The organism is Stenotrophomonas sp. WHRI 8082, assembly GCF_040223995.2.
Classification (GTDB): domain Bacteria; phylum Pseudomonadota; class Gammaproteobacteria; order Xanthomonadales; family Xanthomonadaceae; genus Stenotrophomonas.
The window spans coordinates 3662850-3774481 of record NZ_CP167826.1 but is presented as its reverse complement, the minus strand read 5'-3'; the positions used below and the strand labels follow the sequence as shown (position 1 = coordinate 3774481).

The following is a 111632-nucleotide window of genomic DNA, read 5'->3' as shown; positions in this document are numbered from 1 at the left end:
GCCCGTTGGCGGGCAGGTAGATCGCCACCCCCGTGCCCTGTGGCGACGATGCCGGTTCCTTACCACCTTCGATGCCGTAGGCGTCCCGCTCCATTCCCACCAGCTTGGCCAGCGAGTCGGCCAGGTCCTTCATGGTCTTGGTCCGCCCGGGAAGGCTGGTCACGCCGCGATAGAGCGCTTGGAGCTTCTCCGGGGCTTCGACCAGCTCGTCCAGCCTCTCCACCAATTCAACGTGCCCAGTCTGCGACTCCAACTCCTCGAGCAGCGACATGGCCAAGGCGCGAGCCCGGGCGATGTCCTTGCGGTGGCTGAGCCTGACGTCGGCGATGACCTTCGCGGAGGCCTCCACCAGTATCCGCTCGGATAGCTTGGCCTCGGTGGATACCTCCTTGGATACCTGCTCCTTGGATACCAGGGCATCGGCCTTCGCCTTGATCTTCGCCCCAAGGTCCCGGGTCCAGCTGTCACGCTTGGCGCGCTTGTTGATCGCCCCATGGGTGATCCCATGCTCGGCGGCAATCTCACGCACCGACAGGAGGCCTGCGCGGTAGTCCGCCTCAATGCGCTCCCAATCGATATCGGGCCGGCCGGTCTTGTTGTCGGTCGGCTTGGCCATAGGGCCTCCATAACGCTGAGGGGTCTACGCGGAAATTCCGCAAGTGGTCATCCGAGTTTGGAGGCATCACGATGCCGCCACTCCAACCGGAAACACATGCTCATGTACGCCGATACCGATGCAATCCAGGCAATGACGTACCTCATTGGCGCCCTAACCCTACTTGTCTACGCGATCAGGGGGGGCGGCCGTAAGAAATAACCTATCGGTCCACTGGCACGGGCTTCCCTTGCACCTGCTCAACCCCGTCCAACTGTGCCTCGTACTGCAACAGGCAGCGTTTGCGGCCATTGCTCACAGAGAACACGGCTGAGGGGTTGCCGTCCCGCACCCAGCTGCACCGCTTGGTCAGCTCCGGTGCGATCGGCACGTAGGTCGCAACCGGAACCCTGACAACCGCGGATGCGGGCTGGTTCGGCTTGAGCTCTTTCGACGCGCAGGCAGCAAGGCTGCCCAACAGGGCGATAATCACGATCCGCATGTCAGTACCCCTTGAGGGCCGGACAGGCCGAGTCCAGCAGCTCAAGGGCTGCCTGGCATGTGTCGGGGCGCTCCTCGTACCGCTCGCGCCAGGTGGAGGCGTCCTTCTCAGACGCCTCGATCTTTCCGGCCAGCTCATTCAGCGCCTGCGCGCTCTCGGCTCTGAGGCGCTCAAGCTTCTCGGCCTCTTCTCGGAGGGTGCTGGCCACCTCAGCAAGGCGGGCGTCCTTGGCGTCTACGTCGGCCTGCAGGCGGTCGGCATCCGCACGCCAGTCGGCCTTGACCTTGACCACCTGCGCGCTGAGCTCTTGGATCCGTTGCTCCCGCTCGTACGCGGTCAAGCCGGACACGAGACACCCGAACGCCAGCACCGCGCAGAAGACCTTCACAAGGCTGCCGGGCTTTCTCAGCCACCGGACGATGCCGGTAAGCCAGCCGACGATCAGGGCCCAGAGGGCGGAGAGCAGTTGCAGAACGCTGTTCATGGGGACGTGCCTCCATTTGCGCCAGTCGCCCGCTCTACCAGCTTGAGGTAGCTCGGCAGCAGGCGGCGGATGACGACTCCGGAGATGCCTGCCAGCGGCAGCTGGGGCGCGCCGGCGAGTGAGGGGAACCAAAAGCCTGCGACAGCAATGACCCAGGCAGCGAGAATTGCGTAGGCGATGACCGCGACGGCCAAGGCCAGCAGGCGGGTGCCGCTCTGCATCCAGCGGCGCCCGCGCGGGCGGGCTGCATCGGCCGAGACCCGCTCTGCGTCTTTCTCGGGCAGGAGCAGCACGCCGATGAGTGCACCGGCGATGGCCACCAGCAGCACCGACTGAGGTACGCCGAGGATGACCCGCTCGGCCTGCCGCAGGGCGTCAGCCGTTGCCGGGCCCACCACCGCCGCGGTAAAGGTGCCCACGACGGTCTTGAGCGTGCTTACGGGCTCAGTCACTTCGGGCCGTCCTTGGGCGTTCCCGCCCTCACAATCTCAGCGGTGGAATCGACGCTGGACGTCACCTTGGTGAAATCGGCTGGCTGGCCCCGCTCAGCAGCGGCCTTGGCCCGGTCGAACACGGAAAGGAGCTGCTCCAGCTTGTGCTCATGCTGCCCATACCCGGCGCCAGGCAGGCTGGCCCAGATGTTCCGGACCGCAGCGATAGCCTCGGCGATCTTGCCGGCTTGGATCAGCGGAAGCGCCCTGCGCTCCCGGATCTGCTGCAGGGCAATCAGATCCTGACTCAGCGGGGTGAAGTCCTTGAGGCCCAACGACTTGCGGTAGGCGTCGAAGTAGCGGCGCAGTAGCTGATAGCGCCCAGCCGCAGTGGACTGGATGCCCAGCCTGGGGAGGTCCACGAGCACCCGGGGGTGATCTACGTACCCGGTGTACATTTGTCCACCCACCAGCACATCGTAGCCGCGGTCCCTTGTGGGCTGCCTCCCGTTATCCGTGCCCTCGGACCACGCGAGCATGTCGAGGAAGGCCACGACGTTCACGCCGCCAGCCTGTTGGGGTGTGATCTGAGCCATGCGCGCCTCGGTATGGGTGAGCGATCACCGCCCTGGGGCAGAACCTCGCTCGGGGTATGGGGTGCCCGCCCCGCTGCCGGCTGGGCACGAGGGTTGATCCGGTTAGGGAAAGCGGGCGTAGGTGGTGGGGTGCCGTGGAGTTGAACCACGCGAGTCGAAGACGCCGGATTTACAGTCCGGCCCAGCGCCCATCTGGCAACGCACCCCATGAACGAAAAAAGCCCCGCTCGATGGCGGGGCTGATGAGTTTGGCCGGCGGCCAAGTCTCGCGATGATGTGGATTCTGCAGGTCAAAGCATGGACCCAGCAACACCACATTTGTAGAGCCTATGCAGCACGTGCCTCGGGCACGTAATCGGAGTTGCTCAGTGCGCGGGAAAACTTGCGTGCTGACACCTCGCCTGCCTGATGCAGCTCCGCCAGCAGCCACTCGAAGACTGGTCTCCAGCGCTTCGGGTACGCCGAGGGATCACACCCCATCGCCAGAGCACGACGGCGGTCCGGAAGAGGCTCGATGCCGGTGCACCTGCACTCGGGGCAGCCCTTGTCGCTGACCAAACCGGTGCCGCAGCAGTTGGAGCAGTGGTTGCCGCTGGCCAGCTCCTGCACCACGGCGTCGACCATTCGGCTGAGGTGCTGGTAGGTGTTGCGCGGCCACGCGGCGGCGCGCGCCTGGTCAACAGCTACCTTACGCTGCTGCAGGGTCCGGCGCTGCGCATCCGACATGCCGCGTCGACCCAGCGACACGATGGCCTGCACGAACTCCAGTTCGGCTTCGGCATCGGCCAGCGCCCGCGCGCGGCGGGTGAACTCGGGCCGGACGATGGCCAGCACCGCCTCGGCGAGCTTCGGCCGGTGGCGCATGGCGCCGTCGGGCAGGTATACCGCTTCCATCACCTCGCGGCCCAGGCCGGCCGGGACCATGCCGAGCGCGGCGGCGATATCGGACGTCGTCAGGCTGGGCGCGCCTCCACCCTGTCCCACGTCAAAGCGCACGGTCTGCGGGTTCAGGCGGGCCAGCATCTCGCGTCGGTCAGCCATTGTGTTTCTCTCCTGGGGTACTGCTGGTGGTAGAAATGCCGCGCGCCTCCGCGAGGGTGGCGCGCCAGCGATATGCGGTGGCTCGGTGCATGCCGAAGTCGTCCATCAACTCCTGGACGGTGGGGAGGCGGCGCCGGTACTTGTCAGCAACCCGGCACGCGATCAGCAGGCCCAGGCGAACGGAGTGCCGAGGTCCTCCGATCTCCTCGCTGTAGCGCGGTGTGGTCATGGCAGCATCCGCTCGATCTCGATGACGCAGCCCGGCGCATCGAGCGCGTCCGCGCCCTCGCCCGGGTAACGCTTCGAGGCTGTGCACTCCACCACCCTGGCGTCATCGCGCCAGACGCCCGCGTCGGTGATGGCGTCCTCGGTGGAACGCACCAGCTTCGACAGATCGGGTAGCTTGCTCGGCAAGGTTACGCGGCGCTTCGGGGCGCTGGTCGGCTTGGGCAGGGTGAAGGTCATCCGGACGCGCAGGGGCTCATCCAGCAACGCGATGCCCAGCTGTGCACGCACCTGCTCCGCCGCAGCTTTGACGTCCTGCCTCCACGGCCTGACCTTCTTCGACGACTCAGCCAGAATCGCCCGGCCGCTCTTGGCCAGCCCCTTGAACGACTTGCTGCCCTGCGGCGCTGGCGACCCGTAGACCACAATCCGGATGCTCATGCAGCCACCTGGATCGCGCCCATCTGCCACAAGGCCAGCATCGTGCGCTCGTGCCCACGCTGCCAGATCTCAGCCTTCTCCTCGCGCGTGAAGCGCCGGCCTTGGTCCAGCTCGCGGTGGCATGCCCGGCAGCCCGCCGCGACGAAGCAATCGTGCGCCTTGAGCGCGCCGCCCTTGCCGTGCCGGCTCTGGTTGCTGTGCGCAGGCTCGCCAAAGCCACCCTCGCAGCAGCTCTCGATCTGCAGGGTGCACTCCACCTGGTATACGGCGTCCAGCAAGGCCCGATCGCGGTAATTGCCGTGCATCAGGCCATACCTCCGCCTACAATCGCGCCACCAACCTTGGCGGATGTGATATGGCGGATCCGATGAATTATTGCAGTTGGGTCGTAAGCTCCTTCTGCATTACCCAGAGCGAATGGGCAACGTGGACGCAAGCAGGCCTCACTGTGGCCACCTTCGCATTCGCGATGTGGCGTCAGAAAGTTGCGAGCGATAGATCCGCCGCCGAGCTCCGAGAGGAGAAAGTCGCGCATTCTCGAGAGAAAGCGTTGGCCGAAGAAACTCTGCTTACTGAGAGACGAAAAAATGATCAGCTGAGGGCTCACGCCGCCGCGATTCCTGTATCTGTCGAACTTGTGAAACTCAACTCGTGCGTGATCATGCTTAGAGAAGAGAGAACATTCACAACGCCGCCCGGCGAGGTATTTAAGGGACTGACCAACTTCTTCGGAGCTAGGAACCTTAGCGGTGAGGCCCTTTTGCTTTTGGACGCGGCAGCGCCTGTTCTTGCGGCCGTCGAGGGCGCTCAGAAGCTCTACACATACCTTTATTCGATTTCTCATCACGATACATTTGAAGACAGGAGCCGAACCTGGCTCATGACGAACGCACTCGCGCTGGCGCCAATCCTTGCGGAGGCAAGAAGGGCCGTCAATTTGGTTAAAGGAATTGAGGGGGATTAATTCGGATGCGTAGATCATGCTGCCTCCGAAAAGTCACGAGGGTTGAAACCCAGCCCTAGCAGAACGGTGTCCGACCATCTCACCGGCCGCGCGCGCATACCCTGCTCTTCCGGGTGGTCGCCGATGTGCACCAGCACGGTGATGGCATCGCAGGCCAGTGACTTCGTCAGCTTCATGCTCGATCCGCCCAGCATGATGTGACCGGGCGCGCCCTGCCCCCGGTCGATGGCAGGCATCAGGCGCCAGCCCAGCATCGTGCCGGCCACCATGTGCCGCCAGTCGTCCTTCGTGAGGCGCTGGCCGTGCCAGGACAGGCCCGCGGCAAGATCACCGCAGATGGCGTTGAGCATTCGCTGCTGCTTGGGCGTCATCATGCCCTCGCCGCGCTCCTGCCAGTCCGCAGGCTTGAGCGCGCTCACCGACGTGGCTCCGGCCGCGACGCCACCACGGCTCCCTCCAAGGCCACCGCGCACGCGATCAGGACCTTTCGCCCGGTCCGTGCGCCGCTCGCCTCCCTACGCCAGCCGGTGGCAACAGCGAGCATGACGCGCTCCGGAACCATAGCTACGGGCGACTCGCTGCCACCGCGCGTGTTCCAGCGGAGCGCCGCATCATCTAGCGAATCGAAATAGTCCATCTCGACGTCGCAGTTGCCGCACCAAACGCGGTGGTACTCGTGATGCGACCACACCTCGTGCTTCGCCGGCTGCCCGCAGAAGGGACACGCCAGCAGTTCAACACCGTCTCCTGCGATCTCGTTCATGCCGATTCACCGTGAGCGTGCGTCTCGCGTGCGGCGATCATGCACGGATCGCTGCATGCGCCGTGCCCCATCCAGAGCTGATTCGAAGGTCGACCGCATGCGCACGCAGGGAAAGGTTGGGCACGGTTGGCGTCGAAGTAGGCCTGCGCCTCTTTGCCATAAGGCTCGTCCTCATCAGGAATCAAGCCCGGCCCCCATAGGCCGCTGTGGATCCACCCCATCGCCGCATCGGCGCCGCGTCCGTGCTGCCATTCGATCCAGGCGGCCTGGTTCGCTGTCACGTGGTCATGGGTGATCTTGCCCATCATCTGCAGCACGCGATCGATCTTGACGATCTCTTCGCGGAGCTGATCCAGGGTCATGTCTTTGACGCGATCTTCGATGTTCATGCGGCGATACCCCTCTTCATTTCGTAGTTCCGCTGATCCCAGCCGGCCTCCCATTCCTTGCGCTGCAGGTGTCCCTCCATGCCCATCGCGTACAGCGGCACCGAGCTGCGCGGCTTGTGCGCCTCGCGCATGTAGCGGCCAGTCTGGCGCGCGCGCAGCAGCAGCTCTTTGCTGACCTCAGGCGGCATGTCGCACCTCATCGGGCTCGCGTGCCGGAGCGGCTTGCATTTCCGGCGCCGGGTCCGCGACACCCAGCAGGTCCGCGATATCGTCCATGTGGCGGGCAACCTGCTCGCGGGTTGCCGGAACCGGATGCCGCACCTCGTGCTCGATCTCCGCCACCGGCGCCGGCGGCAGCTCACCACCGCGCATCACGAACTCCTTCGCCCGGTTGTAGGCGGCCTGCAGCAGCTTGTCGGCCTTGTCGGCACTGGCCAGCCGGTAGCGGTGCCCGTCCAGGTACTGCCACGCCAGCCGTGTGAAGCCATCCTGATGGCCAGCATCGGCACGGACCGCGTCGAACGGAGGGATGCCCAGGCACATCATCCGGAACTGCGGCAGCGTCGGCGGCCACGGATCCGCAGTAGCGATGCACGCGGCCAGGCCGTCAGCCATTTGCCTTCCCGACAACCCGGAAAGTCCCTTCGACCACGTCTTCGCTGCAGCCCCCGCCGGATCCGCCGTGTACCCACTCGTCCACTTGTGGCCGTAGATCTGAGCCATGTGCTTCCACAACTGATCCATGACGTGCTGCGATTGCAGGCGTGGCGTCGATGACGTTTCCGCCCTGCTCTCGGGCGCGGATGAACTGCTCAACTTGGTCGGCAGGAGCGAGGCGACGTGTTCCATGCTGGGTTCCGGTGTTCTGCGGGGGTTGCTTGGGGCCTTCGGCGTGGCGAGCCCGGGCGGTTGTGATCGCCCAGGCGAAGGGCTTCGCCACCGGTGGCGCGCGGCTCAAGCCCTCGGTGACCGTGTCGCCCAAGGCCTGCGGCGTGACGCCCTCGCCCAGAGCGGCCAGCAGATCCGGATGGCTCGGGTTCGTCGTGTGGCATCCGGCTCGGCGCATCAGCAAGCACGCCTGCCCAGCCAAGGTCGCGCCCTCAGAGATCTCTGGTGCTTGCTGAGATCTATCTGGAGTAAAGGTGGTGTCTGGTGATTGGTGAGCTTTCGGTCCGGTTTCATTTTCAAAACCCAGCGGAAACCCACCGGGTTTCTCTTGGGTTTCTTCTCGGTTCTTTTTCGGTGGTCTGCCGCCCTTTCGGCCGTTTTCACGCGCGGTGGCAATGCGGCCGCGAGCCTTCTCCAGCTCCTCTTCAACGCGACCGTTAACCCAGAGGTTTTCCTCCAGACGAAAGAACTCCGCGAGGACCACATCGACTGCAGTGCGCTCATCTACCGAACGGGCGCGCGCAATGCGATGGGCCTGCTCGGCCGGGATGCCGCACTCGGTCGCGTAGTACCTATCCAGCAGCAGCGTGTAGACGCCATGCTCCAGCAGGCTGAGGTGCCCTGTGTCCTTGGCGTAGTCGCCCAGGTGGCGCTCGTAGTAGTTCATGTCAGGCAGCCAAGGGCACCTGATCGGCGCGGTCCAGCACCGGCAACCAGGTCTGGCAGCGCTTGCGACTCATGCTGCAGATGCGGGGCGCGCCGTGGACGGCCAGGCCCTCTGCCTCGAGCTCTGGCAGCCTGCGCGCGACCATGTGGCGATCAAGGCCGGCAGAGAACGCCAGCTCGCGGCTGGTGAGGCCCGGATGCTGGCGCAGCGCGGACTCCACCTGAGCCTGCTGCTGAGCCTGCGTGCGCGAATCCACGAGATCGCGCGCGGCTTCGTGGCTGGTATCCGGATCGGTGTTGCGTGCGGGAAGGTGGCTCATTGCTCATTCCTCCGTGCCCACGTGATATCGCCGTAGTCGCGCATCGATATGGGCTTGATGGGTGATGGCGCCCCCGGCCTTTGGATCTGGCCACCCTTGGCCAGGAATGCGTCGAGCTTCGCCTGCATCTTCTGGCGGTCGGGCTCGCGCGCGCGGATATCGTTTTCGAGGCGGCTCACAGAACACCCCGCTGGCCCTTGGCCTCGCGCAGGCGGGACATCAGCATGATCATCGCGGCCTGCACGTCGCTGGCCGCCGACTGGAGCTGTGCGAACTCGTTGTCGGTGATCAGCCCGTCCTTGAGGCAGTTGTTCAGCACCTCCGCGAACTGGCCCTTGCTGGCGGAGGTGGCCAGGATTGTGCTGGTGAGGCAACCGGCGTTCTCGGGTGCTTCGAGGCGATGCAGGCCGTACCCATGCTCGGCCGCAAGCGCGACCAGGATGCGGTGGTCACCGGTGAGGTCCATGATCTCGCTCGCTTCCTTGAGCGTGACGTGGTGCGTCGTGTTGTTCGGATTGACCTTGTTGCGGAGAACAGCGCCGGACATGGGCTTTTCTTCGCCCCTGTCGTTGGTCGTGATCAGTCGCGTAGCCAGCGCCTCGGCGCCGCCGGGCGAGTCTTTTACGGTCTTGTGGGCAGCGTCGATGATGTTCATTAGGTCGCTTCGTGAACGTGGAAGGGGTTGCTGGGCCAGCGCAAGATCAGCGCCATGGACATGAACAACTCAGGGAAGTCGGTGAATCAGGTGGTGTCGCTGGTCCGCATGTGCGGGAAGCCGTTCCTGCTCCGAAGGGTCGATGGGAAGCCCAAGGCATTCCCTCTCAACGTTCCCGACTTGGGGCCTGTTCCGGAGTGCGGCGGCCAAGTCCTGTGGATGGAGGACTACGTCGATGCAGTCGCTTGAGGTGCGTGGCGTTGCCCGCCAGGCGGTAAGCTGCGGTCACTACACGCACAGCCCGCCTGGAGGGCAACATGGACGCTGATCAAATTGCGGATGAGATTCGGCTGAAGGTGCTGAATGCCCTCAACGCCACGCCTGGTAAGCCGGTGAGCCTCACCGACGTCTTCGGTGAAGACATGGATGAGATGATCCCGGAGCTCGAGTACCTCAGGGACCACGGCCTCATCGAGATACAAATCTATGGGTACATGGAAGGCGGACAGGGCATCACGCCGGCGAAGATCACTACCGCTGGTAGAGATTTCCTGCGCAAAAGCGGCGGCATCGGAGCCGAGCTCAACGTTGTGACGGTGCGCCTGCATGAGGACACGATCCGTCAACTCCTGATCGCTCGCGTGCGGGAATCCGATGCGGAGGACACTGTCAAAGGCAACCTGGTTGATCAACTCAAGGCACTCCCAGCCGAAGCTGTATCGAAGCTTGCAGAACGGGCTCTTGATCAGGCGCTGCGTTACATGCCGAACGCAATTCAGTGGCTTCAAACAGCACCATGGAGCTGACTACAGTCCTGCGCTCGAACCGAATCCAACCGAGCGCGCGGCCAGGCGCCAAGGTGGATGCCAGCGGCGCCCAGAACGCACGGTGGGTAGCCGCTGGAGAACCAAACGGGATGCGAATGACGAATGCGTCACCAGCTTTCGCGAGCGGCTCGAAGGAGGCCTCAGGCAGCACGGTCCACCTCCTGCGGGTCGTTGGCTGCGGGCGACTCGTCTGCAGGCCAGATATCCGGACGCAGTTCGGTGAGCGAAACGCTGCCACCGCTCTGGATATGCAGCTGACGAACCAGCGCACCGTCGAAGCGCTGACCCACGCTGAGGGCCTTGCGGAGGTAGCCAATAGAAGTGCCGGCACGCTTGGCGTAGTCCGCCTGGTCTGCCGGGCTCAAGGTCGAGAGGTAGCTGCGGAGGGTGTCCATGCATGAAGATTACCATTCGGTAATTACAAGTCAACACCTTTTGGTCAATTACCGCAAGGTAAGTGAAACTCCGCGCATGCCTTCAACAGACGCCCCCATCGTTACCTTGCGCCGAGAGCGCCTTCGCGCCTGGATTCAAGAGAACCACGCCGGCACGCAGGCATCATTTGTCGCTGCCGTGGGGATCAACCAAGGCGAGCTTTCGGGCCTTCTGAACGGCAAAAAGTCGTTCGGTGAGAAAAAAGCCAGGTCACTTGAGGCGGCAGCGCGCATGCCCGATGGCTACTTGGACTCCGCAGAGCCAGTAACAGCAATGCCTGTCGCACCTGTCTTAGAGACTGAGACGAAGCCCGGCTACCTTCGGCTCCAGCTTTACGAGGGAGCGGCAGGTATGGGTGTTGGCGTGGTGAATCAGGACTTCCCTGAGGTCATGCAGGTGATGGAGGTGGCTGAGTGGGAGGTGCGAAGGAAGCTGGGCTTCCTGCCAAAGCCTGGTCGCATCCAGATCATCACCGGCCGAGGCCCTTCGATGCGGCCAAAGATTGAGGATGGCGACATCGTGTGGATCGACACATCGGTGGATTACTTCGATGGTGACGACTACTACCTGATCAGTTACGACGGCGAGACACAGATCAAGATGCTTCAGAAGCGGATCGACGGCCTGTACGTCGTCAGCGCCAATCCCGAGTTCAAGGAGTGGCGTTGCGACATTGCGGATCTTGCGGTGCGCGGCAAGGCACTCGTACATGCCGGCTTCCGCCGGTTCTGATACTTTGAGACGTGAAAGGAAGCATGATGGCGATGGTGAACTGCGGTGAGTGCGGGCGCGAGATAAGTGATAAAGCTGCAGCATGCGTAGGATGCGGGGCGCCGATTGCGCATCTGGCTTCTCCCGTGCTGGCCCCCCAACCACACGTGGTCAAAACCGCGAAGAGCCGGGGCGTCTACATCATCCTGGGCCTCTTCTTTGGCACCTTGGGCCTGCACAACTTCTATGCCGGCTACAACGGGCGAGCCGTTGTACAGCTGCTGATCACCCTCCTCTTGGGCTGGTTTGTCATTGGGCTAGTGATCACAGTGATCTGGGCCTTGACTGAGCTTATTGCCGTCGACCGAGACGCTGCTGGCGACAGGATGGTCTAAGGCCCATAGGGCCTTTTTAGACGACAGCTGATGGCTGGCCTCGGCCAGTCAGAACTGCTGCTGGCCGTTACTTTTACTTTTCGGTAATTTTTTGCTTGACACGGAATTACCGTCTGGTAATTTACTCCCGTCGCCCAGCACTTCGCCGGGCTCGGAGAACGAGATGGCAATCAAGCGTCGTCCCCTTTGGCAGCCCATCGCGGCAACCTACGCGCTGGCAGTGTTCGCAGCTGCCGCCGGCCTGCGCTTCGGCGCACTGGTCTTCGGCTGGACCTTCGGACCGGGGTGCTGACATGGCCTCGATCACGGAACTGCACCCGGAAGCCAAAGTCCGCGAAGAGCGCCACAACCGCGCCGTGCTGCTGGCCAACCTTCAGACCACCGGCTTGCGCATGCCTGGCATCGAAGTGGCCTACCGCGCTGCCACGTTCGCCGGTGCTTCAGATGAGATGGCTTGGGAAGCTGCTCGCCGGCACGAGCTGACCATGATCGGCTTCCCCGACGAGATCTACTCGACCGGTGGCCTGAGCTATCCCCGTGGCCTCGCCGACGAAGAGTCGTCCCGGAAGCGCCGCCAAAGCCTGATCGACACCTGCCGTGCACTGCCGAACCCGTTCGCTCAGACGTCCGACGCCATCCAGCGTGGCAACAGCGACTTGGAGCAAGCGGCATGAGCGCCCAAGTCCTCGCCTTCCCCATCCAGACCAACAGCCAGAAGTACCTGCTGGAGAGCGTTCGAGCCGTTGCCGCCCGCTCCGGTCTGGACGTCAACGAGACAGCCCGCGAGTTCGTCGCGGCCGGCTGCTCCAAGGAAGCCCAGAACCGCATCTGGGAGCGCGCCCGCCGCAAGCGCATGACCCTGATCTACGGAGACAACGCATGAGCCGCCACCCCATAACGCTCCTCACCCCGGCCTTCATCGCCGCCGTGCTGTTCTCCTTCTGCCTCGCCCTGGCGCTGCTGGCCAGCCCGCGCAACGCCGACAGCTTCGTGCTGGTTGGCGGCGTCGGCGCCCTGTTCTTCGGCTACCGCACCGTCGCTGAGGCCCACCAGGTGTGGAAGCAGTTCACCGACCAACTGGAGGCCCGGAAGGCCCTTCGCCGCTCGATCCCCCTTACCCGCATCAACATCCGCAAGGACGACATTCGATGAGCACCTCACTCGCAACGCAGCAGGCCATGACCGGCGAAGTCCGGGCAAACGCCCTGATGCCGACCTCGATCCACGAGGCGATCCAACTGTCGGAAATCATGGCCAAGGCCAACCTGGTGCCAGATCACCTGCGCGGCAAGTCCGGTGACTGCCTGCTGATCGTGATGCAGGCGCAGCGCTGGGGCATGGACGCGGTCAGCGTCGCTCAGTGCACCTCGGTGGTCCACGGCCGCCTCTGCTACGAGGGCAAGCTGGTTGCTGCAGCCCTCTACGCCATGGGCGCCGTTGAAGGCCGGCTGGAATACGACATTCAGGGGAGCGGCCAGGCCGCAACGATCATCGTGACCGGCACGCCGCGCGGCGGCAACGGCCCGCAGAGCGTGCGCGGCACCGTAAAGGATTGGCGCACCTACACCAAGAACAAGGATGGCAAGCAGGTCGAGAACGCCTGGGACAAGATCCCGGAAGACATGCTGGTCTACCGCGGCACCCGCCAGTGGGCCCGGCGCTATGCGCCTGAGGCACTGCTGGGCGTCTATACCGCGGACGAAGTAGAGCCCATGGCCGACGTGCGCGTCGTCGCCACCGTGCAGCACGGCGACAGCTCGCCCGGTGCATACCCCAGCGAGCAGTTCGATAGGAACCTGCCGGGCTGGATCTCTGCCATCCAGGAGGGCAAGCGAACCGCCGACCAGATCATCGCCATGGTCGAAAGCAAGGGCGCGCTCACCGAAGACCAGAAGAAGAAGATCCGCGCGGCTGAATCGGCCGCCGCAACCGAGGTGAACCAATGAGAATCGTGAACCTGGTACAGGGCACGCCCGAATGGCATGCCCACCGCGCTGACCACCTCAATGCCAGCGAAGCGCCCATCATGCTGGGCGAGTTCCCGAACATCAGCCGCTCCGAGCTGCTCAAGGTACGCGCCACCGGTGTGGCCCAAGAGATCAGCTGGTTCCTGCAGCAGATCTTCGACAACGGCCACCAGTTCGAAGCACTGGCCCGCCCGCTGGCTGAGGACATCGTTGGGGAGGACCTCTATCCGTGCGTGGGTACGCATGGAAGGCTGTCTGCCAGCTTCGACGGCCTGACCCTGCTCGAGGACACTGCGTTCGAGCACAAGACGCTCAATGCCATTCTGCGCGCCTGCATGACGCCGGACTGCGTCGGCACCGACCTGCCGCTCTACCACCAGATCCAGATGGAGCAGCAGTGCATGGTCAGCCAGGCCGGGCGCGTGCTGTTCATGGCCTCCGAGTGGAAGCAGGACCCGCAGACGGACGAATGGCAGCTCGTTGAAGAACGGCACTGCTGGTACTACCCGAACCCCGAGCTGCGTGAGCGGATCGTGCCCGGCTGGGAGCAGTTCGAAGCGGACGTGTGCGCTTACCAGGTCGTGCCGGTCGCCGAGCCGGTAGTGGGCAAAGCCCCCGACCAGCTGCCGGCGCTGCGCATCGAGCTGCAGGGCATGGTCACTGCGAGCAATCTCGGTGACTTCCGCGCCCATGCCATGGGCGTGCTGAGCGGCATCAACCGCAACCTGCAGACCGACTCGGACTTCGCCGATGCGGAGCAGACGGTGAAGTGGGCTACGGCGGTTGAAAAGAAGCTTGACGCTGCCAAGGCGCACGCCCTGAGCCAGACAGCAGACATCGACGCGATGTTCCGCACGATGGATGACGTAAAGGCCGAGACCCGCCGCATTCGCCTGGAGCTGGAGAAGCTGGTCGGCAAGCGGAAGGACGAGCGCCGGATCGAGATCGTCCAGGCCGGCCGCACCAACGTGCAGGAGCACTACGACCAGATCAACTCCTCCATGGGCCAGCACGCGATCGCGTTTCCGGCGCAGGCAGTGACGGCAGAGCTGGGCGCCTCGATCAAGGGCAAGAAGTCGTTCACCAGCATGGAAGATGCGGTCAGCACGGCTGCAGCGAACATCAAGATCACCGCCAGCCAGCTGGCCGAGCGGATCCGCGCCAATGTCCACATCTTCGAGATGGAGGTCGGCACTTTCGGCGCACTGTTCCCCGACCGCGTGCAGCTGTGCTCCTCCAAGTCTGCGCAGGACCTCCTCAACTTGATTACGGTTCGCATTTCCGAGCAACAGCGTCGCGATGCGGCACGACTCGAAGCTGAGCGCGCGAAAATCCGCGAGGAAGAGGCGGCCCGCGCGAAGAAGGTCCTAGACGATGCAGCCGAGGCCACCCGTCAGCAGGAAGCGGCCGCAGCGCGCGCAGCTGCTCCCGCCCCGGTTGCTGAGCCGGTCGCGGCCGCGCCGGAGCTCTCGCCGATCCGGCAGGTCGCCGCGGTCGCTGCTGCTCCCGCTCCTGCACCGGTTACCAATGACGCCGCGCCGTGGGCCCCAGAGGGCAAGAAGATCAAGCTCGGCGAGATCAGCGCCCTGATCGGCCCGCTGTGCATCAGCGCCGACGGCCTGCGCCAGCTCGGCTTCGAACCTGTCAGCACCGAGCGCGGCGCGAAGCTCTACGCCGCCGACCAGGTGCCGGCCATGTGCGAGCAGATGATCCGCGTCCTGCGCGCTGCGGCCAACGGCGAAACCTACCCGCTGGCCGCGTAACGAATCACCCCTGCCCTGCACTGCAGGGCCCCGCCCCGGCCGGGTCCAAGCGCCGGGCTCTATTCCACTCCAGGGAAACCCCATGAGCCACTTCACCGTGTTGGTTATCGGCGACAACGTCGAAAAGCAGCTGCAACCGTTCCATGAGTTTGAATGCACCGGCACCAACGATGAGTTTGTCCAAGACATCGATGTGACCGAAGAGTGCCGCGAGCACGGCCTCGACTGGCATGGGCTCGAAGACCTCGTTGTCGCATCCGAGTCCGAGGTGGATCGCAACGGTGCGCACCAGTTCGGCTACGCAGTCATGGAGGGCGGCCAGCTGATCAAGGCCGTAAACCGCACCAATCCCAACAAAAAGTGGGACTGGTGGCAGGTGGGCGGTCGCTGGAGCGGCTACTTCAAGCTCAAGCCTGGCGCTATCGGCAGTTGTGGCGAGAGTGGTTTTCTGGGCTCGTGCCGTAACACCGGCGCGGACCGAGCAGACCAGGTTCGGAAAGGCGACATCGACGTCGAGGGGATGCGCGCTGAAGCCGCGGCAACGGATGGGCGGAAATGGGACGAGATTCGGGCCATCACCGGTGACCTCGATGACCTGATCACCTGGACCGAGACGCGCGAGCGCTTTCCTGGCGACATTGAGGCTGCACGCGCCGCCTATCACTCCCAGCGTGCGAAGCAAGCGATTGCCAATGCTGATGACAAGGATCACCGCTTCGCATTCCTGCAGCTTGACGACTTCAAGGTCAGCCGCGACGTGTTCACCAGGCGCGCGGCTGACAGCGCTATCAGCACCTTCGCTGTTCTGAAAGACGGCAGGTGGTATGAGCGCGGCGACATGGGCTGGTTTGGATTCGTCGCCGATGAAAAGGATCCCGATGCATGGAACCGGGAGTTCGCCGCGCTGATTGACGGCCTGCCCAACGACACCCTCCTGACCGTCGTCGACTGCCACATCTGACCCCAGCGCGCCTCAAACCGAGGCGCCACCTTAAAGGAGCACCACCATGGCACTGCGCATCGACCTGCAGGACGTCGAGTCCAACCAGATCCACTCCATCGGCCACGACGCCGAGACCAGCACCCTGGCGATCCGCTTCACCAGCCGCAAGGGCGGCGTGGTCGGCCCGGGCAGCCTGTACCACTACGCCAACTTCACCGCCGAGGACTTCGCAGCCTTCCAGGCAGCCGAGTCGAAGGGCAAGCACTTCGGCGCCCACATCAAAGACCAGGTCGCCAAGTACCCCTTCACCAATGTTGACGAATCCGCCCTGGCTGCCTGAGGAGATCGCCATGCCGTACGTGACTGTGGAGGTCGACGTCGACCTCGATGAGTTTTCCGACAAAGAGCTTATCGACGAATGCAAGAAGCGCGCGATCACGGCAGCCGTTGGCAACGCCGACCCTTCGGAAGCAGGGCTGATCGTGGAACGCGCGTTCCTGGCGTGCCGCGCACGTACCGACCTTCCGCAGGAGCTGAAGGAAATGTTCTGGAAGGTCCATGACCGCGCGATGCCGTAAGGCACCGCGCTCTATCCGAGCCGAGACCGGACATGAAATTGCGGACCCAACTCGACCTCTTCGAACACGATCCGGCCCGACTTGCAAAAGCGTGGCGCGCCGCAGCCGAGCAAGCGCTCATCGATAAGCAGTTCAGCTTGTCGGTCCGGCAGGAGCGACATGACTACTACATGGCAGAGGCGATTCGGCTGGAAGACCTGGCCGCGCTCTGCAACGGCTGCGCGGCCAAAGCCGCGTAGCCGATCACCCCATCAGACTCCGAGGCATCCATGGCAGACGGCTCCCGCTCCTTCAACTTCCCAGCGCCGCAGCGCTCGCGCCTGCGGTCCGGCGAGATCGTGGTCGACCTGTTCGCCGGCGGCGGCGGCGCCAGCGAAGGCCTGAAGCAGGCACTCGGCATCGACCCGGCGCTGGCCTACAACCACGACGAGCTGGCCATCGGCATGCACGCCGCGAACCACCCGCTCACCCAGCACCATCGCGAGGACATCTGGCATGCGGATCCGCGCGTGGACGTGGCCGGCCGGCCCATCGGCTGGTTCCATGCCTCGCCGGACTGCACTCACTTCAGCCAGGCCAAGGGTGGCCAGCCACGCAGCCGGAAGACGCGCGCTCTGTCGTGGGTGGTGAAGAAGTGGATCGGCATGCTCCGGCGCGCCGATCTGCTCAACGGCACCAACACGGCGCCCCGCATCTTCTCGATGGAGAACGTTTGGCAGATGCTGACCTGGGGACCGCTGGTGGCCAAGCGCTGCAAGAGCACGGGCCGCGTGGTCAAGATGGACGGCACCGTTGCAGCGCGCGGCGAGCGCGTGCCGGTGGAGAACCAGCAGCTTGTTCCGGACAAGCGCCACAGCGGTCGCACCTGGCGCCAATTGGTGGCCGCTCTGCGTGCGGAGGGCTATGTGGTGGAGTGGCGCAAGCTGGTGGCCAGCGACTACGGTGCGGGCACCAGCCGCGAGCGCCTGTTCGTGCTGGGCCGCCGCGACGGCGAGGCTATCATCTGGCCGGCAGCGACCCATGGCGTCGCAAAGGGCCTGCAGCGCCGCGTCAGCGCCGCCGACTGCCTGGACTTCAGCATCCCCTGCCGCTCGATCTTCACCAGGCCCCGGCCGCTGGCCGATGCCACGATGCGGCGCGTAGCCAAGGGCGTCGTCCGTCATGTGCTGGAGAGCGCCGATCCCTTCATCGTGCCTGTCACTCATCAGGGCGCGGACCGGGTGAACAGCATCCATGAGCCGCTGAAGACGATCACAGCAGCCAACCGTGGCGAGCTGATGCTGGGCGTACCCGAACTGGCGCCGTTCATCGCCGAGCATGCGAACGCCAGCAACCAGCGCACCATGGCTGCGGATGAACCGCTGCGCACGGTATGCGCCGGGGTCAAGGGCGGCCACTTCTCCGTCGTGACACCGATCCTCGCTGGCGTTGGCGGCCGTGCTGGCCAGACTGAGCCGCGCTCAGGCGCCGAACCTCTCTACACCACGACCGCGAAGGCAGACACGGCACTGGTGGCGCCGTCCTTGGTCAAGTTCCGCGGCGACAGCATCGGCCATCCAGTCACGGGTCCGCTTCCCACCATTACATCAGGCGCTGGCGCGAAGCGACCGGCAGGTGCTGCGCACGCCCTTGGACTGGCGACGACCCACCTGCTGACGATGCGCAAGAATTCCCACGGTCAGGACGCAGCCGAGCCGCTGGGCACCGTATGCGCCAGCACCGTTCATCACGGCGTGGTCGAGTGCACCCTCAGCGCGGAGCAGCTGGAAGGCGCCGAGCGGGTTGCTGCCTTCCTGGTGAAGTACTACGCCAGCGGCATCGCCGTTGATGCGCGCGATCCGCTGGACACCATCACGACGAAGGACCGGATGGCGCTGGTCACGGTCGTGATCAAAGGCACGCCCTACATAGTCGTGGATATCGGCCTGCGCATGCTCAAGCCGCATGAGTTGTTTTGCTGTCAGGGCTTTCCGCTCGGATACATCATCGACCGCACGGCCAACGGCACCCCGCTGAAAACAACCGCGCAGGTCCGCATGGTCGGCAACAGCGTCAGCCCGCCGCCGCTGCGCGCGCTCGCCGAGGCCAACCTGGACCCGGCCAAAGCCGAAATGAGGATCGCCGCATGAACTCAGCACTCCACGGTTTTGAACCAAATCTTGCAACTCAGCCAGGAAAATCAGCCCGTTCTAAAAGGGGCAAGAGTGGATTGGAAATTGGAACCCGGCACCGCATCGTCAAGCGCTTCAATAACGTCATTAAAGCTGTCGCGCGCAATATCAACTGTGACGATGAATGCCTGAACTATTCCAGCATCGAATGCTCCCATCTCATAAGTATCAACATAAGAAGCGAGGTTTGTGAGAGTCGCCTCGAGCCTCGCCATTTGGATGCGAAGGTTGGCAAGCGTCGGTATTTGAGGAAGATCAGGAAATGGGCGCTGCACGATGTATGTACCCACCAATCCAAGGCTCTCGGTAAAGTCGTCTATCCCAGTTGCGTTATCAACGCGATAGGAGATCGCTCCGATCCCAGTGTGGAAATGAACCAGCGAGATCACAGAGCGGCGAACTGCGATCTGACCTTCCACAAAATCGGAAGCATCGCGCGCACTCGCAGCCTTTCGAAGCTGTCTAACTGGAAGAAGCACTGCGAAGAAGGTCATCGCGGCGGCGGCCCAGCCTCCCAGCGCAGCGATGGCAGACCAATCCAGGCGGCAGCTTGGACTCCATTCAAAACACGGGATCATTACGGCCACTGCAAGCATGCGTTGCTCCCTCCATATGAGTTCAAGAATTCTGCCACATCGGGCGCTACCGGAGCTGCAGTCAATGTTTGAACGACAGCTTGCCAACACTGTCCGCGTAGGCGACTGCTTGTCTGTTATGCGCGGCATGGCCGACGCCTCTGTCGACGCCATCGTGACCGATCCGCCCTATGGCTTGGCCTTCATGGGCAAGAAATGGGACCACGACGTCCCCACGTCCGAGGTCTGGGCGGAGTGCCTACGCGTGCTCAAGCCAGGCGGCCACCGGCTAGCCTTCGCCGGCACCCGCACGCAGCACCGGATGGCCATTCGCATCGAGGACGCAGGTTTCGACATCCGCGACATGATCGCCTGGATTTATGGGTCCGGCTTCCCGAAGTCCCACAACGGCCCCTGGGGCGGCACTGCCCTGAAGCCCGCTCTGGAGCCAATCACGGTCGCGCGCAAGCCGCTGGAAGGCACTGTGGCCGGGAACTGGGAAGAACACGGCACGGGTGCCTTGAACATCGATCTGTGCCGCGTCAGCGCCGATGGCGAGGTCAATCCAACCATCGAGCGGAGGCGGGGCTCGACGTCGCATCTCAGTACCCGCAGCGCGGCGGAAGCTGAGGCCGACGGCAAGATCGAAAGCCGCACCTCCCCCGAGCGCTATCAGCAGCAGCGTCCCGCCGAGGCATTGGGTCGCTGGCCGGCAAACTTGATCCACGACGGCAGCGCGGAAGTACTAGCGGCCTTCCCTGCAGCATCGGGACAGAAGGCAGACCTGAGCCAAGACCAGTCAAGCCCGCGCATTGGCCGGGTCTACGAAGGCGGGCCGCTCTCGCGCAATGGCGAGGCAAGCGCATCGAGTGCCAACCATGGCAGCGTTGGATTCAAGATGCAGCCAGGTGCCCGGCGGCTGGATGCCGGCAGCGCCGCCCGCTTCTTCTACTGCGCAAAGGCAAGCAGGCACGACCGCAATGAAGGACTGGCGAGCGGGGGCTCACCGGCCGTGTCAGCCGACGCGACCATGCGCGACGTAGAGAATGCCGACTGGTCTGCACGCAACGGCAACCATCACCCGACGGTGAAGCCGACCGACCTTATGCGATACCTCTGCAGGCTGGTCACGCCGACCGGCGGTCTGGTGCTGGACCCGTATGCCGGAAGCGGTAGCACCGGAAAGGCGGCCGTGCTCGAGGGCTTTCGATTCGTCGGCATCGAGCAGGATCCCGCCTACGCCGCGATCGCGGAGGCGCGCATCGCAGCAGCCATCACGGCGGGCGAAGAAAACCGGAGCCGTCCGGCGGCTATGGGCGACCTGTTCGATGGCCTGGACGATTACACAAGGGAGGCCGCGTGAGCCTATTTTCCCTGCAGCGAAACCCAAAGGGCGACACCTGCAACAAGCAGCGCCAGGATTGCTATGACGGCCGAAACCCAAGCCGCCACTGCAGAGGAGCTCGCGGCCTTCGCCGCGACTCCTTCATGTCGCAGAGAAGCCTTTCGATCTTCCTCAGCTGCCAAGTTCGCCGCGTAATCGCGGTGCGCAAGCCACTCAACCGCAGCTGCTCGTTGATGGCTCTCAGCGCGGTAGCGACCAGAACTCAGACGGGCCCGCACTTCGGACTCGCCAATTTGATCAAATTTCTCGAAATAGGGGTTTTGCATGGCTGAGCGTCCGATCCTATTCAACGGCGCAATGGTACGCGCCATCCTGTCGGGCGCGAAGACGCAGACGCGGCGCGCCGTGAAGAACATCTCGTGGCGCGATGGCTGCAACCCGAGCTTCAGCCACGCTACGGCCTTCCAGAATGCCGGCGAGTTCCGAATCGCGGGCAGCGAAGAGATGACGCTTGGTTTTCGCTGCCCCTTCGGCAAGCCCGGCGACCGCCTGTGGGTGCGGGAGGCCTTCGGCCTGCAGGTTCGCCACTACGGCGGCGGCGCAGGTGAACACATCGTCTATAAGGCCACGAACCCCGACGCGGTTTACTGCAAATCGGCTTGCGGCACGGACTATCCGGTGAAGTGGAAGCCGAGCATCCACATGCCAAGGCACTCCTGCCGCCTGGTGCTGGAGATCACCGACGTGCGCGTGGAGCGGCTGCAGGCGATCAGCGAGGTGGATGCCAACGCGGAAGGCATCGAACAACTCAATGGCCGCTTCACCTTCAACGGCGGGATGCATGAGTCGCTGACGGCGAGGACCAGCTTCATGACACTGTGGGACTCGACCGGCGGCATGTGGATCGAGAACCCGTGGGTATGGGTGATCGAGTTCAAGCGCGTGGAGGTGGCTGGTGGCTGACCTGCTGAGGGAAGAAGCGCCCGACCATCGGGAAGTGGGCCACGAGCTGGCCCGTCGCTCCGGGGTGAACCTGACGCGCGCACGAAAAGGTGTCGTGCGGCTGTGGGAAGCGCGCGGCCTGGCGCTGATCGCCCTGGTGCGTGGTGACAACGAAGAGGTGGCCAGAATCATGGCGCATGCCAGAGGCCGCCCTGGCAACACGAACCCGTCCGCGATCGACGCGGCGAAGGAGCAATGATGAGCGGCAAGAAGACCGCGGCCGACCTGGCTGCCGACCTCCAAGACATTGAGGTCGTGATGATCCGCACGTCACTGAGTCGGGCGTCGATCTATCGGCGCATGGCGCAGGGAAGCTTCCCCAAGCAGCGGAAGCTGGGCGCACGCACGGTGTGGGCGAAATCGGATATCGACCGCTTCTGCGCTGAGGTGATCGGCGACGGAAGTATGGGAGACTGTATGGGACAGGATTTGGCAGCGTAGTATTCCACTGCCTTTTCAGTAACTTATAAAAGGTCTTGGCGGAGAGAGTGGGATTCGAACCCACGGAAGGTTTGACCCTTCGCCGGTTTTCAAGACCGGTGCCTTAAACCGCTCGGCCATCTCTCCGATGTGCTGCAGTCCCGGAGGCTGTCCGGGGAGGCGTATTCTCGCATGCGTTGGGGGCGTTTGCCCATGGTTCGGCGCCTGCCAGTCGGCTGGACGGTGATGGGTTCCGCCGAGCATGGCTCGGCGCTACCAGCGGTCAGTCTGTTGGGTCAGCCGGCGTCTACGGCCAACGCGCCTAGTGCAGTCGCCTTGATCTTCTCTTTGGCCCGTTCGCAGGCGCCGCCGCAATCCAGTCGTGAGGCTTCAAGCTGAGGCGGCAGGTGCTCGGCCAGGAAGTCGATGAACACCCGCACGGCCGGCAGCAGGCCGCGGCGTGAGGCGAACACCGCGTGGCAGATGCCCTGCGGCAGCGACCATTCGGGCAACACCACTTCCAGCTCGCCCTTGCGTACGGCATCGGCGCAGACCGTTTCCGGCAGCATGGTGATGCCGAAACCGTCTTTGACCATGCTCTGCAGCAGCGGGAAATCGAAGCCGGCTACGCGCGGTTGCAGGTCGACCCGACGCACGGCGCCTTCCGGTCCGTGCAGTTCCCAACGCTGGCGGGCCTCGTCTTCGCTGATGCTCAGCGTGACGTGGTTGATCAGCTCATCCGGATCCTTCGGGCGGCCGGCGCGGTCGAGGTACTTCGGGCTGGCGACCAGCAGTTCCTGCACCTGGCCGAAGCTGCGCATGACCAGGCTGCCATCGTCATCCAGCCGCGAACGCACGCGCAGGGCGACGTCGTAGCCTTCGTTGATGATGTCTACGCGGCGGTTGCTGATATTCAACTGCAGCCGCACCTTGGGGTACTGCTCCAGGAACTTCGGCAGCAGCTTGGGCAACTGCATCTGCGCCAGCGATACCGGCACACTCGCGCGCACCAGGCCACGCGGCTCGGCGCTCAAGCGGTCCACCACCTCGCGAGCGGCCTGCGCTTCGGCCAACATGGTCTGCGCATGGCGGTGCACGCTGGTGCCGACGTCGGTGACGGCAAAGCGACGCGTGGAGCGCTGCAGCAGGCGGACGCCGAGGTCGGTTTCCAGCTGGCTGATACGGCGGCTCAGGCGCGACTTGGGGATGCCGAGCGCACGTTCTGCTGCGGCAAAACCGCCATGGTCGACCACCATGGCGAAGTAGTAGAGATCGTTGAGGTCTTGCATGTCGCAGTTCCATAAGTAGAACAATACGTGGCATTCAACCACCTTTATCCCACATTGGCAACAACCTATCGTGTGCCCTGTCGGCGGCGCTTAAGCCTCCCCCCATACATAGGCGACTGCCATGAAGCTTCTGCATATCGACGCCAGCGCGCTCGGCGACAATTCGGTTTCCCGCCAGCTGTCCGCGGCGGTGGTTGGCCGTTTCAAGGATTCCGCTACGGACTTTGATGTGGCGTACCGCGACCTGGACGCAAATCCGATCCCCCACCTGCGCGGCAGCTCGCTGGCCCAGCTGGATGCGACAGAAACCGCTGATGCGCAGCAGGTGTTGGAGCAGTTCCTGGCTGCTGACGTGGTGGTGATCGGTGCGCCGATGTACAACTTCAGCATCCCGTCCACGCTGAAGGCTTGGATCGACCGCGTTGCGGTGGCCGGCAAGACGTTCAAGTACACCGAGGCGGGCCCGGTTGGGCTGGCCGGTGGCAAGCGGGTGATCATTGTGAGCAGCCGTGGCGGCATCTATACCGATTCGCCGGCGGACTTCCAGGAGCCGCTGCTGCGTCAGGTGTTTGCCTTCATGGGCATCAATGACGTGGAATTCGTGCGTGCCGAAGGCATCGCGTATTCGCCGAAGCATCGCGAAGAAGCGATCGCCGCGGCGCTGGCGAACCTGCCGGAAGCGGAGCTGGCTGCGGCCTGAGGTGGTTGATGTGTTCCAGCGGTTGCTGGCGGCTCGTCGTCGGCCGGTGACCGTGGGCTGAAAGTGTCCCTCCCCCGTTTCAGCCCGTGTAGCGGCCCTGCAGAGATGTGGGGCCGTTTTTTTTTGCGGTGTGTTGGGGGTAGCGCCGAGCCGTGCTCGGCGAGCGTAGCGGTGGGTGGAACGGTGAGAGGCCGACATTGCCGTGTGGCGTGGCGCGAAGGGCGGTGCCCGGTAGCGCCGAGCCATGCTCGGCGAGCGCAGCGGCGGGTGGGACGGCACAAGGCCGGCATTGCCGTGTGGCATGACGCGAAGTGCAGCCGGCTGAAGCCGGCTCTACCGAGCGCGAGTGCGGCGGTGCGGTGGGCCTGGTGCGACGTGCAGCCGGCTGAAGCCGGCTCTACCCGTTTGGTCGGTCAGGCGATGGTTTCCAGGCCGCCCATGTACGGGCGCAGGACGTCCGGGACGGTGATGCTGCCGTCTTCGTTCTGGTAGTTCTCCATCACGGCGATCATGGCGCGGCCGACGGCCACGCCGGAGCCGTTGAGCGTGTGCAGCAGCTCGGGCTTGCCGGTGGTGGGGTTGCGCCAGCGGGCCTGCATGCGGCGGGCCTGGAAGTCGCCGGTGTTGGAGCACGAGGAGATCTCGCGGTAGGTGTCCTGCGAGGGCAGCCACACTTCCAGGTCGTACGTCTTTACCGCGCTGAACCCCATGTCGCCGGTGCACAGCAGCACCTTGCGGTACGGCAGGCCCAGCTTTTCCAGCACCACTTCGGCGCAGCGGGTCATGCGCTGGTGCTCGGCATCGCTGTCTTCCGGGCGGCAGGCGGTGACCAGTTCCACTTTCTCGAATTGGTGCTGGCGGATCATGCCGCGCACGTCGCGGCCACCGCTTCCGGCTTCGGAACGGAAGCACAGCGAGTGGGCGGTCATACGCAGCGGCAGGCGCTCGGCGTCGACGATTTCGTCGCGCACGATGTTGGTCAGCGAGATTTCCGAAGTCGAGATCAGGTAACGCTTCTGCTCACCCAGATGGGTGATGAACATGTCCTCTTCGAACTTCGGCAACTGGCCGGTGCCGTACAGGCTGTCGGCGTTGACGATCACCGGCACGTTGGTTTCCTGGTATTCGTGCTCACCGCTGTGCAGGTCGAGCATGAACTGGGCCAGGGCGCGATGCAGGCGCGCGATCGGGCCGCGCAGCACGGTGAAGCGCGAGCCGGACAGCTTGGCCGCGGTCTCGCCGTCCAGCCATTTGTTGCGGGCGCCCAGCTCTACGTGGTCGAGCACCTTGAAATCAAACTGGCGCGGGGTGCCCCAACGGGACTGCTCCACGTTGTCACTCTCGTCGGCGCCGGCTGGCACGTCCTCAGACGGGAGGTTCGGGATCATCATCGCGATCGCGTCGATCTTCTCGCGCAGTTCGTCCAGGGTCACTTCCGATGCCTTCAGCTCATCTGCGAACGCGGCGACTTCGGCCATGATCGCCGACACGTCTTCGCCCTTCGCCTTGGCCTGGCCGATCGCCTTGGAACGGCTGTTGCGCAGGCTCTGCAGCTCCTGCGTGCGCACCTGGATGCGCTTGCGGTCGCTTTCCAGCGACTCCAGTGCAGACACGTCGAGCTCGAAGCCGCGACTGGTGCGCAGGCGTTCGGCGAGGTCGGCGGGCTGTTGGCGAAGCAGGGCTGGATCGAGCATGGCGGAAGGTCGTTTGTGGATCAGGAAGCCGATTATCGCTTGTTATGCGGATTTCTGCCGCCGGTTCATCGGGGCTGTGCCAGAATCGCCCGGTCCCTTCACGGTTTCAGTCATGCCTGCTACCCGTTCTACGTCCGGCAAGTCGATCACCCTGCAGATTCCGCGCAACAGCCTGAAAATCGCCGGCATCGCGTTTGCCGTCGGGCTGTTGCTGTTCGTGGCGGTCTGGCTGGCAAGCCGCGACAAGGGCTTCTTCCAGGCCGAACCGGCAGCGAAGACGCCGCAGGAAGTGGCGGAAGTGGAGCCGTTGCCGGAGCCCTTGGCCGCTGCGGCCGGGTCCAGTGACATGCCCGAGGCGCGCCCTGCCCCGCCGTCGGAAGAAGTACCGCAACTGGTCGAGACCACGCCTGCACCGCCGGCAATGACGGAAGGCGTTCCTGCGCCGGGCACTGCCCCGGCTACCGCGGGCGCGCCGGCCAATGACCGTCCGATGCCGATCCCGGGCCAGTCGCCGCCGCCGACCTATCCGCCCGCTGCCCTGCGCCGCGGCGACGCCGGTTCCGTCGTGGTGCGCGTGGATGTGGATGCCACCGGCCGCGCATATGGCGTGACACTGGTGCAGCGCAGCGGTTCGCGCGATCTGGATCGCGCCGCCATGGAAGCGGTGCGCCGCTGGAAGTTCACCCCTGCGGTGAGCAATGGCCAGCCGGTGACGGGCAGTGTCGAAGTGCCGTTTGATTTCACGCCGGGTCGTTGATCACGACCCGTCTGCATCGCTGAACGGTGCCGATACCCGAACCTGAACTCCATGCACCGCGTTGACGCGATGCTTACGCATACGCCATGCCGACCGCGCAAGACTCGGGGCGACGTCGGAAACGACAGTGCAGGAGAATCACCATGAGTGCGACCCATGCTCCCGATATGCCCGCTTCGTCGCGTCACCAGGCCGATGGTGACCTCACAGTAGAACGCCGTCGCCCATCGCCGCTGTTGTGGATGGCGTTGATCGTGGCGATGTTTGCGGCGGCCTTGGTGTGGTTGCGGATGGCGGACACCGAAGTGGCGCCAGCGCCGATCGGCGAGCGCATGCTGCCCGCCACTAATGCCCCCGTGGCCGCCGCGCCAGCCGAGCGCCCTCGTGCCGCCGCCCCTGCCACACAGCAGCGCGCGGCCCCGGCCGTACGCAACCGCGAGGCGCGTCCGCTGACCAGCAATGCGAAGCCGACCTACCCGACCACTGCGCTGCGTAATGGCGTGCAGGGCAGCGTGGTGGCCAGCCTGAAGGTGGCGCCGACGGGTGCCGTCACCGATGCGAGCATCGTGTCGCGCACCGGCCAGCGTGATCGCGACCTGGATCGCGCCGTGCTGAGCACCGTGCGCGGCTGGAAGTTTGAGCCGGCCATGCAGAACGGCCGTGCAGTTGCCAGCGTGGTCAACGTGCCGGTGGACTTCCGCACTCAGCGTTGAGCAACATCGCGTGACATGAGACGAAAATGCCGACCCAATGGGTCGGCATTTTTAATTGCGGAGGCACTGCCTCGTTCAATTCCGGAGGCATTACCTCGGTAGCGCCGAGCCACGCTCGGCGAGCGCAGCGGTAACACGCCAAGCTGACGGCCAGCGGCCGTCACTACCCTTGCAGCAGCAACCCTCCAAGCTGACGGCCAGCGACCGTCACGAACCTCACACCAGCCCGAACCCCGCACCAGCCGCCAGCGCATCAAACCCGGGGAACGAGGTCGCCACATTGGCCACATCGTTGATCCGCACCTCCCCGTTGCTCAACTGCCCGGCGATGGCGAAGGACATCGCGATGCGGTGGTCGCCGTGGCTTTCAATCGTGCCGCTGCCCAGCGTGGCGCCACCATGGATCGTGGCGCCGTCTTCGGTCTCATCCACCTGCACACCCAGCGTACGCAGACCGGTCGCCATGGCGGCCAGACGGTCGGATTCCTTGACCCGCAGTTCGGCCGCGCCGGTCACCACGGTCTTGCCTTCCGCTGCGGCGGCGGCCACGAACAGCGCCGGGAACTCGTCGATCATGTCCGGCACCAGCGCCTCGGGAATCTGCGTGCCCTTCAGCGGTGCGTAGCGCACCACCAGATCGGCGACCGGCTCCCCGCCCTGCTCGGCCGGATTCTCTTCGCGGATGTCCGCGCCCATCAGGCGCAGCGCGTGCAGCAGCCCGGTGCGGCGGGGATTCAAGCCCACTTGCTGCAGGCGCAGTTCGGAACCGGGGATGATGCTCGCTGCGACCAGGAAGAACGCGGCGGACGACAAATCGGCCGGCACCACGATGTCCGTCGCACGCAGGCGCTGGCCACCGCGCAGGCGGGCCTTGCCCGGCGAGTACTCGATGTCCACGCCGAAGGCAGCGAGCATGCGCTCGGTGTAATCGCGCGTCGGATGCGGTTCCACCACGTATGTTTCGCCGCTGGCATACAACCCGGCCAACAGCACCGCGGATTTGACCTGCGCGCTGGCCACCGGCGACGCGAAGTCGATGCCGTGCAGCGCCTGGCCACCGCGCACGTGCAGGGGCGGCGTGCCGTCGTCCTGCGTATCGATCTGGGCCCCCATCTGCGCGAGCGGGCCGGTGATGCGGCGCATCGGGCGACGCGACAAGGATTCATCGCCGACCAGCACACTGTCGAACGCCTGCCCGGCCAGCACGCCGGCGATCAGCCGCATGCCGGTGCCGGCATTGCCGCAATCCAGCTCGCCCGCTGGGGCCTGCAGGCCGTCGATGCCCACGCCATGCACCACGCGCCGCGACGGCGATGGCGTTTCCATGCGTGCGCCCATCTGGCTGAAGATGCGCGCGGTCGCGCGGGTATCTTCGCCTTCCAGGAAGCCATCGATGGTGGAGGTGCCGTCGGCCAGCGCGGCGAACATCACCGCGCGGTGGGACACTGATTTGTCGCCGGGAATGACCAGGCTGCCCTGCAGGGGCTGGCCCTTGCGGGCGATCCAATGCTGCGTGTTGCTCATCGTCTGCTGCTTCCGTCAGCGCCGCCGTGCGGCGATGGAACTGGGTGCGGGGCGCATGGGCGGCCCCGCAGGAATGAACTCAGGGCACGGCGACCGGGTATGAGCCCAGCACCTTGATCTGCGCGGCGTGCGCTTCCAGCTCGGCCAGTGCGGCCTGCATCGGCTCATCGTCGATGTGCCCCGCCAGGTCGATGAAGAAGCCGTACTCCCACTTGCCGTGGTGCGAGGGCCGCGACTCGATGCGGTTCATGCTGATGCCATGGCGCGCGAACGGGCTGAGCACGTCGAACAGCGCGCCGGGCTTGTCATGGATGAACACCAGCACCGAGGTGCGGTCATGGCCGGACGTCGGGAAGATGTTGCGGCCGATCACCAGGAAGCGCGTGGTGTTGTCGGCGTCGTTCTGGATCGGCTTGGTGACGACCTTTTTCAGGTTGTACACGTGGCCGGCGTTCTCGCCACCGATCGCCGCTGCATCATCGGCGTTGCGGGCGCGACGTGCGCCTTCCGCGTTGCTCGATACCGGGATCTTCTCTGCTTTCGGCAGGTTGGCACGCAGCCATGCCGAGGTCTGCATGAACGACTGCGGATGCGCGTAGATGCGCTCGATGTCGTCCAGACGGCCGCTGCGCGACATGATGAACTGCTGCACGCGCAGTTCGGCTTCGCCACAGATTTTCAGGTTGGAGGTCAGGAACATGTCCAGGGTGATCTGGATGGTGCCCTGCCCCGAGTTTTCCACCGGCACCACGCCGAAATCGGCGTTGCCTGCTTCCACTTCCTGGAACACTTCTTCGATGCTGCCCATCGGCAGGCCCAGCGCCGAGCGACCGAAATGCTTGAGCACGGCCTGCTGGCTGAAGGTGCCCTCCGGACCGAGATAACCGATCTTCAGCGGCTCCTGCTGGGCCAGGCAGGCCGACATGATCTCGCGGTAGACATGCACCAGCAGCTCATCGCTGAGCGGGCCTTCGTTGCGGTCCACCACCATGCGCAGCACCTGGGCTTCGCGTTCGGGGCGGTAGTAATCCACGGCCGCGGCGAGCTTGCCCTTGGCCTTGCCCACCTGGTGGGCGAAACGGGCGCGCTCGGCGATCAGCGACTGGATGTCACGGTCGATCTGGTCGATCTTGCCCCGCACATCAGCCAGCACCGGGGGGGCGGATGCGGGTGCTTCGACCTTCGCGGCCTTGGCTTTCGACGCAGCGTTCGGCTTGCCCGGCGCGGCGGGTTTGGCCTTGGCGGCCTTGGCGGACGCCGGCTTGGCAGGTTTGCTAGTCATCTGTGTTCCTTGATGCAGGGCGCGCAGTCAGCGCGCGCCGGGGATGGACAGTGAAGCGACTCAACCGTGACGTTGCTGGAAGTCCGCCATGAAGGCGACCAGCGCTTCGGCGCCGGCGACGGGCATGGCGTTGTACAGCGAGGCACGGATGCCGCCCACGGCCTTGTGGCCTTTCAAAGCGAGCAGTCCCGCCGCCTTGGCTTCGACGACAAATCGCGCATCCAACTCGGCAGTGGGCAGGAAAAACGGGATATTCATCCGCGAGCGCGCGGCGACGGCGACCTCATTGCGGTAGAACCCACCGGAGGCATCGATCGCCGCGTACACCAGCGCCGCCTTGGCCGCGTTGCGCTTGGCGAACTCGACCACGCCGCCCTCGGCCAGCATCCACTTGAACACCAGCCCGGCCAGGTACCAGTTCCAGGTCGGTGGGGTATTGAGCATGGAGTCGCGCGCGGCATGCGAGCGGTAATCAAAAATGTCGGCGCGTGATTGCCCGCTGCGTTCCAGCAGGTCGCGGCGGATGATCACCACCGCAATACCGACCGGGCCGAGATTCTTCTGCGCGCCGGCATAGATCACACCGTAGCGGCTGATATCCAGCGGCTCGCTGGCGATGGACGAACTGAAATCGGCCACCAGCGGCACGCCACCGGTATCGGGCGTGTCGCGGAACTCCACGCCGTGGATGGTTTCATTGGCGGTGATATGCACGTAAGCCGCATCGTCGGACAGCTGCCATCCGGCACGCGCCGGGATGTCACGGAATCCGTCGGCCTGGCTGCTGGCGACGATGACCGGCGACACGTACGGCGAGGCCTGCTTGACCGCGGTATTGCCCCAATGACCGGTCAGCAGATAATCGGCGCGTTGGCCGGCGCTGGCGAAATTGAGCGGAATCAGCGCCTGCTGGGTGGTGGCGCCACCGGGCAGGAACAGCACGGCGTAGTCGTCCGGCACGCTGAGCAGTTGCCGCAGATCGGCTTCGGCAGCGGCGGCCACGGCCATGAACTCCGGTCCGCGATGGCTCATCTCCACGATGGAGGCGCCAGCACCATGCCATTCCAGCATCTCTTCCTGCGCCTGGCGCAGGACCACTTCCGGCAACGCTGCAGGGCCGGCACTGAAGTTGTACGCGCGGGTCATGTCACACCTGTGAGGCAAGACCCCTAGTATGCCGCAGCGCACCAGCCTTTAGAGGCGGCCGATCAAGGGAAATTTGGTTGCATCGGTATCCATCGGCGTGCGCCCGGAGACATCGGTAGCGCCGAGCCACGCTCGGCGAGCGCAGCGGCCATCTCTCAGCGCGCGCCAAACCACAGCAGCAGGCTCAGTACACCCGCCAACAGCAGCGCGCTCACCAACAACCACGGCCAGCGCCGAACGCGGCGCGGTACCAGATCCGTCGCGGCTTCATCCGGCTCGCTGTACGTGTACTCGTCCATCGGCTGCGGTCGCTGGCGCGGGTCATCCGGCAGCTCCAGCACGAAACGATGCTGGCCATCGAACACCACCTGGTCGCCGCCCTGCAGCCAGCAATGCCGCACGGCCACGCCGTTCACCCGGCTGCCTTCGCCGGTGCCGAGGTCGCGCAGCAGGATGCGTTCGCCGTGACTTTCCACACGCGCATGCTGATCGGCGAAGGCCGGCTCGTCGATCTGGATATCTGCGTCGGCGCTGCGCCCCACCACCAGCGGGCGATCCAGCGGAAAGCCGCGGCCGTGGTGCGGTCCGCCGACACCACGCAGCAGGCGCGGTTCGTCGGACGGGTGTGCGGCCTGTGCCGACGGGGCGATGACCGGTGTATCCACCTCACCCACGATCAACAACTCCACGCCTTCCACGTACACCGCGTCGCCGGCACGCAGCAGCGCCATGCGCCGCACCGGACGGCCGTTGACATGAAGCCCGCGCACCCCGGCAGCCACCTGCAGCCACAGTCCACGCTGGTCCAGGCTGAGCTGGGCCAGCAACAGGCTGCCTTGGCTGCCTTCCACCAGTTTGATGCTGCCGTTGGCCTGGCGCACTATTTTCTGCACCCCCGGCAACAAGGGCTGGTCGGGCTGCGGGTTCTGGCTGTAATGGACGTGCAGATTAGGCATGCGGCGCAGCCTAGCAGGTGGCTGACATTCGCAGAAGAACCTTGTCAGTTGGCGTTTGCTGTCGCCATGCGCACAATGCACGGTCAAACACCACCAGCATTCGCAAGGAACCGCCATGTCCAGCATCGATATCGTCCACGCCCACGCCCTGCCCGCGCCCGCTGCGCGCCAGGCCATCGAGGACGTGGCGGCCAAACTCACCGAGCGGTTCGGCGTGCAGTCGAACTGGCGCGGCGATGTGCTGGATTTCTCCGGCAGCGGCGTGGACGGTGCCATCGAGCTGCAGGCCAGCGCCGTGCGGGTGACGGCCAAGCTGGGCTTCCTGCTGTCAGCGATGAAAGGCATGGTGGAAAGTGAGATCCAGCGCGTACTGCAGGAAAAGCTGGGCTGAGCCAACGCCCTGCTGAATCACGGATCGACCGGGCGCGCGGCCATCACGCCGCCCCAGCATTCGCAGCGCTAGGCTGACTCCTGCATCCGTCCATGCAGGAGACCCCATGAACCAGTACGACGAGCACGACCCCCGCAACGACGCGCAGGACAAGGCGTCCTTCCAGGATCAGGCCGAGCGCGTTTCCCGACGCCTCAGTGATTCGGCCCAGCAGGTCTGGCTGGCCGGTCTCGGCGCGTTGGGCCGCGCACAGGCGGAAGGCAACCGCTTCTTCGATGGCCTGGTGAAGGAAGGCGAAGCGTTCGAAAACCGCCGCCGCGAGAAATCCACCGAAGACGGCCCGGGCTGGCGCGACAACGTGGAAGAACATCTGGGCCAGGCACGTGAGAAAGCATCCGGCACCTGGGACAAGGTCGAGAAAGCCTTTGAAGACCGCGTGCACGGTGTGCTGAAGCGGCTGCACGTGCCGAACGCGGAAGACGTGGCAACGCTCAATGCGCGCATCGATGCCTTGACCACGCGTCTCAACCGCTTGGAAAGCCGCACCGCCAGCACCGCCAGCGGCGACCCCACCCCGGGCAGCCACCAGTCGCCGGGCAGCACGCCCTGATTGGAGTTGCTGCGGGAAACACAGCGTTCCTGCTGCTTTGTTGCAAAGCAGCAGGCTGCTGGAACAGAATCACCTCAACCCGCTGTTACCGCCGTTTGTCCCTCCCCTCACGGCTTCAGGTAATGGCGGGTTTTTCATGTCTGGCACCTGGCTTGGCTGATGCTGTGTCAGGGTGGCCCTGACGCGATGGGCACGCAGGACCTTTACACTGTCCGCCCCCCTCTGCCGTCAGCGTTCCCGCCTGCATGTTCTCCTGGATATTGGCCCTGTTGCTGGCCCTCACCTGTTTCCTGCTTGCCACCGCCTACCTGTGGCTGGTGAAACGGCGACGCAAGGAAATGAGTCTCGGGCTGCAGGCCCTGGCCGGCATGCACTGGCGCGATTTCTCTGAACTGGTCAAGCGCGCCCTGCGTGAGCGGCGCGGGCTGGAAGAGGTGCGGCGCCATGAGGATGACAGCCGCGAACCGCGCAGCGATTTCCTGATGGCCGAAGGTGCCAACCAGTGGCTGGTGTCGTGCAAGCACGGCTTGGCTTACCGCATCGGCACCGCCGCCATCAACGAGCTGGGCGCCGCCGCCCGCCTTGCCGGTGCACGCGGCGGGATCCTGATCACCGAAGGGCTGGTGGACGGCGACGGCCAGGCGGTTGCTGAAAAGCAGTCCGTGGAAGTGCTGGACGGTCGGCGCCTGTGGCCGTTGCTGTCACCGTACCTGCCGGGCGATATCGAATCGGGCGTGAAGAATGCCGCGCGGCATGAAGCGTTGCGCCGGATCCTGATTGCCGCGCTGGCGTCGAGCACGTTGGGGCTGCTGGTGGGCGTGGGCTACCAGACGGTGCACAGTGAGGCACCGGTGGTGGAGTCGACCACAGCGGCACCCCGTGCGGACGCGACCCCTGCCGTGGCGACCGCGGCGGCTGCGCCAGTGGCGCCGGCCGATGCCCCGGGTCGCGAACCGGCGGGCCAGGAGATCAATCCGGATACTGCAACGCTGGATCGCTATCAGCAGGAGCTGTCGCGCGCCCTGGGCCGCCTGCCCGGCGTGGCAAGCGGCATCTGGCAGACCCGGCAGACCCTGGCGGTGAACCGCACCGCGGAGATCGACGAGGTATGGCCCCGCATCTGCGAGGAAGTGATGCGCTACCCCGCCCTGCGCAACGTACGCGTACAGCTCAACGCCCGTCCCGGCGTGGACGAGCCCGTGCGCTGGCGGCAGTGCACCACGCTGTAATGCCTGGATCACGCGATTGTCGGCCCGCGGCGGTCCCTATCCGCGCGATGTCGGTAGCGCCGAGCCATGCTCGGCGGAATGGCCGAACCGAGCAATTGACGGCCAGCGGCCGTCACTACCCACTCACCGATTCCCCGGCGCGAAGCGCGCCACCAGGTCCCAGGCATCGCCGAGGAATATCTGCCGCACTCGGGTGATGGCCTGCTCACCGCGCCACGTATGCCGCTCGATCACCAGACACGCTGTGCCTGCCTTGACGTCCAGCAGCTTGGCCGTGGCCGCGTCCGCCCCCCATGCGCTGATCCGGTGCTGTGCGCGCGTCCAGGACACGTTCTGCAGCAGCCAGCTGCCCGGCGCCGTCACCGCGAAATCCACCTCCAGCACTTCCGGCACGCCGACCGGGCTGATCAGGCGATGCTCCAGCGCCAGCGGCCGGCCGTCCGCCAGGTGCAGGCAGTCCATCGCCAGCAATCGCGCTGTACCTGCCAATTCGGCCTCGCCCGCATCCCCTTCGTGCGCGGTACGTAATTGCCGCCGCAGCAGCCGGTACGCGTAGGCATGACCCATCGCGCTGACCTGCATCGCGATATCCGGAATCTCCAGCGCGACCTGCTCAAGGTGCGGTGACTGCCTGGCCACGAACGAACCGGCGCGACGCCGGCGCTCGATCATGCCGCTCTCCGCCAGCGCGGTCAGCACCTTGTTCACCGTCATCCGCGAGCAACCGTACTGCTCCATCAGCTCGTGTTCGTACGGGATGCGGAAACCGGGCGCCCACTCACCACTCAGGATGCGGCCTTCCAGTTCGCTGCGGATGCGCTGATTGAGCGTGGCGGACTTGCTGGCCTTCACGGATGTCTCTTGAGGTAGGGAAATCAGCCCAGTACGCCGCGCAGGGCCTGGGCAAAGCGGGCGGTGATGGCATCGCGCTGATGATGGCGCCCACCGGACACGCACGCGCGACCGTGTCGCCACACCGTGCGAAGCGCGCCATTACGTGCGGCAAACACCCAGCTGTCAAGCAAGGCGTCGCCGCTGCGGCCCACCAGGGCCGGGTGCGTTGCATCCAGTTCCAGCAGGTCCGCGCTTGCGCCCACCTGCAGCCCGGCGGCTACGCCGAGGGCCTGTGCTCCCCCGGCAACCGCGCCGTCGAACAGGAACCGTCCCGAGCTGCGCGACGCATCGGGTGCGATCACGTTGCGGCCACGCAGGCTCAGGCGCTGCCCGTATTCCAGCAGGCGCAGCTCCTCGGCCGCATCGATCAGCACATTGGAATCGGAGCCGACACCGAAGCGCCCGCCCTCGCGCGCGAAGGCCTGCATCGGGAACAGCCCATCACCCAGGTTGGCTTCGGTGATCGGGCACAGCCCTGCCACGGCCTGGCTGGCCACGATGCGCGCGCGCTCGTCTTCGTCGATATGGGTGGCGTGCACCAGGCACCAGCGTGCGTCCACTGCGGCGTGTTCGTACAGCCAACGCACCGGGCGCAGGCCGCTCCACGCCACGCAGGCATCGACCTCGCGCAGCTGCTCAGCGATATGGATGTGCACCGGACCGTCGTTCAGCGGCAGCAACGCAGACAGCTCATCGCCGGTCACCGCGCGCAGGCTGTGCGGGGCCATGCCGAGCACCGCGTCCGGCAGCGAGGCCAACGCTCCGCGCGCGCCTTCCAGCAATCGCGCGAACCCGTCCACGTCGTGAATCAATCGCCGCTGCGCCGGATTGGGCGCCGCGCCGCCGAAGTCCGCATGCGCATAGAACACCGGCAGCAAGGTCAGGCCGATGCCCGTCTGCGCGGCTGCAGCGGCGATACGCGCAGACATCTCGGCCGGGTCCGCATACGCATTGCCGTCGGCATCGTGGTGCAGGTAATGGAACTCGCCGACGCGGGTGAAGCCGCTTTCCAGCATCTCCATGTACGCCTGTGCGGCGATGGCCTCGACCGCGTCGGGTACCAGCCGGGCCAGGAAGCGGTACATCAGCTCGCGCCAGCTCCAGAAGCTGTCGCCGTCGTCGCCGCCGATCTCCGTCAGCCCGGCCATGCCCCGCTGGAACGCATGGCTGTGCAGGTTGGGAAGGCCGGGGACCAGAATCTCCACGGCCGCATCGCTGGGCTGCGCCGGGACCCCCGCGTCAACCGAGGCAATGCATCCGTCGCGTACCTGCAACCTGACATCGCGCGCCCAGCCATCGGGCAGCAGGGCGTGGGCAGCGTGGAAGGCAGGCGGAGACATCGCATCGGTCATGGCTGGACAACCCGGAAAGGACGCCTATATTGTATAGACATATCAACGCAACCGTGCAGCGACGCCCATGCAGTGCGAAACCCTGTGGACCAACGTACACCTGATCACCCTGTGCGGCGACGGCTTGGGGATCCTGCGCGATGGCGAGCTTGCCGCGCATGAGGGTCGCATCCTCCATGTCGGACCCGCAGGCAGCGGCGCCCACCTGCAACCCACGCGCCGTATCGACGGCGAAGGCCGCTGGATATCCCCCGGCTTGATCGACTGCCACACCCATCTGGTGTACGCCGGCAACCGCGCCAACGAGTTCGAGCAGCGCCTGCAGGGGGTCAGCTATGCCGACATCGCCCGCGCTGGCGGCGGCATCGTATCCACGGTGCGCGCCACGCGTGCGGCAGACCACCAAGAGCTTGAGCGACAAAGCCGCCCTCGCCTGCTGGCGATGCGTGCGGAAGGCATCACCACGCTGGAAGTCAAATCCGGTTACGGCCTGACCCTGGACGACGAACGCAAGCAACTGCAGGTTGCACGCGCACTGGGGGAAGCGTGCAACGTGCACGTCGTGCCGACCTTCCTCGGCGCGCACGCGGTGCCGCCGGGACGTGAGGCGCAGGAGTACATCGACGAAGTCTGCACCGTGATGATCCCGGCCATTGCCGCGGAGGGGCTGGCTGAAGCGGTCGACATCTTCTGCGAGAACATCGCGTTCTCCACCGCGCAGGCCAGCCAGGTATTCGCCGCCGCGCAGGCGCACGGGTTGGCGATCAAGATCCATGCCGAGCAGCTGAGCAACCAGCACGGCGCCGAACTCGCCGCGCGCCACGGCGCATTGTCGGCCGACCATGTCGAACATCTGGATGCGGCCGGCATCGCCGCCATGGCCGAGGCCGGCACCGTGGCCGTGCTGTTGCCCGGCGCGTTCTACTTCACCCGCGACACGACCCTGCCGCCGATCGCGGCGCTGCGTGCAGCCGGCGTGCCGCTGGCACTGGCCACCGACTGCAATCCCGGCACCTCACCACTCACCAGCCCGCTGCTGGCGATGAACATGGGCGCCACGCTGTTCCGGCTGACGGTGGAAGAGTGCATTGCCGGCTTCACCCGGCATGCGGCCCAGGCGCTGGGCCGGGGTGATCGCATCGGCCGGCTGGCAGTGGGCATGGACTGCGACCTGGCGATCTGGGACATCGACGCGCCGGCCGACCTGGTCTACCGCATCGGCTTCAATCCGCTGCACGCGCGCGTCGTGCGCGGGCAGCCCGACCCTGTTTGATGGAGCACGCTTCAATGCAAGATGACACGCGCAACACCCCGCTGGTCCTTCGCCCTGCCCATGTACCCCTTGCGCAGTGGCGGCAGGTGTATCGCGGCGCACGCATCGCACTGGATCCGGCGTGCCTGCCGGCCGTGCAGGCCAGCGCCGCGACCGTGGACGCCATCGTCGCCAAGGGCGCGCCGGTCTATGGCATCAACACCGGCTTCGGCAAGCTGGCCAGCGTGCGCATCGAGCCCGAAGACCTGGCCACGCTGCAGCGGAACATCGTGCTGTCCCATGCCGCCGGTGTGGGTGAGCCGATGCCGCTGCCGGTGGTGCGCCTGATGATGGCGTTGAAGCTGGTCAGCCTGGCACAGGGCGCATCGGGCATCCGGGTGCAGACCCTGCAGCTGCTTGAAGCGCTGCTGCAGCACGACGTGGTGCCGGTAATCCCGGCGCAGGGGTCGGTCGGTGCATCGGGCGATCTGGCGCCGCTTTCGCACCTGGCCAGCGTAATGATCGGCGTGGGCGAGGCGTTCGTGGGGGGCGCTCGCTTGCCGGCCGCCGAGGCCTTGGCGCAGGCGGGCCTGCAGCCGCTGCAGCTGGGTGCCAAGGAGGGGCTGGCCCTGCTCAACGGCACGCAGTTTTCGACAGCGTATGCGCTGGCGGGGCTGTTCGAGATCGAGATCGTGTTCCAGGCTGCACTGGTCACCGGCGCGCTGTCGGTGGAAGCGGCCAAGGGCTCTGACACCCCGTTCGATCCGCGCATCCACAGCATCCGCGGACAGCGCGGACAGATCGTCACCGCCGCCGCGCTGCGCACCCTGATGCAGGGCTCGGCGATCCGCGAATCGCACCGCGACAACGACGTGCGCGTGCAGGATCCGTACTGCCTGCGCTGCCAGCCCCAGGTGATGGGTGCGGCGCTGGACATCATCCGCCAGGCCGCCACGACGCTGCAAATCGAGGCAAATGGCGTGACGGACAATCCGCTGGTGTTCACCGATACCGGTGAAGCGCTCAGCGGTGGCAACTTCCACGCCGAACCGGTGGCCTTTGCCGCCGACATGCTGGCCATGGCGATCTGCGAGATCGGCTCGATCAGCGAGCGCCGCACTGCGATGCTGGTGGACCCCGCTTTGTCCGGCCTGCCTGCGTTCCTGACCCCGCGCCCTGGCTTGAACTCCGGCTTCATGATTCCGCAGGTCACCGCCGCCGCGCTGGTGTCGGAGAACAAACAGCGCGCCTACCCGGCCAGCGTGGATTCGATTCCCACCTCGGCCAACCAGGAAGACCACGTGTCGATGGCAGCGCATGGCGCACGCCGCTTGATGCAGATGGCCGAGAACGCCGCCAACGTGGTCGGTATCGAACTGCTGGCTGCCGCGCAGGGCTGCGATTTCCATGCGCCGCTGCAGTCCAGTGGGCCGCTGGAAGCGGTGCGTGTACTGCTGCGAGCGCAGGTGCCGACGCTGGAAGACGACCGCTATTTCCACCCGGACATGGTGGCGGCAACGAACCTGGTGCGCAGCGGTGCGCTGTCTGCTGGCCTCACCGAGGTATTGCCGAGCGTGGAGCCGGTTGCATGAACGCCCCTCCGTCCTGGCTGGAGGTGCATGAAGGCGATGCGCCGCTGGTGATCAGCTTCCCGCACACCGGTAGTGACCTGCCCGACGACCTGCGCGACCGTTTCGTCTCGCCATGGCTGGCGCGACGTGACGCCGACTGGTGGGTGCATGAGCTCTACGCCTTCGCGCGCGGGCTGGGGGCCACCACGGTGCGTTCGGCGATCTCGCGGTCGGTGATCGACCTCAACCGCGACCCCAGCGGCGTGTCGTTGTATCCGGGCCAGAATACGACCGGCCTGTGCCCGCTGACGACCTTCGACAATCAGCCCCTGTATTCGGACGGAATGGAACCGGATGAGGCGGAGATCGCGCGGCGCCGCGACACGTATTTCGCGCCCTATCACGCTGCGCTGCGCGCGCAGATCGTGCGCCTGCGCGAGCGCCACCCCACCGTGGTGGTGTACGACGCGCATTCGATCCGATCGCAGATTCCGCACCTGTTCGACGGTGAACTGCCGCAGTTCAACCTAGGCACCGCCGGTCCGTCGGGCGCGGTGGACACGTCCTGCGACAACGCGCTGTCGGACGTGGTGGAGAATTTCTGCCGACTCAGCGGCATGCCCCACGTGCGCAACGGCCGCTTCAAGGGGGGCTGGATCACCCGTCACTACAGCGACATCCCGGGCGGCGTGCACAGCCTGCAGATGGAACTGGCCTGCCGGGGCTATATGCACGAGCCGGTCCCCGCCGCGCTTGACGCGCACAACTGGCCTACGCCGCTGGACGACGACCACGCCGCACCGCTGCGCCACACTTTGGCGCAGGTACTGAACGCCTGCCTTGAATTCGCATCGACCCGGAGCGCCGCATGACCCGTAACGACCCGTCCCGCACCATCATCGCGCCCACCGGCACCACCCTCACCGCGAAGAGCTGGCTGACCGAAGCGCCGCTGCGGATGCTGATGAACAACCTGCACCCGGATGTGGCCGAGCGGCCGCAGGAACTGGTGGTGTACGGCGGCATCGGCCGCGCCGCACGTGACTGGGAAAGCTTCGATGCGATCGTGGCCGCGCTCACCCGGCTGGACGACGACCAGACCCTGCTGGTGCAGTCCGGCAAGCCGGTGGGGGTGTTCCGCACCCACGTCGATGCACCGCGCGTGCTGATCGCCAATTCCAACCTGGTGCCGCGCTGGGCCAATTGGGATCACTTCAACGAGCTGGATAAGAAGGGACTGGCGATGTACGGCCAGATGACCGCCGGCAGTTGGATCTACATCGGCGCGCAGGGCATCGTGCAGGGCACCTACGAGACCTTCGTGGAGATGGGCCGCCAGCACTATGACGGCAGCTTGGCCGGCAAGTGGCTGTTCACCGGTGGTCTGGGCGGCATGGGCGGGGCACAGCCGCTGGCTGCGGTGATGGCCGGCGCCTCGTGCCTGGCGGTGGAATGCCGCAAGTCCAGCATCGAGATGCGCCTGCGCACCGGCTACCTGGACACTTGGACCGACGACCTGGATGAAGCCCTGCGGTTGATCGAGGAATCGTGCACGGCGAAGAAGCCCGTGTCGGTCGGCCTGCTCGGCAATGTCGCCGATGTGCTGGACGAACTGCTGGTGCGCGGGGTCAAGCCGGACCTGTTGACCGACCAGACCTCCGCACACGACCCGGTCAACGGCTATCTACCGCAGGGCTGGACCGTGGAGGAATGGGACGAGAAGCGCGTGTCCGCGCCGAAGACGGTGGAGAAAGCCGCACGCGAATCGATGGCCAACCACATCCGCGCCATGCTCGCCTTCCATGCGCTGGGCGTCCCGACCGTCGACTACGGCAACAACCTGCGCCAGATGGCGCTGGAAGAAGGCGTTGAAGATGCGTTCGATTTCCCCGGCTTCGTGCCGGCCTACATCCGTCCGTTGTTCTGCCGCGGCATCGGCCCGTTCCGCTGGGCCGCGCTGAGCGGTGATCCGGAAGACATCGCCAAGACCGATGCCAAGGTGAAGGAACTGATTCCGGACAACCCGCACCTGCACCGTTGGCTGGACATGGCCGCCGAGAAGATCAAGTTCCAGGGCCTGCCCGCGCGTATCTGCTGGGTCGGGCTGGGGGATCGCGATCGCCTGGGGCTGGCGTTCAATGAAATGGTTGCCAGTGGCGAGCTGAAGGCGCCGGTGGTGATTGGCCGTGATCATCTGGATTCGGGCAGTGTGGCTTCGCCCAACCGCGAAACCGAAGCGATGGCGGACGGCTCCGATGCGGTATCGGACTGGCCGCTGCTCAACGCCCTGTTGAACACCGCCAGCGGCGCAACGTGGGTATCGCTGCATCACGGCGGCGGCGTGGGCATGGGCTTCTCGCAGCATGCCGGCATGGTGATCGTCTGCGATGGCACCGAGGCGGCCGCCAAACGCATCGCCCGCGTGCTGTGGAACGACCCGGCCACCGGCGTGATGCGGCATGCGGATGCTGGCTATGAGATCGCGCTGGAGTGCGCGAAGGAAAAGGGATTGGACCTGCCGGGCATTCTGGGCTGAGCCATCTGATCGGTAGTGGCGGCCGCTGCCCGTCAACGCCCTGCCGCTGCGCTCGCCGAGCGTGGCTCGGCGCTACCGATACCCGTCGCCCCCTTCAGCGCGGGCTCGACAACCTGCATGTGCCCTGTTAACTTTCGCGGCCTCGCTGCGGTTTACAGGGCTCATACCCGGCCGCGGCCTCACTCCGCTGCTGGTTTTACTGCTCATGACGCCTGTTGTCCTGCCTCCCTGCGTGCTCGCCGTTGCGGTGCTGACCGCCCTTGCTGCCCTGCCCGCCCGCGCTGAAACCGCGGCCCAGCCGACGACGCTGGATCGGGTCGATGTCACCGCGGCCGATACCACCGACGCCGCTCGCAAGGCGCTTGCGCGGGTGCCGGGCGCCGGCAATGTCGTGGATCTGGCAAAGGTGTCGCAGGGCCGGGTCGGCGGCACCGCGGACGTGCTCGCCTATCAGCCGGGCATCAACGCGCAGTCACCGGGCAACGAAGGCACGAAGGTGTCCATCCGCGGATCCGGCATCAATCGCGGTCCCGGTGCGCATGCCTCGGGCATTTCGGTATCACTGGATGGGCTGCCCCTGACCGGCGCCGGCGGTACGCCGTACGAACTGCTGGAGCCGCTGTGGCTCTCACGCGTGGAAGTGCTGCGCGGTGCCAACGGGTTCGAGCGTGGCGCGCTGGCATTGGGCGGTGCCATCAACTACGTCAGCCGCAGCGGCCGCGACGCGCCAGGGCTGGAGCTGCACTACGAAGCAGGCAGCCGTGGCTACCAGAAGCGCAGCGTCGGCTACGGTGGGGTGCAGGACGCACTGGATTACTACGTCGCTTATACCGACACGCAGTTCGACGGCTACCAGCGGCATGCGTCCGGCGACGGCAAAGGCGCAATGGCCAACGTCGGCTGGCAGATCACCCCGGACATGCAGACGCGCTTCTTCGTGCGTTATCGCGAGACCGACCACGAGACGCCCGGGCGCCTGACCCGCGCGCAGATCCGCAACGACCCGCGCGCGGCCAACCCGGCCAACCTGGCCATCGATGCCAGCCGGCCACAACCGGGCAGCACGTGGATCGGCAACATGACCACGCTGCAGGTGGATGAGGATTCATCGCTGCAGGCTGGCGTGGTGTATCACAAGTATCCGATGGACTTGAACGAGAGCCTGTACCGGCAGCAGTTGGATTACGCCAACCTCAACGCGACGCTGGATTACCGCCACCGCCACGCGCTGTTCGGCCGTGACAGCGTGACCACCATCGGCCTGCGCGTCAGCCATGACCTGGACGCGGACGTGCGCGAGACGCTGCGCTTCTCCAACAATGGTTATCCCGCCGGAACCCACACGCGCGACTTTTCCCATCACGGCACCGACAGCACGCTGCATGTCAGCAACGAACTGCAGCTGAGCGATGCCCTGAGCGTGCAGACGGGCGTGGCGCTGGTGCAGACGCGGCGAGAGGTGGAGGTCACCTGGCCACTCACCGGTGAACGCTTGAACGAAAGCGACTGGGATTACGCGCCGCGGCTCGGCTTCACCTGGCAGGCCTCGCCGGCCACACAGTGGTTCGGCAATCTCAGCCGTTCGGTCGAGCCGGCACATCCTTGGTCGATGATCTGGGGATCGAACCTGTTCTTCCCTGCGGGCAATGGCGCATCGAGTGGACGGCAGCGTGCGCCGGTGGCGCTGGACAACCAGACCGCGACGACGCTTGAGCTCGGCGCGCGTGGCACGGCGGCTATCGGGCAATGGGAGCTTACCGGCTACTACGCGCACGTGAACCATGAGCTGTTGAGCGTGGAAGTGGCGCCGGTCCCGAACCTGTTCATTGCGGAGAACAACGCCAGCCCCACCGTGCATCGCGGTGTGGAAGCCGGGCTGGACAGCACGCTGTACCAAGGCAGCACGGGGCGGATGTCACTGCGGCAGGCCTACACGTTCAGCAATTTCCGGTACCGGCATGACGCACGGTTCGGTGAGAACTGGCTGCCTGGGCTGCCCCGGCACTATTACCAGGCCGAGCTTCGGTACGACCACGCATCCGGTCTGTATGCGGCGGTGAACACCGAGTACGCGTCGAAGAGCTTTGTTGACTACGCGAACAGCTTCCGCGCGGACGGCCACGTCATCTTCGGCAGCCGTGTGGGCTTCGATGCCCCGAGTGGTCGGTGGCAGGGGTGGCTGGAGCTGCGCAACCTGGGCGACAAGCACTACGCCGCCACGGTAACGCCGGGGTATGACGATGGTGGACGCGACGTGGCCCGTTCCACGCCGGGCGAAGGATTCGGCGTCTACGCCGGCGCACGATTGCGTTGGTGATGGCGCGCCCTGCGCGTACCGCCTGGTAGCGCCGAGCCACGCTCGGCGGATTCCTGCACCGTTCGAGTCCCGCTGCGCTCGCCGACCATGGGTCGGCGCTACCGGGGCAGTCCTGCACCGTTCGAGTCCCGCTGCGCTCGCCGACCATGGGTCGGCGCTACCGTGCAGTTCTGCACCGTTCGAACTCGCTGCGCTCGCCGACCATGGGTCGGCGCTACCGGGGCAGCCTTCACGTGCTCTTTGCGTCGGGGTTGGCAAAACGGTGGGCCTGACGAACTTTCCCTTCGCCACCATGTCCCCTGCCCTGTCCGACGTCGCCGTCGAAACGATCCTCGACGACTCCCGCCTGGGTGTCTGGCACTTCGATATCGCTCGACGGCAGCTCACGGCGTCGGGTACCGCCGCTGATCAACTGGGCGGCATCGCACCTGCCGTCTTGCGCGCTGCATGGCGGCGCGTGCATCGGCAGACCCGCGACGCCCCGCACTTTGAGATCGAACTCCCCTGGACCGATGGCAACAGCCGACGCTGGCTGATGCTGCGCGGGCGGCTGAATCGGCAGCGTGACCACATCAACGGCATGTGCCTGGACATGACCCGCCGGGTGCGCGCCGAACTGCTGGTACGAGAACAGGCAACACTGCTGGATACGCTGGCACGGGGCACACCGCCGCGCGAGTGCCTGCAGGTACTGATCGACTCGATTGAACGGATGAAGCCGGGTCTGCGGGCGTGCGTCGTCGTCACCTCCGCACGTGAGCCGCTGGTGCGTTACGTCATCGGAAGCAGCATGCCCCCTGCTCTGCTGGAGCAACTTGAGCGCGCGTCCTGCTCCCCGCTTGCCGCGCGCTTTACTGGCGGGTCTGTCGCTGCGGTTCCACCAGACACGTCGACGGACGCGGCATGGGCGGCGCGGTGGCGGGGCCATTGCCAGCAACAGGGACTGCAGGCCTGCAACCCGATTGCCGTCACCCACGCCGGTGCAGGCCCGCGTGCGTGGCTGCTGATGTGCCTGTCCGAGGCGCGCCCGCTCAGCGGGTGGGAGGAAGAGGTCGCGCAGTTCGGCACCCGTATCGCGGCCGTCGTGCTGGACCGCGAAGACCAGCAGCTGGCACTGGAGCGGGCGGCCGATGCGGTGGTGCACGCGCTGCATGACGCAGAACGCGAGCGTCGCCGCCTGAAAGCGTTCCTGGACAGCTCACCGGACCTTGCTTACATCTTCAACCTCGATCATCGCTTCACCTACGCCAATCGTGCCCTGTTGCGGATGTGGGGCAAGACCGAGGAAGAGGCGCTGGGCCTGAACTGCCTGGAGCTGGGCTACCCCGACTGGCATGCAGCCATGCATGGCCGCGAGCTCGATCAAGTGATCGCGACCGGCAAGCCCGTACGCGGCGACGTCCCGTTCGAAGGTCCTTTGGGGCGTCGCATGTACGACTACATCTTCGTCCCGCAATTGGACGCGCGCGGCAACGTCGAAGCGATCGTCGGGACCACGCGCGATGTCACCGAGCGCAGCGAACATGAAGAAGAACGACGGCGCAGTGAGGCGATGCTCCGCATCCTGGTCGATGAGCTGCAACACCGGACACGGAACATCATGTCGGTAGTGCGCGCGATGGCCAGCCGCACCCTCGCCACCAGCCGCGACATGACCGACTTCGCCAGCCGTTTCGATGCCCGCCTGGATGCCTTGGCGCGCGCGCAAGGCCTGCTGTCGCGGCTCGGCGAACTGGACCGGGTGCAGTTCGATGCGCTGCTGCGCGGGGAGCTGGCCGCTCATTGCGATCCGGCGGCACAGGGCGATCAGATCGTACTGGAAGGTCCGCACAACATTCCGTTGAGATCAGGCAGCGTGCAGCCCTTGGCGATGGCGTTGCACGAGCTGGCGACCAACGCGGTGAAGTACGGGGCGCTGCGCCAGCAGGGAGGTCGGCTGCATGTGCGGTGGTCGCTGCTGGAGACCGGCGCCGCCGACCCCGGCGCCCCTACGCTGCGCATCGACTGGAACGAACACGATGTATACGACCTGCCGGAGAATCCCCAGCAGATCCGTGGCGGTGGTGCGGGACGTGAGCTGATCGAACGCGCGTTGACGTACCAGATCGGCGCCGACGTCGACTACGGCTTTGCCGATGATGGACTGCGCTGCACCATCCAGCTGGATGCTTCACAGCTGCAGCTCGATGCGATGGACCGCGCACAGCCGTCGATGGCGAACTGATCGGGTACTTCGCCGAGCGTGGCTCGGCGCTACCGATATCTGCCGACGCCCCGATATCTGCCGGCGCCCCCGTAGCGCCGACCCATGGTCGGCGAGCGCAGCGGCCGCGCGGTACAGCACTTCGCCGAGCGCGGCTCAGCGCTACCGATACCTGCCGACGCCCCGATATCTGCCGACCCCCGGTAGCGCCGACCCATGGTCGGCGAGCGCAGCGGCCGCGCAGTGCAGCACTTCGCCGAGCGTGGCTCGGCGCTACCGATATCTGCCGACACCCCGATATCTGCCGACGCCCCGGTAGCGCCGACCCATGGTCGGCGAGCGCAGCGGCCGCGCGGTGCAGCACCTCGCCGAGCGTGGCTCGGCGCTACTGATTTGCATCGCCCGCATACCACGTCGCATACGGCGTGTTCTTCACCAGATGACGGTTGAAGTCCTTCGCCCCGTCGCTCCACCAGACCGGACCACGCTCTCCCAGCCCTATCTTCGCGGCGTCAACCGCGGCACGCGCGGCAGCAAGCTGCGCTGCGTCGTCTGCAGCCAGGGCCGTTTTCACCGCTCGCCGTGCGTCCATCAGTTGGGCCACCAACGCCGTCCGGGTGATCTCGTCCAACCCAGGGTTGGCTGCACGCCACAGACGTCCGCGGACGACAATGTAACGGCCATCCGGTGTGGTGGGCACGCTCAACGCAGCATTCCGTCCGGCGAGCGACCAGACCACCCGGCTCGTTTCACGGCTGCGTCCCCTGCGTCCTGCCTGATGGCACCGCGCCCGCCGCAGCCAGTGCGTCGGCGATCGCGGCCTCGGCCAGGGGGGCCATTCGCGCGTAGCCGGCCGGCGTGGTATGCACCCCGTCCGCCGACAGCGCGACATCCAGCCCGCCTTCCTTGTTGGTCATGAGCGCGTGGTAGTCCAGGAACACGATTCCCTCTGTGCCTGCGTATTGCTTCAGCGCTGTGTTCAGGGCCCGCACCTTGTCCGCTGGCCGCAGCCCTGCGCGCCACGGGTAACTGCTCACGGGAAGCACCGATGACAGCACCACCGCGATGCCATGGGCCTTGGCCAGTTCCACCATGCCGTGCAGGTTGTCCTCGATCATCGCCTGTGTCGCAGGGCCAGTGTTGCCGGCGATGTCATTGGTGCCGGCCAGCACCACGACGACCGCCGGGCGCAGCGCGATCACGTCCTGGCGGAAGCGCAGCAGCATCTGCGCCGTCGTCTGTCCGGAGATACCGCGGTTGATGTAGCCCTTGCCGGGGAAAAACGTACTGCTGCCGGTGGCGCCCCATCCTTCGGTGATGGAGTCGCCGAAGAAGACCACACGGGGGCGGTCGGCCGTGGCGGCAGGCAAGGCGGCATTCTGTTCGCGGTAATACCCCAGTTGCGGCCAGTCGGCCAGGCGCTGCTGCATGGCGCGTATCTGTTCGGGCTGAAGCGACCCGGGCTCGGCATGGAACATCGGGTCACTGGCCGGCGGTTCGGGCAGTACGGCGGGGCCGGCCATCATCAGGATCGGCAGCAGGTTGGACAGCAGCGACATGCAGTTCACTCCAGTAACAGGCAACAGGGACGTGCAGCCCCCCTGCAGAAAGTATCACCTGAGCCTGCAGCCTTCACGCTGTTGCCGCCGGCCGCTGCCGATAGTAGCGGCATGATTCCCGCCTGCGGTCCACCATGCCCCTGATTCCTGCGCGTCTGCAGCGCCTGCCGCGCTGGCCCCGACCTGTCCGTATCGCGCTGGCAACCCTGTTGGCGCTGTATCTGTTGTATCTGCTTGCAGGCAACATCTTCCTCAACACGCCGCTGTTCGACATGGTCACCAACCGCAAGCCGGACAAGTTCCAGCTGCACAGCGGCCCTGCCCTGACCGTGGTGCCAGGGCATGCAGTGCTGTGGAACGTGCACGTGCGGGTGCAGGCCAACCGGACGTTGTTCGTGTTCAGTGGTGAGCGGGCAAGCGCGTATATTTCGCTGCCCGCGCTGCTGCGTCGTGAGATCCATATCCCGCGCGTGGATGCCGCCGGCGTACGCGCCGTGATCCGCCAGGTCGACAAGGCCATCCCGCCCCCGCCACGCAGCGACCGGGGATGGACCGTGCGTATGGATGAGATCCATAGCGACAGCGTCCGCAGCGGCGAGTTCGGCAAGCTGCTGATAGCCGGCAAGGGCCAAGCGACCGTGGGATTCGTCAAGCAGCTGCGCGGCGGGCCCGCCGAGTTGCTCGACAGCACGGCGACATTCGATGAGGCCACGATCAGCCTCGATGGCACGACCGTGCTGGACCAGGCCCACCTTGACGCACGCGCAAGTTTCCCCCGGCATTACCGCGACGAGGCCCCAGGACGCCGCAAGCTCGGCATCCTGACCGCTGAGTTGAAGGTGGATGCGCGCAGCCAGGCCCTGCGCATCGACACGGCCGGCGCCCACGTCAAGGTCGGTACGATCCCGTCTACGGCGCGATTGCAGGCCGATCTGGCAATGGATCACGGTGGCGTGCTGCGGCCGGGCAGCCATCTGGTGTGGCGCCTGCCGGTGCACGCCGGTGATCACGCGACCGATCGCGGCCTGTTGGCACTGCAGCTCAACGTCGCCGAGCAGATCCGCCTGCAGGCCCGGCTGCCGAAGGACGAGGACACCGGCAGCGAGATCGACGCCGACCTGCACATCGCCGGCCGCACGATTCCCTTCGATGATCTGTCCGACCTGCTGCCACGGACCTCCGGCGACGTACGCGCGAGCTGGAAGTTCGAATCGCTCAATTGGATCTCCGAGCTGATCGTGCGCAAACCGTGGTTCCGGCTGGATGGTGGCGGACTGGTGAAGGCAGACCTGAAACTGGCCAATGGCCAACTGGCACCGGGCAGCACCGCCGAGGTTCCGCAGGTGGTGGCCATTGCCGATGTGGCGGGGGTGCGGATGCGCGGCGATGCACATGCCAAGGGCCGCATTACCGAAGGCGCCACGCCGCAGGCGGAGTTGAAGGTGGAGATTCCCCAGTTCCGCGCTGCACCGACGGATGCACCCAATCAGGTGCTGTTTGACGGCCGCGCCATGTCTTTGGATCTCACCGGGGATGCACGCCTGAAAGAGCTGAAGGAAGGCGTGCGCGCCCGGTTGCGGTTCAACGACGCGCGCGTGCCCGACCTGTCACGCTACAACCGCTTCGTGGGCAATGACCAGCTGCGGCTGCTGGGCGGCACCGGCCTGCTGAGTGGCGATGTCGAGCTGGATACCTCCGGCCGCATCGGGACGGGCAAGGCCGACCTGCGTGGCGAAGGTGCGCGGATGCAGCTGGCCGGTGTCGCGATGCGCGGCGATGCGCTGCTGCGGGCACGCATCAAGCGGGCGGATTTCGAGCAGAAGCAGTTCGACCTGGGCGGCACCACGGTGCGCCTGCAGGACGTCCGCATCGCCGACAGCACCGATGCCGGGTGGTGGGGCGAGTTGGCGGTGCGCAGCGGGCATCTGGGTGCGTCGGCGCCGCTGAATGCCGATGCGGTGGCCGACATCCGCCTGCGCGATGCGGGCCCGTTGCTGGATGTATTCGGCGAACGCAGCGCCTACCCCCGGTGGGTACTGGGGCTGGTGGATTCGGGCGAGGTGCAGGCCAGCGGTCAGTTGCGCTGGCGGCAGGGCCAGCTGGTGATCGATGATCTGGAAGCGGAGAACGCACGGCTTTCGTTGCGCGGGCGGCTGGACATCGGCAAGCCGGGCAAGCGCGGCGACCTGTATCTGCGTTGGGGCGTGCTGGGCGCCGGCATCGAACTGAACGGTGAGAACCGCCGGTGGCATCTGGCCGGTGCCAAAGAATGGTACGAAAAGCAGCCCCGGATGCTGCCGGCCAGGTAGCGCCGAGACACCGGTAGAGCCGACTTTAGTCGGCTGCACGGAGAATGGTAGAGCCGACTTCAGTCGGCTTCGGCATGCAAAAGCAGCCGACTGAAGTCGGCTCTACCAGTCCAGGTTCACCCTGTCAGGTTCACCCGGTGCGTGACAGTCGGCGACCGTCACGCACCGGCACTACGCTTCGCTCATTCAGAAGCGCGCGCTGAAGCCCAGCGTGAACGAGCGGCCGTAGCGGTAATAGCCCTGCGACAGCAACGGGTTGCCGTTGATGCTGTAGGTCTGTGCTTCGTCCAGCAGGTTCTGGCCTTGCAGGCTGACGCTGAACATGTCGTTGATCTCATACGAGATGCTCGCGGTCAGCCAGGTGATCTCGTCGGCCTGTTCGTTGTAGCCCGCACCGAGCACGTTGGTGGCGGTCACGAAACCGTCGCTGTAATCGGCCGTTGCACTCACCGACCACGGGCCCTTTTCATACATCAGGCCCAACGAATACACCGAAGGAGCGATGCCTTCCAGCGGGCGCTCTTCGCCGCCGACGAAGCTCTTGGACCAGTTGCGCGTGTACTGCGCGCGGAACCCCAGGCCGTTCTCCCAGAAGTGCTGAAGTCCGGCTTCGATGCCGTGCACCTTGGCGTAGTCGCCGTTGATCGGGCGCATCACGTTGAACAGGTAGCCCGGCACGCCGATGTCCTGGCCCGGCTCCCAGCTGGTGGTGATCTGGTTTTCGATCCGTTTGTAGAACACCGCCATGTTGGCGATCGACTGCTCGTCGAAGTACCACTCCAGCGAGACATCGCCCTGCTGCGCGGTGTAGGGCTTGAGATCCACGTTGCCGCCGTAGATCTGGGTGAACTCGCCCCACGACACGCTGGCCGTGGTGTTGGTCGGTGCGAGCTTGTCCACCGGCGGGCGCGCCATCGTCTTGGCCGCACCCAGGCGCAGCAGCAGATCATCGGTGAAGCGCCAGGTGAAGTTGCCCGACGGCAGGATGTAGCGGTAGCTGCCGTCCTGCAGCACCGGGGTCGGGTCGGCGTAGCGTGCGGTGTAGTTGAACGCGCCGTTCTCGGTGATGCTGATGATCTTTGCATCCCATGCCTGCGCGCGCGTCGTCGTGCTGACCACGCGCACCCCCACGTCCGCGCTCCAGCGCTCGCCGGACAGGTCGGCCTGGACGTAGAACGCGTTGGTCTTTTCTTCCACGCGGTAGCTTTCCAGCGGATTCCACTGCGGTGCGGCGTTGGCGAAGTCGTACACGCTGCCGTCGGGACGCGGGTTGCCGTTGTAGGCTTCCAGGCTGGCCAGGTAGTTCGGCACGTCGAAGCCCAGGAAACTGCGCGGGAAGTTCGAGCCCACTTTGTTCATGAAGTTCGGCAGTGACAGGGTGCGGTCCAGCACGCCACCGCCCAGATCGCCGACGTTGATCGCGTTGTCCACCGAGTAGTAGTCGGCACCGCCGTTGAGGGTGTTGTTGACCAGGTCACGGCGCTTGCTGCGCTCGGTGCGGGTCATGCCGAAGTTCAGTGAGTCCACGCCCCACTCGCCGACGTACAACTTGCCGGCGATGGTGCCGCCCGTGATCTCGTCCTTGATGTTGTCGCCACGCAGTTCCATGTAGTGCGTGTTGAAATCACGGTCATTGAACTGGCCGTTGGCCAGCCCCGTGGACAGATCGCGGCCATCATCCAGCGTCGTTGTGACATTCGGCACGGCGTCGCCGGTCAGGTCGATGCGCGTGACGTTCGGCTGGTTCATGCGCAGCACCACGTAGGTGTCCTGCCCGCCCGACTTGCGCTCGGAAGTGGAGCGGTACACATCGCCGGTCATGGTCAGGCTGTCGTTGACCTTCCAGCTGCCGTTGATGCCGAACAGATCGGTATCCACCACGCGGTGCTCGGTCTGGTTGAGCACTTCCGGGTTCATCCGCTGCTCCGGATCCGGGTTGTCCATGGTGAAGCCGGTGACGATGCCGTTCTGCACGTTGATATCCGACCAACGGCCCGGTGCGAACAGCGGGTAGAACGACTGCTGGTAAGACACCTGCGGCGAATCCAGGCGGGTTTTCAGGCCGTCCACCACGATGCGCACGTCGTCGTTGGGACGCCACTCGAACTTGCCCGAGAAGGCTTTGCGCTTCTTGTCTTCCAGCACCGAACCGACGCGGAACTGACCCGGCGCGATCAGACCGTATTCGTCCGGATCCAGTTCGCCATTGCCGTTCGGGTCGATGTTGCCGCCCCAGGCATTGCCACCCCAGCTGGGGTCGGCCGGATCCGGATTGCGGGTCCAGCCGCCGTCATTGCCCGCGATATCCGTGCGGTCCTTGCGCTCGGCGTAGACCGCGCCGATCAGCAGGCCCATGGTGTCGTCGGCAAACGTGTTGCTGTAGGTCGCAGAGAACTTGCGGCCGTTCAACTCGGACATCTGGTTGTGGTCGCCCTCTGCACGCACGATCGCATGCTGGCCCTTGTTGTCGAACGGGCTGGCCGAACGCAGGTTGATCAGGCCGCCGATCGCCCCTTCCGTGAGGGATGCCTGTGCGCCCTTGACCACATCGGCGCCACTGATCACGTCCGACGGCAACACGTCGTAGGCGAAGTCGCGCCCTGCGCCGTCGGTGGCGAGGATGCGGTTGTTGAAGGTGGTGAGCGTGTATTCCGGGCCCAGGCCACGGACACTGACTTTCTGTCCTTCGCCGCCGGCCGTGCGGGTGATCGATACGCCGGTGATATGGCTGAGCGAGTCGGCCACGTTGTCATCCGGGAAGCGGCCCAGTTCCAGCGCGCTGATCGAATCCTGCACGGTAGACGCATCGCGCTTCAGTTCGGTGGAGCGCGCCAGCGCGGCGCGGACACCGCTGACCTGCACGGTTTCCAGATCGACGGCGCTGCCGGCAGGTGCCTGCTCAGCAGCAGCCACCGGTGCACCGGCGGGCGGCGGCGTGTCGGGACTGGCTTGCTGCGACCACGCCGTGGCGGGCAGTAGCAAGGCAAGGGTGATTCCATGGTAAAGACAATGGCGATGCGGACGGACGGCGTTCACGGGCTCTCTCTCCTGAGGCATGAAGCGTAGGACGGTGGCTGTGGGGGCCTGGCTGGTGAAGCAACGAAACCGAGCGTATATGAGGTTTCGTTTTGCATCAATAGCGAAATGTAACGAAAAGGCGCATACTCTTGAACGTTTGAAAGGAGCTCTCTGCATGGTCGCCACCCGGGACACCAGCCATCGCCGCCAACAGATCAGTGAACTGGTTCGCCAGCACGGCAGTGTGCAGGTGTCCTCGCTCGCCCAACAGTTCGGCGTGAGCCTGCAGACCGTGCGCAAGGACCTGCGCTACCTCGCTGAGCGCGGGGTCATGGCGCGCGCATACGGCGGCGGCATCGACAGCGGTGCGGTGAGTGCCGCGCCTGCGGCCGAGCCTCATTACGAGACCAAGCGCACTGTGTTTCTGGATGAGAAGCGCCGCATCGGTGCGCGCGCTGCGGCGATGGTACGGCCGGGCGACACCATCGCGATTGATTCGGGCACTACAGCGATGCAGCTGGCCGAGGCCCTGCCGGACATTGATCTGACCGTCGTCACCAACGATTTCGGCGTACTGACCGTGCTCAGCCCGAAGACCCGGATCAACCTGGTGATGCTGGGCGGAGAACTGCGGCGCAAGAACATGGCCTTCTATGGCGGGCTGACCGTGGAAGCACTCGATGCCCTGCATGTGGACCTGCTGTTCCTGGGCGTGGATGGATTCGATGTGGAGCGCGGCATCACCACGCACTACGAACCCGAAGCCATGCTCAACCGCAAGATGGTCGAGGCGGCACGTGCGGTGGTCGCGATCACGGACAGCTCCAAGTTCGGCAAGGTCTGCCTGCACCGGATCATTCCGGTATCGGACATCGACACGCTGATCACCGATGTCGGCGCCCCCGACGACGTGGCCCAGCACTGCCGGGCCCTGGGCGTGGACCTGCAGTTGACCTGATCCACAGCGCAGCGGCGGCAGCGGCTGGCGGGATACAGCCAGCGGGTAGAGCCGACTTCAGTCGGCTGCACCCAACCCACGCGCACTGACCCACTCCGCCGAGCACGGCTCGGCGCTACCAAAGCCCATTCACCGCTCGCCGCGCGTGGTCGACCGCCTGCTGGCGAGGTAGAGCCGACTTCAGTCGGCTGCATCCAACCCACACGCGCCGACCCACTCCGCCGAGCACGGCTCGGCGCTACCAGCCCATTCACCGGTCGCCCGGAATCCGCGAAGCGCGGCGCGGCGTCACCGGGATTCCTGGGCCCGCCGTTACAGCTTGAACTCGCGTGCTGCATTGCCGTAGTACACCTTGTCGATCACTGCACGCGGCAGCGCCAGACCGGCGACATCGGCGGCCAGCACGTCGATATGCTGGGTTTCGTCGGTGGCCAGGTAGCGCCAGTCCGATTGCCACACCGCATGCGTTTCCGCCTTGAACTGCGCCGTATCCGCGCCCGGTGACTGGGTCAGGTCGGTGCCGTAGAGCAGCCGATCCTGGTAACGGATGAAGAAGTCGCGCACCTTCGCGCGGTCTGCATTGGACTGATACTGCACTTGGCTCATGCGTGCAGCCAGATCGACCGTCGCGTTCGGAAACCGGTCAAGAAAGCCGGCCAGCACGTCCACATCGTACTCCAGGCTGGCCATGTGCGCGCCGATCACCCGCAACTGCGGATGCGCGGCGACGAAGCGGTCGCGCACCGCCATCAGGTCGGCGTGCGAAGGCTGCTCGGGATGCAGGAACATGTGGTACTGCGGGTGCTTGGCAAAGTACTCGCGGTCGTTGTTGGTGGTCATCTTGTCCAGTGGCAGCCAGCAGTTGTACGGCTCGCCCTGGTGCGCGATCAACGGCACACCCAGCGCGCGCACATGCTCGGCCACCGGTGCAAGGCCTGCGTCGTCGAGCATGATCGCCCTGCCCTGCGCACCCTTCTCCACCATGCCGATGTTCTTCCAGACCTTGACTGCCCGCGCGCCCTCGGCGATGTCCCGGTCCAGCCCCGTGTTGACCTGCTGCAGCCAGCCCGCGCTGCCATAGCCCTTCATCGAGAACGTGGTCGCCCAGTGGAAATGCGCGGGATCCTGCTTCGCCTGCGCGACGGCGATCGCATGCTGATCCTGCAGGCTGGGGAAGTCCGGGTAATCGACATTGATCGACAGCACCTCGAAGTTGTCCGCGCGCGCCTGCTGCAACAGGGAGGTATCACGGTCGTTGGCGTGCACATGGGCATCGAATTTGCGCACGGTGGCAAAGTCGGCCATCGCATAGGGCGTAGTGTTCGTCGTGACGGCGTCAGCACTCGATGCGGGCACCGACGCAGCGGTTTTGCCGGCCCCAGGGGACGGCGAACAGGCCGCGAGACTGATGGCCGCCAGCGCCACTCCAAGGGCCAACACCTGCTGCTTCACTGCCATGACGCACTCCACTGTTAGAAAACGAAACTTAATCGAACCATATCGCAACAAAACGCTTGCATCAACGTTTACCGCGTGCGCAGAATGCCCCTCATCGTTACTCGGAATGACGTTATGCCACCGATTGGACGCCGTACCGCATTGAAGCTGATTGCCGGAAGCGTGGCAGGCAGCATGGCCTGGAGTGCAGCCCCTTGGGCGCGCGCCGCGATGGCTCCCCGTTCGACGGATCAGGCCGCCGGCGATGCCGTGCTGAGCCTTGCCTTCGACAAGCGCATGCATACCCGCGTTTCCCGCAACGGCAAGCCCCTGACCGGCTGGCAGCCCAGTGAAGCGCTGCTGCTGGCCGACACCGAGATCGTCGACTTTGCCCTCGTGGATCAGCAGGCGCATGTGCTGGATGACCCCCGTCATGGCCCCGGCAAGCAGGTGGTCTTCACCGGCCGCTCCCGTAACGGGGTGGAAAAGCAGGTTGCGGTGAGCAGTTTTGACCAGCAGCCCGGTCTGGCCCTGCTGCAGGTGCGTTACCGCAACATCGGCAGCGCGCCGCTGGCCGTGACCGGTTGGCGCAACAGCGCGTACCAGCTGGACGAGGCGCCGGGCGGCTTCTGGAGTTTTTCCGGTGCCACCCACACCGATCGCCGCGACTGGGTGCAGCCGATGGATGCGGGCTTCGACCAGCGCAACACGCTGTCCATGGATTCATCGGACTACGGCGGCGGCACGCCGGTTGCCAATATCTGGCGCCGCGATGTCGGCCTGGCCGTTGGCCATGTCGAGCCCGTCCCGCGCCCACTGGACTTGCCGGTCAGGCGCACCGCGAAGGGTGCGGCCATCGCCATCGAATCACCGCAGGCCGTCACCCTGGCACCGGGCCAGGAACTGGTGACCGAGCGGACCCTGCTGGCCGTGCACGAAGGCGATTTCTACGCGCCCTTGCAGCAGTACCAGGTCTTCATGCGCGGCGAAGGCATCGAAGGCCCGCGTCCGCCCGATTCGGCGTTCGCGCCGATCTGGTGTGCATGGGGCTACGAGCGCGACTTCAGCGTGGAGCAGATCTTCGCCACGCTGCCGAAGGCTAAGGAGCTCGGCTTCGAATGGGCGGTGCTGGATGACGGCTGGCAGACCAACGAAGGCGACTGGAAGATCGACCTGCGCAAGTTCCCGCGCGGCGATGCGGACATGCGCGCGTTCACCGCGGAGGTACGGCGTCATGGCATGCGTCCGCGCCTGTGGCTGGCCCCGTTGGCCGCCGACCCGGGCAGCGACGTGCTGCACGACCATGTCGACATGCTGTTGCTGGACAAGGAAGGCGCCTTCCAGACCGTCACCTGGTGGAACGCGTTGACCCAGTGCCCGGCTTACCAGCCAACCATCGATTTCTACGTCGAACTGACCCGCAAGGCGATCGCCGACTGGGGCTTCGAGGGCATCAAATTGGATGGCCAGCACCTCAATGCCGTCGCGCCCTGCTTCAATCCGGCACACAAGCACGCCAGCCCGCAGGATTCCGTGGTGGGCCTGGCGAAATTCTGGGATGCGATCTACCGCGCGGCGCACGATGCGAACCCTGATGCCGTCGTCGAGCTGTGCCCGTGCGGCACCGCGTTCGCCTTCCACAACCTGCCGGCTACCGACCAGTTCCCGTCGTCGGATCCGCTGTCGTCGTGGCAGGTGCGCAGCAAGGGTAAGTCCATCAAGGCGCTGATCGGCGACCGCAGCAGCTACGCCGGCGACCATGTGGAGTTGTCCGACAACCGCGATGACTTCGCTTCCAGCGTGGGCATCGGCGCGGTGATCTCCAGCAAGTTCACCTGGCCGAAGGACACCGATCATCCCTCGGTCCCCCTTCCGCCCGGCGGCTTCGTGCTGACCGACGAGCGCGAAGCGCTGTGGCGTCGGTGGGTGGGCCTGTACAACACGCACATGCTGCCCAAGGGCGAGTACCTGGGCACGCTGTACGACATCGGCTTCGACAAGCCCGAAGCGCATGCCATCGCCAAGGACGGAGCTCGCTACTACACCTTTTACGCGCCCCGCTGGGACGGCAAGGTCGAGCTGCGTGGACTGCCGGCCGGCCGTTGGGCGGTGCGTGACCTGTTCAACGACACCGATCTGGGCGAGGTGGACGGCGGCGCCGTGGCCCGCCTGCCCGCGCGGTTCGAGCGCTTCCTGATGCTGCAGGCCACTCCTGCCGGTACCGGCGCATGAGTGCCGAGGCCGTCGTGATGGCTGCCCCGCCCGCGCGCCGTCGCCCCTGGTTGGGATTCGCGCTGGCCACGGTGGCCCTGTGGGGTGTGTGGGGCGCGCTGTCCCCGCTATCTGCTGCGCATGGCTTCCCGGACACGCTGGTGTACTGCGTCTGGGCGCTGACCATGGTGCCGCCGGCGCTGTACATCCTGTGGCGCGGCGGCTGGCAGCTGGAGCGCTCGAAGCGGGCGATCGGCTACGGCCTGATCATCGGCCTGCTCGGTGCCGGTGGGCAGATGCTGCTGTTCCACACGCTGACCATCGGTCCTGCGTACTTCGTGTTCCCGGTGATTTCGCTGTCGCCGGTGGTGACCATTGCGCTCTCTTTCCTGCTGCTGCGCGAGCGCACCGGCTGGCAGGGCACGCTGGGCATCGTGCTGGCCCTGGTGGCGCTGCCGCTGCTGGATCTGTCTTTCGGGCGCGGCGAAGCCGGTCTGGGCTGGTTCGTGCAATCCCTGCTGATCATGCTGGCGTGGGGCCTGCAGGCCTATTTCATGAAGCTGGCCAACGACACGGTGCGGGCGGAAAGCATCTTTGCCTACATGACGCTCGGCGCGCTGCTGCTGGCACCGGTGGCCTTGGCGATGACCGACTTTTCGCAACCGATCAACTGGGGCCTGACCGGGCCGTGGATGACCGCTGGCATCCAGATCCTCAACGCGATCGGCGCGCTCACCCTGGTCTTTGCCTTCCGCTACGGCAAGGCCATGGTGGTGGCGCCGCTGAGCAACGCAGGCGCACCGCTGGTGACGGCCGTGCTGTCGCTGCTGTTCGCCAGCGTCGTGCCGGGCCCGCTGAAGACGGTCGGCCTGGTCCTCGCCCTGATCGCATCGCTGCTGCTGGTGCTCGAACCCGAGCGCCAGACACCGCCTTCTCCCCTCCCCTGACAGGACTCCCCATGCACGTTCTGCTCGACCTGGTCGCGCGGCATCGGCAAGGCCACGCCATCGGCGTGACCTCGATCTGCTCGGCCCATCCCTTGGTCATCGAGGCCAGCCTGCGCCACGCGCAGCGCACCGGTCAGGATCTGCTGTTGTTCGAGGCGACCTGCAACCAGGTCAACCAGGATGGCGGCTATACCGGCATGCGACCGGCAGACTTCGTGCGCTTCGTGCATGACATCGCCGAGCGCGTGGGTTTCGACGCCGGCCGCATCGTGCTCGGTGGCGATCATCTGGGTCCCAACCCGTGGACGTCGCTGGACGCGGCGGCCGCGATGGACAAGGCTGAGGTGATGGTCGGTGAGTACGTCGCTGCCGGCTTCCGCAAGATCCACCTGGACTGCTCGATGGCCTGCAGTGGCGACCCGGAGCCGTTGCCGGAAGCCGAGATCGTAAGGCGTGCCGTACGCCTGTGCCGTGCCGCGGAGGCCGCGTGGCAGCAGGCCGGTGGCGAGGCGCCGGTGTATGTGATCGGCACCGAAGTGCCCGTGCCCGGCGGCGCCACGGAGTCGATCGAAGGCCTGGCGGTGACCACTGCCGATGCCGCGCTGGCCACCATCCAGGCGCATCGCGTCGCCTTCGAGGCCGCCGGCCTGGGCGAGGCGTGGCTGCGCGTGCTGGCCTCGGTGGTGCAACCGGGCGTGGAGTTCGACCACCACGACGTCATCGACTACGACAGCAGCAAGGCACAGGCGCTCAGCCAGTCGGTCACCACGGTGCCGGGGCTGGTCTTCGAAGCGCATTCCACCGACTACCAGACCCGCGATGCGCTGGCCGCGCTGGTGCGTGATCACTTCGCGATCCTGAAGGTGGGTCCGGGCCTGACATTCGCCCTGCGCGAAGCACTGTGGGGACTCGATGCCATCGAGCGCGAGTGGATCGCCGATGACCAGCGCGCGCGGCTGCGCGAGGTCACCCTGCGCCGCATGCAGGATGCACCCGGCTATTGGCAGCGCTATTACCACGGCGAAGGCCGTGCCCTGTCCACCGATCTGCAGTACAGCCTCAGCGACCGCATCCGCTACTACTGGCCTGACCCGCAGATCGAAGCGGCGCGGGTGCAGCTGTTCGACAACCTGCGGGCCGACCCGCCGCCGATGCCGCTCATCGGCCAGTACCTTCCCCATGCCTTGAACGCGGTGCGCAACGGAACGGCAACGTTCGATCCGCAGTCCCTGGCCATGGCCCATATCAGCGCTGTCCTCGATGACTACCACCATGCATGCACGAACCATGACCTCACCTGACATTCTCGGTTTCCCCGAACCGACGCTGGAAGCGAACGGTGCACTGTGGACCGCGCGCGAGATCGCCCAGCAACCGGACATGCTGCAGGCCACCGATGCCCTGGTGGCGACGATGGCCGATCAGCTGCGCGCGTTCGTCGGGCCCCTGATCGATGACCCATCCGCGCGCGTCGTGCTGACCGGTGCGGGCACATCGGCCTACATCGGCCAATGCCTTGCACCGCTGCTGGACCGCCAGTTGGCCGCGCGCGTGGACGCCGTGCCGACCACCGACATCGTCTGCGCACCGCGCCTGTACCTGGACCCGACCCAGCGCCTGCTGCTGGTGTCCTTCGGGCGTTCCGGCAACAGTCCGGAAAGTCTGGCAGCGGTCGAGCTGGCCGAATCGCTGGTCGATGAGGTGCACCATCTGGTGGTGACCTGCAATCCCACCGGCGCGTTGGCGCGGGTGCCCGTGGCCCGCTCGATGACCCTGCTGCTGCCCGAGCAGACGCACGACACCAGCTTTGCGATGACCTCCAGTTTCAGCTGCATGATGTACGCCACGCTGGCCGCGCTGGTGCCTGCCAGCGTGCGCGGCGGTCGCGTCGACGCCATTGCGGCGGCCACCGCGCAGGTGATCGACACCGCCCTGCCCCTGCTCCACACCTTGGCCGAAGCCCGCCATGACCGCGTGGTGTATCTGGGCAGCGGGCTGCTGCAGGGCCTGGCGCGCGAAGCCACGCTGAAGCTCGGCGAGCTGACCAACGGGGCCGTTGTCACGTGCTATGACTCACCGCTGGGATTCCGCCATGGTCCGAAGACCTTCGTCACCGATTCCACGCTGGTGGTGGTGTTCGTGTCCAACGATCCGCACACGCGGCGCTACGACCACGACCTGATCGACGAACTGCGCCGCGACGGCTGTGCGGCGCGGGTGATCGAGATCTCCGCCCAGCCGCGCGATGCGGCCGCCGCCGATACGCTGGCGGTGCGCGGGCTGCAGGACGCACACGATGTCGAGCTCCTGTGGCCCTATGTCGCCGCGGCGCAGATCTACGCGTTCCTGCATTCGCTGGCGCGCGGGGTGACACCGGACAATCCGAACCCGGCCGGCATCGTCAACCGCGTGGTACAGGGCGTGCAGTTGTACGCGTTGGACGCATGAGTGGCGCGCTGTACCTGGGCGTGGACGGTGGCGGCACCAAGACCCGCTTCGCCCTGATCGATGCGCAGGCCACGCTGCTGGCCGAGGCGCAGCTGGGGACGACGTATCACCCGCAGGTGGGGCTGGACGGCGTGCGTGCGATTCTTGCTGAAGGCATCGAGCAGGTCCTGACGCAGGTTGACGCAGGACGCGAGGCCATCCGCCAGGCGTTCTTCGGCCTGCCTGCGTACGGCGAAGACAGCCGCGCCACTGCCCGGCTGCAGTCGATTCCCGGGGACGTGCTGGGTCACGCACGTTACAGCTGCGACAACGACATGGTCTGTGGCTGGGCCGGGTCGTTGGCCTGCGCCGATGGCATCAACATCATCGCCGGCACGGGCTCGATGGGCTACGGACGTCGCGGTGCGGCCTCTGCACGTGCCGGCGGCTGGGGAGAAGCGTTTTCCGATGAAGGGTCGGCGTACTGGATTGCCGTGCAGGGGCTCAATGCGTTCTCGCGGATGAGTGATGGCCGCCTGCCGCGCGGGCCGCTGCACGGCATCCTGCGCGAGCACTTCCAGCTGGGCGAGCACGACCTGGACATCTGCGCGCATGTGTACGGCGAGGGCCACGGCTCACGGGGTGAGTTGGCGCAGCTGTCGCCGCTGGTATCGCGCGCAGCACAGGCTGGCGACCCGGTGGCCGCCTCGATCTTCGAGCGGGCCGGGCACGAGTTGGCTGCCATCGCCGACGCGCTGCGCATCAACCTGGACTTCCAGGCCGGCGAGCCGGTGCCGCTGTCCTGGTCGGGCGGTGCATTCAGTGCCGGCGATGCGTTGATGCGTCCTTTCTCGACCGCGCTGCACGCTGCCAGCCCGCACTTCACCCTGCAGGCACCCCAGCATCCACCGCATTACGGTGCCGCACTGTACGCGCGCCTGCTGGCGCACTGACGCTGTAACGAAGATGGGTGGGGCCGCGCCACGTTCGCGGCCCTCGCGGCCACGACCATGATGGCTGTCAGGTCTCCACGCGCATTGCGCAGCGTTACCTGATGCCAGCATGGGCACATCCGCCGCTGTCCCTGTTCAACGGTAGGACATGTTCCGACGACAGGGTTCCGCCACGTCGCAACGTCTCGGCCGCACATGAAATCCATTTTTTTAATGCAGTGTCATCGATGTGCATTGCAGCGCTTACCTGTTCAGCCGATTCTTCGCCCCGCAGTCGCTGCACAAGCGGACCGTCGAACTGGTCAGGCGAGACCACCGCGCCGTGTTCGACGCTGGAATAAGTCGGCCCCACGACCATTGCGGCCCACAGCTCCGTGCGTATCGCACCGGTGGCGACACTGTCGTGATCCAGGCCGAAGTCGAACCATGTCGTATCCCAGTCAAGCACGCCACCGGAGAAAAGTGCGGCGTACAACTCACCGATGACGGACTGCTGCCACCCCATGATGCTCACGAGCACCTTTGGGGGTACGGGCACATCTGTTCTGGACTCCAGCAATGACTTGACCGCATGATGGCGCGTGAAGCCGGGCAGACCCGGATACGCCTTGCGCTCGCTGGTTGGCAGTGCGCTGACCGCGGCAACGAGGCCTCTCAACGCATCGGCATACGGCGCCATCGTCGCTTGTTCCAAGCGCGGACTGATGCGGCGCCAGGCATCATCGTCTCCGAGACCGAGAACGATCTGTTGCAGGCGCGATGGATCCGAGGTGCGACCTGTGGCGCTTCCCTGCCTCGCCTCCCATACCGCAGGAAGCCCTTGGCTCCAATCCACTCGCGGCGGATCGAACGAGCGCACGAGCGGGGCCTGCATGGCAGCTCCATTGCCAACTGCTCGCAGCGAGAGCGGGCCGGGAGCGGTCGTACTCACGTGCGCGCCCGGTGCGGAGGGCTCTCGCAGGATGGAGCGGCTGCCAAGAGGGGACATCGGAAACACGGGGGATAGCGCGCCTGATTTCACGAATTTCAGTAAAACTGTTCGCCTGCGGATACGCTTTCGCATTCCGCTCAACATGGGCGAGCTGACCCGTGGCACGGTGCTGACCTGCGATGACGCACTGCCGCCACGGCCGCTTGGCCGTCATCCCGAGGTCGTCCACAACGCCCGTCCGGCAAACGCCACCCCCACCAGTGCCACAACGATCAGCAGCACGCCCGAGCATCGCAGCAGCGCACGCTGCAGCACCGGTCGAAGCAGTCGACGCACCAACTGGAACATCACCATCAGCGTAGCGAAATCAAGCGCCACCCAGAGCAGTGTCAGCACCACGAGGCTGAGTGCCGGCTGCGGCATGATGCCGATGAACTGCGGGAAGAACGAGGCGAAGAAGATGATGTCCTTGGGGTTGGCGATGGCGACCATGAAGCCTTTGCCGAAGCCGCCGACACCGCCACCTGCCTGCGGCCGGCCTTCGAAGGGGACCGCGCGCAGCAGCCCCCAGCCGACGTAGCCGATGTACAGCGCCCCCAGCAGTTTGATGCCGTTGAAGTACGCCTCATCGATGGCCAGCAGACCCTGGACCATGAGCGCCGACAGCGCGATCAGCAGCAGCGAGGCCGCATTGGTACCGGCGATGGTCGACAACGCGCGCCTCGGCCCACCGGACAGTCCCGCACTGACCACCAGGATCATCACCGGGCCCGGCAGCGCGATCATCACCGTGACCGTCACGATGTACAGCAGCAACAGGTTCAGATCGAATCCGATCATCGGAGGCGCCTGCGCTGCGTGGAGAACGGGCAGCAGGCAGGCGCCTCCAGCCCTGGCTCGTCCAGCTGGTACTGCATCCATTCGCGGTTGCCCGGTTCGCCATGGAATCCCAGGCTCGCCGGCGCAGGTGCCTGGTTGTAGCTTTCCACGCGACTGCGGATCCGCGCGCGCAACGTGCGCCCATGCGGCGAGGCCGCGCTGGCGACCACGTCGAAGTTCTCGCGCGGGTTGACCACCAGCACCAGGCATCGGCCCAGGTTGCGACTCTTCAGTTGCACATGGGCGGCCGAGCTGATGTTGACGAACAACGGCACGCCGTTGAAGCAGAAACTCCAAGCCGGGTCGTCGGTTTCATCGGGCACCTTCGCAGGCCATGCCTGCGGATCGTAGCGATGCAGCCACTCCAGCAGTTGCCACGCCGCCGCGTGCTGGTCCATTGGCTGCTCGTCTTCCTCGTTGCGGAAGACCAGACACAGCGGCCGATAGAGACGCTCCTCGATGGCGACCGTCTTGACCATGTCCGTATAGGCGGCCAGTGCTTCACGCGCGGCAACGTAGCGATCGCGCTCGCAGAACTGGAACCAGATGGAACCGGCCCGCCACGCCTTGCGTGCGAACAGACACGGAAAATCGGCATCCGCCAGCCGCTGGCTGATTTCTTCGCGTGCCACCTGCTGCCATGCAGGCAGTTCGAGACCGGTATCGCTGCCTGTTTCTTTGCCTGCACCCTGCATCGCACTCTCCCCCTCCGTTGCATGGGAAAAGCCTAGGGAGCGCGCTGGCAGCGCACTTGCAGGAATCGCTCGCCACCGGCGTAACGGGCCTCGGCGATGGCCGTTCCCGCTGCGTTGAGACGGTGCCGCGATAAGGTCGTGTGGCTTGCGAGCGCCCTGCACGCCTTCCCCTCCAGGAGACCCCAGTGAACTCACGACGTCAGTTTCTTTCCCTTGCCGCGGCCAGCGCGGCGGTCATGGCGGCCTCGCCGTTGTTCGCGCAGTCACCGGCACCGGGCAGCGTGCTGCCCACGCGTGGCACACCCCGCAGCGGCAGCAGCCCGGTTGCGCGACCGCAGCCCGCGGGTGGCCGCTACCGTCCGCCGACCCGCATGGGACTCGGCGGTGCGCCCTTGGGAGGCAGCCTGGCACCCACTACCCGTGACGCAGCACAGGCCACCATGGCGGCGGCGTGGGCATCGGGCGTCCGCCTTTTCGACACCTCGCCCTGGTATGGGCTGGGCCTGAGCGAGCGGCGCATGGGCAATGAACTGCACCTGCACCCCGCCGATCAGTACACCCTCAGCAGCAAGGTCGGTCGCCTGCTCACCGGCACGTCCGGCCCCCTGCAGAAAACCAACTGGCACGATCCGGCGCCGTTCCGTTATCGCTACGACTATTCCGCAGACGGCGCACGGCGTTCCGTGGAAGACAGCCTCAACCGGTTGGGCGTGTCGCAGTTGGATATCGTGTTCATCCACGACCTGTCGCCGGAGAACGAAAAAGACCTCGGCATGCCGTGGGAACAGCGCTTTGCCGAAGCACTGCGCGGCGCCATGCCGGAACTGTCGAAGATGCGCGAGGAAGGCTTGATCAAAGGCTGGGGGTTCGGGGTGAACCGGCCGCAACCGGCTCTGCGCGCGGTGGCCGAATCGGATCCGGACATCATGCTGCTGGCCTGCCAGTACTCACTGCTGGACCACGAAACCACCCTGCGCGACACCTTCCCGAAGCTCGCTGAAAAAGGCGTTTCGGTGATGGTGGGCTCACCGCTGTTGGCGGGCTACCTGACCGGCCGCGAGCGCTATCTGTACGGCAGCCCGATCCCGGAGTGGGCGCCGGCCAAGCGCGCCAAGATCGCCGCGATCTGCGAGCGCCATGGCATCGACCTGCGCACCGCGGCGCTGCAGTTTGCCGACGCGCCGTCGGTGGTCTCGTGCATTGTCCCCGGTGCACGGACGCCCGAGCAGGTCCGCGCGAACGTCGCGTCGATGTCCATCGCCATCCCGGCGGATTTCTGGGCGGAACTGAAGAAAGAAAAACTGATTGCCGCCGACGCCGAAGTGCCCGCATGACGCGTGGATCGTGCGGTGGATTGATCGCTTGGTAGATTGATCGCTTGGTGGATTGATCGCGCGGTGGATTGACGGCGCGATGGATTGATCGTGCGGTGGATTGATCGCTTGGTAGAGCCGACTTCAGTCGGCTGCTGTTGGCGCGCCCGCCGTCCCGCATTCCGCCGAGCATGGCTCGGCGCTACCAGGGCTGCGGTCTCCATTTCGTGCGGGCTGCGGGTCTCGGTTCCTCACAGCGTCCGTGCGGAAATCAATGCGGACTGGCGGTCGGACGGACGATGATCTCACTGGTATCCACATCAGCCGGCTGCGCCACCGCAAACGCGATCGCACGTGCCACTGCCTCGGCCGGAATCGCCGTCGCGCGGAACGCCTTCATTTCCTCGCGGCCCTGCGCATCGGAAATACTGTCCGCCAGTTCGGACGTGGTGACACCCGGGCTGATGGTGGTCACCCGTAACGACGGACTCTCCTGCCGCAGCCCCTCGGAGATCGCCCAGACCGCGTACTTGGTTGCGCAGTAGACCGCCGCCGTCGGTGACACCGCATGCGCCCCGATGGAGGCAATGTTGATCACCTGCCCGTAGCCCTGCGCCTGCATCTGCGGCAGCACCGCTGCGATCCCGTGCAGCACCCCGCGGATGTTGACGTCGATCATGCGATCCCACTCATCCAGCTTCAACGACGCCAGCGGGGACAGCGGCATGACCCCTGCGTTGTTGATGATCACGTCCACCCGCCCGTAGGTCTCCACGGCACGCTGGACGAAATCCGCCGTCTGCGTTCGATCGGTGACATCCAGCGCCAGCGCCATCGCGGTTCCGCCGGCAGCCTGGATCTCGGTCACCAGTGCCTGCAACCGATCGATGCGGCGCGCCCCCAGCACCACCGTAGCGCCCTGCTGCGCAAGCAGCCGCGCGGTGGCCTCGCCGATCCCGCTGCTGGCCCCGGTGATGAGCACGATCTTGTCCTGAATCTGGTTCATGGCGAACTCCTGTGGCGACTTCATGGAAGAGCGGTCACCTTACGAGCGTGTCAGTGTCCAGAGAACTCCCCGTCCGCTGGACAGAGTGGTTAGTATCGGTAACCAATGGACACCGATCTCAACCTGCTGCGCCTGTTCCTTGCCGTTGCCGAGGGAGGCAACTTCCGTGCGGCGGCTGATCGCCTGGGCGTAACCCGCTCTGCGGTGAGCCAAGGCATCCGGCGACTGGAGGACGGCCTGGGCACCGCGCTGGTGCAGCGCTCCACCCGCAGCGTGCGGCTGACCGAGGCCGGCGAGCGGCTGCTCAGCCAAATCGCCGCGCCATTGAACGTCGTTGCCTCGGCACTCGAAGATGCCGCCAGTGTCGGCGAGCCACGCGGCCTGCTGCGCGTTGCGGTGACCTCCATCGCCGAGCGCTTCCTGTCCGGGGCGCTGATATCCCACTTCCTGCAGACGCATCCCGGCATCACGCTGGATGTCACCGTCACCGACGCGCCATCGGACATCGTGGCGGCTGGCTTCGACGCGGGCGTGCGGCTGGGTGAGGTGATCGAACAGGACATGGTGGCCATCGCGCTTACCGGTCCGCAGCGCGAGGTCGTCGTCGCCTCGCCCGGCTATGTCGCGGAGCATGGCGCTCCCTCGCATCCCGGCGAGCTCTCCCGCCACCGCTGCATCGGCTGGCGACCCGCGCCGGAAGCAGCGCCCTATCGCTGGGAGTTTGCCGAGGGCGGCCGCGCGTTCGACGTCACCGTATCCCCGCAGTTGACCACCAACGACATGTTGCTGATGGTCCGTACCGCGCTGTCCGGCGGGGGCATCACCTTCGGCATGGAAGAAACCTTCGCCCCGTACATCGCGCGCGGCGAATTGGTGACGATGCTGGAGACGTACCTGCCGCCCTTCCCTGGCTTCTTTCTGTATTTCCCAAGCCGCCATAACCCGCCGGCCAAGCTGCGCGCACTGATAGACCACATCCGCGCCCACACCCCGGCAGCCGATGGGTAGAGTCGACGGGTAGAGCCGACTTCAGTCGGCTGCACCGAACCAGCCGGCTTAAGCCGGCTCTACCAATAGCGGCGCCGGCTGAAGCCGGCTCTACCAACGGCGGCTATGCGTCAGCGGAAAAACTGGCTTGGACTGAGGCCGAACCGCTTCTTGAACATGCTGGCAAACGCACTGGGGCTGTCATACCCCAACGCCAGGGCGACATCGATCACCTTGCCGCCCTGCGCCAGCCGTTCCAACGCACGCAGAAGGCGCGCCTGCTGCCGCCACTGCCCGAACGTCATGCCCAACTCGCGCGCGCACAGACGTTGGATGGTCTTTACGTCGATCTGCAGGCGCTGCGCCCAGTCCTGCAGGGTCGAGGCATCGTGGGGCGTGCGCTCCCAGTAACGTGCAATGCGCCGCAGACGTGGATCGCGGGGTTCGGGGAGGTGCAGCGGCAGCACGGGGAGGGTCTGCAATTCGTCAATGATCAACTGCATGAGCCGGCCGTCACGGGAATCCGGCGCGTAGGGCTGGGGCACCTCGACTGCAGCGTGGATCAGCGCGGCGAGCAAGGGGGTGATCGACACCGTGGACGCTTCGGCGGCTGCATGCGGCATCGCCTGTGGCGCGATATACAGGCTGCGCATACGCACCGGCCCCAGGCAATCGACCCGATGCCCGACCCCGGCAGGCATCCAGATCGCGCGCGTGCTGGGCACCACCCAGCGACCCGTGCCGGCATGCACCACCAGCACCCCGCTTTCGGCATAGACCAGTTGGTGCCGATCTGGGTGATGGTGCAGCGGGATGACGGTATCGGCCTGATAGTTGCGCGCCCGGCAGAACACCGCCGTGGACGGGCCTATCGGCAGGGGACGCCCCTGACCGGCAGGCGCCGAACTGTCCTTTTCTCGATGATCCATGACCATATCGCGCGGGAGGGACTTCGGCGGCGACTTTACCATGCGGCTCCCCCCGCTGATGCAGCGCGCCCATGTCCAGTACCACCCCTTCATTGTCATCCTCCGTCGCTGCACCGCGCCGTCGCTTGGTCGGCGGCGTCCTTGCCGCGATCACCGGCTCGCATCTGGTCAACGACATGATGCAGTCGCTGATCCTGGCGCTTTATCCGATCCTGAAGGGGCAGTTCCATCTCAGCTTCGCCCAGATCGGCCTGATCACCCTCACCTACCAGCTCACTGCGTCGCTGTTCCAGCCACTCATCGGGCTGCGCACGGACCGTCGTCCCGCCCCCTACTCCCTGCCCTTCGGCATGGTGTCCACGCTGTGTGGTCTGATGTTGTTGGCCTATGCCCCCAGCTTCACGCTGGTGCTGGCAGCTGCCATGTTGGTGGGTATCGGGTCGGCGATCTTCCACCCTGAATCCTCGCGCATCGCACGCTTGGCTTCTGGTGGTCGGCATGGCTTGTCACAGTCGGTGTTCCAGGTCGGCGGCAATACCGGCACCGCGATCGGTCCGTTGCTGGCGGCGGCGGTGATCGTCCCTAACGGCCGTACCAGTGTGGCGTGGTTTGCCGGCGCAGCGCTGATCGGCATCGCACTGCTGACCTATGTCAGCCGGTGGTATCAGCAGCACTTGGCCAGCGTGGCAGCGGAACCACGGCGGCCGCGTTCCGCAGACCCTGCCGCATCGGCGGAGGTGCTTCCTGCCCGTACGGTGCGCTGGGTGATCGGCATCCTGCTGGTGCTGATCTTCAGCAAGTACTTCTACATCGCCGGCCTGAGCAGCTATTACACGTTCTTCCTGATACAGAAGTTCCATGTGTCCGTGCAGAGCGCACAGATGCATCTGTTCGCGTTCCTGCTGGCGTCTGCCGCGGGCACCTTGATCGGCGGTCCGGTGGGCGACCGCATCGGCCGCAAGCCGGTGATCTGGGCCTCCATCCTCGGCGTGGCGCCGTTCGCCCTCGCCCTGCCGTACGTGGACCTGGCCTGGACCGGCGTGCTGGCGGTGATCATCGGCTTTGTGCTGTCTTCTGCGTTCTCGGCGATCCTGGTGTATGCGCAGGAACTGATGCCGCATCGCATCGGCACCGTGTCCGGCTTGTTCTTCGGCTTCGCCTTCGGCATGGGCGGACTGGGCGCCGCCGTGCTCGGCGTGCTGGCCGACCACACCGGTATCGTGCGCGTGTACCAGCTGATCTCCTTCCTGCCTCTGCTCGGCATCGTCGCCGCCCTGCTGCCGAACCGCCGTGCATGACAGCGCAGAGCCGACGTCAGTCGGATGCCTACACCCCGTGCCCTCCGACCACTCCGCCGAGCACGGCTCGGCGCTACCTGGGCATGCTTGGATCATCGCCCTTGCGGTAATCTTGCGGTCCCCCGCCCAAGGAAGCTGCCGTGCGCACCGTGCACGCCCTGCGTTATGTCACCCCGCTGCGCGAAGGGGGATCGCTGCCCGCCATTGTCGAGACCGACGATGACGGGATGGTGGTACTAAAGTTCCGCGGTGCCGGGCAAGGCCCCAAGGCGCTCATTGCCGAACTGATTGCCGGCGAGCTTGCCCGAACGCTGGACCTGCCGATTCCGGAGATCATGTTCGTCGAGCTGGACCGCGAGTTCGCCCGCACCGAACCCGATCCGGAAATCCAGGAACTGATTCGCGCCAGTGAGGGCCTGAATCTGGGCAGTGATTATCTTCCCGGGGCCATCAATTACGATCCTGCGGCCATGCCCGTCGAGGCGGATCTGGCTTCGCGCATCGTCTGGTTCGATGCGTTCACCAGCAATGTGGATCGTACTGCGCGCAATCCCAACCTGATGGTCTGGCATCGCAAGCTGTACCTGATCGACCACGGTGCAGCGATGTACTTCCACCACGACTGGGACAGTGCGGGTGAAGCCTGCACGAAGCCGTTCGTGCTGATCCGTGACCACGTGCTGTTACCGTTTGCCTCATGCATTGCCGATGTCGACGAGGCGCTGGCGGCGCGCCTGCCGCCGCAGGAGATCGAGCGCATCGTGGCCTTGGTGCCCGATGCCTGGCTGGTCAACGAGCCGGCTTTTCCGACCCCGGCGATGTACCGACAGGCATACGTCGACTATTTCGTCCATCGCCTGCGCGTCCGCGCCGCCTTCGTCCAGGAGGCCATCCGTGCCCACGCTGCACACGTATGACTACGCGGTTATCCGCGTGGTACCCCGGGTTGACCGCGAGGAGTTCATCAACGTCGGCGTGATCGTGTCCTGCCCCGGCGCCCAGCACCTGGAAGCCGCAATCGAGGTCGATCCGGCGCGCTTGCGTGCATTCGCACCGACGCTCGAACTTCAGGACCTGCAGCCGTGGCTGGACGCCATCGTGGCCATCTGCCGCGGCGACGCCGGCGCCGGCCCCATCGCGCAACTGCCGGCGCGGGCCCGCTTCCACTTTCTGACGGCAAAACGCAGTTCAGTGGTGCAGATGTCGAGCACCCATGTCGGCCGGACCGCCGACCCGCAGGGGGTGGTGGAGCATCTGCTGAAGAAGATGGTGCGGGTCCCGACCTAGTTGTCTGACACCCCGCGAACGGCTGGCGGGGGGAGTAGAGCCGACTTCAGTCGGCTTGTGTGACACCGCTGCGGATGGTGGAGAGGTAGAGCCGACTTCAGTCGGCTTGCGTGACACCGCGCGAACCGCAGCCGGCTGAAGCCGGCTCTACCTGCTGCGGTCACGTAACGGGTGCCTGGGGGTCGTCTATTTCTTCGCGCGTCCATCGGCACCCGGTGTGCGGGTATTCGCCGAGGGTGGTGGCGAGACCTGCGCGGATGGGGTTGGCCAGGATGTAGCGGGCGTGCTTGTGCAGCGATGCGTCTGCCCGGACGGCGTGGTCGTGATACCCCGGTTGCCAGATCGCGCCACCCCGGCCTCGCTGCCGATTGATCTGCAGACTGCTCCCCCCTTTCATGGATTGCATGCACTGCGCCAGTGATCCTTGCTGCAGTTGGAAGAGCCAGTGCAGATGGTCTGGCAGGGCAACCCATGCGAACGTGCTGGTGACGCCTCGGACGTCGTGAGACGCGATGACCTCCCTGATGATGGCTAGGTTGGCGGGGTCAAGGAACAGCGGCGCACGGTGGCGGCAGATCGTGGTGACGGCGTAGACGTTGCCGAGCGAGGAGTGGCGGCCGAGGTGGAGGCGTGGGCTGGACATGCTGTCCATGGTGGGCAGCACCGGGGGGGCACGGAATCGGCGCACAGCGGTAAGTGGGGTGAGAGATGCACCCTGAGTGGCGACGGCGGGGGTAGAGCCGACTTCAGTCGGCTGGTTCACTAGTCTGCGAACGGCAGCCGACTGAAGTCGGCTCTACCTGCTGCGGTTGGGCTTCCTGCGAAAGGCAGCCGACTGAAGTCGGCTCTACCGTCTACATGCGGCCGGTATAACGAAAAACGCCGGCTTGGGGCCGGCGTTCTTCGTTCATCACTCCTGCGGCGTCTCGTCGCCTGGCACCGGGGCAGTGGGTGCTTCGGTGGTGGTGTCGACCGCCACGTCCAGCTCCTCCGCTTCGATGAAGGCATCCATCCGCTCGACGGCCTGCAGTTTCTCTTCCTTCGACAAGCGGATCAGGGTGACGCCCTGGGTGTTGCGGCCGACACGGCTGATTTCCGAGCCGCGCGTACGCACCAAGGTACCGCCATCGGAGATCAGCAGCACTTCGTCGGCCGGCCCCATCAGCACCGCAGCGACCAGCTTGCCGTTGCGCTCACTGGTCTGGATGCCGATCACACCCTGCGTGCCGCGACCCTTGCGCGGATACTCCGGCAGCGGCGTGCGCTTGCCGTAGCCGTTCTCGGTGGCGGTCAGGATGAACTGCATGCCTGCCTCGTCACCGACGTCGACCACGACGTCCGCGCTCTCCACGCTGGTGTCTTCGACGGTGCTGTCGTCCTCGATCTCTTCCTCAACGCCGCCGGCACTCTCTGCGACGATCAGGCTGACGACTTCCTCACCCTTGGGCATCTTGATGCCGCGCACGCCGGTGGCGGTGCGGCCCATCGAGCGGACCTTGTCTTCACCGAAGCGCACGGTCTTGCCATTCGATGCGAACAGCAGGATGTCCCGCACACCGTCGGTCAACCCGACGCCGACCAGGGCATCGCCCTCGTCGAGGTTGATGGCGATCTTGCCGCGCGCAAGACGGAACGCGAACTCGCTGAGCGGCGTTTTCTTTACCGTACCGTTGCGGGTGGCGAAGAACACGAACTGGCCTTCGGTGTACTCGCGCACCGGCAATACGGCCTGCACGCGTTCACCCGGCTCCAGCGGAATCCAGTTGATGATCGGGCGGCCACGGGCATTGGAGCCGGCCTCCGGCAACTGGTGCACCGGCAGCCAGAACACCTTGCCCGCGCTGGTGAAGGTCAGCAGCGTGTCATGGGTGTTGACCAGCCAGAGCTGCTCGATGAAATCCTCTTCTTTCGTCGACGCGGCACTGCGGCCACGGCCGCCACGGCGCTGTGCACGGTACGCACTGACCGGCTGGCGCTTGGCGTAGCCCGCGTGCGACAACGTGACCACCACGTCTTCCGGCGCGATGAGGTCGAGGATGTCCAGGTCTTCTTCGCTGTGGCGGATCTCGGTGCGTCGTTCGTCGCCGAACTCTTCGCGCACGTTGATCAGCTCTTCGCGGATGACCTCCAGCAGGCGGTCCGGATTCTCCAGGATGTGGATCAGCCCGGCGATCACTTCCAACAGTTGCTTGTACTCGTCGGTCAGCCTGTCCTGCTCCAGCCCGGTCAGGCGGTGCAGGCGCATTTCCAGGATCTGCGTCGCCTGGATCTCGGTCAGCTGGTAGCCGCCTTCGATCAGGCCCACGCCCTTGGGCAGGTCTTCCGGGCGCGATGCTTCGGCGCCGGCAGCGCCCAGCAGCGAACCCACCAGGCCTGGATCCCACACGCGCGTCAGCATACGCTCGCGGGCTTCGTTCGGGTTGGCCGAGCTCTTGATCAGCTCGATCATCTCGTCGATGTTGGCCAGTGCAACGGTCAAGCCTTCCAGCACGTGGGCACGCGCGCGCGCCTTGCGCAGCTCGAACACGGTGCGGCGGGTGACCACTTCACGGCGATGGCGGACGAATGCCTCGAGCATCTGCTTGAGGTTCATCAACTGCGGACGGCCGTCGACCAGCGCCACCATGTTGATGCCGAACACCGATTCCATCTGGGTCTGCTGGTAGAGGTTGTTCAACACAACTTCCGCCGACTCGCCGCGCTTGATCTCGATGAAGATGCGCATGCCGTCCTTGTCGGACTCATCGCGCAGTTCGCTGATGCCTTCGAGTTTCTTTTCCTTGACCAGCTCGGCGATCTTCTCGATCAGACGCGCCTTGTTCACCTGGTACGGGATTTCGGTGACGATGATGGATTCGCGGCCGTTGTCGGCCACTTCCACATCCGCCTTGGCCCGGATGCGCACGCGGCCACGCCCGGTACGGTAACCGGCGATGATGCCGGCCGTGCCATTGACGATGCCGGCGGTGGGGAAATCCGGGCCCGGGATGTATTCCATCAGCCCATCGACGTCGATCTCCGGATTATCGATCAACGCGATGCAGGCGTTGATGGACTCGGTGAGATTGTGCGGCGGGATGTTGGTCGCCATGCCCACGGCAATACCGGCCGAGCCGTTGACCAGCAGGTTCGGGAACCGGGTCGGCATGACCGTCGGTTCGAGTTCCTTTTCGTCGTAGTTGGGCTGGAAATTGACCGTTTCCTTGTCCAGGTCAGCCATGAGTTCATGGGTGAGCTTGGACATGCGGGCTTCGGTGTAACGCATGGCCGCGGCGGAGTCACCGTCGACGGAACCGAAGTTGCCTTGGCCATCAACCAGCATGTAGCGCAGCGAGAACGGCTGTGCCATACGCACCAGCGTGTCGTACACCGACTGATCGCCATGCGGATGGTACTTACCGATGACGTCACCGACGATACGGGCCGACTTGAAGTAAGGCTTGTTGCTGTGCGCGTTCAACTCATTCATCGCGAACAGCACACGGCGATGCACGGGCTTGAGGCCGTCGCGCGCATCAGGCAATGCGCGCCCCACGATCACGCTCATCGCGTAATCGAGGTAGCTCTTGCGCATCTCGTCTTCCAGATTTACCTGGATGATTTCCTTGGCGGATTCTGCCATTCGGGTTCCGTTGTCTGGTAGCGGTCCAGTCCGTCGCGCCAGCCCTTGCGGAGCGGCAGCGACGGAATCTCGATTAACTGACGGAGTCTACCACAACGCAGGCTTTTCCGCCCCTGTTCAGCCGGTTTTTACCCGAAGAAATCAGCAACTTAGGGACCGGTTCGCGGTGATCGGAGCGAGCTCGGCCCATCAGCGGCTGAAAGCGGCCTGCATGCTCGCTACCGACGGGGCCAGAATGACGCCGCGCTCGGTGACGATGGCATCGATCAGCTCGCCCGGCGTGACATCGAACACCGGGTTCCAGGCGGCGATGCCCTCTGCCACCGTGCGCGTGCCACCGACACCGTACAGCTCACCCGGGTCACGCTGCTCGATCTCGATCTCGGTGCCATCAGCGGTATCCATGTCGACCGTCGAGGACGGTGCCACCACCATGAATTTGACGCCGTGGTGGCGCGCGGCGATCGCCAGCTGATAGGTGCCGATCTTGTTGGCCGTATCACCGTTGGCACAGATGCGGTCTGCGCCCACGATCACCCACTGCACCGCACCGGTTTTCATCAGGTGCGAAGCGGCCGAATCGGCGATGAGGGTGGCATCGATACCGTCCTGCTGGAGTTCCCACACCGTCAGCCGGGCGCCCTGCAGCCATGGCCGTGTTTCACCGGCGAACACGCGCGCGATGCGCTCCTGCGCCATGCCGGCACGAATCACCCCGAGGGCGGTACCGAAGCCGGCCGTGGCCAGTGAACCGGTGTTGCAATGGGTCAGCACGCCGCTGCCGGGCTCGATCAGGCCGGCACCCAATGCCCCCATGTGGCGGTTGGCCGCGAGGTCTTCGGTGGCGATCGCTTCGGCTTCAGTCTCCAGCGCCTGCTTCCACTGGCCATCGGCTACGGCCAGCACGCGCCGCATGCGGGCCAGGGCCCACGCGAGGTTGACCGCTGTCGGCCGCGACGCATTGAGGCGTTGCAGCGCAGGCTCCAGCTTCATCAGCGCCTGCGCGCCGTCGTCGGCGTCCACCTCGCGGGCGGCAAGCACGACGCCCCACGCGGCGGCGATGCCGATGGCGGGTGCGCCGCGCACGGTCAGCGCATGGATCGCCGCGGCGACGTCGTCGCTGGTGGTGCACGCCACGTGCTCCACCACGAAGGGCAGCTTGCGCTGATCCAGCAGTTGCAAGGCATCGCCGGTCCACAGGATCGGACGGATGTGGTCGTAGCGGGCGTAATCGATATCGGTAGGCGCGTTCATGCGCCCATTGTAATGCGCGCTCAGTTCACCGAGAACTCGGCGCGGCAGCCATCGTCCACCCACACCCCGCGCTTGTCCCAACCCCAGCTGCGGCCTTCCACGCAGGGGCTGCCGGACAACTGGCGGACCATGTTCGCGCCGGTGCTGATGGTGGCCCCGCAGAAGCGTTTGCGCCGGTCCTTGGATTCGCAGGTCAACCGGCGCGGCACGTCGACGAAGCCGCCGCCGTCTTCCGCGCCGATCTCGAAGTCGCCCTCGCAGCCACGGGTGGTCCAGATTTCGTTGCGCCGGTAGCCCCAACTGTGTCCTTCGCGGCAAGGCATGCGCGAGTTCTGCCGCAGCAGGCGCACCGGCGCCCCTTCAAGGCGCACCGGGCAGCTCTGCGGGCGGCCGTTGGATTCGCAACGCACGACGCGGCGAACCAGTTTGGGCGCGGCCCCTTCGACCGCAGGCGCTGCGTTACCGCGCGCGCGGAACTCGCCCCGGCAGCCGAGGGTGACCCACACACCTGAACGATCGGTGCCCCACTCGCTGCCGCGCACGCACGCGTTGTCAGACAGCTGGCGGACCAGTTCAACGCCTCCGCTGACGTCCATATCGCAATGCTTCCACTCCAGATCGCGGGACTGGCAGCGCACCACCTCGCCGGCATAGCCGCCCTGCCCCGGTGCCGCGGCCGCCGAAGGCAGCAACGCGGTCCAGAGCAGCAGCGCGCCCATCGATGCCCCCGTGCTTGCCAACAGCTTGTTCAACGACAACCCCGCCTGTAATCGCGATTCACTTGCCACCATGCGGCAACCGGCGTGATAAGAGCATCATCACGCGCGCGCCGCAAGCGTAAAACACGTCGTTCAGGCACGGCTGAAGTCAAACGCCAGCACGTCGGCGATGCGCGGGGTCTGCGCCATCGCCATCAGCAGCCGGTCCACCCCCACCGCCACGCCCGCGCAGGCCGGCATCGCCGGCAGGGAAGCGAGCAATGCGTCGTCCAGCGGCGGCAATACGTCACCGCGCGCCTGCCTGCGCACATGGTCGGCCTCGAACCGTGCGCGCTGTTCGTGCGCATCGCCCAGCTCGTGGTACCCGTTGGCCAGCTCAACCGGACCGAGATAGAGCTCGAAGCGTTCGGCCAGCGCAGGCGTACCGGGGCGGATGCGGGCCAGCGCGGCCTGCGATGACGGCCAGTCGTGTACAACGGTCATGACCGCGTCGTCGAAACCGGGCTGGATGCAGTGGGTCATCAGCAGGTCCAGCCAGTCGTCACGCCCCAGGCCGGCGGGATCGATGGCGATATCGGCCAGTGGCTGCCGCAACTGCTCGATGCTGTCCTCGAAGGGGTCAACGCCCACGCGCTGCTGGTACAGCGACCGGTAATCGATCACCTGCAGCGTCGCCTGCCGTCCCACCAGCGCGAGCGCCTGATTCACCAGTGCGGCGGTTTCCACCAGCAGTCCATGATGATCCCAGCCGATGCGATACCACTCCAGCATGGTGAACTCGGGGTTGTGCCGCCCGCCTGCTTCCCCGTTGCGGAAAACACGCCCCAGTTCATAGCAGTCACCCACGCCTGCAGCCAGCAGACGCTTGAGCGGAAACTCCGGCGAGGTACGTAGCCAGCGCCGGCGCACGCCGGCATCGCGATGGCCGCTGAAATCGGTGTGGAAGCTGTCGATGTTCGGCTCGGTGTTGCCGGCCGCCGACAGGATCGGGGTCTCCACTTCCAGCACAGCGCGTTCGGCGAAGAACTGCCTGATGAGCGCATTGAGCGCGGCGCGCTGCCGCAGCGCGTGCAGCAAGGGGCTCACAGCACGCCGTCGCGCGGGTGGTCCAGCGGCAGCGTCATCAGGTCGCGCGTGTCGTCGATGTAACCGGTGGCGGTGTACAGGCGGCGCGCCAGCTCGTTGTGGCGGTTCACTTCCAGGCGCAAGCGGCCGACGCCACGCCCGCGTGCGCGCTGCTCGACAATCGCCAGCGCCTGCTTGCCGCGCCCACGACCGCGTACGCCTGGGGCGAGATACAGTTCATCCAGCAGCGCAAAGTGCCCGCCCTGCTCCAGGCTGAAGCCCATGGCGATCACCACATAGCCACCTACCGCACCGTGCTCGTCCAGCAACATCAGCACCTCGCCGTTACGGGGATCGGCCAGCAGCGCATCCACGCCACGGCGCACGCGCGCATCATCGAATTCGATCTGGTCTTCGATGTAGAACGCGCGCATCAGCTCGATCAGCCGCGCCTCGTCGGCACGCGTGGCCAGGCGGAAATCCAAGGGGGCGGTCTGCATGCAAGTCTCCTTCAAGGGGGCGACCGGGCACCAGCCCGGCCTGTATCCGTCATTCGTGTGTGGCAAGGAACGCCAGCAACTGGTCTTCGTCCCAGACCGGTACGCCCAGCGACTGCGCCTTCTCCAGCTTCGAACCGGCCTCGGTGCCGGCCACCACGAAACTGGTTTTCTTCGACACACTGCCTGCGACCTTGGCACCCAGCGCTTCCAGCCGCTCTTTCGCCGCGTCGCGGGTCAACGCGGTCAGCGTGCCGGTGAGCACTGCAGTCTGCCCGTCCAAGGGTCCAGCGGCCTGCTGCACCTGCGTCGGCGCCTTCTGCAGGATCTCGCGCATCGCCTGTTCGGCCTTCAACAACATCTCGCCGTGGCCGTCGCTGTCCAGCCAGGTGGCCACGGCGCGGGCCGTTTCATCCGGCAGCCCGGCATTGACCAGCTGGCCATGCTCGGCGTCGAGCACGGACTGTGCGTTGCCGAGCGCGGCCACCAGCTTTTCGGCACGCAGCCGGGTGATGCCGGGAATCTCCGCTTCCACCAGCAGCTGCGCACTGTCCAGCCCTTCGCGCAGCTTCGCACTGGGCGGATGGGCATCGGTGATGCGCACCTGACCCACCTGCAGCAGGTCATCGATGGCCTGCTGGTTACCTGCCTGTTCGAAGAAATGTCCCAGCGAACGTGCTACTTCGCCGCCGATATCCGGCACCCGCTTGAACAGGGGCCACGGCAGGTGGCGGATCAGCTCGAGCTCGCCATACCACTGTGCCAGCGCCTTGGCGGTGCTCTCGCCCACGTGTTCGATGCCGAGTGCGAACAGCAGGCGCTCCAGCGTAGCGTCACGGCTGGCGTCAATCGCGGCGACCAGATTGTCGGCCCAGCGCGTGGCGATCTTCTTCGTGTTCCAGGTAAACGCAACGGGCTGCGCGAGCGCCTGCGCACGCCAGCCTGCATCGCCGCCGTCGAGCTTCATCGCAGCATTGAGTACCGCGCTGCTGCCTTCTGGCGGCAGATGCGGCTGATAGCTGGCCGCCAGCGCAGAAGGATCTTCGGCATCGAGCACCAGCTTCAGCTGCAGCAGGGTGTCGCGGGTCAGCCGGTACAGATCGGCGACGCTGCGTACGATGCCCGCATCCACCAGGGTCTCGATGTACTTGCCCCCCAGGCCGTCGATGTCCATCGCGCGTCGTGAGGCGAAGTGCGCGATGGCTTCCTTGCGTTGTGCCGGGCAGCTCAGCTCGCCGGAACAGCGCCAAGCGGCGGCGCCCTCTTCGCGCACGATCTCAGATCCGCAGACCGGGCACACGGTGGGCATGGTCCACGGCACCGTACCGGCAGGTCGGCGGTCGGCGATGACGCTCACCACTTCGGGAATCACATCGCCCGCGCGGCGCACGATCACGCTGTCGCCCACCCGGACATCCAGCCGCGCGATCTGGTCGGCGTTGTGCAGCGTGGCGTTGGACACGATCACTCCGGCCACGGCGACCGGCGCCAGACGCGCGACCGGTGTGGCGGCGCCGGTGCGGCCGATCTGTATCTCGATCGCCTCGACCGTCGTGCTCTGTTCCTGCGCGGGGAACTTGTGCGCGATCGCCCAGCGCGGGGCGCGGGCGACAAAGCCCATGGCCTGCTGGTCATCAAAGTCATCCAGCTTGTAGACAACCCCATCAATATCAAAATCTAAATTTTCACGGAGGAGCTGCACATTTACGTAGTATCGGAGCAACTCACGGATACCTGAAACGCGGGACGCTAAATCTGAGACTTGAAATCCGTACTCCCGAAGCAGCATCAGCGAGTCATGGTGCGAGGACGCGATACGAGAATCTTCACCCTCAAAAAAATCTGGTTCAACCTCTACGACGCCTAACCCATACGCAAAAAAAGCCAGTGGCCTCTCGGCAGTGATCCGCGAATCAAGCTGCCGGACCGAGCCTGCGGCGCCATTCCTAGGATTCGCCAGCACTTTTCCATCATTCTTCCTAGCTTTGTCGTTGTATGCCAGAAACTTCTTCCTCGGCATATAGACCTCTCCACGCACCTCCAGTACTGCAGGCACACGGCGGGTCCCGAGCCGCAAGGGCACATCAGAAATGGTCCTCACGTTCGAGGTGACGTCCTCGCCGACCATTCCGTCACCGCGAGTCACCGCTTGGACCAGCTCACCTAGCTCATATCGCAAGCTCATCGCTAAGCCATCGATCTTGGGCTCAGCGGAAAACGTGGCATTTACACGCCCTATGCGACGCTCGATTCGCCTAACGAATTCGATGACTTCCTGATCGCAAAAAGCATTGTCCAAAGACAACATTGGTATCTCATGCATCACCTTCCGAAAGGAGCGCTTAATATCGCCCCCCACCTTGTGGGTAGGCGAGTCAGCAACAATCAGCATCGGATGATCAGATTCGAGACGGGTCAGCTCACGCACCAAGGCGTCATAGTCCGCGTCGCTCATCAGAGACACATCGCGTCCGTGGTACGAGTCTGACGCTCGTCCAATGATCTGACGTAGTTCTGCGGCGCGCTTCGCGGGTGACGACTTCATATGTTCGTGCTTCTTAGGTGGCTGCTGAATTCTAGCGCGTTAAGCCGTTCCGACGGCGTGTACCTGCCGACCAAGCACACGTAGCGGCCAGCCCCTGCAGCCGGCGTCATATGCATCCCCACTGATCAATTCCAGATGACCTGAGCCCTACCCGCCTCCCTGCAGCCATTTCTTTCAGCTGGGCAGAACTAGCCTTACCGTGATCGGCAGCCCTGGCCACGCATCCGCGACCATCCTTGATCGCCAACTGTTCCTGCTCGGCTCTAGTCAAGGCACCTAAGGCCTCTCTTCGGCGGCGTAGCAGGTGGGCCGCGACAGTGAAGGGCAGTGGCAGGCACCACTTCGCCCCTATGTGCGCGTTACGCTCACACGCGAAGAGCGCATCAACTAGGCTACGGTGCGGCCGCCACCTGAGTTTAGTGAGCCAGTGAACCGCGACGCCCTGCCCTCTGATGCACAGCAGCCCGCCTCCCCTGTCAGCGCCCCGCTTACCAGCGCGGCGTCTTGGTCAGCGGCGGTGCCTGATGCTGGCGGTCATACGCACGCAGGTCGTCACGGATGTGCGCGATGCGCTGGCGACCCAGCGCATTGCGCCCGTCATCCAGCACCACCGCGTCCAGCAGTTCGGCCATGCGCTGCACGGTCGGCAGCATCTTTTCCCAGGCATCCAGCGCGGTCAGCGGGGCGGGAAGCGTCAGGAAGAAGGCGATTGCCGGGGTCTCCATCTCGCGGATGGTGCCCATGTCGAAGCTGCCCGGCTTCATGATGCTGGCCATGGAGAAGATCGGGCCGCGCTCGGGATGGCCTTCAACCAGACGGTGGAACACATTCATGTGGCCGAACACCAGACCGGTCTTTTCCGCCGCCACCACGATGTCTTCGCCGCGCAGCTTTTCACCCGCACGCGCGGCCACGAACAGCGACACGATCTTGTCGAAGTCCTGACTGGCCCGCTTGCCCAGATCGCTGTTTCCGTGCGGATCCGCGTCGGACAGGCCAAGCTCGGGCTGTTCGCCTTCCATACCCGAGGATGGGAGGCCTTCGCCCTCCTCGCCTGGCACGCCGCCACCCAGCACGGGCTCGCGACGCGCGGATTTGTCCCCACCTGGCTCGCCTTCGACGCGGCGCCCCTGGGTTTTCTTTTTCGGTCGGCCAAACAGGAAGATCGCAGCGATCAACAGCAGGCCGGCAGTGAGGATGCCGATGCGCAGCAGTGCGGTGTCGGACATTCGAGAGGGTCTCCGGCTAAATACGTTCAGACAAGAATGGCACGATGCAAGGCTTCTTGCACCGGGGGGGCGGCAAGAATGCCTGATCCCCCCGTGCAGAGCGTGTATCAGGCCGCGCCTGCCAGCCGCGCCGCCTCTTCCAGGTCCACGCTCACCAGGCGACTGACGCCGGGCTCGCGCATGGTGACGCCGGAAAGCTGGTGCGCCGCTTCCATCGTGGCCTTGTTGTGACTGACGAACAGGAACTGCACTTTCTCGCTCATCTCTTTCACCATGTTGGCCAGCCGGCTGACGTTGGCTTCGTCCAGCGGCGCATCGACCTCGTCCAGCAGGCAGAACGGTGCGGGATTGAGCTGGAAGATCGCGAACACCAGCGCCACGGCAGTCATCGCCTTCTCACCGCCGGACAGCAGCGAAATGCTCGACACGCGCTTGCCCGGAGGCCGCGCCATGATGGTGACGCCGGTATCAAGCAGGTCTTCGCCGGTCAGCTCCAGATAGGCATGGCCACCACCGAACAGGCGCGGATAGAGCGCCTGCACGCCGGCGTTGACCCGGTCGAAGGTGTCCTTGAAGCGGCCACGGGTTTCGCGGTCGATCTTGCGGATCGCATCTTCCAGCGTTTCCAGCGCGGTGGTCAGGTCCAGGTTCTGCGCATCCAGGTACTCCGAGCGCTGGGAGGCTTCGCCGTATTCCTGGATGGCCGCAAGGTTCACCGGCTCCAGCCGGCGCATGCGGCCGTCGATCTGCTGCACGGTCTGTTCCCAGTCGCCCAGCCGGGCATCGTCCGGCAGGGTTGAAATGACCTCCTGCAGCACGAATCCGGCCTTTTCCACGGCCGCCTGAAGCTGCTCGGCGCTGAGCACCAGCGCCTGCTGGTCCAGCCGCCGCTGCGAGATCTTTTCGCGCTGGGCCAAGGCCTGCTCGTCCCGCTTGTGCCGGGTCTGCTCCAGCTCGCGCAGCTCCACATCGATTCCATCCAGCAGCGAGCGGGCCTGCGACAGCAGGCCATCTGCGCGAACACGGGCCTCCAGCGCGGCTTGATGCTCGGCCTGCAACGACTCGACGGGCATATCGCCATCGTCCAGCTGCGCATGCAGTTCGCCCAGCCGCGAATCCAGCTGGCCGCGCTGGTTGCTCATGCGCTCCAGCGCTTGGCTCAGCGACGCCACCTGCGCACGCTGTGATTCCAGAGTAAGCGCCAGGGAGTGCGCCGTCTCACGCACACTGCGGGCGGCGTCACGGGCGCGATCACGCGCTTCGGTGAATTGCCGCCTCTCGTTTTCAAGGGCGTTCCGCACCGACTCCAGGTCGCCCATGCTGTTGACGGCACTGTCCAACCGCGCCCGTGCCTCGCGCACCTGCTCGCGGTTGACGTCCAACGTCTCCAGCAGCTGGCTCAGCTCACCTTCGATGCGATCGATGCGGGTACGCGCCGACTCCAGCTTGCCCTGCTGGCCCTGCAACTGGCCAGCGAGCTCGGAAACACCACGGTGCATCTGGTACAGCGACCGCTGCACGTCTTCGCGCTGCTGCTCGGCGTCGAGCAGCTGCTCACGGAAGCCGACCAGCAACTGTTCCAGCTGGGCCTCGCGCTGCGCCAGTACTTCGATCTGCTCGCGCAGGGTGTTTATCTCGCGTTCGCGCAGCAGCGCGCCCTGCTTGGCGGCACCGGAGCGCGACACACGCACCCAGCCTGTACCCAGGCGCTCACCCCCACGGGTGATCACGGAATCGCCTTCGGGCAGCGTGGCCTGCAGCCGTGCCGCGTCCGCCAGATCTTCGGCGGCGTGCAGGCGGGCCAACAGGCGACGGATCGCCGCCGGCCCTGTCACCTTTGCAGCGAGCGACGTGGCGGCGACCTGCAACGGCGCATCGTCATCGGCAACCAACGCGATGCGGCCTTCGCCCAGCTCACCCAACGCCTCGACGAGTTGCTCGGGTGCATCCACCAGCACGCCTTCGATCAACTGGCCAAGCGCACTTTCCACCGCGTTTTCCCAGCCCGCCTCGACCTGCAGGCGCTCACCCACGCGTGCGCCCGAATCGAGCCCTCGCGCTTTCAACCAGGCAACGGCGGCGCCCTGCTCCTGGCCGAGTGCGGCCTGCTGCAAGGTCTCCAGCGAGGCCAGGCGACCGCGCACCCCGTTGCCCTGCTTGCGCAGCTCGGCCAGCTCATTCTGGGTGCCGCGCTGCTGCTCCTGGACGGCGGCAACCTCCTGCTTGCGCAGCTCGACCTGCTCGCCCAGTTCTTCCAGCGCGCTCTTCTGCGTATCGTGCTGCACGTGCAGCTGCTCGAACACCGCTTCGAGGGCATCTACATCCAGTCCCGAACGCTCGGCCTGCAGGGCCTCACGACGACGATCCGCCTCAAGCACCTGCTTGTCCAGGTAGTCCACGCGGGTGCGCTCGACGTCGCCGGAGCGCGATGCTTCCGAGCTCTGGCGGGTGTGCTGCTCCCAACGCACCTGCCAGTCGGCCAGTCGCGCTTCTGCATCACGCAGGCTGTCCTGCTTGATCTCGTTCTCTTCCTGCAACTGCTCCAGCTGCGGGGTCGCGGCATCGACCGATTCGCGCAGCACCATCAGCTTCGCCTCGTCGCCGCTGATGTGGTGGCCCAGCTCGGCCAGCGCCTGCTGCGTTTCATCGCGCGCCTTGTGCAGGCGCTGCGACAGCTCGCGCTGGTGGTGGATCTGCTGTTCCAGGCGGGCCAGCGTGCTGCCCACCTGATACACCTCGGCCTGTGCCGCATTGAGCGCATCGGCGGATTCTTCACGACGAACGCGCGAGGTCTCGATGCGCGCCTCTGCTTCGCGTTGTTCGGCGATCAGCTGCTGCAGGCGCGTTTCTTCCTGCGCCAACCCTTCGCGCAACTTGCTCAGGCGCCCGTCCAGCCCGCGGAACTCCAGCGCCTTCCACTCTGCATCCTTGACCCGACGTTCTTCCTGCAATGCCTGGTACTGCTCGGCCTGCCGCGCCTGCCGCTTCAAGTGCTCGAGCTGCTTGCCGATCTCATCGCGCAGGTCACCCAGCCGATCCAGATTCTCACGGGTGTGGCGGATGCGCGTCTCGGTTTCCTTGCGCCGTTCCTTGTACTTGGAAATGCCGGCGGCTTCTTCCAGGTAGACACGCAGGTCTTCGGGCCGGGCCTCGATGATCTGGCTGATCATGCCCTGTTCGATGATGGAATAACTGCGCGGCCCCAGGCCGGTACCGAGGAACAGATCGGTGATGTCGCGGCGGCGGCACTTGGTGCCGTTGAGATAATAGTTGCTGCTGCCGTCGCGGCTGACGGTGCGCTTTACCGATATCTCGTTGAACGAGGCGTACTCACCGGAAATGGTGTGGTCGCTGTTGTCGAAAATAAGCTCGACCGTCGCCTGCGATACCGGCTTGCGGGCCGACGAACCGGCAAAGATCACATCGGTCAGCGAGTCTCCACGCAGCCGGCTGGCCGAGCTTTCGCCCATCACCCAGCGCACCGCATCGATGATGTTGGACTTTCCACAGCCGTTCGGTCCGACCACGCCGGTCATGTTGGTCGGCAGGTGCAGCGTGGTGGGATCGACGAAGGACTTGAAGCCAGACAGCTTGATCGTGGAAAGACGCATAGGGTTTCCGGGCTGGGGCCGGGGTACGGCCTGCATTTACCCGCCAACCCCTTGGCCCGGTTGGGTCAGGGCCGTCGGACGGGTGTCATGCGCCGAGTATACCGATGTGGCCGTGTTGTACGAACGCGCCCGCGTGATCGCGCACTACCGGCCATCCGACTTCCGCCCGCCCAACGCAAAACGGGCCCCCTTGCGGGAGCCCGTTCTGGTGATTCCATGCCTTTCGGCGTGGGATCAGGCCTTTTCGGCTTCAACCACGACCTTGACGGTGGTCTCAACGTCAGCGTGCAGGTGCACCAGGACGTCGTACTCGCCAATGTTGCGGAAGGCGCCTTCGCCCAGGATGACTTCGCTCTTGTTGACCGGCAGGCCAGCAGCGGTGAAGGCATCAGCGATTTCGCGTGCGCCGACCGAGCCGTACAGCTTGCCTTCGGTCGAAGCGTTGGCACCGATGGTGACGCTCTTGCCTTCCAGCTTGGCCTTGCGGGCTTCGGCGTCGGAATGGATCGACTCTGCCTTGGCTTCGTATTCGGCGCGCTTGGCCTCGAACTCGGCCTTGTTGCTCTCGGTGGCCGGCACGGCCTTGCCCTGCGGCACGAGGAAGTTACGGCCGTAGCCCGGCTTCACGTCGACCAGGTCGCCCAGGTTGCCGAGGTTGGTGACTTTCTGCAGAAGGATCAGCTGCATGGTGTTACTCCAGAATGTATTCGTTAGCGAGGCAAGGCCCCGCAGCGGATGGCTGTCCGAATATCAGGTGCAGAGGGGCGGCACGGGGCCGCCCGCCGGCATCAGATGTCGTGGTTGTCGGTGTACGGGATCAGGGCCAGGAAACGGGCGCGCTTGACGGCCGTTGCCAGCTGGCGCTGGTACTTCGACTTGGTACCGGTGACGCGGCTCGGCACGATCTTGCCGTTCTCGGTCAGGTACTGGCGCAGGGTGTTGAGATCCTTGTAATCGATCTCCTTGACACCTTCGGCCGTGAACTTGCAGAACTTGCGGCGACGGAAGAACTTGGACATGTCAGTGCTCCTTAAGCGGCCGAAGCGGCGTCTTCGCCGGCATCGGTGTCAGCGGCGGGGGTGGTGGTGGTCTCACCTTCTTCGTCGTCACGACGACGACGCTCGCCACGCTCGGGCTTCTCGCCCTTCTCGTCCTTGCTCTTCATGATCAGCGACTGCTCGGTATCCGGGCCATCGCGCTTGACGACCAGGTTGCGCAGCACGGCATCGTTGAAGCGGAAGCTTTCCACCAGCTCGCTCAGTACGGCCTGGTCCACTTCGATGTTCAGCATGACGTAGTGGGCCTTCACCAGGTTCTGGATCGGGTAAGCCAGCTGACGACGGCCCCAGTCTTCCAGACGGTGAATGGTGCCGTTGCCGTTCTCGACCAGCGACTTGTAGCGCTCGATCATGGCCGGGACCTGCTCGCTCTGGTCCGGGTGGACCAGGAACACGATTTCGTAATGACGACTCATGTTTATATACCTTTCGGATGTGGCCGTTAGGCCGGACAGCCCCCCGCAGTAAGTTCGGCGGTGGGGCAAGGGTTCCCGCGCTGGGCGCAGGAAGCCGCCAAGTATGCCTTGCTGGCTCGCGCGGGGCAAGCTCTGGCGTCGGCCGGGCGGTGGGGCTGACACATTGCGTGCGCCCGACATGGGTAGCGCCGAGCCACGCTCGGCGGGATCTCTGCCGGCCATTGGAAATACAGCGTTCAGCGCACAGGACGGAAAACGCGCGACCGTGCTGCAGCGCAGCAGTACAATCTGCAATCGTTTACATGCCCCGGATTGTCGTGAACCCGTCCCCTGCCCCTGTCGTCACTTCTTCACTGGCGGCCACACTGACACCGCGCCAGCGCACCTTCATTCTGCTGGCGCTGTCGCTGGGTGGGTTTGCCATCGGCACCAGCGAGTTCGCCAGCATGGGCCTCATGCTGGACATCAGCCGCGGCCTGTCCATCACTGAAGCCCAGGTCGGCCACCTGATCAGCGCATATGCGATCGGCGTGGTCGTCGGTGCGCCGGTGCTGGCGTTCGCCGGTGCGGGGATCAGCCGTCGCAGCCTGCTGCTGGGACTGATGGGCTTCTATGCCATTGGCAACCTGGCCAGCGCACTGGCGCCCAGCTACCCCACGATGTTGCTGGCGCGCTTCGTCGCCGGGCTGCCGCACGGCGCGTACTTCGGCGTAGCCATGCTGGTGGCAGCGTCGATCAGCCCGCCGGCGCAACGCGGCGCCGCGGTGTCCAAGGTGCTGCTGGGCCTGTCCGTCGCCATCCTGGTCGGCAATCCGTTGACCACCTGGCTGGGCCAACAGTTCACCTGGCGCACCGCGTTTGCGCTGGTCAGCCTGCTGGCGTTGGCCACGGTGGTGATGGTGGCCCGCCACCTGGCGCCGGACCCGAACGAAGTGCGCACCAGTCCGATGCGCGAACTGCGCGCGTTCAACACCACCCAGGTGTGGCTGGCGCTGGCCATCGGCTCGATCGGCTTTGCCGGCATGTTCTGCGTCTTCACTTACCTGGCCCCCACGCTGGTGCATGTCACCGGCATCAACGAGCGCTGGATGCCGGCGGCCGTGGGCCTGTTCGGTGTCGGCGCGATCATCGGCAACATGATGGGCGGCTGGCTGGTGGATCGCCTGCAGTTCCGCGCGGCCGGCGTGCTGCTGGCGTGGTCGGTGGTGGTGCTGCTGCTGTTTCCGCTGGCGGCCCACACGGCGTGGGCGATGGTGCCGGCGATCATCGCGGTGGGCACGATGGGCGCGCTGGCCGTGGCCCTGCAGACCCGCCTGATGGATGCCGCCGGTGAAGCGCAGACGCTGGCGGCGGCATCCAACCACGCGGCGTTCAATACGGCCAATGCGCTGGGCCCGTGGCTGGGCGGCATGGCCATCGGCGGCGGGTTCGGCTACGCCTCCACCGGTTACGTGGGCGCTGCTACTGCGGCGGCGGGGTTGCTGCTGTGGGGTGTGTCGGTGCTGATCGAGCGCCGGCGTGGCGCCGGGTCGCTGGCAGCGGCGGCGTCGAACGGGTGAAACCCCCTCGCGGCTGGCTGCTTCAAGGCTGCTGCGAGTGGGCCGGGCGGTGGGGCTGGTCGGGGGACGCGCACAAGTACGTCCATGTAGCGCTCGTTTCGCGCCATCCATGGCACTCAACGCCCCCGCCCAGCCCCACCGCCCGGCCCCCTGACAGGTTCCGGGGCCGCCCGCCGCGTATGAAAAAAGAAGAAAAGCGGTAGCGCCGACCCATGGTCGGCGAGCGCAGCGGGCCGTTGGCGGGCACATTCCGCCGAGCACGGCTCGGCGCTACAGATGACGGTATCTCGCGGGGTGGAGGGAGCCCCTGAGTCAGGGGCGGCCGCGAAGCGGCGGGGTGTGGGTGCTGGTGAGACGGGGCCCGCGGTTTGCGAAGCAAAGCGTGGGAGCGGCAGCGCGAATGCGATGACGTGGACCCCGCCATGGATGGCGCGAAACGAGGCACGCATGGATGCAGCCCTTGCCGTCCCCCGCCAATCCCACCCCGCCCTGCCAACCCTCAGCCATGCAGCTCTGGACGTTGACGTTGACGTTGACGTTGACGTTGCTGTTGGCGTGACCGTCACCTCTGCGGGCGCCGGGCGCAGCCCGGCAACCACCCCTCAGCGGTGGGTTTCGTCTGTGGTAAAGCTCTCGCCGCAGCCGCATTCGGCCGACGCGTTCGGATTCTTGAACGTGAACGTCTCGCTCAGGCCGTGTTTGCCGAAGTCGATCACCGTGCCATCCACCAGCGGCAGGCTCTGCGCGTCCACGTAGATGCGCACGCCCTCCTGTTCGAACACGCTGTCGCCCTCGCGCTCGTCGCGTGCCAGGTCGGTCACATGGCCCCAGCCGGAGCAGCCGGTACGGGTCACGCCGAAGCGCAGGCCCAGCGCCCCCGGGCTCTGGGAAACGAAGCGCTGGACGCGCTCAAAGGCAATGGGGGTCAGGCTGACAGCCATGATGGTGCTCCACGAAGGTACCAGACGAGTATAAAGGGGACCGGCCCGGCAGAAATGCCTCGCAAGCAGAACAGCGCCCCCGGGCTCTGGGAAACGAAGCGCTGGACGCGCTCAAAGGCAATGGGGGTCAGGCTGACAGCCATGATGGTGCTCCACGAAGGTACCAGACGAGTATAAAGGGGACCGGCCCGGCAGAAATGCCTCGCAAGCAGAACGCTGCAACCGGTAAACTTCGAATTCACAGATCGAGTCGATCAGCAGAGGATTCAAGTCATGACGGTGGTCAGCGTTGAACATGCGCTTGCGGGGAAGATCCCGGAAGGCGGCGAAGTCACGGTGCGCGGCTGGGTGCGCACGGTCCGTGGCTCAGCGAATCTGGCCTTCATCAATGTCACCGACGGGTCCTGCTTTGCCCCCATCCAGGTGGTGGCGGCCGAATCACTGGCCAACTTCGATGAAATCAAGCGCCTGACCAGTGGCTGCTCGGTCATCGCCAAGGGCACGTTGGTGAAGTCGCAGGGCAAGGGCCAGTCGTTCGAAATCCAGGGCAGCCACGTGGAAGTGGTCGGCTGGGTCGAAGACCCGCTTACCTACCCGATCCAGCCGAAGCCGATGTCGCCGGAGTTCCTGCGCGAAGTCGCCCACCTGCGCCCGCGCACCAACCTGTTCGGTGCGGTCACCCGCATCCGCAACTGCCTGTCGCAAGCCGTGCACCGGTTCTTCCACCAGAACGGGTTCAACTGGATCAGCACGCCGATCATCACCACCTCCGATGCCGAAGGCGCAGGGCAGATGTTCCGCGTTTCCACGCTGGACATGATCAACCTGCCGCGCAACGACCGCGGCGAAGTGGATTTCAGCCGCGACTTCTTCGGCAAGGAAACCTTCCTGACCGTGTCCGGCCAGCTGAATGTCGAGGCGTACTGCCTGGCGCTGAGCAAGGTGTATACCTTCGGTCCGACCTTCCGCGCCGAGAACAGCAACACCACGCGGCATCTGGCCGAGTTCTGGATGATCGAGCCGGAAATCGCGTTCGCGGACCTGGCCGAAGATGCGCGCCTGGCCGAAGAGTTCCTGAAATACCTGTTCCGTGCGGTGCTGGACGAGCGCGGTGATGATCTGGCCTTCCTTGCCGAGCGCGTGGACAAGAACGCGATCAGCAAGCTGGAAAACTTCATCAACGCCCCGTTCGAGCAGATCGACTACACCGAAGCGGTGAAGCTGCTGCAGAACTCGGGCAAGAAGTTCGACTTCCCGGTCGAGTGGGGCTTGGACCTGCAGACCGAGCATGAGCGCTGGCTGACCGAAGAACACATCGGGCGTCCGGTGGTGGTCACCAACTACCCCGAGCACATCAAGGCGTTCTACATGCGCCTGAACGACGATGGCAAGACCGTCGCCGCGATGGACGTACTGGCGCCGGGCATCGGCGAGATCATCGGTGGCAGCCAGCGCGAAGAGCGCCTGGACGTGCTGGATGCACGCATGGCGCAGTTTGGCCTGGACCGCGAGCACTACAGCTGGTACCGCGACTTCCGCCGCTACGGTTCGGTGCCGCATGCCGGCTTCGGCCTCGGCTTCGAGCGCCTGGTGGTTTACGTGTGCGGCTTGTCCAACATCCGTGATGCGATTGCGTATCCGCGTGCACCGGGCAGCGCCGACTTCTGATCCATCCTGCACTCATGGAGGTACTGCAACGATGACCCTGTTCTTCGCGCTGTGTTTTTTTGGCGTGGCGATCGCCGGGTTCAGTGCCTTCGTGATTTTCTGGCCGCTGACCCTGGTGCACCTGCGCGACCGCCACCCGGCGCTGTCGCAGCGCTTCGGCAGCGGCGCCTTCCTCAAGCCCGAGGCGTTGGCCTGGCTGCTGCGGCGTGACTACCGCGCGCAGCCGGACCGCTCGCTGTCCGGGCTGGCGACACCGGCCTGGGTGTCGCTGCTGACCCTGCTGGCAGGATTGGGCATGGCTGCCCTGCTCTGGCTGGCATCGCTCTGGTAATCACGAAATGAATGAAGAAACCGCATCCCAGGACACCTGGTGGCTGGCCAGCCTCGGCAACACGCTGATCTGGGCACGCCTGCGCATCCGGCCTGCCGGCACCGCCGAGGTGCTCGACAGTGATGGCAACACGCTGAGCTATGACGGCGAAGACACCGCGCGCGCGCAACTGTTCGACGCCGACTTCGTCGAGTTCGAGGGGCTGGATGAAGAAGACGCGCTGGTGCGCGGTTTCTCGTTGCATGAAGTGCAGCCGCCGAAAGCGTCCAGCGACGAAGGCCTGCGCGGCCTGATGGTGCAGTCGCTGGGCCGCACGGTCTAAGAACGGTGTTCACCCCGCGCGCGTTCGCCGAGACCGACCTGCAGTGGCTGGACGCGTTGTTCGCGCGCGATCCGTTCATCACCGTGCTCACCACCGGCGACGATGGCCTGCCGGAGCTGACCCGACTGCCGGTGCTGTACCAGCGCCAAGGCAGTGACATCACACTGCATGGCCACTGGGCCAGGGCGAACCCGCAGTCGCGTCGCGACGGGGCCGCCAAGGTGCTGGTGGACGGACCGCATGGCTACATCTCGGCGTCGTGGTATCCGGACAAAGAACAGATGGCCCGCGTACCGACCTGGAACTATGCCGCCGCCGAACTGCGCGGCCAACTGCAGCGCTTCGACGACACCGACGCGCTGGCGGATCTGGTTGCTGCTACCGGCGATCTGTTTGAAGCCGGTGTGGGCCAGGCATGGCGGTTCGAACCCGAACGCGAAGACCACCGCAGTCAACTGCGCGGCATCATCGGCTTCCGTTTCGTGGTGGACGATGTGCAACTGAAACTCAAGCTCAGCCAGAACCATCCGGTGGCCAACCAGCAGGCCGTCATGGGCGCGCTGGAGGCGTTGCCCTCCCCCGCTTCGCATGAGCTGGCGCAGTGGATGCGCCGCTTCCTTGCCACGCCATAGCGCATGGCTGATTGAGCCATCCCCTTTCCCGCAGGGACACTTTCATGAAAGACGTTTTCAAGCTGCTGCAGAACAACCGCGAATGGGCTGATCGGGTGCAGAAGGAAGACCCCGAATTCTTCCATCGCCTGTCCACCCAGCAGAGTCCCGAGTATCTGTGGATCGGGTGCTCCGATTCGCGCGTGCCGGCGAACCAGATCATCGGCATGGCGCCGGGCGAGGTGTTCGTCCACCGCAACGTGGCCAACGTCGTGGCGCACACCGACCTGAACTGCCTGAGCGTGATCCAGTACGCCGTGGACCAGTTGAAGGTGAAGCACATCCTGATCGTCGGCCATTACGGCTGCGGCGGCGTGCATGCCAGCCTCAACAATGTGCGCGTGGGCCTGGCCGACAACTGGCTGCGCCACGTCGGCGATGTGGCGCAGAAGCACGCCGCGATCCTGGATGCGATCGACGATCCGGACCAGCGCCATGCGCGGCTGTGCGAACTGAACGTCATCGAACAGGTGGCCAACGCATGCCAGTCGACGATCGTCCGTGATGCATGGACCCGCGGCCAGAAGCTGACGGTGCACGGATGGGTCTACAGCCTGCGCGATGGGCGCGTGCGCGAGATGGGCATCGACGTGGACAGCGCCGAAGCGCTGCAGCCGGCTTATGAGAAGGCGCTGTCCTTCGTTCCGCGCACCGGCAAGCGCGACTGAGCTTTCCACAGGAGTAGCGTCATGCTTGCGTCGCCGATCAACCTGCTGGCCTGGGTAGAAGAGAATCGCCACCTGCTGAAGCCGCCGGTGGGCAACAAGATGATCGAGGACGGCGACTTCATCGTGATGGTGGTCGGCGGTCCGAACGCGCGCACCGACTTCCATATCGATGCCGGTCCGGAATGGTTCTACCAGCTCGAGGGCGAGATGGTGCTGAAAGTGCAGGAGGACGGCGCGGTCCGCGATATTCCGATACGCGCCGGTGAAATTTTCCTGCTGCCCGGCAACGTACCGCACTCACCGCGTCGCCCCGCCGGTGGCGTCGGGCTGGTGGTGGAGCGCAAGCGGCTTCCCCATGAGCGCGACGGCGTGGCGTGGCACTGCGAGCGCTGCAACCACCTGCTGCATGAAGAGTGGTTCCACCTGCAGAACATCGAAAGTGATCTGCCAAAAGTCTTCGCCCGCTACCAAGGCGATCTGTCGCTGCGCACGTGTGCGCAGTGCGGCCACGTCGACCCGCTGCCTGCGGGCTGACCTGCAAGGGGGCGCCGAGCCGTGCTCGGTGGCGCTTCGCGCGGGATGGACATTCCGCCGAGCATGGCTCGGCGCTACCCTGCGTTTGCCATGATCGGCGACCCGGCGCTGCGCGCGGGTCGGGCATTCCGCCGAGCATGGCTCGGCGCTACCTGCATCCTTGCCAGGGCCAACGCACCCGACTCGGCGGCGCTGCGCACGCCTCGGACATTCCACCCAGCGTGGATCGGCGCCACCGGGGTCGACGACGATCGGCCCGTCCGCTGCGCGGTACACTTCGTGCCACGTCAATCTATGCCGCTGCCCTCATGTCCGAACTGCTTACCCGCGCCCATGCCCTGGCCCTGGATGCCGCAGATCCGCTGCGCGCCTTGCGCGATGAATTCCTGATCCCACGCCACAATGGCGGCCAGCAGATCTACTTTGTCGGCAACTCGCTGGGCCTGCAGCCGCGCGGTGCGCAGGCGATGGTGCAGGAAGTGATGGGCCAATGGGGCGACCTGGCCGTGGAAGGCCACTTCACCGGCCCCACCCAGTGGCTGGGCTACCACCGGCTGGTCAGCGAGCAGTTGGCCCGGGTGGTGGGGGCATTGCCCAGCGAAGTAGTGGCGATGAACACGCTGAGCGTCAACCTGCATCTGATGATGGTGAGCTTCTACCGCCCCACCACGCAGCGCCCGGTGATCCTGATGGAAGCAGGCGCGTTCCCGACGGACCGCCATGCGGTGGAGGCACAGATCCGTTTCCACGGCTTCGACCCGGCCGACTGTCTGGTGGAAGTACAGCCCGACGAGGCCGCCGGTACGATTTCGCTCGCCGCCATCGAGCAGGCCATCGCCACGCAGGGTGCGCGGCTGGCGCTGGTGCTGTGGCCCGGCGTGCAGTACCGCACGGGCCAGGCGTTCGACCTGCAGGCCATCACCGCACTGGCGCGGGCGCAGGGTGCCGCCATCGGCTTCGACCTGGCACACTCGGTCGGCAATCTGCCACTCAACCTGCACGACGTGGCACCGGATTTTGCCGTCTGGTGCCATTACAAGTACCTCAACAGCGGCCCTGGCGCCGTGGCCGGTGCGTTCGTCCACGAACGACATCACCGCGACCGCACCCTGCCCCGCTTCGCTGGCTGGTGGGGTCATGAAGAGTCCACCCGCTTCCAGATGGCCCCACAGTTCACCCCGGCGGTCGGTGCAGAGGGCTGGCAGTTGAGCAATCCGCCGATCCTCGGCCTCGCGCCGCTGCGTGCCTCGCTGGATCTGTTCGAACGCGCCGGCATGGACGCGCTGCGCAAGAAATCGGAGGCGCTCACCGGCCTGCTTGACGCGCTGGTGCAGGCAAGGCTGCCGCACGTGCTGGAGCGCATCACCCCGGCCGAAGCCGAGCGGCGCGGTTGCCAGCTTTCGCTGCGGGTGATCGGTGGCCGCGAGCGGGGCCGCGCCCTGTTCGAGCATCTCCGCTCGGTTGGCGTGCTGGGCGACTGGCGCGAGCCGGATGTCATCCGCATCTCCCCAACGCCGCTCTACAACCGCTACCAGGACGTGCACCACTTCGTCGACGAAGTGGAGGCGTGGGCCGGTGGCTGAGCCCGTGCAGCCCTCTCTGAAGCCCCCTGCCCGCCCGCGATCACTGACCCTTGTCGGCGCGGGCCTGGCCGGCTCGCTGCTGGCCATCCTGCTGTCGCGGCAGGGCTGGAACATCACGGTGTACGAACGCCGTGGCGATCCGCGCGTGAGTGGCTATGAAAGCGGGCGCTCGATCAACCTGGCGCTGGCCGAGCGTGGACGCAATGCACTGCGCCAGGCCGGCGCCCACGTCGAAGCAGCGGTGATGGCGCGCGCGGTGATGATGCGCGGCCGCATGGTCCATCTGCGCGACGGCGACGCGCCGCAGTTGCAGCGCTACGGCCGCGACGACAGCGAAGTGATCTGGTCGATCCACCGCCGCGATCTCAACATCACCCTGCTGGAGCTGGCCGAGGCGGCGGGTGCGACGGTGCATTTCCACCGCCGCCTGCACACTGTCGACTTCGATGCGCAGCAGGCGCGTTTCATCGATGACCGTGACGATACGCCGCACGACATCCGCTTCGACAGCCTGATCGGTGCCGACGGTGCCGGCTCGGCACTGCGTGGGGCAATGAACCGCCGCCAGCCACTGGGTGAGCGGACCGAATTCCTGGACCACTCGTACAAGGAGCTGGAGATTCCGCCCGGCCCCGATGGTGCGTTCCAGATCGATCCGAATGCGCTGCACATCTGGCCGCGCGGCCGCTTCATGTGCATCGCCCTGCCCAACCACGAAGGAACGTTCACGGTCACCGTGTTCCTGCCCAACAAGGGCAATCCGGGGTTCAACACCGTGGTGAGCAGTGACCAGGCGCATGCGCTGTTCGCGCGGGAATTCCCGGATGCACTGCCCCTGATACCCGACCTGCGCGCGGACTGGGATGCACATCCGCCCGGGTTGCTCGGCACGCTGTATCTGGAACGCTGGCACAGCGACGACAAGGCCGTGCTGATCGGTGATGCCGCGCACGCGATGGTGCCGTTCCACGGCCAAGGCATGAACTGCGCCTTTGAAGACTGCGTGGCACTGGCGCGGCATCTGGATGTGGCCACGGACCTGCGCACGGCATACGCCGAATTCGAAGTGGAGCGCTCGCCGAATGCGTGGGCGATCCAGCAGATGGCGCTGGAAAACTACGTGGAAATGCGCGACCAGGTCGCCGAGCCGACGTTCCTGCTGCAGCGTGAACTGGAGCTTGCGCTGCAGCAGCGCTGGCCTACCCGCTTCGTGCCACACTACACCATGGTTACCTTCCTGCACACGCCCTACGCGGTCGCGCTGGAGCGCACCCGGATCCAGCGCCGCATCCTGCGCAACGCCACCCACGGCCTCGATTCGCTGCTGCAGATCGACTGGTCCGCCCTCGAATCCGAAGTGCACGCCAAGTTGCCGGTGCTGGAGGGCGCGCACTGATGGCTGACAGCTTCCTGTTCTATGACCTCGAAACGTTCGGCCAGGATCCACGCCGCACCCGCATCGCCCAGTTCGCTGCCATCCGCACCGATGCCGAGCTCAACGAGATCGACACGCCGGTCAGCTTTTACGTGCGTCCCGCCGACGACCTGCTGCCCTCGCCGTACGCCACGCTGGTGACCGGCATCACCCCGCAGCATGCGCTGGCCGAGGGCATCAGCGAGGCCGACGCGCTGGCGCGCATCAACGACCTGATGAGCCGTCCGGGCACCTGCTCGCTGGGCTACAACACGCTGCGCTTCGACGACGAGTTCATCCGTCATGGTCTGTTCCGCAACTTCTTCGACCCGTATGAGCGCGAATGGCGCAACGGCAACTCGCGCTGGGACCTGCTGGACATGCTGCGGTTGATGCATGCACTGCGCCCGGAGGGCATCGTGTGGCCCAAACGCGAGGACGGCGCCACGTCCTTCAAGCTGGAACATCTGGCCGAGGCCAACGGGGTGCGCGATGGCGACGCGCATGAGGCCCTGTCGGATGTGCGCGCGACGATCGGCATGGCGCGCCTGTTCCGCAAGGCGCAGCCGCGCCTGTGGGAGTACGCGCTGCGTCTGCGTGACAAGCGGTTTGTTTCCAGCCTGCTGGATGTGACCGCACTGCAACCGCTGCTGCACATCTCCATGCGTTACCCCGCCACGCGCCTGTGCGCGGCCCCGGTGTTGCCGCTGGCCGTGCACCCGCAGATCAACAACCGGTACATCGTGTTCGATCTGGAGGGCGATATCGATGCGCTGCTGGAGCTGCCGGCCGAGACCATCGCCGAGCGGCTGTACCTGCGCTCCAGTGAGATGCCCGAGGGCATGGCGCGCGTGCCATTGAAAGAAGTGCATACCAACAAGGTGCCGGCGCTGGTCACCTGGAACCATCTGCGTGCGGACGACCACGCGCGGCTGGGGCTGGACGTCGACGCGATCCAGGCCAAGGTGGAGCGGCTGCGTCCGCACGCCCCGATGCTGGCCGAAAAGGCGCGCCTGGTCTTTTCCCGCCCGCGCGAAGGTGGCCCCTCCGATGTGGATGCCTCGATCTACGATGGCTTCCTCGGTGCCGGTGACAAACCGCTGCTGGCACGCGTACGCACTACGGCGGCGGACGGATTGGCCGCGCTTGAAGGCGAATTCAACGACCCGCGTCTGCCCGAGTTGCTGCTGCGTTACCGGGCACGCAACCATCCCGGCAGCCTGGACCCGGCCGCGAAGGCGCGCTGGCAGGCCTACCGGCAGAAGCGACTGCGGGGCGACGACCGGCTGGGTGAGGTGAACCTGGCCGAGTACCGCGAACAGATCGATACCCTTGCCGCCGAGTCGGCCGACGACCTGCGCCGCAACACGCTGCTGCAGGCACTGCGCGATTGGGGCAAGCAGCTTGAGGACAGCCTGTGAGTGCCTATTTTTCCGATGCCAGCTTCGCCTTCCTGCGCAACCTGGCCCTGCATAACGAAAAGCCGTGGTTCAACGAGCACAAGCAGCAGTACGAAGATCACGTGCGCCAGCCGTTCCTGCGCCTGATCGGCGACCTGCAGCCCGCACTGGCCGAGGTCAGCCCGAAGTTCCGTGCCGATACGCGCACGATGGGCGGATCGTTGTTCCGCATCTACCGCGATGCGCGTTTTTCCAACGACAAATCACCGTACAAGAACTGGCAGGGCGCCCGCCTGTTCCATGAGCGGCGCCGTGAAGTCGCCGCACCGTCTTTCTACATCCACCTGCAGCCCGGCGGAAGCTTTGTCGGCGCAGGGCTGTGGCACCCGGAGCCGGACACCCAGCGGCGCATCCGTCATTTCATCCTGGACAACCCGGGCAGCTGGAAACAGGCCGCGCATGCCCCTGCACTGCGTCGACGGTTCGAGCTGGAGCAGACGGAAAAACTGGTCCGGCCGCCGCGCGGATTCCCGGCGGATTTCGAGTTCGTCGAAGACCTGAAGCACCGTAATTGGGTCATGTGGCGTCCGCTCGACGACACCATGATGACGGGGCCGCGTCTGCTCTCCACCTTGGGCAAGGACCTGGCCGCGCTGGGGCCGTTCGTGGACTATCTGTGCGCTGCGCTGGACCTGGAATTCTGAGTTCCGTGACCACCACTCCGCTCACTCAGCAACGGCGAACGCTCGGACGCACCGGCCTGCAGGTTTCGCCCGTCGGCCTGGGCTGCTCTGGATTCTGGGGGCACCGGCGCTTCGATGAAGCCGACGCCGCGCGCGTGGTGGCCCATGCGCTGGAGCGCGGACTCAATCTGCTGGATACGGGCCACAACTACTCGGGGTTCAACGCGGAACCTCGGCTCGGTCGCATCCTGCGCCCGCTGCTGTCACGTTTTCCACGCGATTCGCTGGTGATCTCGAGCAAGGGCGGCACGCTGACCGGCCAAGCGGGCATCAGCGGGGCGGAGCAACGCGACTTCTCGCCCGCGGCGATCGTCGCCAGCTGCGAGGCGTCCTTGCGCAACCTGGGGCTGGACTACCTTGACGTGTATCAGTTGCATGGCATCGGTGGCCACGAAATCACCGATGAGCTGCTGCACGCGCTGCAGCAGCTGCGACAGCGCGGGCTCATCCGCAGCACGGGCATCAATACCCATTCGGCGGTGACGTTTGACTGGATGCTGGCGCATCCGGCAGCCTTCGATGTGGTCCTGTTGGACTACAACGCACTGCAGCAGGATCGCGGCACGCACATCAGCCGGCTGCACGAGGCCGGCATCGGCGTTCTGGCCGGTACGGTGCTGGCGCAGGGGCACCTGCTGCCTGCGCGTGCCCGTGTGCCGCGCCTCGCCGATGCCTGGTATCTTGCCCGCGCGTGGCTGAAACCGAGCAGCCGTCGCCTGATGCACAGCGCCCGCGCGATGCAGCAGGCGGTGGCGGCGATCCGCTCGCAGCGCCCGGCGCAGACCGCGTTTGCTTACGTGCTGCGGCATCCCGGGGTGGCGGCTGGCATCCTCGGTACGACCCGGGTGGCGAGCCTGGAACAGGTGCTGCAGACCGATCCGGACCGGCTGACGGAGGCCGACCTGGCGGCGCTGGTCGAGGCCTTCGGCGACGGCAGTGGCTCACCCAGTCACTGAGGCTTAACCCGGCCGCCTTGGCGATGCGGCACGCTGTGTGTCCTCCTCTGCGCTGCCTGTCCGATGAAGAAACTCATTACCGTTGTCGTGTTGCTGGTGCTGGCGCTTGCGGGCTGGTGGTTCAGTGGCCCGTATCTGACCGTCCATGGCTTGGCCACCGCCATCGAGCTGCGTGATACCTCCCGCCTGGAACGTTATGTCGATTTCCCGCGGGTTCGCGTCAGCCTGCGCGCACAGATCAGCGACTACCTGGTCCGCCAGGCGGGGCCCGGCGTGGCCGAAAGCCCGTTCGGCGCGCTGCTCTACGGGCTGGGTGGCCAGCTGGGCGGTGCCGCGGTGGATACGATGATCACCCCGATGGACATCGGCGCCCTGCTGCAGGGACACGTGCTGTACAAGCGGGGTCGCAACGAGTTGCAGGGCGGCGATGCGTACGGTGCCACCGAGCCGGCGCAACCGCTGAAGGAAGCCAGGCATCGGTTCGAGCGGCTGGATCGGTTCGTGGTGGATGTAGATCGGGGTCCCGCCGAGCCGCCGCTGCAGGTGGTGCTGGAACCGCAGGGACTGCGCTGGCGGGTGGTCGACCTGCGCAACGCGATACCGGCACCGTAACTGTAGCGCCGAGCCACGCTCGGCGGCCCCACGTTCCTGCATCGCGATCCCCGGACACAGGCCGCGCGGGGCGCTCGCCGACCATGGGTCGGCGCTTCCTGGACGTGATGCGACGTCGCGATCCCGGACGCAGGCCGCCCGGGGTGTGTTGCGACGGCAGGTCAACGTTCGTTGGCGACGCCGTGCGGTACGTGGCCGGCGGCGACGTGCTCGCGGGCGCTGTCGATATTGTGCTGGGAGTCGTCGAAGAAGATGTCCGCGCCGAAGGCCTGCAGGAACGGGCCCTTGTGCCGTCCGCCGAGGAACAGCGCCTCGTCCAGCCGCACCCCCCACTCCCGCAGCGTGCGGATGACCCGCTCGTGTGCCGGTGCCGAACGGGCCGTCACCAGTGCGGTACGGATCGGTGCGTCTTCGCCGGACGGGAAGACCTCCTGCAACGTGTGCAACGCAGACAGGAAGTTACGGAACGGGCCGCCGCTCAATGCTTCGCGTGCGCGCTCGCGTTCATGCCGGCCGAACGCTTCAACGCCCTGCTCGCGCGAAATACGCTCGCTTTCATCGCCGAAGATCACCGCGTCGCCGTCAAAGGCGATGCGCAACTGTCCCGCCGGTCGACGCATGTCAACGAACTGGTCGGCCGCCGCAGCTGCTGTTTCGCCGGGCGGCTTCGGCAGGATGGTGGCCGCGGCAATTCCGTGCAGCAGTGCGCTGCGCACCGACTCCGGGTTGGCCGACAGGAACAGATCGGTGCCAAACGGCTTCACGTAGGGCCAGGTGGGTTCACCGGCGGTGAACGTGGCGCGGATGATGTCCAGGCCGTAATGCTGGATGGAATTGAAGATACGCAGGCCGGTATCGGCCGAATTGCGCGACAGCAGGATGACCTCCACCCGCGGGTTTTCCGGGCCTGCCCCCTGGTTGAGGGCCAGCAGCTTGCGCACCACCGGGAAGGCAACGCCGGGACCCAGCACATCATCTTCGTGCTCGCGCTGGTACTGCGCGTAGGCATCCACACCGTCACTCTCGAACAGTGCGTGGCTCTCTTCCAGGTCGAAGAGCGCGCGTGCTGTCACCGCGACCGTCAACAATCGGGGGGTGTTGTCGCCCATCGGCTCGGTTCCTTGCTGCAGCCGGCGGTTGCCGGCCGCCTATTGTCGCTCAGAACACGAACTGTTCTGACAGTATCCGGTCTTCCAGGTTGTGCTCCGGGTCAAAGAGCAGCGTGACCTGGCGATCGCGGCATTCCCGGATGGTGACTTCGACCACGTCCCGGGTCTCATGCGAATCGGCCGTGACGCTGACCGGTCGCTTGTACGGGTCCAGCACGCGGAAGCGCACTTCGGTATCCGCCTTGAGGATGGCGCCGCGCCAGCGTCGTGGACGGTACGGGGCGAGCGGGGTCAGGGCGATGGTCGCTGAGCCCAAGGGCAACACGGGACCGTGCGCGGAGTAGTTGTACGCGGTGCTGCCCGCCGGCGTCGCCACCAGCACGCCGTCGCCGATGAGTTCGGCGACGCGTTCCTGGCCGTTCAGATCCACGCCGATATGGGCCGCCTGACGGGTCTGCCGGAGCAAGGACACATCGTTGTAGGCCAGCGACCCGGTGGTCGAACCCGATTCGGTCAGGGCCATCATCTGCAGCGGACGCAGGTGCGCCGGCTCGGCCTCTGCAATGCGCCGTGCGACATCGTCATCGTCGCGGTACTGGTTCATCAGAAAACCGACCGTCCCCAGCTTCATCCCGAACACCGGACGTCCCAGATGACCGAAGCGGTGCAGGGTCTGCAGCATGAAGCCATCGCCGCCCAGCGGGCACAGCACGTCCGCGTCCTCGGGGGCATGGGCACCATGCCGTGCCACCATCGCGGCCAAGGCAAGCCGTGCCGGCTCGGTACTGCTGGCAAGAAACGCAATGCGGGGAGAATCGCTCATGCAGGCTGTCCGGTGATGCGCGGGTACCGGTAGAGCATAACCGGACGTGGCGCGGAAACCGCGCCACGTGCCGCCGACCCGGACGGTATCCGGACCAGAGCCCCCTCAATCAGGGGGGCGCGCCAAAGGCGCGGGAGTCTGGAAGCACGCTCTGCACGGGCCCCACGGTGTGCAACGCAGACCGTGGGGCATCAGTGCGGATGCGCTTACGAACCGTGCGACGCCAGCTGACCCAACCGCTGTACCGCAACCGACACGGTCGGATAGTCCAGCGTCTTCTGCTCGGCCAGTTCGCTGAGCATGGCCAGGGTGAAGCGCAGGCTGCTGTCGTCACGGCCCATCCAGGCGGCCACCTTGGCCTCCGCGCCGCTGCCCTTGGTGCCGATCACCTGGCCGGACAGATTGCGGTGATGCGCTGCCAGTTCGTCACGCAATACGCCGCGTGCAACCGCATGCCAACGACCATTGACCTCCAGCGCGTCGATCTGCTCGAACAGCCACGGCAGGCTGAGCGCTTCGCCCAGGCGGAAGTGGATCTTCGATACATCCACCGGCTTCAGCTTGCGCGTGCGGGCCAGCTCGATGATGTCGAACGCCGGTTCCAGGAAGTGCAGCTCGGCCAGCTGCTGCGACAGCGCGGCGGGCAGACCCTTCTCGTTCCACTGCTGTACCAGGGCCTCGTAGGTCGGGCGCTGGGAATCGGGCAGCACGCCGGACGCGACGCGGATGTCGTTGAACGGCGCCTGGTACCGGTTGACCGCTTCGGTGATGCCCGGCATCGGGCCCGGGCGCGACAGCAGCCAGCGCACGAAGGCGCGCTGCAGCTTCCAGATCACTTCCAACGCATCGATCTGCACGGCTTCAGGCAGGGTGCCGTCCAGCGCATCGATCTGCGCCCACAGCGCGCGGGCATCCAGTGTTTCGCGGCTGATGGTGTATGCCTTGGCGACCTCGGCGATGGAGCGGCCGGTATCTTCCTGCATGCGCATCAGGAACGTGGCGCCCATCCGGTTGATGGTCTGGTTGGTCACGGCCGTGGCGATGATTTCGCGCTTCAGGCGGTGGCGTTCCATCGCATCGGCGTACTTCTTCTGCAGCGGCTGCGGGAAGTAGCGCTGCAGCTCCTTGGACAGGTACGGATCTTCCGGGATGTCCGATTCCAGCAGCTGCTGGAAAGCCACCAGCTTGGAGTAGGACAGCAGCACCGACAGCTCCGGACGGGTCAAGCCCTGGCCGCGCGCCTTGCGCTGGGACAGCTCGGCATCGGACGGCAGGAACTCGATCTGGCGGTCCAGCAGGCCCTGCTGTTCCAGGGTACGGATGAAGTGCTGCTTGGAGCCCAGGCGCTTGACCGCCATCCGTTCCATCAGGCTCAGGGCCTGGTTCTGGCGATAGTTGTCGTTCAACACCAGCGCGGCGACCTCATCGGTCATCGATGCCAGCAGCTTGTTGCGCTGCTCGACGGTGAGCTTCTTCGCACGCACCACGTCGTTGAGCAGGATCTTGATGTTCACCTCGTGATCGGAGGTGTCCACGCCGGCCGAGTTGTCGATGAAATCGGTGTTGAGCAGGACGCCGGCCTGCGCCGCCTCGATGCGGCCCAGCTGGGTCATGCCCAGGTTGCCGCCCTCGCCCACCACCTTGCAACGCAGCTCGCCGCCGTTGACGCGCAGCGCGTTGTTGGCACGGTCGCCGACATCGCTGTGCTGCTCGCTGGCTGCCTTGACGTAGGTGCCGATGCCGCCGTTCCACAGCAGGTCGACCGGCGCCTTCAGGATGGCGCTCATCAGGTCGTTGGGCGACATCGCCTTGACGCCGTCCTCTAGGCCCAGCGCTTCACGCACCTGCGGGGTGATCTCGATGGACTTCAGCGAACGCGGGAAGATGCCACCGCCCTTGCTGATCAGCGTGGCGTCGTAGTCGGCCCAGCTGGAGCGCGGCACGGTGAACAGACGCTCGCGTTCGACGAACGTGGTGGCGGCATCCGGATTCGGGTCGAGGAAGATGTGGCGGTGATCGAACGCGGCCAGCAGGCGGATGTGGCGCGACAACAGCATGCCGTTGCCGAACACGTCGCCGGACATGTCGCCGACCCCGACCGTGGTGAAGTCCTGGCTCTGGCTGTCACGGCCCAGCGCACGGAAGTGGCGCTTGACCGACTCCCATGCACCGCGTGCGGTGATGCCCATGCCCTTGTGGTCGTAACCGACCGAGCCACCGGAGGCGAATGCATCGCCCATCCAGAAGCCGTGCGCGATGGCCAGGCCGTTGGCGATGTCGGAGAACGTCGCGGTGCCCTTGTCGGCGGCCACCACCAGGTACGGGTCGTCCATGTCGTGGCGCACCACATCGATGGGCGGCACGATCTTGTTGTTGACGATGTTGTCGGTGATGTCCAGCAGGCCCTGGATGAACAGCTTGTAGCAGGCCACGCCATTGGCGAACACCGCATCGCGGTCACCGCTGGCCGGCGGCACCTTGGCGAAGAAGCCGCCCTTCGCGCCGACCGGCACGATCACGGTGTTCTTGACCATCTGTGCCTTGACCAGGCCCAGCACCTCGGTACGGAAGTCTTCGCGACGATCCGACCAGCGCAGGCCGCCGCGGGCCACCGCGCCGAAGCGCAGGTGCACGCCTTCCACGCGCGGACCGTAGACGAAGATTTCGCGGTACGGGCGCGGCTTGGGCAGGTCCGGCACCAGCGCGGCGTCGAACTTGAAGCTGATGCAATGGCCGGGCTGGCCGTTGGCATCGCTCTGGTAGTAACTGGTGCGCAGGGTCGCATCGATCACGCCCATGAAGCTGCGCAGGATGCGGTCCTCGTCCAGGCTGGACACACGGTCCATCAGCTTCAGCAGCGCATCGCGCGCGGCCTGCATCTGAGAGTTGCGGTCGCCCTTGCGAGCGTCGACCACGCCCTTGAGCACCTTCAGCGTGGCGTCGTCACCGGCAGCCAGCACATCCAGATGCGCCTTCAGCGTGGCTTGGCCGGCCGCGATGTCGTCCTTGCTCTCGTTGCCGGTCGCCGGATCGAAGCGCGCTTCGAACAGTTCCACCAACAGGCGTGCCAGCAGCGGATAGCGGGTGAACGTGCCTTCCACGTAGGCCTGCGAGAACGGCACGCCGGTCTGCAGCAGGTACTTGCAGTAACCGCGCAGCATGGCGACCTGGCGCCAATGCAGGCCGGCGGCCAGTACCAGGCGGTTGAAGCCGTCGTTCTCGGCGTCACCGTGCCACACGCGGGCAAAGGTCTGGCCGAAGGCTTCGTCGACACTGGCGGCATCGATGGCACCGGCCACCGACTCCACTTCGAAGTCCTGCACGTACACCGGCGCGTCGTCCACGGAGAGCCGGTACGGGCGCTCGGAGATGACCCGCAGGCCCATGTTTTCCATCATCGGCAGCGCATCGGACAACGGGATGTCGTCCAGCTGGCGGTACAGCTTCAGGCGCAGGCCGTCACCGCTCTCGCGCGGTACCGTCTGCAGGCTCAGGCGCAGATCGTCCGGACCGGTCAGCGCGTCAAGCTGGCTGACATCGCTGGCGGCCACGGCGGTGCTGTTGTCTTCGATGTAACCGGCCGGCAATGCCTTGCCGATGCGGGCCGCGATACGCAGGCCTTCGGTCTCACCGTGACGGGTGACCAGCGCTTCGCGCAGGTCGTCCTGCCAGTTGCGCAGCAGGTGGGCCAGGTTCTGTTCAAGCGCGTTGGTGTCCACGTCGACCACCGGGCCGGCCTTCGGCCGCACGATCAGGTGCACCTGGGCCAGCGGCGAATCGCCGAGCACCACCGAACTGTCCACATGCTCACCCTGCAGGGCGTCGCGCAGCATGGCTTCGATCCGCAGGCGCACATCGGTGTTGAAACGTTCGCGCGGCAGGAACGCCAGCGCGGAGATGAAGCGGGAATACTTGTCACGGCGCAGGAACAGGCGGCTGCGCACGCGCTCCTGCAGGCCCAGCACGCCCATGGCGGTGCGGAACAGTTCGTCTTCGCTGGACTGGAACAGCTCTTCGCGCGGCAGGGTTTCCAGGATGTGGCGCAGTGCCTTGCCGCTATGGCTGGACAACGACAGACCCGAACGCTCCATCACGTGCTCGTAGCGCTGGCGCACGAGCGGAATTTCCCACGGACGGCGGTTGTAGGCACTGGAAGTGAACAGGCCCAGGAAGCGCTGCTCGCCGATGATGCGGCCCTTGGCGTCGAACTCCAGCACGCCGATGTAATCCATGTAACCGGCACGATGCACGCGCGAGCGGGCATTGGTCTTGGTCAGGATCAACGCATCCTTCAGTCCGGTGGTGGTGTTCAGACCTTGGGCGGCCAGCGTCTTGACCGGACGTGCGGCAGACTTGTCACGGCCGCGCATCAGGCCCAGGCCGGTATCGTTGAGCGGCGCCAGCACGTCTTCCTTGCCTTCCTTCTGCACGCGGTACTCGCGGTAGCCGAAGAACGTGAAGTGGTTGTCGGCCGCCCAGCGCAGGAACTCCTGCGCCTCGCGACGCGAGGCATCGTCGACCGGCAGCTGGCGGCTGCCCAGGTCTTCGGCCACGGCCAGCGCCTTGTCACGCATCGGCTGCCAATCGCGCACGATCGAGCGCACTTCTTCCAGCGACTTGCCGATGCTCTGCTCGATGTCGGCCATCGCCTCGGGCGACTGACGGTCCATCTCCAGCAACATCACCGACTCGACGTCACCCTCCCCGACCGTGGACAGCTTGCCGGCCTTGTCGCGCCCGAAGCGGATCACCGGGTGACCCAGCACGTGCACGCCGATGCCCTGTTCGGCCAGCGCCATGGTCACGGTGTCGACCAGGAACGGCATGTCGTCATTGACGATCTGCAGCACCGTATGCGGCGATTCCCACCCGTTGGCCTTGGCCGTCGGATTGAACACGCGCACATTGGCCTTGCCGACCTTGCGGTTGCGGGCGAACTCCAGCGTATCGGCGGCCAGCGCAGCCCATTCTTCAGCGCTGTGATGCGGGAACTCGTCCGCCTCCATACGCTTGTAGAAATCGGCGGCGAAAGCCACGGCCTCGGCCTGCCCCGCCGCGGGGTATCGCTTGCGCAAGGCCGTGTACACCGGTTCCAGCGAGAAACCAGTTGCCGGGACAAGCTGGGTTTCCGCCGTAGCGGGCTTGGTTTTCACGGTTTTGACTGCAGACTTTTGCGATTTCATGGCAGAGCGAGTCGTGTTGCCCAGTTGGGAAAATGAAAGTGTAGCCCTGTTGCACGAAAAGGCCTTGCTGCAGGACGGAATATGAATCTGCGGGTTGGGTGCGGTTTACATGCGATTGCCGACACCCGCCCCCATGCGCCGACGTACGGCTGTCGTGATCGGCAAGCGCTGCCGACAGGATCGGCAAAGCGTGTGACAGCAAGGCGGCGTTTGGCTGCAAAACGATTCCACAATTCTGAACTGGACGGTATAGTCCACTCCGTGAACCCCTCTTCCCTCCCCGCTTCCGACACGGACGCGCGCGACCTGCGTGTGTTTGACGCGGTGCGCGAACTGTTGGCGCGACACGGGATGCAGATGAGCATGGAGGCGGTCGCCCAGCATGCCGGCTGCTCCAAGCAGACCCTGTATTCGCGCTATGGCAGCAAGCAGGAGCTGATGCGCCGGGTGGTGGAGCGCCACGTCTGCCGTGCCACCGCCGGCCTGCGCAGCCTGCGCGGCGACGATCTGCACGGCAGCCTGCTGCAGTTCGCCACCGACTATCTGGACCATTTCAACCAGCCGCACGTGGCGCAGGCCTGCCGGCTGATCGCGGCCGATGCCGCACAGTTCCCTGATGAGGCGCGCAACCTCTACCGTGACGGCACCGGCACGCTGACGCTTCACCTTGCTGAATGGATAGCTGACGCCATTGCGCGTGGCCACCTGAGGCATGACGACCCGCACTTCATGGCCGAGCTGCTGATCAGCATGATCGGCGGGCAGGATTTCGACCGGCAACGCTTCTTCATTACCCACCGCGACGACGCCCTGGCGCGTCGGCGCTGGGCAGAATTCTCTGTCGACAGCTTCCTGCGCGCGTTCGCGCCCGGCGCATCGACCCAACCGTCTTCAAACCAACACCGGAGTTTCTCCTGATGATCGCCCCACTCCGCACCCTCGCTTTGACGTGCGCTGTCGCCGTTGCGCTGGCTGCCTGCAAGAAAGAAGAGCAGCAAGCACCGCCGCCGCCGGAAGTGGGCGTGATCGATGCCAAGCCGCAGACCCTGCCGCTGCAGCGCGAGCTGGTCGGCCGCCTGTCGCCGTACCGCAGCTCGGATGTGCGTGCCCGCGTCCCGGGCGTGCTGCTCAAGCGCGTTTACCAGGAAGGCAGCGAGGTCAAGCAGGGCCAGACGCTGTTCCTGATCGACCCGGCACCGCTGCGCGCCGAGCTCAATGCCACCGAAGCCCAGCTGGCCTCGGCCCGTGCCACGTACGCCAATGCCAAGGTGGCCGCTGATCGCGCGCGCTCGCTGGCCCCGCAGAAGTATGTGTCCAAGGCAGACCTGGACAACGCCGAGTCGGCCGAGCGCACCGCGCAGGCGGCGGTGAAGCAGTCCGAAGCCGCTGTGAGCAGCTCGCGGATCAGCCTGGGCTATGCCGAAGTCAAGGCGCCCATCAGCGGCGTGGCCGGCAAGCAGCAGGTGACCGAGGGCGCGCTGGTCGGCCAGGGTGATGTGACCCTGCTGACCACCGTGGACCAGCTTGATCCGCTGTACGTGAACTTCTCGCTGAGCGTGGACGAGCTGTCGCAGCTGCGTGCCGCGCAGGCCAAGGGCGCGCTCGCGCTGAGCGGCGATGGCAAGGCCACCGTGCAGGTCAAGCTGTCCGATGGCACCACCTACGGTGAAAACGGCACGCTGGACTTCTCGTCCACCACCGTCGACCCGGCCACCGGCGCGGTGTCGCTGCGTGCGGTGCTGCCCAATCCGCAGCGCATTCTGCTGCCCGGCGCCTTCGTCAGCTTCCAGGCCACCCTGGGCGAGCGCAACAACGCTTACCTGGTGCCGCAGCCGGCGCTGCTGCGCGACGCCGCCGGCGGCTACCTGATGGTGGTCGGTGCCGATGGCAAGGTCGTCCGCCGCAACGTCAAGACCGAAGGTGCGCAGGGCGGCAACTGGCTGGTCACCGCCGGCCTGGAGCCGGGCGACAAGGTCGTGGTGGCCGGTACCCAGAAGGTCAAGGAAGGCGCACCGGCCACGGCCAAGCCGTGGACCCCCGAGCAGGCGGCCGCCCAGGGCGGCGCAGCGGGCGGCAAGCCGACCGGCGGCGCACCCGCCGCGCAGGGCGATGCTGCCGCAGCACCTGACGCCGCACCGCAGGCTCCGGCACCCGCCGAACCGGCGGCGCCGGCATCCGATTCGACCAAGCAGTAACGGGAATCATCCGTCATGCCTAAATTTTTCATCGAACACCCGGTCTTTGCCTGGGTGGTAGCGATCCTGATCTCGCTCAGCGGCGTGATCGCGATCCTCAACCTGGGTGTGGAGTCCTACCCCAGCATCGCCCCGCCACAGGTCACCGTGTCGGCCACCTACCCCGGCGCCAGCGCCGACACCACGGAAAAATCGGTCACCCAGGTGATCGAGCAGCAGCTGACCGGTATCGATCACCTGCTGTATTTCAGCTCGTCATCGGCATCCAACGGCCGCGCCACGGTCACCCTGACCTTTGAAACCGGCACCGACGCGGACATCGCGCAGGTGCAGGTACAGAACAAGGTGTCGCTGGCCACGCCGCGCCTGCCCACCGAAGTGACCCAGCAGGGTGTGGTGGTGGCCAAGGCCAACGCCGGCTTCCTGATGGTGGTGGCACTGCGCTCGGATTCGGGAACCAACAGCCGCGATGCGCTCAACGACATCGTGGCTTCGCGCGTGCTCGACCAGGTGTCGCGTATTCCCGGCGTGGGCAGTACCCAGCAGTTCGGCGGCGAGTACGCCATGAACATCTGGCTCAACCCCGAGCGCATGCAGGGCTACGGCCTGTCGGCCAGCCAGGTGTTGGCAGCGGTGCGCGAGCAGAACGTGCAGTTCGCCGCCGGTTCCCTGGGCTCGGATCCGGCGCCGGCCGGCCAGCACTTCACCGCCACGGTATCGGCCGAAGGCCGTTTCAGCACGCCAGAAGAGTTCGAGAACATCATCCTGCGTGCCAATCCGGACGGCTCGCGCGTGCTGCTCAAGGACATTGCCCGCATCGGTTTCGGCGCCGGCAACTACGGCTTTGATACCCAGTACAACGGCAAGCCGACCGGTGCGTTCGCGATCCAACTGCTGCCCGGCGCCAACGCGCTTAACGTGGCCGAGGCCGTGCGCGCCAAGATGGACGAGCTGCAGCCCAGCTTCCCGGCCGGCGTCAGCTGGTTCTCGCCGTACGACAGCACGACCTTCGTGAAGATCTCGATCGAGGAAGTGATCAAGACCCTGATCGAGGCCATCATCCTGGTCTTCCTGGTGATGCTGATCTTCCTGCAGAACTTCCGCGCCACCCTGATCCCGACCCTGGTGATCCCGGTCGCGCTGCTGGGTACGTTCCTGGGCATGTGGATGATCGGCTTCACGATCAACCAGCTGACCCTGTTCGCGCTGGTGCTGGCCATCGGCATCGTGGTCGATGACGCGATCGTGGTGA

The 111632-nt window shown here is 65.6% G+C and carries 113 protein-coding genes, 2 tRNA genes and 1 pseudogene (2 of these 116 cut by a window edge); 60 read left to right on the top strand and 56 right to left on the bottom strand.

The features are described 5' to 3' along the window. The 10 genes and pseudogenes from ABRP17_RS16560 to ABRP17_RS16515 all read right to left on the bottom strand — a co-directional run. A protein-coding gene (locus ABRP17_RS16560; protein ID WP_349984464.1) for a hypothetical protein crosses the window boundary here: on the bottom strand, positions 1 to 616 show its 5' portion. The gene continues 5 nt to the left of window position 1, outside the view; the window shows 616 of its 621 coding nt (coding positions 1–616); its start codon is at positions 614 to 616; the stop codon falls past the left edge of the window. Positions 617 to 818: 202 nt separating this feature from the next. After that, complete coding sequence (locus tag ABRP17_RS16555) at positions 819 to 1097, bottom strand: hypothetical protein (RefSeq protein WP_349984465.1); 279 nt, start codon at positions 1095 to 1097, stop codon at positions 819 to 821. Position 1098: 1 nt separating this feature from the next. Further along, positions 1099 to 1581 carry a hypothetical protein gene (locus tag ABRP17_RS16550; RefSeq protein ID WP_349984466.1) on the bottom strand — a complete coding sequence of 161 codons (483 nt, stop codon included), beginning with the start codon at positions 1579 to 1581 and terminating at the stop codon, positions 1099 to 1101. Beyond that, entirely contained in the window at positions 1578 to 2033 is a 456-nt protein-coding gene (locus tag ABRP17_RS16545; protein WP_192094745.1) for a hypothetical protein, read from the bottom strand. Before ABRP17_RS16545 ends, ABRP17_RS16550 begins: the two co-directional genes overlap by 4 nt. A gap of 107 nt (positions 2034 to 2140) precedes the next feature. Next, a pseudogene (locus ABRP17_RS16540) lies at positions 2141 to 2608 on the bottom strand (lysozyme); the annotation flags it as partial. Positions 2609 to 2730: 122 nt separating this feature from the next. Further along, positions 2731 to 2815, bottom strand: a tRNA-Tyr gene (locus ABRP17_RS16535). Positions 2816 to 2935: 120 nt separating this feature from the next. Further along, positions 2936 to 3649 (bottom strand): hypothetical protein, encoded by a 714-nt coding sequence (locus tag ABRP17_RS16530; protein WP_349984467.1) that lies wholly within the window; start codon positions 3647 to 3649, stop codon positions 2936 to 2938. Continuing rightward, positions 3642 to 3878: a hypothetical protein gene (locus tag ABRP17_RS16525; protein WP_349984468.1), complete on the bottom strand. Its 237-nt coding sequence runs from the start codon at positions 3876 to 3878 to the stop codon at positions 3642 to 3644. The genes ABRP17_RS16530 and ABRP17_RS16525 overlap by 8 nt, the downstream gene beginning before the upstream one ends. Beyond that, positions 3875 to 4315, bottom strand: a complete 441-nt coding sequence (locus tag ABRP17_RS16520; RefSeq protein WP_349984469.1) for a RusA family crossover junction endodeoxyribonuclease — start codon at positions 4313 to 4315, stop codon at positions 3875 to 3877. The genes ABRP17_RS16525 and ABRP17_RS16520 overlap by 4 nt, the downstream gene beginning before the upstream one ends. After that, positions 4312 to 4620 carry a hypothetical protein gene (locus ABRP17_RS16515; RefSeq protein ID WP_349984470.1) on the bottom strand — a complete coding sequence of 103 codons (309 nt, stop codon included), beginning with the start codon at positions 4618 to 4620 and terminating at the stop codon, positions 4312 to 4314. Before ABRP17_RS16515 ends, ABRP17_RS16520 begins: the two co-directional genes overlap by 4 nt. Before the next feature lie 143 nt (positions 4621 to 4763). Here ABRP17_RS16515 and ABRP17_RS16510 point away from each other — a divergent pair, with 143 nt between their 5' ends. Then, entirely contained in the window at positions 4764 to 5279 is a 516-nt protein-coding gene (locus tag ABRP17_RS16510; RefSeq protein WP_349984471.1) for a hypothetical protein, read from the top strand. Positions 5280 to 5293: 14 nt separating this feature from the next. Here ABRP17_RS16510 and ABRP17_RS16505 read toward each other — a convergent pair whose 3' ends face one another. The 9 genes from ABRP17_RS16505 to ABRP17_RS16465 are packed head-to-tail and all read right to left on the bottom strand — an operon-like array spanning position 5294 to position 8960. Next, positions 5294 to 5698, bottom strand: a complete 405-nt coding sequence (locus tag ABRP17_RS16505; RefSeq protein WP_349984472.1) for a recombination protein NinB — start codon at positions 5696 to 5698, stop codon at positions 5294 to 5296. Further along, positions 5695 to 6042 (bottom strand): Lar family restriction alleviation protein, encoded by a 348-nt coding sequence (locus ABRP17_RS16500; protein WP_349984473.1) that lies wholly within the window; start codon positions 6040 to 6042, stop codon positions 5695 to 5697. Before ABRP17_RS16500 ends, ABRP17_RS16505 begins: the two co-directional genes overlap by 4 nt. Next, positions 6039 to 6431, bottom strand: a complete 393-nt coding sequence (locus tag ABRP17_RS16495) for a hypothetical protein (RefSeq protein ID WP_349984474.1) — start codon at positions 6429 to 6431, stop codon at positions 6039 to 6041. Before ABRP17_RS16495 ends, ABRP17_RS16500 begins: the two co-directional genes overlap by 4 nt. Beyond that, positions 6428 to 6619, bottom strand: coding sequence for a hypothetical protein (locus ABRP17_RS16490; RefSeq protein ID WP_349984475.1), 192 nt, complete (start codon positions 6617 to 6619; stop codon positions 6428 to 6430). The genes ABRP17_RS16495 and ABRP17_RS16490 overlap by 4 nt, the downstream gene beginning before the upstream one ends. Next, a complete protein-coding gene (locus ABRP17_RS16485; RefSeq protein WP_349984476.1) occupies positions 6609 to 7046 on the bottom strand; it encodes a hypothetical protein in 438 nt (145 codons plus the stop codon). Before ABRP17_RS16485 ends, ABRP17_RS16490 begins: the two co-directional genes overlap by 11 nt. Continuing rightward, a complete protein-coding gene (locus tag ABRP17_RS16480) occupies positions 7039 to 7986 on the bottom strand; it encodes a DUF1376 domain-containing protein (protein WP_349984477.1) in 948 nt (315 codons plus the stop codon). Before ABRP17_RS16480 ends, ABRP17_RS16485 begins: the two co-directional genes overlap by 8 nt. Position 7987: 1 nt before the next feature. Beyond that, on the bottom strand, positions 7988 to 8305 hold the full coding sequence (locus ABRP17_RS16475) for a winged helix-turn-helix domain-containing protein (protein ID WP_349984478.1): 318 nt from the start codon (positions 8303 to 8305) through the stop codon (positions 7988 to 7990). Further along, positions 8302 to 8484 (bottom strand): hypothetical protein, encoded by a 183-nt coding sequence (locus tag ABRP17_RS16470; protein WP_192094724.1) that lies wholly within the window; start codon positions 8482 to 8484, stop codon positions 8302 to 8304. The genes ABRP17_RS16475 and ABRP17_RS16470 overlap by 4 nt, the downstream gene beginning before the upstream one ends. Beyond that, positions 8481 to 8960, bottom strand: a complete 480-nt coding sequence (locus ABRP17_RS16465; RefSeq protein ID WP_192094722.1) for a phage regulatory CII family protein — start codon at positions 8958 to 8960, stop codon at positions 8481 to 8483. The genes ABRP17_RS16470 and ABRP17_RS16465 overlap by 4 nt, the downstream gene beginning before the upstream one ends. Positions 8961 to 9014: 54 nt before the next feature. Here ABRP17_RS16465 and ABRP17_RS16460 point away from each other — a divergent pair, with 54 nt between their 5' ends. Together ABRP17_RS16460 and ABRP17_RS16455 are read left to right on the top strand one after the other, a co-directional pair. Beyond that, complete coding sequence (locus tag ABRP17_RS16460; RefSeq protein ID WP_349984479.1) at positions 9015 to 9209, top strand: hypothetical protein; 195 nt, start codon at positions 9015 to 9017, stop codon at positions 9207 to 9209. A gap of 68 nt (positions 9210 to 9277) precedes the next feature. Beyond that, positions 9278 to 9766 (top strand): hypothetical protein, encoded by a 489-nt coding sequence (locus ABRP17_RS16455; RefSeq protein WP_349984480.1) that lies wholly within the window; start codon positions 9278 to 9280, stop codon positions 9764 to 9766. A gap of 161 nt (positions 9767 to 9927) precedes the next feature. Here the strand turns inward: ABRP17_RS16455 and ABRP17_RS16450 are convergent, their stop codons facing one another. Further along, complete coding sequence (locus tag ABRP17_RS16450; protein ID WP_349984481.1) at positions 9928 to 10182, bottom strand: hypothetical protein; 255 nt, start codon at positions 10180 to 10182, stop codon at positions 9928 to 9930. On the opposite strand from ABRP17_RS16450, the gene ABRP17_RS16445 reads away from it, so the two are divergent. The 13 genes from ABRP17_RS16445 to ABRP17_RS16385 all read left to right on the top strand — a co-directional run bounded on the left by ABRP17_RS16445 (position 10181) and on the right by ABRP17_RS16385 (position 18708). After that, positions 10181 to 10954 carry a helix-turn-helix transcriptional regulator gene (locus tag ABRP17_RS16445; RefSeq protein ID WP_349984482.1) on the top strand — a complete coding sequence of 258 codons (774 nt, stop codon included), beginning with the start codon at positions 10181 to 10183 and terminating at the stop codon, positions 10952 to 10954. The genes ABRP17_RS16450 and ABRP17_RS16445 overlap by 2 nt on opposite strands. A 23-nt stretch (positions 10955 to 10977) precedes the next feature. Next, entirely contained in the window at positions 10978 to 11328 is a 351-nt protein-coding gene (locus ABRP17_RS16440; RefSeq protein ID WP_372486824.1) for a TM2 domain-containing protein, read from the top strand. A 163-nt stretch (positions 11329 to 11491) separates the two neighbouring features. After that, the gene (locus ABRP17_RS16435) at positions 11492 to 11620 is read left to right on the top strand and encodes a hypothetical protein (protein WP_349984484.1); all 129 of its coding nucleotides are present in this window, start codon (positions 11492 to 11494) and stop codon (positions 11618 to 11620) included. A gap of 1 nt (position 11621) precedes the next feature. After that, positions 11622 to 12002, top strand: coding sequence for a hypothetical protein (locus ABRP17_RS16430; protein WP_349984485.1), 381 nt, complete (start codon positions 11622 to 11624; stop codon positions 12000 to 12002). Next, positions 11999 to 12211: a hypothetical protein gene (locus tag ABRP17_RS16425; RefSeq protein WP_349984486.1), complete on the top strand. Its 213-nt coding sequence runs from the start codon at positions 11999 to 12001 to the stop codon at positions 12209 to 12211. Before ABRP17_RS16430 ends, ABRP17_RS16425 begins: the two co-directional genes overlap by 4 nt. Continuing rightward, on the top strand, positions 12208 to 12480 hold the full coding sequence (locus ABRP17_RS16420) for a hypothetical protein (RefSeq protein WP_349984487.1): 273 nt from the start codon (positions 12208 to 12210) through the stop codon (positions 12478 to 12480). Before ABRP17_RS16425 ends, ABRP17_RS16420 begins: the two co-directional genes overlap by 4 nt. Further along, positions 12477 to 13274, top strand: coding sequence for a recombinase RecT (locus ABRP17_RS16415; protein WP_349984488.1), 798 nt, complete (start codon positions 12477 to 12479; stop codon positions 13272 to 13274). Before ABRP17_RS16420 ends, ABRP17_RS16415 begins: the two co-directional genes overlap by 4 nt. Continuing rightward, positions 13271 to 15058: a hypothetical protein gene (locus ABRP17_RS16410; protein WP_349984489.1), complete on the top strand. Its 1788-nt coding sequence runs from the start codon at positions 13271 to 13273 to the stop codon at positions 15056 to 15058. The genes ABRP17_RS16415 and ABRP17_RS16410 overlap by 4 nt, the downstream gene beginning before the upstream one ends. A gap of 82 nt (positions 15059 to 15140) precedes the next feature. After that, entirely contained in the window at positions 15141 to 16019 is an 879-nt protein-coding gene (locus ABRP17_RS16405) for a hypothetical protein (RefSeq protein WP_349984490.1), read from the top strand. Positions 16020 to 16065: 46 nt separating this feature from the next. Further along, entirely contained in the window at positions 16066 to 16341 is a 276-nt protein-coding gene (locus ABRP17_RS16400) for a KTSC domain-containing protein (protein ID WP_349984491.1), read from the top strand. A 10-nt stretch (positions 16342 to 16351) separates the two neighbouring features. After that, a complete protein-coding gene (locus ABRP17_RS16395) occupies positions 16352 to 16579 on the top strand; it encodes a hypothetical protein (RefSeq protein WP_349984492.1) in 228 nt (75 codons plus the stop codon). 32 nt (positions 16580 to 16611) lie between these two features. After that, positions 16612 to 16818, top strand: coding sequence for a hypothetical protein (locus ABRP17_RS16390; RefSeq protein WP_349984493.1), 207 nt, complete (start codon positions 16612 to 16614; stop codon positions 16816 to 16818). Positions 16819 to 16848: 30 nt separating this feature from the next. Beyond that, positions 16849 to 18708, top strand: a complete 1860-nt coding sequence (locus ABRP17_RS16385; protein WP_349984494.1) for a DNA cytosine methyltransferase — start codon at positions 16849 to 16851, stop codon at positions 18706 to 18708. A gap of 50 nt (positions 18709 to 18758) precedes the next feature. Here ABRP17_RS16385 and ABRP17_RS16380 read toward each other — a convergent pair whose 3' ends face one another. Then, on the bottom strand, positions 18759 to 19346 hold the full coding sequence (locus tag ABRP17_RS16380; RefSeq protein WP_349984496.1) for a hypothetical protein: 588 nt from the start codon (positions 19344 to 19346) through the stop codon (positions 18759 to 18761). A gap of 64 nt (positions 19347 to 19410) precedes the next feature. Here ABRP17_RS16380 and ABRP17_RS16375 point away from each other — a divergent pair, with 64 nt between their 5' ends. Further along, positions 19411 to 20688, top strand: a complete 1278-nt coding sequence (locus ABRP17_RS16375; protein ID WP_349984497.1) for a DNA methyltransferase — start codon at positions 19411 to 19413, stop codon at positions 20686 to 20688. A gap of 2 nt (positions 20689 to 20690) precedes the next feature. On the opposite strand, the gene ABRP17_RS16370 is transcribed toward ABRP17_RS16375, so the two are convergent. Beyond that, on the bottom strand, positions 20691 to 20996 hold the full coding sequence (locus tag ABRP17_RS16370; protein ID WP_349984499.1) for a hypothetical protein: 306 nt from the start codon (positions 20994 to 20996) through the stop codon (positions 20691 to 20693). Here ABRP17_RS16370 and ABRP17_RS16365 point away from each other — a divergent pair. From ABRP17_RS16365 to ABRP17_RS16355, 3 genes are read left to right on the top strand one after another with little or no spacing between them, the layout of a single operon-like run. Next, positions 20995 to 21633, top strand: coding sequence for a hypothetical protein (locus tag ABRP17_RS16365; protein WP_349984500.1), 639 nt, complete (start codon positions 20995 to 20997; stop codon positions 21631 to 21633). The genes ABRP17_RS16370 and ABRP17_RS16365 overlap by 2 nt on opposite strands. Beyond that, entirely contained in the window at positions 21626 to 21871 is a 246-nt protein-coding gene (locus tag ABRP17_RS16360) for a hypothetical protein (protein WP_349984501.1), read from the top strand. Before ABRP17_RS16365 ends, ABRP17_RS16360 begins: the two co-directional genes overlap by 8 nt. Then, positions 21871 to 22113 (top strand): AlpA family transcriptional regulator, encoded by a 243-nt coding sequence (locus ABRP17_RS16355; RefSeq protein WP_101099120.1) that lies wholly within the window; start codon positions 21871 to 21873, stop codon positions 22111 to 22113. Before ABRP17_RS16360 ends, ABRP17_RS16355 begins: the two co-directional genes overlap by 1 nt. A 36-nt stretch (positions 22114 to 22149) precedes the next feature. Here ABRP17_RS16355 and ABRP17_RS16350 read toward each other — a convergent pair. Together ABRP17_RS16350 and ABRP17_RS16345 are read right to left on the bottom strand one after the other, a co-directional pair. Beyond that, positions 22150 to 22239 (bottom strand) — tRNA-Ser (locus ABRP17_RS16350). 149 nt (positions 22240 to 22388) lie between these two features. Then, complete coding sequence (locus ABRP17_RS16345; protein ID WP_188326970.1) at positions 22389 to 23381, bottom strand: LysR substrate-binding domain-containing protein; 993 nt, start codon at positions 23379 to 23381, stop codon at positions 22389 to 22391. A gap of 121 nt (positions 23382 to 23502) precedes the next feature. Here ABRP17_RS16345 and ABRP17_RS16340 point away from each other — a divergent pair, with 121 nt between their 5' ends. Beyond that, complete coding sequence (locus ABRP17_RS16340) at positions 23503 to 24081, top strand: NAD(P)H-dependent oxidoreductase (protein WP_349984502.1); 579 nt, start codon at positions 23503 to 23505, stop codon at positions 24079 to 24081. Between the two features lie 413 nt (positions 24082 to 24494). Here ABRP17_RS16340 and serS read toward each other — a convergent pair whose 3' ends face one another. After that, positions 24495 to 25775, bottom strand: coding sequence for a serine--tRNA ligase (gene serS / locus ABRP17_RS16335; protein WP_188326968.1), 1281 nt, complete (start codon positions 25773 to 25775; stop codon positions 24495 to 24497). 112 nt (positions 25776 to 25887) lie between these two features. Between serS and ABRP17_RS16330 the strand changes: the two genes are divergently transcribed. After that, positions 25888 to 26532, top strand: a complete 645-nt coding sequence (locus tag ABRP17_RS16330) for an energy transducer TonB (RefSeq protein WP_349984504.1) — start codon at positions 25888 to 25890, stop codon at positions 26530 to 26532. 143 nt (positions 26533 to 26675) lie between these two features. Next, positions 26676 to 27245, top strand: coding sequence for an energy transducer TonB (locus ABRP17_RS16325; RefSeq protein WP_372486822.1), 570 nt, complete (start codon positions 26676 to 26678; stop codon positions 27243 to 27245). 216 nt (positions 27246 to 27461) lie between these two features. Here the strand turns inward: ABRP17_RS16325 and aroA are convergent, their stop codons facing one another. From aroA to ABRP17_RS16305, 4 genes are all read right to left on the bottom strand, one after another. After that, complete coding sequence (aroA, locus tag ABRP17_RS16320; protein WP_349984505.1) at positions 27462 to 28769, bottom strand: 3-phosphoshikimate 1-carboxyvinyltransferase; 1308 nt, start codon at positions 28767 to 28769, stop codon at positions 27462 to 27464. Between the two features lie 79 nt (positions 28770 to 28848). Next, complete coding sequence (gene pheA, locus ABRP17_RS16315; protein ID WP_349984506.1) at positions 28849 to 30051, bottom strand: prephenate dehydratase; 1203 nt, start codon at positions 30049 to 30051, stop codon at positions 28849 to 28851. Positions 30052 to 30111: 60 nt separating this feature from the next. Next, complete coding sequence (gene serC / locus ABRP17_RS16310) at positions 30112 to 31197, bottom strand: 3-phosphoserine/phosphohydroxythreonine transaminase (RefSeq protein ID WP_349984507.1); 1086 nt, start codon at positions 31195 to 31197, stop codon at positions 30112 to 30114. Positions 31198 to 31352: 155 nt separating this feature from the next. Next, on the bottom strand, positions 31353 to 32153 hold the full coding sequence (locus tag ABRP17_RS16305) for an FHA domain-containing protein (protein WP_349984508.1): 801 nt from the start codon (positions 32151 to 32153) through the stop codon (positions 31353 to 31355). A gap of 115 nt (positions 32154 to 32268) precedes the next feature. Here ABRP17_RS16305 and ABRP17_RS16300 point away from each other — a divergent pair, with 115 nt between their 5' ends. The 3 genes from ABRP17_RS16300 to ABRP17_RS16290 all read left to right on the top strand — a co-directional run bounded on the left by ABRP17_RS16300 (position 32269) and on the right by ABRP17_RS16290 (position 34383). Further along, positions 32269 to 32544, top strand: a complete 276-nt coding sequence (locus tag ABRP17_RS16300; RefSeq protein WP_188326961.1) for a polyhydroxyalkanoic acid system family protein — start codon at positions 32269 to 32271, stop codon at positions 32542 to 32544. 106 nt (positions 32545 to 32650) lie between these two features. Continuing rightward, entirely contained in the window at positions 32651 to 33154 is a 504-nt protein-coding gene (locus tag ABRP17_RS16295) for a phasin family protein (RefSeq protein ID WP_188326960.1), read from the top strand. A gap of 245 nt (positions 33155 to 33399) precedes the next feature. Continuing rightward, entirely contained in the window at positions 33400 to 34383 is a 984-nt protein-coding gene (locus tag ABRP17_RS16290) for a restriction endonuclease (RefSeq protein WP_349984509.1), read from the top strand. Between the two features lie 123 nt (positions 34384 to 34506). Here ABRP17_RS16290 and hutC read toward each other — a convergent pair whose 3' ends face one another. Both hutC and ABRP17_RS16280 read right to left on the bottom strand, forming a co-directional pair. Continuing rightward, a complete protein-coding gene (hutC, locus tag ABRP17_RS16285) occupies positions 34507 to 35235 on the bottom strand; it encodes a histidine utilization repressor (protein ID WP_349984511.1) in 729 nt (242 codons plus the stop codon). 23 nt (positions 35236 to 35258) lie between these two features. Then, the gene (locus ABRP17_RS16280) at positions 35259 to 36629 is read right to left on the bottom strand and encodes a formimidoylglutamate deiminase (protein WP_349984512.1); all 1371 of its coding nucleotides are present in this window, start codon (positions 36627 to 36629) and stop codon (positions 35259 to 35261) included. A 67-nt stretch (positions 36630 to 36696) separates the two neighbouring features. Between ABRP17_RS16280 and hutI the strand changes: the two genes are divergently transcribed. The 6 genes from hutI (at position 36697) to ABRP17_RS16250 (ending at position 46529) form a co-directional block, all read left to right on the top strand. Beyond that, positions 36697 to 37902: an imidazolonepropionase gene (gene hutI / locus ABRP17_RS16275; protein WP_349984513.1), complete on the top strand. Its 1206-nt coding sequence runs from the start codon at positions 36697 to 36699 to the stop codon at positions 37900 to 37902. A 14-nt stretch (positions 37903 to 37916) separates the two neighbouring features. After that, complete coding sequence (gene hutH, locus ABRP17_RS16270; RefSeq protein WP_349984514.1) at positions 37917 to 39473, top strand: histidine ammonia-lyase; 1557 nt, start codon at positions 37917 to 37919, stop codon at positions 39471 to 39473. Continuing rightward, positions 39470 to 40324 carry an N-formylglutamate deformylase gene (gene hutG / locus ABRP17_RS16265; protein ID WP_349984515.1) on the top strand — a complete coding sequence of 285 codons (855 nt, stop codon included), beginning with the start codon at positions 39470 to 39472 and terminating at the stop codon, positions 40322 to 40324. The genes hutH and hutG overlap by 4 nt, the downstream gene beginning before the upstream one ends. Then, positions 40321 to 41988: a urocanate hydratase gene (gene hutU / locus ABRP17_RS16260; protein WP_349984517.1), complete on the top strand. Its 1668-nt coding sequence runs from the start codon at positions 40321 to 40323 to the stop codon at positions 41986 to 41988. The genes hutG and hutU overlap by 4 nt, the downstream gene beginning before the upstream one ends. 205 nt (positions 41989 to 42193) lie before the next feature. Then, positions 42194 to 44305 (top strand): TonB-dependent receptor domain-containing protein, encoded by a 2112-nt coding sequence (locus ABRP17_RS16255; protein ID WP_349984518.1) that lies wholly within the window; start codon positions 42194 to 42196, stop codon positions 44303 to 44305. Positions 44306 to 44567: 262 nt separating this feature from the next. Next, positions 44568 to 46529, top strand: a complete 1962-nt coding sequence (locus tag ABRP17_RS16250; RefSeq protein ID WP_349984519.1) for an HWE histidine kinase domain-containing protein — start codon at positions 44568 to 44570, stop codon at positions 46527 to 46529. 364 nt (positions 46530 to 46893) lie between these two features. Here the strand turns inward: ABRP17_RS16250 and ABRP17_RS16245 are convergent, their stop codons facing one another. Beyond that, positions 46894 to 47247, bottom strand: coding sequence for a hypothetical protein (locus tag ABRP17_RS16245; protein ID WP_349984520.1), 354 nt, complete (start codon positions 47245 to 47247; stop codon positions 46894 to 46896). 10 nt (positions 47248 to 47257) lie between these two features. Continuing rightward, complete coding sequence (locus ABRP17_RS16240) at positions 47258 to 48067, bottom strand: SGNH/GDSL hydrolase family protein (RefSeq protein ID WP_372486820.1); 810 nt, start codon at positions 48065 to 48067, stop codon at positions 47258 to 47260. Positions 48068 to 48210: 143 nt separating this feature from the next. On the opposite strand from ABRP17_RS16240, the gene ABRP17_RS16235 reads away from it, so the two are divergent. Next, the gene (locus ABRP17_RS16235; protein ID WP_372487021.1) at positions 48211 to 50376 is read left to right on the top strand and encodes a hypothetical protein; all 2166 of its coding nucleotides are present in this window, start codon (positions 48211 to 48213) and stop codon (positions 50374 to 50376) included. Positions 50377 to 50562: 186 nt separating this feature from the next. Here the strand turns inward: ABRP17_RS16235 and ABRP17_RS16230 are convergent, their stop codons facing one another. Next, a complete protein-coding gene (locus ABRP17_RS16230) occupies positions 50563 to 53412 on the bottom strand; it encodes a TonB-dependent receptor (protein ID WP_349984522.1) in 2850 nt (949 codons plus the stop codon). A gap of 157 nt (positions 53413 to 53569) precedes the next feature. On the opposite strand from ABRP17_RS16230, the gene ABRP17_RS16225 reads away from it, so the two are divergent. Further along, on the top strand, positions 53570 to 54352 hold the full coding sequence (locus ABRP17_RS16225; RefSeq protein ID WP_188326945.1) for a DeoR/GlpR family DNA-binding transcription regulator: 783 nt from the start codon (positions 53570 to 53572) through the stop codon (positions 54350 to 54352). A 312-nt stretch (positions 54353 to 54664) separates the two neighbouring features. Here the strand turns inward: ABRP17_RS16225 and ABRP17_RS16220 are convergent, their stop codons facing one another. Continuing rightward, the gene (locus tag ABRP17_RS16220) at positions 54665 to 55810 is read right to left on the bottom strand and encodes an amidohydrolase family protein (RefSeq protein ID WP_349984523.1); all 1146 of its coding nucleotides are present in this window, start codon (positions 55808 to 55810) and stop codon (positions 54665 to 54667) included. Positions 55811 to 55924: 114 nt separating this feature from the next. On the opposite strand from ABRP17_RS16220, the gene ABRP17_RS16215 reads away from it, so the two are divergent. The 5 genes from ABRP17_RS16215 to ABRP17_RS16195 are packed head-to-tail and all read left to right on the top strand — an operon-like array spanning position 55925 to position 62327. Further along, positions 55925 to 58021 (top strand): glycoside hydrolase family 36 protein, encoded by a 2097-nt coding sequence (locus tag ABRP17_RS16215; protein WP_349984524.1) that lies wholly within the window; start codon positions 55925 to 55927, stop codon positions 58019 to 58021. Further along, on the top strand, positions 58018 to 58947 hold the full coding sequence (locus ABRP17_RS16210; protein WP_223203008.1) for a DMT family transporter: 930 nt from the start codon (positions 58018 to 58020) through the stop codon (positions 58945 to 58947). The genes ABRP17_RS16215 and ABRP17_RS16210 overlap by 4 nt, the downstream gene beginning before the upstream one ends. A gap of 11 nt (positions 58948 to 58958) precedes the next feature. Then, the gene (locus ABRP17_RS16205) at positions 58959 to 60248 is read left to right on the top strand and encodes a D-tagatose-bisphosphate aldolase, class II, non-catalytic subunit (RefSeq protein ID WP_192079969.1); all 1290 of its coding nucleotides are present in this window, start codon (positions 58959 to 58961) and stop codon (positions 60246 to 60248) included. Beyond that, entirely contained in the window at positions 60235 to 61395 is a 1161-nt protein-coding gene (locus ABRP17_RS16200) for an SIS domain-containing protein (RefSeq protein ID WP_349984525.1), read from the top strand. The genes ABRP17_RS16205 and ABRP17_RS16200 overlap by 14 nt, the downstream gene beginning before the upstream one ends. After that, positions 61392 to 62327, top strand: coding sequence for a BadF/BadG/BcrA/BcrD ATPase family protein (locus ABRP17_RS16195; RefSeq protein WP_349984526.1), 936 nt, complete (start codon positions 61392 to 61394; stop codon positions 62325 to 62327). Before ABRP17_RS16200 ends, ABRP17_RS16195 begins: the two co-directional genes overlap by 4 nt. Before the next feature lie 94 nt (positions 62328 to 62421). Here ABRP17_RS16195 and ABRP17_RS16190 read toward each other — a convergent pair whose 3' ends face one another. From ABRP17_RS16190 to ABRP17_RS16180, 3 genes are all read right to left on the bottom strand, one after another. Further along, positions 62422 to 63201 carry a hypothetical protein gene (locus ABRP17_RS16190; protein WP_349984527.1) on the bottom strand — a complete coding sequence of 260 codons (780 nt, stop codon included), beginning with the start codon at positions 63199 to 63201 and terminating at the stop codon, positions 62422 to 62424. A gap of 267 nt (positions 63202 to 63468) precedes the next feature. After that, positions 63469 to 64098, bottom strand: coding sequence for a LysE family translocator (locus ABRP17_RS16185; RefSeq protein WP_349984528.1), 630 nt, complete (start codon positions 64096 to 64098; stop codon positions 63469 to 63471). Beyond that, positions 64095 to 64832, bottom strand: coding sequence for a YqcI/YcgG family protein (locus ABRP17_RS16180; protein WP_349984529.1), 738 nt, complete (start codon positions 64830 to 64832; stop codon positions 64095 to 64097). Before ABRP17_RS16180 ends, ABRP17_RS16185 begins: the two co-directional genes overlap by 4 nt. Before the next feature lie 185 nt (positions 64833 to 65017). Between ABRP17_RS16180 and ABRP17_RS16175 the strand changes: the two genes are divergently transcribed. Then, complete coding sequence (locus ABRP17_RS16175) at positions 65018 to 66166, top strand: aldo/keto reductase (RefSeq protein ID WP_349984530.1); 1149 nt, start codon at positions 65018 to 65020, stop codon at positions 66164 to 66166. Between the two features lie 250 nt (positions 66167 to 66416). Here the strand turns inward: ABRP17_RS16175 and ABRP17_RS16170 are convergent, their stop codons facing one another. Continuing rightward, the gene (locus ABRP17_RS16170; protein WP_349984531.1) at positions 66417 to 67151 is read right to left on the bottom strand and encodes an SDR family oxidoreductase; all 735 of its coding nucleotides are present in this window, start codon (positions 67149 to 67151) and stop codon (positions 66417 to 66419) included. A gap of 105 nt (positions 67152 to 67256) precedes the next feature. Between ABRP17_RS16170 and ABRP17_RS16165 the strand changes: the two genes are divergently transcribed. Further along, positions 67257 to 68159, top strand: a complete 903-nt coding sequence (locus ABRP17_RS16165) for a LysR family transcriptional regulator (RefSeq protein WP_349984532.1) — start codon at positions 67257 to 67259, stop codon at positions 68157 to 68159. Between the two features lie 110 nt (positions 68160 to 68269). On the opposite strand, the gene ABRP17_RS16160 is transcribed toward ABRP17_RS16165, so the two are convergent. Then, positions 68270 to 69067: a helix-turn-helix transcriptional regulator gene (locus ABRP17_RS16160; protein WP_349984533.1), complete on the bottom strand. Its 798-nt coding sequence runs from the start codon at positions 69065 to 69067 to the stop codon at positions 68270 to 68272. Between the two features lie 71 nt (positions 69068 to 69138). Here ABRP17_RS16160 and ABRP17_RS16155 point away from each other — a divergent pair, with 71 nt between their 5' ends. From ABRP17_RS16155 to ABRP17_RS16145, 3 genes are all read left to right on the top strand, one after another. After that, entirely contained in the window at positions 69139 to 70365 is a 1227-nt protein-coding gene (locus tag ABRP17_RS16155) for an MFS transporter (protein ID WP_349984534.1), read from the top strand. Between the two features lie 140 nt (positions 70366 to 70505). Continuing rightward, the gene (locus tag ABRP17_RS16150; RefSeq protein ID WP_349984535.1) at positions 70506 to 71282 is read left to right on the top strand and encodes a HipA family kinase; all 777 of its coding nucleotides are present in this window, start codon (positions 70506 to 70508) and stop codon (positions 71280 to 71282) included. Then, complete coding sequence (locus ABRP17_RS16145; RefSeq protein ID WP_349984536.1) at positions 71260 to 71652, top strand: DUF3037 domain-containing protein; 393 nt, start codon at positions 71260 to 71262, stop codon at positions 71650 to 71652. The genes ABRP17_RS16150 and ABRP17_RS16145 overlap by 23 nt, the downstream gene beginning before the upstream one ends. Before the next feature lie 160 nt (positions 71653 to 71812). On the opposite strand, the gene ABRP17_RS16140 is transcribed toward ABRP17_RS16145, so the two are convergent. The 12 genes from ABRP17_RS16140 to rpsF all read right to left on the bottom strand — a co-directional run bounded on the left by ABRP17_RS16140 (position 71813) and on the right by rpsF (position 87668). Next, the gene (locus ABRP17_RS16140; RefSeq protein ID WP_349984537.1) at positions 71813 to 72304 is read right to left on the bottom strand and encodes a transposase; all 492 of its coding nucleotides are present in this window, start codon (positions 72302 to 72304) and stop codon (positions 71813 to 71815) included. A 258-nt stretch (positions 72305 to 72562) separates the two neighbouring features. Then, on the bottom strand, positions 72563 to 75274 hold the full coding sequence (gene gyrA, locus ABRP17_RS16135) for a DNA gyrase subunit A (RefSeq protein WP_349984538.1): 2712 nt from the start codon (positions 75272 to 75274) through the stop codon (positions 72563 to 72565). A gap of 189 nt (positions 75275 to 75463) precedes the next feature. Then, positions 75464 to 76528, bottom strand: a complete 1065-nt coding sequence (gene mtnA / locus ABRP17_RS16130; RefSeq protein ID WP_349984539.1) for an S-methyl-5-thioribose-1-phosphate isomerase — start codon at positions 76526 to 76528, stop codon at positions 75464 to 75466. Positions 76529 to 76548: 20 nt separating this feature from the next. Then, positions 76549 to 77247 (bottom strand): DUF3011 domain-containing protein, encoded by a 699-nt coding sequence (locus tag ABRP17_RS16125; protein WP_188327241.1) that lies wholly within the window; start codon positions 77245 to 77247, stop codon positions 76549 to 76551. A gap of 132 nt (positions 77248 to 77379) precedes the next feature. Next, positions 77380 to 78324, bottom strand: a complete 945-nt coding sequence (gene epmA, locus ABRP17_RS16120) for an EF-P lysine aminoacylase EpmA (RefSeq protein ID WP_349984559.1) — start codon at positions 78322 to 78324, stop codon at positions 77380 to 77382. Positions 78325 to 78329: 5 nt separating this feature from the next. Next, entirely contained in the window at positions 78330 to 78812 is a 483-nt protein-coding gene (locus tag ABRP17_RS16115; RefSeq protein ID WP_349984540.1) for a GNAT family N-acetyltransferase, read from the bottom strand. Positions 78813 to 78861: 49 nt separating this feature from the next. After that, on the bottom strand, positions 78862 to 81354 hold the full coding sequence (gene ligA, locus ABRP17_RS16110; RefSeq protein WP_349984541.1) for an NAD-dependent DNA ligase LigA: 2493 nt from the start codon (positions 81352 to 81354) through the stop codon (positions 78862 to 78864). 488 nt (positions 81355 to 81842) lie between these two features. Next, on the bottom strand, positions 81843 to 82583 hold the full coding sequence (gene zipA / locus ABRP17_RS16105) for a cell division protein ZipA (RefSeq protein ID WP_188326925.1): 741 nt from the start codon (positions 82581 to 82583) through the stop codon (positions 81843 to 81845). A gap of 107 nt (positions 82584 to 82690) precedes the next feature. Next, the gene (gene smc / locus ABRP17_RS16100; RefSeq protein WP_349984542.1) at positions 82691 to 86194 is read right to left on the bottom strand and encodes a chromosome segregation protein SMC; all 3504 of its coding nucleotides are present in this window, start codon (positions 86192 to 86194) and stop codon (positions 82691 to 82693) included. A gap of 234 nt (positions 86195 to 86428) precedes the next feature. Further along, entirely contained in the window at positions 86429 to 86881 is a 453-nt protein-coding gene (gene rplI / locus ABRP17_RS16095) for a 50S ribosomal protein L9 (protein WP_188326923.1), read from the bottom strand. Positions 86882 to 86982: 101 nt separating this feature from the next. Beyond that, positions 86983 to 87213, bottom strand: a complete 231-nt coding sequence (rpsR, locus tag ABRP17_RS16090; RefSeq protein ID WP_005926280.1) for a 30S ribosomal protein S18 — start codon at positions 87211 to 87213, stop codon at positions 86983 to 86985. Positions 87214 to 87224: 11 nt separating this feature from the next. Beyond that, entirely contained in the window at positions 87225 to 87668 is a 444-nt protein-coding gene (rpsF, locus tag ABRP17_RS16085) for a 30S ribosomal protein S6 (protein ID WP_188326922.1), read from the bottom strand. Positions 87669 to 87970: 302 nt separating this feature from the next. On the opposite strand from rpsF, the gene ABRP17_RS16080 reads away from it, so the two are divergent. Beyond that, positions 87971 to 89227, top strand: coding sequence for an MFS transporter (locus tag ABRP17_RS16080; protein WP_349984543.1), 1257 nt, complete (start codon positions 87971 to 87973; stop codon positions 89225 to 89227). Positions 89228 to 89829: 602 nt separating this feature from the next. Here ABRP17_RS16080 and ABRP17_RS16075 read toward each other — a convergent pair. After that, positions 89830 to 90168 carry an iron-sulfur cluster assembly accessory protein gene (locus ABRP17_RS16075; protein WP_192080001.1) on the bottom strand — a complete coding sequence of 113 codons (339 nt, stop codon included), beginning with the start codon at positions 90166 to 90168 and terminating at the stop codon, positions 89830 to 89832. A gap of 273 nt (positions 90169 to 90441) precedes the next feature. Between ABRP17_RS16075 and asnS the strand changes: the two genes are divergently transcribed. From asnS to ABRP17_RS16015, 12 genes are all read left to right on the top strand, one after another. Beyond that, positions 90442 to 91836, top strand: coding sequence for an asparagine--tRNA ligase (gene asnS, locus ABRP17_RS16070; protein ID WP_192080003.1), 1395 nt, complete (start codon positions 90442 to 90444; stop codon positions 91834 to 91836). A 31-nt stretch (positions 91837 to 91867) separates the two neighbouring features. After that, complete coding sequence (locus tag ABRP17_RS16065) at positions 91868 to 92167, top strand: hypothetical protein (RefSeq protein WP_188326918.1); 300 nt, start codon at positions 91868 to 91870, stop codon at positions 92165 to 92167. Positions 92168 to 92174: 7 nt separating this feature from the next. Further along, positions 92175 to 92489 (top strand): hypothetical protein, encoded by a 315-nt coding sequence (locus ABRP17_RS16060; RefSeq protein ID WP_188326917.1) that lies wholly within the window; start codon positions 92175 to 92177, stop codon positions 92487 to 92489. Between the two features lie 5 nt (positions 92490 to 92494). Continuing rightward, positions 92495 to 93121, top strand: coding sequence for an FMN-binding negative transcriptional regulator (locus tag ABRP17_RS16055; RefSeq protein WP_192080005.1), 627 nt, complete (start codon positions 92495 to 92497; stop codon positions 93119 to 93121). A gap of 44 nt (positions 93122 to 93165) precedes the next feature. After that, positions 93166 to 93828: a carbonate dehydratase gene (gene can, locus ABRP17_RS16050; RefSeq protein WP_188326915.1), complete on the top strand. Its 663-nt coding sequence runs from the start codon at positions 93166 to 93168 to the stop codon at positions 93826 to 93828. Between the two features lie 21 nt (positions 93829 to 93849). Beyond that, positions 93850 to 94362, top strand: a complete 513-nt coding sequence (locus ABRP17_RS16045) for a 3-hydroxyanthranilate 3,4-dioxygenase (protein ID WP_349986255.1) — start codon at positions 93850 to 93852, stop codon at positions 94360 to 94362. Between the two features lie 308 nt (positions 94363 to 94670). Beyond that, positions 94671 to 95945, top strand: coding sequence for a kynureninase (gene kynU, locus ABRP17_RS16040; protein ID WP_349986256.1), 1275 nt, complete (start codon positions 94671 to 94673; stop codon positions 95943 to 95945). Positions 95946 to 95961: 16 nt separating this feature from the next. After that, positions 95962 to 97341: an NAD(P)/FAD-dependent oxidoreductase gene (locus tag ABRP17_RS16035; RefSeq protein ID WP_349986279.1), complete on the top strand. Its 1380-nt coding sequence runs from the start codon at positions 95962 to 95964 to the stop codon at positions 97339 to 97341. Further along, the gene (sbcB, locus tag ABRP17_RS16030; protein ID WP_349986257.1) at positions 97341 to 98780 is read left to right on the top strand and encodes an exodeoxyribonuclease I; all 1440 of its coding nucleotides are present in this window, start codon (positions 97341 to 97343) and stop codon (positions 98778 to 98780) included. Before ABRP17_RS16035 ends, sbcB begins: the two co-directional genes overlap by 1 nt. Beyond that, positions 98777 to 99463: a DUF2461 domain-containing protein gene (locus ABRP17_RS16025; protein ID WP_349986258.1), complete on the top strand. Its 687-nt coding sequence runs from the start codon at positions 98777 to 98779 to the stop codon at positions 99461 to 99463. The genes sbcB and ABRP17_RS16025 overlap by 4 nt, the downstream gene beginning before the upstream one ends. Before the next feature lie 5 nt (positions 99464 to 99468). Next, positions 99469 to 100458, top strand: a complete 990-nt coding sequence (locus tag ABRP17_RS16020; RefSeq protein ID WP_188326908.1) for an aldo/keto reductase — start codon at positions 99469 to 99471, stop codon at positions 100456 to 100458. A gap of 63 nt (positions 100459 to 100521) precedes the next feature. Next, on the top strand, positions 100522 to 101070 hold the full coding sequence (locus ABRP17_RS16015) for a DUF2939 domain-containing protein (RefSeq protein ID WP_349986260.1): 549 nt from the start codon (positions 100522 to 100524) through the stop codon (positions 101068 to 101070). A gap of 161 nt (positions 101071 to 101231) precedes the next feature. Here the strand turns inward: ABRP17_RS16015 and ABRP17_RS16010 are convergent, their stop codons facing one another. The 3 genes from ABRP17_RS16010 to ABRP17_RS16000 form a co-directional block, all read right to left on the bottom strand. Beyond that, positions 101232 to 102179, bottom strand: coding sequence for a 5'-nucleotidase (locus ABRP17_RS16010; RefSeq protein WP_188326906.1), 948 nt, complete (start codon positions 102177 to 102179; stop codon positions 101232 to 101234). Between the two features lie 49 nt (positions 102180 to 102228). Then, positions 102229 to 103002, bottom strand: coding sequence for an NAD kinase (locus ABRP17_RS16005; RefSeq protein WP_188326905.1), 774 nt, complete (start codon positions 103000 to 103002; stop codon positions 102229 to 102231). Between the two features lie 206 nt (positions 103003 to 103208). Then, positions 103209 to 108185 carry an NAD-glutamate dehydrogenase domain-containing protein gene (locus ABRP17_RS16000; protein ID WP_188326904.1) on the bottom strand — a complete coding sequence of 1659 codons (4977 nt, stop codon included), beginning with the start codon at positions 108183 to 108185 and terminating at the stop codon, positions 103209 to 103211. A 261-nt stretch (positions 108186 to 108446) separates the two neighbouring features. Between ABRP17_RS16000 and ABRP17_RS15995 the strand changes: the two genes are divergently transcribed. The 3 genes in view from ABRP17_RS15995 to ABRP17_RS15985 are tightly spaced (at most 15 nt apart) and all read left to right on the top strand, a layout consistent with a single transcriptional unit that may run on beyond the window. Further along, the gene (locus ABRP17_RS15995; RefSeq protein ID WP_223203047.1) at positions 108447 to 109103 is read left to right on the top strand and encodes a TetR/AcrR family transcriptional regulator; all 657 of its coding nucleotides are present in this window, start codon (positions 108447 to 108449) and stop codon (positions 109101 to 109103) included. Further along, a complete protein-coding gene (locus ABRP17_RS15990) occupies positions 109103 to 110380 on the top strand; it encodes an efflux RND transporter periplasmic adaptor subunit (RefSeq protein ID WP_349986261.1) in 1278 nt (425 codons plus the stop codon). Before ABRP17_RS15995 ends, ABRP17_RS15990 begins: the two co-directional genes overlap by 1 nt. A gap of 15 nt (positions 110381 to 110395) precedes the next feature. Further along, positions 110396 to 111632, top strand: the start of a protein-coding gene (locus ABRP17_RS15985) for a multidrug efflux RND transporter permease subunit (protein ID WP_349986263.1). 1937 nt of this gene lie beyond the right edge of the window; 1237 of the gene's 3174 nt are visible here — the first part of the coding sequence; its start codon is at positions 110396 to 110398; its stop codon lies off the right edge, out of view.

What these genes read in the sequence shown, in the direction of transcription:
- ABRP17_RS16555 (WP_349984465.1), bottom strand. Translation starts at nt 1,097, where the DNA reads ATGCGGATCGTGATTATCGCCCTGTTGGGCAGCCTTGCTGCCTGCGCG.
- ABRP17_RS16550 (WP_349984466.1), bottom strand. Translation starts at nt 1,581, where the DNA reads ATGAACAGCGTTCTGCAACTGCTCTCCGCCCTCTGGGCCCTGATCGTC.
- ABRP17_RS16530 (WP_349984467.1), bottom strand. Translation starts at nt 3,649, where the DNA reads ATGGCTGACCGACGCGAGATGCTGGCCCGCCTGAACCCGCAGACCGTG.
- ABRP17_RS16525 (WP_349984468.1), bottom strand. Translation starts at nt 3,878, where the DNA reads ATGACCACACCGCGCTACAGCGAGGAGATCGGAGGACCTCGGCACTCC.
- ABRP17_RS16520 (WP_349984469.1), bottom strand. Translation starts at nt 4,315, where the DNA reads ATGAGCATCCGGATTGTGGTCTACGGGTCGCCAGCGCCGCAGGGCAGC.
- ABRP17_RS16515 (WP_349984470.1), bottom strand. Translation starts at nt 4,620, where the DNA reads ATGCACGGCAATTACCGCGATCGGGCCTTGCTGGACGCCGTATACCAG.
- ABRP17_RS16500 (WP_349984473.1), bottom strand. Translation starts at nt 6,042, where the DNA reads ATGAACGAGATCGCAGGAGACGGTGTTGAACTGCTGGCGTGTCCCTTC.
- ABRP17_RS16495 (WP_349984474.1), bottom strand. Translation starts at nt 6,431, where the DNA reads ATGAACATCGAAGATCGCGTCAAAGACATGACCCTGGATCAGCTCCGC.
- ABRP17_RS16490 (WP_349984475.1), bottom strand. Translation starts at nt 6,619, where the DNA reads ATGCCGCCTGAGGTCAGCAAAGAGCTGCTGCTGCGCGCGCGCCAGACT.
- ABRP17_RS16485 (WP_349984476.1), bottom strand. Translation starts at nt 7,046, where the DNA reads ATGGCTGACGGCCTGGCCGCGTGCATCGCTACTGCGGATCCGTGGCCG.
- ABRP17_RS16480 (WP_349984477.1), bottom strand. Translation starts at nt 7,986, where the DNA reads ATGAACTACTACGAGCGCCACCTGGGCGACTACGCCAAGGACACAGGG.
- ABRP17_RS16475 (WP_349984478.1), bottom strand. Translation starts at nt 8,305, where the DNA reads ATGAGCCACCTTCCCGCACGCAACACCGATCCGGATACCAGCCACGAA.
- ABRP17_RS16465 (WP_192094722.1), bottom strand. Translation starts at nt 8,960, where the DNA reads ATGAACATCATCGACGCTGCCCACAAGACCGTAAAAGACTCGCCCGGC.
- ABRP17_RS16460 (WP_349984479.1), top strand. Translation starts at nt 9,015, where the DNA reads ATGGACATGAACAACTCAGGGAAGTCGGTGAATCAGGTGGTGTCGCTG.
- ABRP17_RS16455 (WP_349984480.1), top strand. Translation starts at nt 9,278, where the DNA reads ATGGACGCTGATCAAATTGCGGATGAGATTCGGCTGAAGGTGCTGAAT.
- ABRP17_RS16445 (WP_349984482.1), top strand. Translation starts at nt 10,181, where the DNA reads ATGCATGAAGATTACCATTCGGTAATTACAAGTCAACACCTTTTGGTC.
- ABRP17_RS16450 (WP_349984481.1), bottom strand. Translation starts at nt 10,182, where the DNA reads ATGGACACCCTCCGCAGCTACCTCTCGACCTTGAGCCCGGCAGACCAG.
- ABRP17_RS16440 (WP_372486824.1), top strand. Translation starts at nt 10,978, where the DNA reads ATGATGGCGATGGTGAACTGCGGTGAGTGCGGGCGCGAGATAAGTGAT.
- ABRP17_RS16435 (WP_349984484.1), top strand. Translation starts at nt 11,492, where the DNA reads ATGGCAATCAAGCGTCGTCCCCTTTGGCAGCCCATCGCGGCAACCTAC.
- ABRP17_RS16430 (WP_349984485.1), top strand. Translation starts at nt 11,622, where the DNA reads ATGGCCTCGATCACGGAACTGCACCCGGAAGCCAAAGTCCGCGAAGAG.
- ABRP17_RS16425 (WP_349984486.1), top strand. Translation starts at nt 11,999, where the DNA reads ATGAGCGCCCAAGTCCTCGCCTTCCCCATCCAGACCAACAGCCAGAAG.
- ABRP17_RS16420 (WP_349984487.1), top strand. Translation starts at nt 12,208, where the DNA reads ATGAGCCGCCACCCCATAACGCTCCTCACCCCGGCCTTCATCGCCGCC.
- ABRP17_RS16415 (WP_349984488.1), top strand. Translation starts at nt 12,477, where the DNA reads ATGAGCACCTCACTCGCAACGCAGCAGGCCATGACCGGCGAAGTCCGG.
- ABRP17_RS16410 (WP_349984489.1), top strand. Translation starts at nt 13,271, where the DNA reads ATGAGAATCGTGAACCTGGTACAGGGCACGCCCGAATGGCATGCCCAC.
- ABRP17_RS16405 (WP_349984490.1), top strand. Translation starts at nt 15,141, where the DNA reads ATGAGCCACTTCACCGTGTTGGTTATCGGCGACAACGTCGAAAAGCAG.
- ABRP17_RS16400 (WP_349984491.1), top strand. Translation starts at nt 16,066, where the DNA reads ATGGCACTGCGCATCGACCTGCAGGACGTCGAGTCCAACCAGATCCAC.
- ABRP17_RS16395 (WP_349984492.1), top strand. Translation starts at nt 16,352, where the DNA reads ATGCCGTACGTGACTGTGGAGGTCGACGTCGACCTCGATGAGTTTTCC.
- ABRP17_RS16390 (WP_349984493.1), top strand. Translation starts at nt 16,612, where the DNA reads ATGAAATTGCGGACCCAACTCGACCTCTTCGAACACGATCCGGCCCGA.
- ABRP17_RS16385 (WP_349984494.1), top strand. Translation starts at nt 16,849, where the DNA reads ATGGCAGACGGCTCCCGCTCCTTCAACTTCCCAGCGCCGCAGCGCTCG.
- ABRP17_RS16380 (WP_349984496.1), bottom strand. Translation starts at nt 19,346, where the DNA reads ATGCTTGCAGTGGCCGTAATGATCCCGTGTTTTGAATGGAGTCCAAGC.
- ABRP17_RS16375 (WP_349984497.1), top strand. Translation starts at nt 19,411, where the DNA reads ATGTTTGAACGACAGCTTGCCAACACTGTCCGCGTAGGCGACTGCTTG.
- ABRP17_RS16365 (WP_349984500.1), top strand. Translation starts at nt 20,995, where the DNA reads ATGGCTGAGCGTCCGATCCTATTCAACGGCGCAATGGTACGCGCCATC.
- ABRP17_RS16370 (WP_349984499.1), bottom strand. Translation starts at nt 20,996, where the DNA reads ATGCAAAACCCCTATTTCGAGAAATTTGATCAAATTGGCGAGTCCGAA.
- ABRP17_RS16355 (WP_101099120.1), top strand. Translation starts at nt 21,871, where the DNA reads ATGAGCGGCAAGAAGACCGCGGCCGACCTGGCTGCCGACCTCCAAGAC.
- ABRP17_RS16345 (WP_188326970.1), bottom strand. Translation starts at nt 23,381, where the DNA reads ATGCAAGACCTCAACGATCTCTACTACTTCGCCATGGTGGTCGACCAT.
- ABRP17_RS16340 (WP_349984502.1), top strand. Translation starts at nt 23,503, where the DNA reads ATGAAGCTTCTGCATATCGACGCCAGCGCGCTCGGCGACAATTCGGTT.
- serS (WP_188326968.1), bottom strand. Translation starts at nt 25,775, where the DNA reads ATGCTCGATCCAGCCCTGCTTCGCCAACAGCCCGCCGACCTCGCCGAA.
- ABRP17_RS16330 (WP_349984504.1), top strand. Translation starts at nt 25,888, where the DNA reads ATGCCTGCTACCCGTTCTACGTCCGGCAAGTCGATCACCCTGCAGATT.
- ABRP17_RS16325 (WP_372486822.1), top strand. Translation starts at nt 26,676, where the DNA reads ATGAGTGCGACCCATGCTCCCGATATGCCCGCTTCGTCGCGTCACCAG.
- aroA (WP_349984505.1), bottom strand. Translation starts at nt 28,769, where the DNA reads ATGAGCAACACGCAGCATTGGATCGCCCGCAAGGGCCAGCCCCTGCAG.
- pheA (WP_349984506.1), bottom strand. Translation starts at nt 30,051, where the DNA reads ATGACTAGCAAACCTGCCAAGCCGGCGTCCGCCAAGGCCGCCAAGGCC.
- serC (WP_349984507.1), bottom strand. Translation starts at nt 31,197, where the DNA reads ATGACCCGCGCGTACAACTTCAGTGCCGGCCCTGCAGCGTTGCCGGAA.
- ABRP17_RS16305 (WP_349984508.1), bottom strand. Translation starts at nt 32,153, where the DNA reads ATGCCTAATCTGCACGTCCATTACAGCCAGAACCCGCAGCCCGACCAG.
- ABRP17_RS16300 (WP_188326961.1), top strand. Translation starts at nt 32,269, where the DNA reads ATGTCCAGCATCGATATCGTCCACGCCCACGCCCTGCCCGCGCCCGCT.
- ABRP17_RS16295 (WP_188326960.1), top strand. Translation starts at nt 32,651, where the DNA reads ATGAACCAGTACGACGAGCACGACCCCCGCAACGACGCGCAGGACAAG.
- ABRP17_RS16290 (WP_349984509.1), top strand. Translation starts at nt 33,400, where the DNA reads ATGTTCTCCTGGATATTGGCCCTGTTGCTGGCCCTCACCTGTTTCCTG.
- ABRP17_RS16280 (WP_349984512.1), bottom strand. Translation starts at nt 36,629, where the DNA reads ATGACCGATGCGATGTCTCCGCCTGCCTTCCACGCTGCCCACGCCCTG.
- hutI (WP_349984513.1), top strand. Translation starts at nt 36,697, where the DNA reads ATGCAGTGCGAAACCCTGTGGACCAACGTACACCTGATCACCCTGTGC.
- hutH (WP_349984514.1), top strand. Translation starts at nt 37,917, where the DNA reads ATGCAAGATGACACGCGCAACACCCCGCTGGTCCTTCGCCCTGCCCAT.
- hutG (WP_349984515.1), top strand. Translation starts at nt 39,470, where the DNA reads ATGAACGCCCCTCCGTCCTGGCTGGAGGTGCATGAAGGCGATGCGCCG.
- hutU (WP_349984517.1), top strand. Translation starts at nt 40,321, where the DNA reads ATGACCCGTAACGACCCGTCCCGCACCATCATCGCGCCCACCGGCACC.
- ABRP17_RS16255 (WP_349984518.1), top strand. Translation starts at nt 42,194, where the DNA reads ATGACGCCTGTTGTCCTGCCTCCCTGCGTGCTCGCCGTTGCGGTGCTG.
- ABRP17_RS16240 (WP_372486820.1), bottom strand. Translation starts at nt 48,067, where the DNA reads ATGTCGCTGCTGTCCAACCTGCTGCCGATCCTGATGATGGCCGGCCCC.
- ABRP17_RS16225 (WP_188326945.1), top strand. Translation starts at nt 53,570, where the DNA reads ATGGTCGCCACCCGGGACACCAGCCATCGCCGCCAACAGATCAGTGAA.
- ABRP17_RS16220 (WP_349984523.1), bottom strand. Translation starts at nt 55,810, where the DNA reads ATGGCAGTGAAGCAGCAGGTGTTGGCCCTTGGAGTGGCGCTGGCGGCC.
- ABRP17_RS16215 (WP_349984524.1), top strand. Translation starts at nt 55,925, where the DNA reads ATGCCACCGATTGGACGCCGTACCGCATTGAAGCTGATTGCCGGAAGC.
- ABRP17_RS16210 (WP_223203008.1), top strand. Translation starts at nt 58,018, where the DNA reads ATGAGTGCCGAGGCCGTCGTGATGGCTGCCCCGCCCGCGCGCCGTCGC.
- ABRP17_RS16205 (WP_192079969.1), top strand. Translation starts at nt 58,959, where the DNA reads ATGCACGTTCTGCTCGACCTGGTCGCGCGGCATCGGCAAGGCCACGCC.
- ABRP17_RS16200 (WP_349984525.1), top strand. Translation starts at nt 60,235, where the DNA reads ATGACCTCACCTGACATTCTCGGTTTCCCCGAACCGACGCTGGAAGCG.
- ABRP17_RS16195 (WP_349984526.1), top strand. Translation starts at nt 61,392, where the DNA reads ATGAGTGGCGCGCTGTACCTGGGCGTGGACGGTGGCGGCACCAAGACC.
- ABRP17_RS16190 (WP_349984527.1), bottom strand. Translation starts at nt 63,201, where the DNA reads ATGCAGGCCCCGCTCGTGCGCTCGTTCGATCCGCCGCGAGTGGATTGG.
- ABRP17_RS16185 (WP_349984528.1), bottom strand. Translation starts at nt 64,098, where the DNA reads ATGATCGGATTCGATCTGAACCTGTTGCTGCTGTACATCGTGACGGTC.
- ABRP17_RS16180 (WP_349984529.1), bottom strand. Translation starts at nt 64,832, where the DNA reads ATGCAGGGTGCAGGCAAAGAAACAGGCAGCGATACCGGTCTCGAACTG.
- ABRP17_RS16170 (WP_349984531.1), bottom strand. Translation starts at nt 67,151, where the DNA reads ATGAACCAGATTCAGGACAAGATCGTGCTCATCACCGGGGCCAGCAGC.
- ABRP17_RS16165 (WP_349984532.1), top strand. Translation starts at nt 67,257, where the DNA reads ATGGACACCGATCTCAACCTGCTGCGCCTGTTCCTTGCCGTTGCCGAG.
- ABRP17_RS16160 (WP_349984533.1), bottom strand. Translation starts at nt 69,067, where the DNA reads ATGGATCATCGAGAAAAGGACAGTTCGGCGCCTGCCGGTCAGGGGCGT.
- ABRP17_RS16155 (WP_349984534.1), top strand. Translation starts at nt 69,139, where the DNA reads ATGTCCAGTACCACCCCTTCATTGTCATCCTCCGTCGCTGCACCGCGC.
- ABRP17_RS16140 (WP_349984537.1), bottom strand. Translation starts at nt 72,304, where the DNA reads ATGGACAGCATGTCCAGCCCACGCCTCCACCTCGGCCGCCACTCCTCG.
- gyrA (WP_349984538.1), bottom strand. Translation starts at nt 75,274, where the DNA reads ATGGCAGAATCCGCCAAGGAAATCATCCAGGTAAATCTGGAAGACGAG.
- mtnA (WP_349984539.1), bottom strand. Translation starts at nt 76,528, where the DNA reads ATGAACGCGCCTACCGATATCGATTACGCCCGCTACGACCACATCCGT.
- ABRP17_RS16125 (WP_188327241.1), bottom strand. Translation starts at nt 77,247, where the DNA reads ATGGGCGCGCTGCTGCTCTGGACCGCGTTGCTGCCTTCGGCGGCCGCG.
- ABRP17_RS16115 (WP_349984540.1), bottom strand. Translation starts at nt 78,812, where the DNA reads ATGCAGACCGCCCCCTTGGATTTCCGCCTGGCCACGCGTGCCGACGAG.
- ligA (WP_349984541.1), bottom strand. Translation starts at nt 81,354, where the DNA reads ATGAAGTCGTCACCCGCGAAGCGCGCCGCAGAACTACGTCAGATCATT.
- zipA (WP_188326925.1), bottom strand. Translation starts at nt 82,583, where the DNA reads ATGTCCGACACCGCACTGCTGCGCATCGGCATCCTCACTGCCGGCCTG.
- smc (WP_349984542.1), bottom strand. Translation starts at nt 86,194, where the DNA reads ATGCGTCTTTCCACGATCAAGCTGTCTGGCTTCAAGTCCTTCGTCGAT.
- rplI (WP_188326923.1), bottom strand. Translation starts at nt 86,881, where the DNA reads ATGCAGCTGATCCTTCTGCAGAAAGTCACCAACCTCGGCAACCTGGGC.
- rpsR (WP_005926280.1), bottom strand. Translation starts at nt 87,213, where the DNA reads ATGTCCAAGTTCTTCCGTCGCCGCAAGTTCTGCAAGTTCACGGCCGAA.
- rpsF (WP_188326922.1), bottom strand. Translation starts at nt 87,668, where the DNA reads ATGAGTCGTCATTACGAAATCGTGTTCCTGGTCCACCCGGACCAGAGC.
- ABRP17_RS16080 (WP_349984543.1), top strand. Translation starts at nt 87,971, where the DNA reads ATGCCCCGGATTGTCGTGAACCCGTCCCCTGCCCCTGTCGTCACTTCT.
- ABRP17_RS16075 (WP_192080001.1), bottom strand. Translation starts at nt 90,168, where the DNA reads ATGGCTGTCAGCCTGACCCCCATTGCCTTTGAGCGCGTCCAGCGCTTC.
- asnS (WP_192080003.1), top strand. Translation starts at nt 90,442, where the DNA reads ATGACGGTGGTCAGCGTTGAACATGCGCTTGCGGGGAAGATCCCGGAA.
- ABRP17_RS16065 (WP_188326918.1), top strand. Translation starts at nt 91,868, where the DNA reads ATGACCCTGTTCTTCGCGCTGTGTTTTTTTGGCGTGGCGATCGCCGGG.
- ABRP17_RS16060 (WP_188326917.1), top strand. Translation starts at nt 92,175, where the DNA reads ATGAATGAAGAAACCGCATCCCAGGACACCTGGTGGCTGGCCAGCCTC.
- can (WP_188326915.1), top strand. Translation starts at nt 93,166, where the DNA reads ATGAAAGACGTTTTCAAGCTGCTGCAGAACAACCGCGAATGGGCTGAT.
- ABRP17_RS16045 (WP_349986255.1), top strand. Translation starts at nt 93,850, where the DNA reads ATGCTTGCGTCGCCGATCAACCTGCTGGCCTGGGTAGAAGAGAATCGC.
- kynU (WP_349986256.1), top strand. Translation starts at nt 94,671, where the DNA reads ATGTCCGAACTGCTTACCCGCGCCCATGCCCTGGCCCTGGATGCCGCA.
- sbcB (WP_349986257.1), top strand. Translation starts at nt 97,341, where the DNA reads ATGGCTGACAGCTTCCTGTTCTATGACCTCGAAACGTTCGGCCAGGAT.
- ABRP17_RS16015 (WP_349986260.1), top strand. Translation starts at nt 100,522, where the DNA reads ATGAAGAAACTCATTACCGTTGTCGTGTTGCTGGTGCTGGCGCTTGCG.
- ABRP17_RS16010 (WP_188326906.1), bottom strand. Translation starts at nt 102,179, where the DNA reads ATGGGCGACAACACCCCCCGATTGTTGACGGTCGCGGTGACAGCACGC.
- ABRP17_RS16005 (WP_188326905.1), bottom strand. Translation starts at nt 103,002, where the DNA reads ATGAGCGATTCTCCCCGCATTGCGTTTCTTGCCAGCAGTACCGAGCCG.
- ABRP17_RS16000 (WP_188326904.1), bottom strand. Translation starts at nt 108,185, where the DNA reads ATGAAATCGCAAAAGTCTGCAGTCAAAACCGTGAAAACCAAGCCCGCT.
- ABRP17_RS15990 (WP_349986261.1), top strand. Translation starts at nt 109,103, where the DNA reads ATGATCGCCCCACTCCGCACCCTCGCTTTGACGTGCGCTGTCGCCGTT.